Origin of the sequence: Actinoplanes sp. NPDC020271, from assembly GCF_044388125.1 — a bacterium.
Taxonomy (GTDB): Bacteria; Actinomycetota; Actinomycetes; order Mycobacteriales; family Micromonosporaceae; genus Actinoplanes.
Genome location: NZ_JBIRWQ010000016.1, coordinates 57,672 through 173,014, shown reverse-complemented (window position 1 = coordinate 173,014; position 115,343 = coordinate 57,672). Strand labels below are relative to the sequence as shown.

Below are 115,343 nucleotides of genomic sequence, written 5' to 3'. Positions count from 1 at the left end.
CGACGAGACGGCCGACGCCGCCCGCCTCGGCGCCCCGGAGGTGGTCCCGGTCCGCCTTTCCTGAAAACCCCATTCGCGCGTACGGCGACAAGCCGCCCGTCCGCACGCAACCCCCCCCGGGAGCGCCGTTGTGGTCCGGGCCGCGGCGCGGCTCACGGTCGTGGCTGGTTCTTCAGGGGTGTCTCCCGAGTGGTGAGGCACCCCTCGGACCAGCCGGCCGGGGTGGGGCGCGGCCGGGGCCGGCGCACGGCGGGGGTGGCGCGGGCACGGGCGGCTCGGTCGTGTCGCCTGCGGACGGGCGCCGGAACGTCGTACCTAGGAAGGTTTTTGGATCAAGGCCTCGACCACGTCGCGCAGTGGCGTGGTCAGGTCCTCGGCCGAGGCGGAGGCCAGGGGTTCGAGGTTGGTGGCGCGCAGGAGCGTGACGCCGATCGCGGTGGAGAGCAGGATCTGGGCGCGCAGCATGTCGGGGTCGCCGCCCTGCATGGACGCGGCCTCGGCCAGCTTCTCGGCGAACATGTGCAGGAAACGCAGGCGGACCTGGTCGGCGCGTTCGTCGCCGGAGGAGCGCAGGATCAGCAGCAGGCTGTGGCTGGGGCCGGTGCCGGTGCTCTGGCCGACCGCCATCCGGGCGATCGTCTCCGGGACCTCGCCGGGGGTGACGTCGCCGGCGGCGGAGCGCAACTCGGCGAAGCCGGCGGTCAGGGCCGCCTCGAAGAGACCGACCTTGGACTCGAAGTACCGGCTGATCAGCGCCACGTTGACGCCCGCCTCGTCGGCGATGTCCCGGACGGTGGTCTCCGCGTAGCCGGCCGTGGCGAAGCGGCGCCGGGCGGCGTCGAGCAGCAGCTGCCGGGTGCGGGCCGCGTCCCGGCGCCGGGGTGGCGGCGCGGAGCTGGTGGTCACGTAAACAAGTCTGACGCAGTCGTTCGTGCCTGGATCTTGCGGGGGTGGTCACTCCGCAAGGCCGGGTCGTTTTCATTTTGGACACACAGGGTTCGATGTCTTTACGACGATGACATGGCTTGGTAACTTCCTGAAACAAGTTGCAAGGACTTGCAGCCATCTCCGTGACGGCCCTGAGCGTCCAGCCCATCCCCGCTGGAAAGGGTCGCTGCCGTAACCCCTGAAAGAAGTTTCACCACCCGTCCCACAGAAAGCGTCCCCCATGAAGAGAAGAACGCGCACTCTGCTTCTCGGGTCCGTGACCAGTCTCGCGCTGGCCGCCGCGGGCCTGGCCGGTGTCGGCCTGGCGACCACCGCCAGCGCCGCCGCGACCCTCAACAACAGTGACGTGACCGCGAACCTGTGGGAGTGGAACTTCAACTCCATCGCGGCGGCCTGCACCAACCAGCTCGGCCCGGCCGGGTACGGCGCGGTCCAGGTCGCCCCGCCGCAGGAGTCGGTGACGCTCTCCTCCACCAGCGACGGCTCGCACCCGTGGTGGGAGGTCTACCAGCCGGTCTCGTACGGCATCACCGGCCGCCTCGGCACCCAGGCGCAGTTCACCAGCATGGTCACCGCCTGCCACAATGCCGGCGTCCGGGTCTACGTGGACGCGGTGATCAACCACATGGCGGGTTCCAACAACACCGTCACCACCGGGTACGGCGGCTCCACGTTCAGCCCGAGCGGCTACTCCTACCCGGCGGTGCCGTACTCGTACAGCGACTTCCACCACCCGAACGACGGCTACTGCTCCGACGACGACGGTGTGATCGACGACTACAGCAACGCCTCCGAGGTGCAGAACTGCGAGCTCGTCGCGCTCTCCGACCTCAAATCACAGGACACCGGCGTCCGTACGAAGATCGCCGGTTACCTGAACAAGCTGGTCGACTGGGGTGTGGACGGTTTCCGGGTGGACGCCGCCAAGCACATGGCCGCCTCCGACCTCTCCGCGATCAAAGGACTGCTGCACAACACCACCGCCGAGGGGGTGTCGCCGTACTTCGCCCAGGAGGTGATGCCGGGCGGCAGCGGGGAGATCGCCGCCAGTGCGTACACCGGGATCGGTGACGTGCTCGGCTTCAACTACGCGTACGGGCTGAAGACCCAGTTCGCCAACGGCACGCTGTCCAACCTGTCCGGCATCCCGTCGTGGAGCCTGGACGCGTCGAGCGCGCAGACCGCGGCCATGGTCACCAACCACGACCTGGAGCGCAACGGGTCGACGCTGCGCTACCAGGACGGCAGCGCGTACACGCTCGCGAACTACTTCCTGCTCGCTTACCCGTACGGCCAGCCGTTCCTCTACGACGGCTTCGCGTTCTCCACCTCGGCGACCGGCGCGTCCCCGCCGTCCGACTCCAAGGGCTACGTCACCGACACGAGCTGCACCAACGGAGCGTGGCAGTGCTCGACCCAGAGCACCGGCGTCAAGGGCATGGTCGGCTGGCACAACGCCACGCGGTCGGTCACCACGGTCTCCAACTGGACGAACACCGCCGGCAACATCATCGGGTTCAGCCGCGGCTCGCTCGGCTGGTTCGGCGTGAACCGCTCCGGCAGCGCGTCGACCGCGACCTACCCCACCGGGCTGGCCGGCGGCACCTACTGCGACCGGATCACCGGCGGCGCGACCAGCACCGGTTGTGCCGGGACGGCGATCACCGTCTCCGGTGGGACCGCGTCGGTCACCATCCCCGCCAACGGCGCTGTCGCGATCGACGTCAACGCGAAGTCCGGCGGTGGCGCGACCACCAGCGCCACCCCGTCGCCGTCGGTGACCACCTCGGCCTCGCCGACTCCCTCCTCCACCACGCCCGCCGGCACGGTGCAGGCGACCTTCAACGTGTACGCCACCACGACCGCCGGCACCAGCGTCTACGTCGTCGGCTCGAACGCGGCCCTGGGCAACTGGGACACGTCGAAGGCGGTCGCGCTGTCGGCCGGCGGCTATCCGATCTGGACCTCCACGATCGCGGTGCCGTCCGGGTCGAGCTTCGAGTACAAGTACCTCAAGAAGGACGCCGCCGGGAACGTCACCTGGGAGAGCAACGCCAACCGGGCGGTGACCACCGGCAGCTCGGCAGTCACCTACAACAACAGTTTCGGCGTGGCCAACGCCGGCGCGACCGCGGTCACCTTCAACGAGTCGGCGACCGTCAGCAGCGGCCAGACCGTCTACGTGGTCGGCTCGATCGCCTCGCTCGGCAGCTGGGCGCCGGCTGACGCGATCCCGCTGACGGCGACGAACTCGTCGGCGTGGAGCAGGGCGGTGGTCGTCCCGCAGGGCACCAGCTTCACCTACAAGTACCTCAAGAAGGACGCCGCGGGGAACGTCACCTGGGAGTCCGGCAGCAACCGGTCGTTCACGACGGGCACCGCGTCGGCGTACTCGACGAGCGACACCTGGAAGTAACGACTTCGTCTCACCGGAGGGCCCGCGCACCGTGCGCGGGCCCTCCGTCGTTGGAGGGGCGGACGATTTGTCCGATTAAGTACGATTTGCCTAGGAGGCTGATCCGATGTTCTCGTCCCACGGCACCCCCACCGCGCAGGTGATCACCGCGACCGCCGACGTGCAGGCCCACGTGCGCGACATCGGCCGCGTGCTGGCCGCCCTGCCGTTGTCGCCGCAGATCAAAGCGGCCGGGCGGCTCGAGCTCGCCACCGTCGAGGCCGCCCTGGCCGCACCGGAGATCGACCGCGAGCAGATCGCCGACGTCATGCACCGGCTCACCGAGACCCTGACCCGGGCCGGCGCGTTCCTGCTGGCCGGGCGGGCGTTGCAGGAGCCGATCGTGGCGATCGCCGGATGGCTCGGTGCGCCCGGCGACTCGGTTGTCCGCCTGCTCGGCTGAGCCGCCCGTCGTCTCGACGCTGCATCATCCTGCTCAGGGGCGCGCGGCCCGCGACCGGGCCGGCCGCCCCAGCAGGAGCAGCACCACCGCCCCGCCCCGCGAGCCGCGCTGTGGGCCGGGCCCGGCGGCCGTCACGATGCCGGCGGCCGTCACGATGCCGGCGGCCGTCACGATGCCGGCGGTCAGAAGGAGAACGGGTCGTAGCCGTCGTTGTCGCACGTGCGGCGCTGGGCGATGCAGTTGCGCACCCGCTGGTTCATCGCGGCCGCGTCCCACATCAGGAACGCGTCGCCGTGCATCGAGGAGGCGCTCCTGCCGTCCGGATCCGAGGACAGGTAGTAACCGGCTTTCGAACCCGTCACGCCGTACGTGATCTCGAACGTCAACGCCGGGATCCGCACCGGATGGTCGGCCGGGCACCCCTGGTCGGTGCCGAACGCGACGTGCTCCTTGTGGTTCGGGCTGTCCAGGTGCTTGCCGTCCCAGCAGTCCGGGAACTGCAGCGTGAAATGCAGGTGGGCGGGTTTGCCGCAGATCGGCCAGTTCCCGTTGTCGCTGCGGGAATCGCCGTCGAGGTTGCCCGGCCCGTAGAAAGCGCAGTAGAACTGCCCCTGCGCACCGCGTGGCGTCGGCACCTTCTTCTTCGCGTCCCCGGCGATTTCCCGCAGCCCGTCCGGCATCGGCATGATGCCCGTCGAATTGTTCCGGATCGACCGGTAGTAGACCCGGAACCCGGTCGGCTCGACCGGCTTCTTCGTCGCCGCGTCGTACAGCGTCGGCACCCAATAGGCGGAATGGTCCACGGCCGGTTTGCAGGTCGAGGCGGTGAACTTCATCAGGTCGTCCGCGGTGGTGCCCGCGTCGACCGCCTTGTTACCGACGAACGAGTGCATGTGTGATGCTCCCGGCAGCCCGGGGAAGACGATCGGGTCGTCGGCCTTGCGGTGACTGTACGTGCAGTCGGCGCGGAACTCGGCCAGGTTGCCCGCGTTGCCGGGCGGGTCGGCTTTCGTCGCCTTGAACTTCGCGACCTGCGCGTTCCAGGCGGCCGAGTCGATCGGGATCCAGCCGCCCGTGGCCACCGGCTGCGTGGCCGCGATGGTCGATTTCGGCGAGGCCGGCACGGAGCGCGACGGGCCGGCCGACGCCGGTGCGGACGCCGGCGGAACCTCCCCCGACGCGCTCGCATCGACGGCCACCGGCTCGCCCGCTGTCACGCCGGCCGGTTCCTCCCCGCCCCGGCTCGCCCACACCGCCACCCCGGCGACCACCGCGACGGCAACCCCCGCGGCGGCGGCGACGAGGCCCCGCGGACGCCGGGCGTGACGGCCAGAACGCGACGGTTCACGGGACACGGAAGACGACACAGCACACTCCCCGGCGACAACGGCTTGATCGCCGGGAATGCTAGGCAGGCCGCACACGCCCCGGACAGGCACTTAAAAGAGAGGAAAGAAAAGACTGCCCGTCCGTACGGAATCCGCCGCCCCCGCCGAGAAAACCGTTATCCGCCGCCGCCGGAGGCGTCCTCCACCTGCCCGGTACGTCCGCAGCCGCCCCTCCACGGTCGGCTCGCTGATCGCCTGGCGCCGGGTGGAACGGCGCGTCAGGCGGTCCTCAGGTCGTCGACGGTCCCGTGCCGCCGGCCGGGTGTCACTTCGCCGCGTTGCGCCGCCGGACGAACACGAAGATCGCGGCCCCCGCGAGCACGAGAATGCCGATCCCCGCGATCAGGCCCAGCCATGGCCCGTTGTCGCTGCTGCTCCCGGTGCCGGCAGTGGCCGGCTCGGCGTTTTGCACGGCGACGGTGGCGATCGGGCTGAACGGCGCCGCGCTGGGCACCTCGGAGACTGCCACCGACGGCGAGGCGGTCACCGGCGCGGCGACCGTGAACGAGTACGAACTCTTCACCACGTCCCCGTCCTCGGCGGTGAGCTGGTACGCCACTGTGTACTTCCCGTTCGCCAGCGGCGTCGCGAAGGCGAACTGCGCCGTCTTGCCGCCGACGTCCGGCGACGCGCCGCCGACCGCCGCGCCGTCCGGCCCGGTCACGGTCACCTTGAACCCGCTCAGCTTCTCCAGGAACGTCAGCTTGACGCCGGTGGGCGCCGTCTTCACGGTCGAGTTCTTCGCCGGAACCGCCTCCACCAGCGGATTGTGCGCGGCAGCGGGCACCGCGGGGAGCAGCACCGCGGCCATGGCGGCGAGAACAAGCAGGAGACGTTTCGTCATGGCGTCAGTAAATCCTTCTCGTCGGGTCGGCGGTTAGTCGCCCCGGACAGCGCATTGGTTCCCAGCGGCTCCGCCGCCTCGCCACCCGATCTCTCGGTACGGCCGTAACAGCTCTTAGCCGTTTCTTACGTCGGTGAGACGGTTCATCACAGGTACGCGAGCGATTCTCGTACCGGGCGCACCTGCCCCGAACCCGAACACGGAGCCCCCCGATGACCGAAGAGAACCCCGCGCGCAGTTCCACCCCTTCGTCCGAGCCCCCCACCGCCCCGATCCCGGCGCCGCCCGAAACGACCTACACCTCAGCTGTCGCCGGCCACCCCACCGCCGAGCAGCCGGTCGTGGCCGCTCACCCGACCACCCCCACCGCCGAGCAGCCCGCCGTCGCGGTCCAGCAGCCCGCCGTCGCGGTCCAGCAGCCCGCCGTCGCGGTCGAACAGCCCGCCGTCGACCCCACCGGCCAACCGCTCACCCCGCCCACCACCCCGGTCGCCCCCGCCGCCACCCCGGTCGCGGGCGCCCAGCCCACCGCCACCCCGGTCGCGGGCGCTGCCGTGCCCCCGCCCCCTCCGGGCTACGCCTACGTCCCCACCGGCGGACAGCTCCCCCCACCCCCGCCCGGATACGCCTACGTCCCCACCGGTGAGGGCGGCAGCCGGCTCCCACCCCCTCCGCCGGGGTTCGCCTACGTCCCGGCCGGTGCCCGTGGCCCCCGCGGACCGCGCGGCAGTTGGTCCGGCCGTCGCGTCCCGATCCTGGCCACGGTCGCCGCCCTGCTGCTCGGCTGCCTGCTCGGCGCCGGCATCACCGCGGTGGGCGGCGCCGTCTTCGGCCACCACCGAGGCGACCACCGCAGCCATTCCGGCCCCGGCAGTGACCGCTTCGGCCCGAACGGCAACGCCCCCGGCAACAACGGCTCCGGCCGCGGCGGTTACGGCCCCGGCCAGCAAGGCGGCGGCCGCTTCAACGGCAACAACCCCAACGGCACCGCCCCCGGTAACGGCACCGCCCCCGGTAACGGCACCGCCCCCGGTAACGGCCAGGCCCCCGGCAACGGCGGCACCAACGGCGACAGCGGCACCCCGGGCACCGCCCCGAGCGCCGCCGACCCCGTACCTTCCGCCACCAGCTGACCCCACCCGGCGCCCGCACCGCTCCACCCCGGCGGCGGGCGTCCCACTCCCAGCCGGTTCCCACCGTGGTGATCCGACTCCGACGACAACGGTGGCAGCCAGCTGGAACAGCACCCCGCGCCGCAGCTCGGCCCGCGTCGAGCGATGCGGCCCCGGCTGGTTCTCACCGCGGTGATCCGCCCTCGACGACCGTGGCGGCCGGCCGGGACAGCGGGCGCGGCTGGGTCTGGAACGGTGGCGGCCGGCCGGGACAGCGGGCGCGGCTGGGCCTGGAACGGTGGCGGCCGGCCGGGACAGCGGGCGCGGCTGGGCCTGGAGTGGCAGCGACCCGGCGGCGGTTCACGCGCGGGCGCGCCGGCGCAGACAAGACCCACCCACCACTGGGGGGGCCACCGCCTCTGACGTCAGTGTGACGTGAAGGGCCATGATCGTGTGGGTGGGCTGTGGACGGCGCGTCAGTGTGGACAACCGGCGCGGCGCCGGATCTTGTGCTGTGACCGTGCCCACCCGCGGAGGCCGCCCTTGTGGGTTTCGCGGTCTGGGCCGGCCACGGCCCTGCGAAGCCCGCGAGGGTCCCCGCGGGAGCGGCGGAGAAGGACCACAGCGGACGCAGGACATGAAGCCCTTGAATTCGATCTTCGATGGTGAGCCGGGTGGTAAGCCGGAACGGGCCGCCCGGCGTGATGCCGGGCAGCCCGTTCGGAGAATTCAGCGGACGGTGACGTTGAACAGCGGGTTCGCGGCGAGCTTGCGGAACGCGGCGAGCGACGACGGCGCGCTGTCGACGCTGATGTCGCGGTCGCCGAACAGGTCCTTCTTCGTGTCGAAGTAGACGATCGCCTTGATCGCGGGCCGTTTGGCCAGCTCCGGCAGGACGCTGTTGAACTGCGCGGCCTTGTCGACGACCTGGCCGACGCGGTGGTAGGCGCCCCACTCGGCCACCATGATCGGCTTGCCGGGGTGGTTCCGGGTGGCCCAGTCGTACCAGCCCTGGCCGCCCTTGGCCTTGCGGTCGAGCAGGTCGGCGAACTTGCCGGCGTGGTAGTAGTTCTTCTCGGCGCTGACGTAGGAGTCCAGGCCGATCCAGTCGACGACGTCGTTGCCCGGGTAGAGGTCCTTCCACCAGGACCGGGCCATCCACTTCTCGTTGCCCATGTAGGCGACGACGCTGACCGCGTTGGTGACGCCGTCGGCGCGCAGGCGCTGGATGACGTGGCGGAACGACTTGGCGAAGTCCTTGGCGGTCATGCCCGACTTGGCGTCGGTGCGGACGTCGTCCTCCGGCTCGTGGTTGAGCACGAGGAAGAACTTGTCGGTGAACTTGCTCTTGAGGCGGGCGGCGAACGCGTCGATCCGCTTGTCCTGCTTGCCGGCGGCGACCGCGGCCCAGGTCGAGCCGTACTCGACGCGCCAGTTCAGCAGCAGCACCCGCGGGTGCGCCTTGTCGCGGGTCATCGCGATCTCGGCGTCGGTCGGGAACTTCTCGTCACCCTTGTGGTACGCGTGGAAGATCGTCGCCGTGCGGCCGGAGAGCTTCTCCCAGTTCTTGTGCTCCTCGTCGCGCGGCTTGCCGGTGAAGCCGCCGGCCGCCGCGCCCCACAGGACGCCGCAGGTCGGGACGAGCTTGGCGCCGGTGACGCAGGACTTCGAGGAAGCGGCGGCGGCGGTCGGCGAGGCCTGAGCCGGCGTGGTCGTCATCGCGGCGCCGGCACCGGCGACGAGAGCGGCCAGCGTCAGAACGGTCTTGCGGAGCGTCGAGCGCTTCAAGCGGAATCTCCCCCATGTTGTCCGGCGGTGTTGCCCGCCGGGCATGGGAAGAAGATTCCGGGAACGCGGTTGTCACGACGGTGCTCGCACAGGTGCCCGTCGGTTGCGGTCCCCGGGACCGCTCGCGCTTATTAGTCGGTCGCACCGGCCCGCACGTGAGAACTCCGCCGTCGCAGGCGCCAGAGGCGTCCGGCCAGGATCACGATCAAGAGCCAGATGGCGTACGTCCATGGAGTCCACGACCCGCCGCTGAGCGTCACGTCCGGCCCGGTGACGGTGACCGTCAGCGCGTGCTGCAGGAACGCCACCCCCTCGAACGCGAACGTCCCGTTCCCGTGCGCGGCCCGCACCCCGTCCGCGAACCCGTTCGTCACCTCGCTGAGCAGGTAGTTCAGCAGTAGTGGGGTGAGCCCGGCGGCGTAGATCGCCCCGATCCACGACGGGCGCGGCTGGTCGCCGAACTCGGCCACCAGGTACTGCTCGGCGAGCCCGCGGCTGCCACCGATCCGGCGCAGCGCCTCGGTCGTGCCGACGTCGGCCGACGCCTCCCGCAGGTTCGCCCGGACCTCGCGGCGCGTGGCGATCCGCCGGGCCCGCGGCAGGTCGTAGATCTGCTGGTCGAGCATCCAGACCAGGCGCTCGATGCGCAGCCGGTCGATCCATCCGATCGCCATCTCAGTCTCCTTGACTTTCCGCGACGCGGGACAGGACCGCCCGGACCCCGGCGACGTGCCGGTCCCAGGCGGCGGTGGAGTCGGCGAGCGCTTTCCGGCCCTCGCCGGTGAGCCGGTAGTACTTCCGGGCGGGGCCGCCCGGGGACGGCACCAGCCGGGTCTCGACGCGACCCTCCCGGAGCAGGCGGTTCAGCGCCGGGTAGACGCTGCCCTCCAGCACGTCGGCGAACCCGGCGGCCTGGAGTCGCTGGACCACCTCGTAGCCATACGACTCCTGCTCGGCCAGCAGGTGCAGGAGCAGGAGCGACAGGACGCCTTTGAGGAGTTGCGGGTCATGGCTCTCCGTCACGGTTCTATGTTTGGTCCAGTACCAGGCAATGTCAAGTAGTGGTTTGAGAGCATTGGCGGTTACCGCTGAAGTAATCGACGCCGCCGCCCCGGCGATGACATCGTGCGGGCATGACCATCAAGGACATTTTTCTGGACGCGTTCGGTCGATTCGCCGCCGGTGACGTGGAGGTGCTGCGTGAGGTCATCCGCGACGACTTCGTCAACCACGACCCGGCCACCCCGCGCGACAAGGGCGGATTCATCGACGCCACGATCAACGGGCCGATCGCGTCGTCCACTCTCGACCTGCGCCGCGTGATCGCGGACGACGAGTTCGTGGTCGCCCACTATCGGCTGACCCCGCCCGAGGGCGGCCTCGGCGAGGCGGTCGTCGACATCTGGCGCTTCGAGGGCGACCTGATCGTCGAACACTGGGACGTCTCCCAGCCGGCCACCGCCCCCGACCAGGTCTGATCCTTCTCGCCGGCTCCCGGCCCCGGGCGCAGCGCGATCGGCGGCGGCCTGGCCGGGGGCGGCCGGCCCGGACTCGGGCGACTTCCTGACCGGCCGCGCGGGTCGCGCCGCGGCCGTGCGGGGCAGCGGCCTCGCGGACGTACCGGAAAGTTAAACGATTTGTATCGATTGTTGCGGCGATAGTGCACATTGCCTATCGATCCGATAGGTTCACCGCTGTTGTGGTCCCCTTCTCAAGGAAACCCTCATGCGCAGATTCGTGCCTATCGTTCTCACGGCGACCGTGCTACTCGCCGGCTGCCAGGGTGGCGGCGGTGGCAACACCACCACGCCGAACGCGGCCTTCGACCCGGCGACCTGCCAGGGCGGCACGCTGACGGTCCTGAACCGGGGTGGCATCACCCACCTCGACCCGGCCCGGCTCTACACCTCCGGCGGCGGCAACCTCCCGTCGCTGCTGTTCCGGACGCTGACCACGCGTAACCGGCAGGCCGGCGAGGCCGGCACGAAGCCCGCGCCGGACCTGGCGACCGACCTGGGCACGCCGTCCGACGGCGCGAAGACGTGGACCTACCACCTGCGCGACGGCATCCAGTTCGAGGACGGGACGCCGATCACCGCGGCCGACGTGAAGTACGGCATCGAGCGCTCGTTCGCCCCCGAGCTCCCCGGCGGCGCGCCCTACCTGCGTGACTGGCTGGACGGCGCCGCCGACTACCAGGGCCCGTACAAGCAGCCCGACGGCATCAAGTCGATCGAGACGCCGGACGACAAGACGATCGTCTTCAAGCTGAGCAAGCCCGAGGGCGACTTCCCGTTCCTGGCCACCGCCACCCAGTTCGCGCCGGTACCGGCGGCCAAGGACACCGGCGTCGACTACGAGAAGCACCCGATCTCGTCGGGGCCGTATCAGGTGGAGTCCTACGAGCCGAAGAAGTCGCTGGTCCTGGTCCGCAACACGCACTGGTCGACCAAGATCGACGAGCTGCGGTACGCCTGCCCGGACCGGATCGAGGTCACCTCCGGCCTCGACTCCGCGGTGATCAACCAGCGCATCGTCTCCGGCGCCGGTCAGGACGCGAACGCGGTCACCACCGACGCGGTCGTCGGCCCGGAACAGCTCGCGCAGCTCGGCACCGGCTCCGAGCTGGACAAGCGGGTCACGCGCGGCGAGTTCCCGTCGACCACGTACCTCGCCTTCAACACGAAGAAGGCACCGTTCGACAACCCGAAGGTCCGAGAGGCTCTCTCGTACGCGATCAACCGCACCTCGGTCGTCAACGCGCTCGGCGGTTCGGCCGTCGTCGGCCCGTCCACCACGTTCCTGCCCCCGCAGAAGGCGCTGGGCTACCAGGCGTACGACTTCTTCCCGGCCGGTGACACCGGCAACGCCGAGCAGGCCGAGAAGGTGCTCGCCGAGGCCGGCCTGACCAACCTGAGCATCGAGCTCGCCTACGAGAACGACGACTCCGAGGGCATCGGCCCGAAGGTCGCCTCCGCCGTCCAGGAGGCGTTCAAGCAGGCCGGGGTCACGGTCAAGCTGAACGCGATCGACGCCGCGGCCTACCGTGACGTCACCGGCAAGCCGGCCACCCAGCCGGGTCTGTCCCTGGCCACGTGGGGCGCCGACTGGCCGTCGGGTGGCCCGTTCCTGATCCCGATCTTCGACGGTCGCCAGATCATCACCGCGGGCGGCAACTTCAACCTCGCGCAGTACAACGACCCCGAGGTCAACGCCGAGATCGACGCGATCAACGCGCTCACCGACCCGGCCGCCGCGGCCGCCCGCTGGGGTGCGCTCGACGCCAAGCTCGGCAAGCTCGCGCTGGTCCTCCCGCTGACCCACGAGAAGGACGTCTACCTGGTCGGGAAGAACGTCAAGAACGCGTACGCCGACGGGTGGCGCGGACAGCTCGACGTCAGCCGGATCTCCGTCAAGTGACCCGCTCCCTCCTGAGGGACCGCGGCTTCGTCGCGGGGGCGGCGATCGCGACCGTGATGGTGCTGGTCGCGGTCACCGCCCCGCTGCTCGCCGCGCTCGCCGGCCAGGACTACACGACGTACCACGACACCCTGCTCGACTCGGCCCGCGGCGGCGTGCCGATCGGCGCGTTCGGCGGGGTCAGCGGCGAGCACTGGCTCGGCGTCGAACCCGGCACCGGCCGTGACCTGTTCGCCCGCATCGTCTACGGCGCCCAGGTGTCGGTCGGCGTCGCGGTCGGCGCCACGATCCTCGAGGTCCTGCTCGGCGTCGGCGTCGGGATCGCGGCCGGGCTCGGCGGGCGCTGGGCCGACGCCGGGCTGAGCCGGCTCATCGACCTGGTCCTGTCGATCCCGGTGCTGGTCCTGGCGATCTCCCTGCTGGCCATCGTGCCGCAGGACTGGCCGCGCCCGCTGATCCTGGCCGTCGTCATCGCACTGCTCGGCTGGGGCGGCACCGCCCGGATCAGCCGCGGCGAGACGCTGACCCTGCGCACCCGGGACTACGTGGCCGCCGCCCAGGTGGCCGGCGCGCCCTGGTGGCGGGTCGCCCGGCGGGAGATCCTGCCCGGGCTCACCGCACCGGTCCTCACCTACGCGGCGCTGCTGCTGCCGACGAACATGGTGCTGGAGGCCGGGCTGTCGTTCCTGGGCGTCGGCGTGCGCCCGCCCACCCCGTCCTGGGGCCAGATGCTGTCCAGCGCGACGACCTGGTTCCGGGCCGATCCGACGTACGTCGTCCTTCCGGGGTTGCTCTTGTTCCTGACCCTGCTCTCCTTCGTGCTGGTCGCCAACGGCTTGCGCCGCGTGCTCGACCCGCGGCAACGGGAGGTCCTGCGATGACCGGCTGCACCGAGCGGCACCCGGCGAAAGTGAACATCGGCCTCGTCGGCGAGGGCCGGGCGAGCATCGCAAAGGAGCACAGTTGATCGGCCACCTGACGCGGCGGCTGGTCGGCGGCGTGGCCGTCCTGCTGGTCCTCTCCGCCCTGATCTACGCGCTGTTCTACCTCGCGCCCTCCGACCCGGCGATCCTGGCCTGCGGCAAGGGCTGCACCCCGGAACGCCTCGCCGACGTGCGCGCCGCGATGGGCCTGGCCGACCCGGTCTGGACCCAGTACTGGCACTTCCTCCAGGGCATCTTCACCGGCCGGGACTACTCGCTCGGCCCGACCGTGCGGCACTGCCCCGCCCCGTGCCTCGGCTACTCGTTCGAGACCTCGCAGCCGGTCACCACGCTGCTGCTGGACCGGGTCCCGGTCTCGTTCTCGCTGGCGCTGGGCGCCGAGATCCTGTCGCTGGCGCTCGGCATCGGTGCCGGGCTGCTCTCCGGTACGCGCCGCTTCCGCTGGTTCGACCGGCTGGTCAACGGCCTGGTCCTGGCCGGTTACGCCACCCCGGTGTTCCTGGTCGGCCTGCTGCTGCTCCTGCTCTTCTGCGTGCACCTGCAGTGGCTGCCGTTCCCGCAGTACGTCCCGTTCACCACCGATCCGCTGCTCTGGGCGCAGAACCTGATCCTGCCGTGGATCGCGCTCGCGGTGATCCAGACCGCGGCCTACGCGCGGCTGACCCGCGCCGGGCTGCAGGAGAGCCTGGCCGAGGATCACATCCGCACCGCACGGGCGTACGGGATCCCGGAACGCCGCATCCTCTGGCGCAAGGCCCTGCGCGGGGCGCTGCTGCCGCTGGTCACGCTGACCGCGGTCGACCTCGCCGGGATCATCACCAGCGCGGTGCTGACCGAGACCATGTTCGGCCTGCCCGGCGTCGGTCAGCTGCTGGTCGGCGCGGTCAACCAGATCGACCTGCCGGTGGTCGTCGGGGTCACCCTGCTCACCGGCCTGATCATGGTGCTCGCCAACACCGCGGCCGACCTCCTTTATGCCGCTGTCGATCCCCGGGTGCAACTACGATGACTCTCCTCAGTGTTCACGATCTTCGCGTTTCCTTCGGCGACAAGCCGGCCGTGGACGGGCTCTCCTTCGACCTGGAAGCCGGGGGTGCGCTGGGCATCGTCGGTGAATCCGGATCGGGCAAATCCACCGCCGCTCTGGCGCTGCTCGGGCTCAGTAGCGGCACGATCTCGGGAAAGATCCGATGTGACGGTACGGACTTGGGGCCGGACACCGCCTGGGGCACGATCCGTGGCGCGAAGATCGCCATGGTGTTCCAGGAACCGCTCACGGCGCTGAACCCGTTCCAGACCGTCGGCGACCAGATCGCCGAGGTGTACCGCCTGCACACCGGCGCGACCCGCCGGGCCGCCCGGGAGCGGGCGGTCGAGGTGCTCGGCCAGGTGCACATCCCGGACCCGGCGCGGCGGGCCGGCTCGTACCCTCATCAGTTCTCCGGTGGCATGCGCCAGCGCGCCCTGATCGCAATGGCCATCGTCTGCCGTCCGAAGCTGATCGTCGCGGACGAGCCCACCACCGCCCTCGACGTGACCGTCCAGGCGCAGATCCTCGACCTGCTCGACGAGGTACGCGCCACGACCGGCGCGGCCCTGCTCCTGATCAGCCACGACCTGGGCGTGGTCGCCGGCTCGACCGAGTCGGTGATCGTGATGCGCGACGGGCAGGCCGTCGAGTCCGGCAGCACCGAGTCCGTGCTGCTGGCACCCGCCCACGACTACACGAAAGCGCTGCTCGACGCGGTGCCCAAGCCCGTTGACCGGGACTTCGAGCCCGGGCCGCCGCTGTTGCGGGTGCAGGACGTGCGCAAACACTTCCCGCAGCCGCGGCGCGGATCGTTCCGCAAATCACCACCGGTCCGGGCCGTCGACGGGGTCACCCTCGACGTGCACGCGGGCGAGACGCTCGGCATCGTCGGCGAGTCCGGCACCGGCAAGACAACGCTCGCCCGGATGATGGTCGGGCTGGTCCCGCCCAGCTCAGGGACGATCACGTTCGACGGGGTGGACATCGCGCGACGCCGCGGACGATCCGTCCAGATGGTCTTCCAGGACCCGTTGTCGTCGCTCAACCCGCGGCGCACGATCGGGGAGAGCATCTCCGACCCGTTGAGGCTTTCCGGCGTACGCGACCCACGCGCCCGAGTCGAGAACCTGCTGGAGCGCGTCGGGCTGAGTGCGTCCGAATACGATCGCTACCCGCACCAGCTGTCAGGCGGCATGCGGCAACGCGTCGGGATCGCCCGCGCCGTCGCGCCGTCCCCCCGCCTGATCGTCTGCGACGAGCCGGTCTCCTCGCTGGACGTGACCACCCAGGCGCAGGTTCTCGCCCTGCTGGAGGAACTGCGGGCCGAACTCGGTCTGTCCCTGGTCTTCGTCTCCCACGACCTGGCCGTGCTGCGCCGGATCGCGGACCGGGTGGCAGTGCTCAAGGACGGTGTGATCGTCGAGATCGGGCCGACCGCCGAGGTCTACTCCCAGCCCCAGCACCCCTACACGAAAGAGCTGCTCGCCGCGGTTCCGGTCACCGACCCGGCCGAGGCGCGGCGTTTGCGCGCCCTGCGCTCCGCGGTGACCGGGTGACCGGCCGTTGACGGGAACCGCCGCTCGCCGGCGCCGCCGACCGGCGAGGACCCACCGGCGGGCCGGCGGCCGGGGTCGTGATCAGGGGCCCGGCGGCGCCATCGGTCAGGGACGCCGCCGGTTCTGCAGCCGCTGGAACAGCCCGCGCAGCCGGCGCTGGTTCTCCGGCTTGGCCAGCTGGCGGCGCCCCTGATCGACCAGCTGCCGGCCCTGCGGGCTCTGCAGGAACGTACGGACGCGCTGGGCAAGAGTCGCCATCGTGGTGCCTCCTCAGGTCGTGAGCCCCAGACATACCCGCCCGCCACACCCCGCAAGCCCCCGGCTGTGCCGGGACTGTGCAGTAGGTATTGTCCCGCGCCATGACAACGACGCTGGAGCCGCGGCGCTCGCCGGAAGACGTCCCCCCGGCGCCGGCTTCCCCACGGCGCCCGAACAGCCGTATCGCGGTGATGGACGGCCTCCGGCTGGTGGCCGCCCTTTCGGTCTCGCTCTTCCACCTTGCGGGGGATCTGCCGTCGGGACAGGCGTGGGAGACCGATCCCCGGAATCTCTTCCCGCACCTGTTCTCGTACGCCTCGTTCGGCTGGCTGGGCGTCGAGCTGTTCTTCATGATCAGCGGCTTCGTGATCTGCATGAGCTGCTGGGGGCGTACCCCCGGGCAGTTCTTCCGGTCCCGCGTGGTCCGGCTGTTCCCGGCTTACTGGCCGGCGGTGCTGATCACCACCGCGGTAGTGACGCTGTGGCCGGTCGCCTCGCACCGGTTGCCGACCGACGAGATCATCCTCAACCTCTCGATGATGAACAAAGCGTTCGGGGTCAAGAGCGTGGACTCGGCGTACTGGACGCTCTGGTGCGAGCTGCGGTTCTACGTCCTGTTCGGCGTCGTGATGCTGTGGCGCGGGCTGACCCTGCACCGCACGCTGCTGTTCTGTTACGGCTGGCTCATCGCCGGGGCGGTGGCCGCGGCCGGCAAACTGCCCGTGCTCGAGCTGGTCTTCCAGTCGCAGTACGCTCCGCTGTTCGTGGCCGGCATCGCGTTCTTCCTGATCCACAAGTTCGGCTCGAACCTGCAGATCTGGGGTGCGATCGCGCTTTCCTGGATGATGGCCATGCACAACGTGGACAGGCGGGTGATCGCCGCCGCCAAGGTCGGCCGGGTCGACCTCGACCCGAAGGTCGGCATGCTCGTGATGACGCTGTTCTTCGTCGTCCTGGGCATCATCGCGCTCGGCTGGACGGCCCGGATCCAGTGGCGCTGGCTGACCTATGCCGGTGCGCTGACCTACCCGTACTACCTGCTGCACCAGAGCATCGGCTGGTCGCTGATCCACGGCCTGAACGGCCGGCTCGACCCGTGGCTGGTCCTGTCGCTGACGATCGGGATCCTGCTGGTGTCGGCCTGGTTGTTGCATCGCCTGGTCGAGAAACCCGTCGCCAAGCTGCTCAAACGCACGCTCGACCAGGCGTCGGCGGCGATGCGGGACAGCGCCCGCCAGGAGCGCGAACGCACCTCCGCCGCGTCGGACCCGGCCAGTGCCCCCTGACCGGCCGCGGACGTGATCAGTGCGGGTAGGCCTTGGGGACGCGGGTGGTGACCTCGTTGCGGAACGCTTCGATGCGGGTGATCACCTGGCGGCGGCCGATCGTGTTCTCGATCCGGTCCAGGTAGAGGCAGCGGGCCGCCAGCTTGTCCAGGTCGACCGTGAAGTACATGGCCATCAGCGGGTTCACGAACAGCTGGCTGCCGCTGGTGCGCCGGGTGAACTGGACGTCGCCGAACTCGCCGGCCAGGGCCGCGGCGATCTGGCCGTTGACGATGCTCGGCCGGTCCGGCGTGTTCGTCGCGGCGTGCGCGACCGCGTCCCGGTACAGGATCGCCTCCGGGCTCGCGCCGGGGATCGACAGCGCACCCAGATAGCCGCCTTCCCGGTCCAGCGCGGCCAGGTTCTCCAGCACCTGCACATGGTTCACGTCGTGGTAGGCGTCGATGCCGAAGCCGAGGCAGGTCACCAGTTTCACCGGCACGTCCAGGGCGGTGACCGCGCCGAGGCTGGTGATGTCCTCCACGGGGGTGCCGACGCCGTTCTCGTCGCCGCGGCAGAGGATGTCGGTGCCGCCGTCGACCAGCACGATCGCGTCCACGTCGAGCCGCGCGATCAGGAATCGGTAGGCCTCCCGCAACGTCTGCACGCCCAGCGGCGGGAAGGCGTAGACGGTCGACGGCATGTCGTTCGCGGCCAGCCAGCGGGACAGGGTGCCCTCCGGGAAGTACCAGTCCGGGCTGGTCGACGACGGGGTCACCTCGACCACGTGGTCGCTGATCCAGGATTCGCGGTCGAGGAGTTCCAGCTCGGAGAAGGACAGGTTCGCCAGGTGCACCTCCGTTCCGGCGGCACGCAGCGCCAGGGCCAGGGGGAGGCCGGCGTAGATGTCGAAGCCGCCGCCGGCCCCGGCGATCAGGACTCGGCGAGCGGCGGAGAGGGCGGCGAACAGGGGCGGCACGGCGAGCGCGAACGGGTCTGTCACGCCGACCATGATGCCCGTACGGGGAAAGGGCCTTGATCTAGCGTTGGCGGCGCTCGGCGAGCATCGCGCAGAACAGGGCGCCTTGCTCGATCGCGTCGTCGAGGGCGACGTGGCTGTGCGGGAAGTCGCCGAACCAGCGGCGGGGCATGCTGCGTTTCACCGTGCTGCGGAAGTCGGTGCCGAGGACCGCCATCGCGTACGTCTTGATGTCGAGCGCCGAGTGCGAGAACGGGCTGGCCTCGGTGAACCGGATCAGGTACCAGTACACGAACGTGAAATCGAACCCTGCCGGATATCCGACGAACACCGGCCGGCCCGGAAGCGTTTCGAGCCATTTGCGGTATCGATGCATCGCCGGGGTGGGGTGTTCCGGATCTTTCCGGCACGCCTCCCACGCGGCCGGCTGGGTGGCCCACCACTTCATGGTCGCGGGATGCCCGGACGCGTCGGGGAGCGTCTCGAGGTTGACACTGAACGTGTCGATCAGCGTGCCGTCCTCGACGTATGCCGCCGAGCCGAGACTCAGCATCGAGTGCGGCCCGGGGATCGGCCCGTCCGTCTCGACGTCCGTGCTGACGTAGACCTCCGCGCGTGCCATGCCCGCACCCTACGGGCCGGTCCGCCCGTGGGCGACTCGTTTGATGGCACGGTCTATGGTGAGCGGCCGATGCCTAGGGACGGAGTCGCAACGATGAAGATGGGACGTCTGGCCGTCACGGGTGCGGCCCTGGTGGCGCTCGCCGGCCTCAGCGCCTGCACCGACAAGGAGACGCCGGCCGCGAGTTCGACCGGTGCGGCCCCCGTCGCCGAGTCGGCCACCGCGTCGGCGAGTGCCGCGGCGAAGGAACTGGGCGCGGCGGCGCTCAAGGTCACCGAGTCGTCCGGCAAGATCCACATGACGATGGCCGGCGGGATGACCGGCGAGGGCGCGTTCGACACCCCGAACAAGGCGCTCGACATCACGATGACCATGGCGGGTCTCGGCGACGTCAGCATCCGCGAGGTCGGCACCGACATGTACATGAAGTTCGGCGGCGCTGCCGCGAAGAGCTTCGGCAACGGCAAGTGGATGCACATCGACGCCAGCAAGATGCCCGAGACCAGCGCGCTGAGCCTGGAGAAGAACGACCCGCGCAACACCGCGAAGCTGCTCGAGCAGACCACCGACGTGAAGAAGTCCGGCAACACGTTCACCGGCACGCTCGACATCACGAAGTCGCCGAGTCTGACCGCCGAGATGGTCAAGGCCATGCAGGGCAAGAGCACGCAGGTCCCGTTCACCGCGCAGGTCGACTCCGACGGCTACCTGACGAAGATGACCATGGACATGAACGCGGTCGCGCAGGGCGCCGGCAAGGTCGAGGCGTCGTACACCGACATCGGGTCGAAGGTCGCCATCGCCCGGCCCGCCAAGAACCAGACGGTCGAGATGTCCGACTCGGTCCTCAAGTCCATCGGCGGCTGATCCCGGTTTCTCGCGCAAGGTCAAACCCCTTCGCGCGTACGGGCGTCAGCTCCCGCCGTAGCTCACCCTCGCCCGGGACCGGTGGCGGCCCGTCCTCGCTCGGGACCCCGGTCCCGGGCTCCGGCAGAATTGCCGGATGTCCCGGCCGGGCCCCGCCGACCCACGGGAAATCGCCGAGGCGCTCGTCCCCCGGGCCCGGTGGGAGTCCGCACGCCTCGCCGAGCCCGGGAACATGCGCCACGTCATGCCCCCGGGGTCGCCGCGGTGCGCGTCAGCAAGCAGGCCAGGGCTGCCGCACGCCGCGAAGAACACGCCGGACCGGCCGAGCATCGTCAACGGCCAGATCGCCGCGGCCCTGGCCGGCAAGTTCGGCGACGTCCAGTTCACCCGGCGCACCAGCGGCAGCCAGCTGTTCGTGAACCCGCTGATGGCCATGTACTTCACGGTCGACCTGGACAAGCTGGCGGCCCGCTGCCTCTACCTGGACCGGATCGAGAACACGATCGGCCGCCGCCAGGTGATCACCCGCATCGAAGCGTTCCGCAACGAGGCCACCACCCGAATCCCGACGTCCTACCTCACCGACAAGAAATCCCGGCGCACCCACTGATCTGCCGAAAGTAGTGCGTCGACCAGAGGGCGGTCGCCGTTCGGTCACGGCTGTATCCGCGGTGGTTCGACCTTGATAGCGTCCAGCCGTGGATAGCGCTGATGACTTACAACTTGCGTTCGACATGTCGGATCGGGCAGCAAGTTGGCGCTTACATACTTCGAGGCCTGCGTTTCGGCGACGTTGAAGGCGGACGGCACACCCGTCACCAAAGCCGACCGGGCAGTCGAGCAATTGTTCCGCGAAGCGCTGTCTGCTGCGAGGCCGGATGATGCGTTACTGGGCGAGGAATTCGGTCGGCTCGGTGAGTCCGAGCGGGTCTGGATTATCGACCCGGTAGATGGCACGTCTTTCTTCACCCGACGTGACCCGAACTGGCGTGTACACCTCGCGCTGGAGATTGCCGGCAGCATTGAGATTGCTGTCGTCGCTGATCCTGCGCTACGGCGATGCTGGTGGGCGACCCGAGGTGGCGGGGCGTTCGAGTGTTCCTGGCCACGCGAGGATTCCGGGACGAAGCGCCTTGCAGTCAGCGCGACTTCGAACCTGGCTGATGCTCGGCTAAACGCCTTGGGAAACGCATCCAGAGCCCGCCTCTTACCTGGCGTCGACCATGCGCCGGCAAGTCCCCTTCCCCTGGTTGAGCTGGTTCGCGGCGAAATCGACGGGTTGCTGGCCGAGGGCTACCACACCTGGGATCACGCGCCATGGATCCTTCTCGTCGAGCAAGCGGGCGGCCGATTCACCGACCAGACCGGAGGGCGTGCGAGCTACCAAGGTGGTGGCCTGTACTCCAACGCCAACTTGCACAGTCAGCTACTCACCGCGCTTCAATACCCGGTACCCGCCTAACCTGCCGAGACAAAGCAACCTACCGCAGTAACTGTCGTTCAACCACGGTCATCTCATGCGCGAGTCGCGTGCTCGGCCTGCTCAATCGCCGATGAATACCAATTCGCCGTGCTGCTCCGCGCAGTGCTCCGCCATCAATCGAAGCCGCATCAGCCCACGATGCTCAGTGCTCGCCTTCGCGAGGGTGAGCAGTAGCTCGACATCGGTGACGAGCTGCTGCATCTGGCTGGCGCCGAAACGGGTCTCACGATGGGGATCGAGTCGACCCAGGAGCCGGAGTGCCGGATTCCCGTGGAACACCAGCCGGTCGAAGTCGCCAGCGGCGTCGAAGAACCCGCCGGCCGGATCCGGTAGTCGTTGTATCCGCTCGCCGGCCAGGCGCAGCTCGACCTGAATGCCCATCCCCTGATGATCCACGATGCCGCGCTGGCGTCCTCATCTGCCGCGAGTCGCGCGCCACGGCAGTTCAGTTGGGTATCGACTCGACGGCATCCGAGGTGCGCAAACTGGGTCGCCGAGCTTCGTTGCGGTTGGCTACCGTCGCCGGATGAGGCATCCGAGTCGATACCGCTATGTCGGTCCGGCGGAGTTCCAAGACCTCCTTCCGTCTGCGGAGGCGGTCACCGTTGGCTCCAGCGCTGTTCTTGGCCGCTGGCTTGCTGGGCGTGATCGAACCGAGCTGGACGAACCCTTTACCTTCGTCGTGACGCTCGATGGTGGGCTCCGAGTTGCCCCACGTCGTAGCGAGCACGTCGCCCTGGCATCGGGCCGGGACGTACTCGCTGCAGGCGAAATGACGTTCACCCTCGAAGCCGGCGTTCATCGCGTGGTGGAGGTGACTAACCAATCGACCGGCTATTGCCCCGGCCCGGAATGCTGGCCGGCGGTATGCGAAGCACTCGATCGGCTTGGGCTCAGGCATCCAGGCGACTTCACCACCAAGCTGGTCTTCCGGCGCTGCCCGGCCTGCGGTGAACGCAATATCGTTCGCGAAGGCGATTTCACCTGTGCCTTGTGTGAGGGCGTCCTGCCCGCGTACTGGAACTTCGCATCGACCTGACAGGGGAGGCGGCCGACGTCCTCTTCTGCCGCAGACCGTGCGGGCGGGGTGTGGGCTGGCACTGGTACTGCATGAGACGGTGGTCCGGCTCGGCGGCCCTTCATATTCCGGCGCATCGAGCGCCAGGCATAGGAGACAACGGCGCCGTTGAGGAGTGCTGCAACGGCGAAGGCTGCCAGCACTCCAGCCCCTTGGAGCATGTCGGCTGCGCTCGGGCTCATACCCAGGAGATCGCTCAGGACACCGACTGCCAAGGCGCTGAGCATCAAGGCCGGGTAGATCGTCACGCCGATCGGCAATGTCAGGCCGATGGCGATGAGGTAGAGCACTGGCGCCACCGAGTGCGGGGTCACGAACGAACTACCTACCAGCAGGGTGACCATGCCGGCGTAGCCGGGCACGGCCCAGGCTGCGCCACCCCTCGGAATCACGGGTGTCCGGGCGGTTTGCGGTGCTGTTGCGGCGTACGGAGGCATTTTCTGTCCTTGGTCAGCGAGCAAGGAAGTACAGCATCTTCTTCGGTCCCGGCCTACTACTGAAGGGGTGAAGTCACATCGGTCGTGATGCTCGTTGGCGTCCTTCTCCGCCGCTGTCCGGACTGGGACGGGCTGCTGTCACGGGCCGTGGCCTGCTGCCTGGGGCGGGCCTCTTTGTCGTTCCGAGGTCAGTGCGGCCCGGTATCGTCCGCGTTGCCTAGTCACGGGTCCGTTCGTAGAGCGGCGAGGGTCTTCGAGTTGCCCTCTGTAGCAGTCGCAATGAACGCATCCAGGGCTGGAAATCCTCCACGCCTCCTTGAGTCAGCCAGCGCAGCTGAGGTGGCGATGCAAGGTCGAGCAGAACGACACTCAGGCACGATACGGCCGCACCGATGAGCTATGACGCGAGCGTGGACGCAGCTTGTCGACGCCGCCTCGGCCAAATGTCCTTCCTTGGCCGGCGCCCTCTTCTGTCGACGGTCGTGCGCTGCTGCGCCAACGGCTGCCGCTGTGCGCCGACAGCGGGTTACAGCAGCCCGCGCGCCAGCATCTCCGTCTCGACCGCTTCTCTACGGCGTCGCCAATCGCGCCGAGCCTTGGCGTTTCGGCCCGGCGACCTGTTGGGCGACTGCTCGTACTCCCGAGCCAGGTCCAGGCGGTCGGCCAGCTGCTCATCGGTGAGGCGCGCTCAACTGCCGCCGACAGTGAGCGCCGCTCTGTTTGCTGTCGGCGACGACGCCCGTTGCTGGCCGCCCGGCCGCCGCCCGGATGCGTAGACTGGCCGGGTGACGACCGGCCCCGACTCCGGTCCCGGTCGGCGTCGCGGCCCGCGTACCGATCTGGACGTCCGCGCCCGGCTGGTGGCGGTGGCCGAGCGGATGTTCGGGGAGCAGGGCCTGGACCCGGTGTCCGCCCGAGCCGTGGCCCGTGAAGCGGGCGTGGCGCCGGGGGCACTCGCGTACCACTTCCCCGCAGGCAAGCCTGCCCTGGTCGCCGCGGTTGTCGACCGCCGGATGGCTCTCGTCGGCGAGGACATGTCCCGCCGGCTTCGCGCACTGCTGGATCGGGATGGTGAGGTCACGCCCCGGGAACTGGTCGAGGCGGTGCTGATGCCGGCCGTCGCCCTGATCCAGGCCGACCCTGAGGGTGGCCTGCGTTGGATGCGCATCATCGCCCGGCTGCAGTTGGCGGAGGATCCTTCCTGGGTTGCGGCGGTCAGCGGTGGGCCGAAGTTGGACGAACTGCTCGCCGCGGTGTCGGCCCGGGTACTGCCGGACCGTGATCGGCACGAGGTGGTCGGCCGGGTCGGCATCGCGGTCTTCTCCGTTCTCGCCCTGCTGGTGAGTCCTGAGCAGGTCGGCGGGGTGCGCGGAGTTCCTGGCGCCGGTCTCGACCCGGGTTTCGTCGAGCGACTGGCCGATTTCGCCGCCGCCGGCATCGAGGGCGGCCGGGCAAGGACCGAGAGCCAGGTCTAGGCCGCGCTCCGCTTTCGCCGCCGCCGGCATCGAGGGCGGCCGGGCGAGGACCGAGAGCCAGGTCTAGGTCGCGCTCCGCTTTCGCCGCCGCCGGCATCGAGGGCGGCCGGGCAAGGACCGAGAGCCAGGTCTAGGTCGCGCTCCGAGCGGAGCCGTCGACGACCGTCTGATAATTTGAACACGTGACCAAATTCCTCGAGGCTGCCCGCTCGGCCTCCGGGCGGCGCGAGCGCTGGTTCGCGGCCGCCCTGCGGGTGTCCGCCGGGCTGATGCTGCTCCTCGCGGGCATCACCCACCTGACCGTCGCGCGGACCGAGTTCCAGGCGCAGGTGCCGTCGTGGTTTCCCGCCGACCCCGACGTCGTGGTGCTGGTCTCCGGAGTGCTGGAGATCCTCATCGGCGGTGCCGTCGTCGTGCTGCGCCGCTGGCGGGCACTGACCGGGCTGGTCATGACGGCGTTCCTCGTCGCGGTCTTCCCGGGCAACATCGCCCAGTACCTCGACCACGTCGACGGTTTCGGCCTCGACACCGACCGGGCACGCCTGGTGCGCCTGATCGTCGAGCCGCTGCTGTGGGCCTGGGCGTTCGTCCCGTCGAATGCGTGGCGTCTGGTCCTGCAATGGGCCCGGCCCACGTCTGTCGGCGAGAGGCATCAGCCCTGACGCTGTGCCGGTAATTCGGTCGCCCGGTCCCGTGGCGGAGGCTACGGTGCTGTTCATGTTCACGCCCGGTCTGCAGCTGCCCCTCACGGTGGCTCCCGTGTGCGTGTTTCCCGGCGTCGATTCGCGAGTCTGACCCGTCCCCACCGGCAGCAGAACCCGGGGACGGGTCGGCTCGTCGTGCGCGGTTCTGGCGCGTGCCGGTTGGCATCGGCGCGCGTACCACCCGTTGCCTCGCATCCAGTGAGGAATGAAGATCAATGGCCAAGAGCCAGTTCGTGCGTACGAAGCCCCACCTCAACATCGGCACGATGGGTCACGTCGACCACGGCAAGACGACGCTGACCGCCGCGATCACGAAGGTTCTCGCCGAGCGCGACCCGGTCGCCAACCGGTACGTCGCGTTCGAGGGGATCGACCGTGCGCCGGAGGAGGCCGCCCGCGGGATCACCATCACGATCGCGCACGTCGAGTACGAGACCGCCACCCGCCACTACGCCCACGTCGACATGCCCGGTCACGCCGACTACGTCAAGAACATGATCACCGGCGCGGCGCAGGTGGACGGCGCGATCCTGGTCGTCTCCGCGCAGGACGGGTCGATGCCGCAGACCCGCGAGCACGTGCTGCTCGCACAGCGGGTCGGCGTGCCGTACCTGGTGGTGGCTCTGAACAAGAGCGACATGGTCGACGACCCGGAGCTGCTCGACCTGGTCGAGCTCGAGGTCCGTGAGCTGCTGTCCGCCTACGGTTTCCCCGGTGACGAGGTGCCGGTGGTCCGGGTCAGCGCGCTCAAGGCCCTCGAGGGCGACCCGCGCTGGGTGTCGTCGGTCGTCGAGCTGCTCGACGCGGTCGACGCCTACGTGCCGATCCCGCCGCGCGAGCTGGGGGAGCCGTTCCTGATGCCGATCGAGAACGTCCTGTCGATCAGCGGCCGGGGCACGGTCGTCACCGGCAAGGTCGAGCGCGGCGAGCTGCGGGCCGGCGAGCCGGTCGAGATCGTCGGCCTCGGTCCCACGCTGGCCGGCGTCGCGACCGGGCTGGAGACGTTCGGCAAGGTGCTGGAGTCGGCGCAGGCCGGCGACAACGCGGCCGTGCTCCTGCGCGGGATCAAGCGTGACCAGGTCGAGCGTGGCCAGGTGCTCGCGGCGCCGGGATCGGTTCGCCCGCACACGATTTTCCAGGCTCGGATGTACGCGTTGACGGCCGCCGAAGGGGGCCGGCACACGCCTTTCGAGACGCACTACCGTCCGCAGTTCTACTTCCACACGACGGACGTGTCCGGTGGGATGGACCTGGGTGACCGCGACCTGGTCATGCCCGGCGACACTCTCGACGCCGTCACCGTCCACCTGGGCAAGCCGGTGGCGCTGGAGGTGGGTCTGGGCTTCGCGGTCCGCGAGGGCAACCGCACGGTAGCCGCCGGAACGGTGACCGCCGTCCTGGACTGACCCGGTGAGGGGTGTGCAAGCACCCCTCACCCCACGGCGGCTGGGCATCAAGGGTGTGTCGGGCCGGCGGTCAGGATCAGGCGGTCGGCGGTGGAGGTGAAGTTGCGCAGCCGCAGGCTGTTGGCGACCACGAACACCGACGAGAACGCCATCGCGCCCCCCGCGATCATCGGGTTGAGCAGGCCCGCCGCCGCCAGCGGCAACGCCGCCACGTTGTAGGCGAACGCCCAGAACAGGTTGCTCTTGATGATCCGCAGGGTGCGGCGCGACAGCCGGATCGCGTCCACCGCCACGGTCAGGTCGCCCCGGACCAGGGTCAGGTCGGACGCCTCGATCGCCACGTCCGTGCCGGTCCCCATGGCCAGCCCCAGGTCAGCCTGGGCGAGCGCGGCAGCGTCGTTCACCCCGTCGCCGGCCATCGCCACGACCCTGCCGGATTTCTGCAGACGTTCGACGACGGCCACCTTGCCGGCCGGCAGCACCTCGGCGATCACCTCGTCGATGCCGACCTCGGCCGCGACCGCCTGGGCCGCCCGATTGTTGTCCCCGGTCAGCAGGATCGGAGTCAATCCGAGTTTGCGCAGGCCGGCTACCGCGACACGGCTGGTCGGCTTGACCGTGTCGGCGACCGCGAGCACGCCCCGGGCCACCCCGTCCCAGCCGGCGACGACCGCTGTCCGGCCGGCCGACTCCTCCTCCGCGGCGGCGGACGCCACCTCGGGCGGGACGGTCCAGCCCTCCCGTTCCAGCAGCGCGGCCCGGCCGACGATGACGTCCTTCCCGGCGACTTCACCTCGTACGCCGAATCCCGCCATGCTGGTGAAAGAGCGGACCGGAAGCGAATCAGCGGCCGTGGTGGCGATCGCCGTGGCGATCGGGTGTTCCGAGCCGGACTCGACGGCGGCGGCCAGCCGGAGCAGCTCGTCGGGGTCCTGGCCGGGGGCGGGACGGACGGCGGCCAGCGACATCCGGCCGGTGGTGACCGTGCCGGTCTTGTCCAGGATGATCGTGTCGACCCGGCGGGTCTGCTCCAGTGCCTCCGGACCTTTGATCAGGATGCCGAGCTGGGCGCCCCGGCCGGTGCCGACCAGCAGCGCGGTCGGCGTGGCCAGGCCCAGCGCGCACGGGCAGGCGATGATCAGCACCGCGACCGCGGCGGTGAACGCCGGCGTCCAGCCCGCGCCGGTGCCGGACCACCAGCCCAGCGTGGCCACCGCCAGCGCGATCACGACCGGGACGAAGACGCCGGAGATGCGGTCGGCGAGCCGCTGGACGCCGGCCTTGCCGGCCTGGGCCTGCTCGACCAGGCGGGCCATCTGCGCGAGCTGGGTGTCCGCGCCGACGCGGGTGGCCCGGACGATCAGGCGGCCACCGGCGTTGACCGTGCCACCGACGACGGTGACGCCGGGCGCGACCTCGACCGGGACGCTCTCGCCGGTCAGCATCGACGCGTCGACCGCGGACGTGCCCTCCTCGACCACGCCGTCGGTGGCGATCTTCTCGCCGGGGCGGACCACGAACCGGTCGCCGGTGGCGAGGTTCGCGATCGGGATGCGGACCTCGTGGGCCTCGCGCAGCACGGCGACGTCTTTCGCGCCCATCTCCAGCAGCGCGCGCAGGGCCGACCCGGCGCGCCGTTTCGCCCGGGCCTCGAAGTAGCGCCCGGCCAGCAGGAACGTGGTGACCCCGGCGGCCGCCTCGAGGTAGATGTGGCCGGCGCCGTCGGTGCGTCCGATGTCGAACCGGAACGGGTGCGTCATGCCGGGCTCGCCGGCCGTGCCGAGGAACAGCGCCCACAGCGACCAGCCGAACGCGGCGAGCGTGCCGAGCGAGACCAGCGTGTCCATGGTGGCCGCGCCGTGCCGCAGGTTGACCCAGGCCGCGCGGTGGAACGGCCGGCCGCCGTAGACGACGACCGGCGCGGCCAGCGTCAGCGACAGCCACTGCCAGTGGTCGAACTGCCAGGCCGGGACCATGGCCAGCAGGATCACCGGGACGCTGAGCACGGCCGAGATGATCAGCCGATCGCGCAGCGGATCCGACTCTTCCTGCGGTTTTTCGGCCTTCTTCTCCGCCGCCGTGTAGCCGGTCTTCTCCACCGTGGCGATCAGGTCGGCGGTGCTCACCCCATCGACAGCGTTGATGGTGGCTTTCTCCGTGGCGTAGTTGACCGACGCGCTGACCCCGTCCATCCGGTTCAGCTTCTTCTCGATCCGTGAGGCGCAGGACGCGCAGGTCATGCCCCCGATTTCGAGTTCGACAATCATCGCTGATCCTCAGTTGTGGGTGTGGCCGGCGCCGGTCGTGGCGGTGAACTCGGCGAGATGCACCCGGCCGTCGTGCTTGAACTCCAGGAAGAGCCGGTACGCCCCGGTGGCCGGCACGGACGCGTCGACCGTCACGTCCGGCCCGGCGGTCGCGCCCTCCTGCGGGTGCAGGTGCAGGTAGGCGAGGTCGCCCTGGTGCAGCGCGACCAGGTGGCCGAACGACCCGAGATAGGGCTCCAGCGTCACCGGCTGACCGTTTCTGCTCACCGAGACGGTCATCCACGAGTCGGTGCCGGCCTGCGGCTCGCCGGCGCGGGTCACCGTGTACCCGTCGACGGTCGTCGCCCACGCCGGTTGCGGCAGGAGCCGCGGCTGGTAGTCACCGGGGGCGTCGAGGTCGGCGCCGAGCACCAGTTCCTCCGCCCGGGCGCGGGGCGTGAAGTCGGCGAACGCCCGGTAGGCCCCCGGCTCGGCGATCGTCAGCGGGACCGACCACGTGCCGTCGGCGGCGCGGACCGGGTGCAGATGCTGATAACCGGCCATGTCGCGACGGACCACGATCAGGTGCAGCTCGGTCCCGTGCTCCTCGGTGAACTGCGTGACCGCGCGCCCGTCCGGCCCGACGATCCGGAACGCGAACGTCTGCGCCGAACCGGCCGTCAGCCGCGTGGTCAGCGGACTCAGCGTGTAGCCGGCCCGGGTGATCTGCAGCCCCTCGGCGGGCACCGCGCTCGCCTCGTGCCCGGAGTGCTCGTCCATGGCCGGGTGCGCCGGGGCCGGAGCCGGTTTCGCGTCCGGCCCGAAGGCGCGCCCGGCCCCTGCCGCGCCGGCGAAAACCACGATCAATCCCAGCGCGTACGTCATGAGCCGCACCGAAGTCCTCATACCTTCACCATACACATACCCCTAGGGGGTACCAAGGAGCCCGATATGATCCGCCGCGTGGAGTTCCTCTGTTACCACCGTGACCGCGCCGGCTCCGGCGACCTGCGACTCGCGTTGCGCGAGCAGCACTGGGCCTACATGGACCGCTTCGCCGATCGCATGATCGCCCGCGGCCCCACCTTCGACGGCGAGACGCTCACCGGCAGCCTGCACATACTCGACCTGCCGGACCCGGCGGCCGCCCGTGCCTTCGCCTTCGAGGAACCCGGCTACCAAGCCGGCGCCTACCGCGACGTGCTGATCCGCCGCTGGGAGAACCGCCTGGGCCGGACGATGTGGGACTTTCCCGCCGGTCGTGCGGGCGGGCCGTACTTCCTGGTGCTCGGCCTGGGCGAAGGTCCCGCGGCCGACCTGGCACCGGGCGCGGGGGAGTGGCTGATCGCCCAGGGCCCGCTGCTCTCCGACGACGGGTCGCAGTGGCTCGGGACCGCCGCCCTGGTCCACGCCGACTCGCCGGCGCGGGCTCGACGCGTACTCACCGCTGACCGTTACGCCGCGGTCGAGGTCCACGCGTGGGCTTTCGGTGGTCGTCCCGCGTGAGGGGCATTCCTCAAGCTATAGCGCGATGTGGCCGGAAATATTATGGCCGAAGACACCTGATGTTGCCGCCGCTGCCGGCGCATGCTGCTCGTAGAGCACGTTGGTTGCGAAGGAGGCGACGTCATGTTGCTGGAGAAGAGCCCTTCCGCCCGGCCCCGGGGAAACGTCCCGCAGGCCCCGCCGGCGTTCGCGGCGAGCCGGACGTACCCGCCGATGGTCTGGTCGCACCCCGGCCTGGGCCGGTCCCTGGCCGAGGGTCTCGGCGGCATCGGGCGGGCCATGGGCGCGGCCGTCCTGGTCGTCGCGGCGCTGATCAGCGCCGGGATGGTGATCGCGCTCGTGCTGACGACCGTCGTCCGGATCTTCGGCATCGACGCCTCCTCCGGCTACTGAGGAAGGGCGCCGGGTCGCACTCTCCCGGGGGGCCCAGGGCTGCGCGTCACCGGATGGTGCTTTCGTTTGCATGATTGTCAACAATCGGTTCTGCCCATCTGGCGAGCATGTGTCGTCGCACTGCTCGCCGTCATGGTGATTGTTGACAATTCGGGTCAGAGGCTACGGTTGCCGGGGCGCGGTACCGTACCGGTCCGGTACGCATCCAGACGGGGGACTGATGACCAGCGCGCGCGACGCCCTGCGCGAGGCGATCCTGACCGGCGCCTACCTGCCCGGCGAGCGGCTGGTCGAGGCTCAGCTCATCGAGCGGTTCGGCGCCGGCCGGTTCACCGTCCGGCTCGCCCTGCAGGACCTGGCGGCCGAGGGCCTGGTGGAGATCCAGCGCAACCGCGGCGCCGTGGTCCGCAAGATCAGTCTCGCCGAGACCATCGAGATCACCCAGGTCCGCATGGTCCTGGAAGGCCTGGTCGCCGCGCGCGCCGCCGAGCGGGTCACCACCGCCCAGGCCGCCGAGCTGGACGAGATCGGCCTGCTGATGCGGCGCGCGGTGGAGACCGGCGAGCACCGCCGCTACAGCGACCTGAACCGGCGGCTGCACACGCTGATCCGGACGATCGCCGGGCACGGCACCGCCGACCGGCTGATCGACACGCTCAAGGCCCAGCAGGCCCGCCACCAGGTCATGCTCGCCCTGGTGCCGGGCCGACCGCAGCAGTCCCTGCCGCAGCACGAGGCGGTCATCGCGGCGGTCCGGTCGCGCGACCCGAAGGCCGCCGAGCTGGCGATGCGGGACCACATCGCGAGCGTGATCGAGGTCCTGGAGGGTCTCGACGACACCTGTTGAGCGCTCTGCCATCACATCGGGGGATTTCCGGCGATCTGCGTATCACCGATGCTCGTGGGGTGGCGCGTCTTCTGATCTGGCTCTCCGGTGCCGACGTCGACACCCTGGAGCGCAGCCCGCGGGAGCGGCGCAAGTTCTCCGGCCTCGGCGGTGTCGTGCTGACCACCGCGTGCATGGCCGCCATCTCGTCGGCGTTCGCGCTGCACAACGGGGCCCGGGCCCCGCTCTGGGCGGCGATCCCGGTGGCGCTGCTCTGGGGCCTGGCGATCGCGAACCTGGACCGCTGGCTCGTGGCCGCCGCGTCGCGCCGGGAACGCTGGTGGCAGAACCTGTTCACGCTGCTCCCTCGGTTGCTGCTGGCCCTGGTGATCGGCGCGGTGGTCTCCACGCCGCTGGTGCTGTGGATCTTCCAGCGCGAGATCCAGGCCCAGCTCACCGTCGACCAGCAGGCCGACCGCAACCGGTTCGAGGCGGCGCTGAGCGCGGACACCCGGTTCGCGCCGATCCCGGATCTGGCGGCCGAGGTCGTCCGGCTGCAGCGGGTCGCGGCCGGCGCCGAGATCGACGACGTGGTCGGTAAGGACCCCGCGGTCGTCCAGGCGAAGGCCGACTTCGATCAGATCGACAGGAAGTGGGCGCAGGCCGAGGCGGACGCCCTCTGCGAGTTCGACGGCAGTTGCGGGTCGAAACGCAAGGGCGGCGGTCCGGCCTATCAGAAGAAGCTGCAGTACGCCCGGGACCTGCGCATCCAGCGTGACGGCGCAGCAGCGAGACTGGACACGGCCAAGAACACGGCCTTGGACCGGCAGAAGAAAGCGAGCACCGGGCAGCAGGCCGACGCGCGCGGCGACCTGCCCGCCAAGCAGGCCGAGCTGGCCCGGCTCACACAACTCCGGGCCGCCGAGCAGGACCGCTACCTGGTCGACAGCCGCAACGACCGGGGGCTGCTGGCGCAGATCGAGGCGCTCAGCGAGATCACCGGCCGCAACGAGACGCTGAAGACCGCCTACCTGACGCTGCTGCTGTTCATCACCGCCGTGGAGGTCCTGCCGGTGCTGACGAAGTTCCTGCTCAACGTGGGCCCGGCGACCGCTTACGACCAGATCCTGGCCTCCGCCGAGAAGGCCGACGTGGAGCTCGCCAAGAGCACGCTGCAGGTCGAGCGGGAGCACCGGGAGAAGGAGTTCGCCGAACGCTCCGAGCGGGAGGCGACCATCGGCGCCGAGCTGCGCGACAAGGAACTGCGCCGCTGGCGCGCCGGTGAACTGCGGCGGCTCAGCGGTCCACCGGCCGCGGCACCGTCCCGGCGGCGGTCGCGGCCCGGGCCGGTGCCGACGGCCGGCTACAGCGACTGGCCGGACGACGAACTCGGCGGCCGGACCACGGTGGGCGGGCCGGGCCCCGCCCCGGCCGGCGGCGCGGACACCGACGACACCGACAGCATGGGCTGGCGTTTCCGCCAGGACTAGGTGTGATGTCCAGCTAGGCCGCGTTTCGCCATTCGACCGCGCCTCGCACTCGGCCGAACGACGAAACGCGGCCTAGCGGGGCGAGACGGCGGTCGGCGGTGGCGTCGGCTTGGCGTCGTCGGTGCGGCCCGGCGCCAGGATCAGGATGACGATCATCGCGGCCAGGGTCACCACCGCGATCGCCGCGATCATGAGCGTGTTCTTCCGGCTCCAGCCGCCGGCGTCGGCCGTGACGGGCGGTTCCGACGCCCGGTTGACCAGGATCCGCAACTCGGCGGCGGCCTTGCGGTCGGTGCCGGTCAGAGTCCGGATCAGGTCCTCGCTCGTCTCCACCGGCAGCGGCGGCACCTCCTCCATGATCACCCGCATCAGCTCGGCCGGACGCCGTACGTGCAGCAACTCCTCCCGGGCCGCCGCCGTCACCCGGTGATGCCGCCGCAGCTCCCCGACGATCACCTGGGTCCGGATCGGGAACAGTTCCGGCGCGTCCGGCACGAGCAGCCCGGCCGCCAGCAGCCAGTCCCGGGCCGCGACGAGATCCATTGGCGTCTTCCACGGCCGCCGCGTCTGCCACCACCGCAGCGCGTGCCCGGCCCGCTCCTCCGGCCGGTACGCCTGCCGGAACAGTTCCGCCAGCCGCCGCAACCAGTCCGCCTCCCCGGGGTCCCGGCCGGTCGGCAGCCCGAGCGGGTTCTCCTCGGTCCGGTCCTGGGCCTGGATCAGCCCGGCGAGCAGCTCATGTTCCAGCACCGGCTCGATCCGGATGGTCAGCAGGATCCGCCGGGCCTGGGCCGGCTGGTCCCGCCCGATCCGGCGCACCTTGTCGCGGTGATTCCGGGCCAGTTCCTCGCGTCCGTGCCGGGTGTCGAGCATGTCCAGCGCCTCCTCCTGACGCACCGGCGGCGCCGAGCCGGTGCCCTGGCGGACCAGTTCCAGCAGGCTCAGGTCGCCGCGGCGCCGTCCCGGGTGCGGCCGGCCCTGAGCGGCCCGGTCGACGAGCTGTTCGAAGCTCTTCTCCGCGGCCGGGTCGGCGAGGTACTCGGCGACCTGCCGCCCGGTGACCGCCCCACCGGCGAACGTCTGCCGCACGGCCCGCCCGAGGTCCGGCTCCCACTCGTGGAAGTCGGCCGGCCAGCGTCCGGCGACCACCCGCGGGCTGCCCGCGCCCGGTGGCTGGAGCAGGCACGTGGACCAGGACCACCGCCGCGCCTCGGCCTCGGGGACGATGCTCAGCGCGCGGCGGATCACCCAGGCGGCGTCGGCGGGCGGCCGGCCGATCGGGATGATCCGCTGCCCGAGCAGCACCCCGCCGAGCACCACGTTCAGGATCCCGGTCGGCGGTTCCTCCGCGGGCGGTGCGGCCGGCTCGGCGACCTGCTCGACGCCGCACTTCCAGCTCTCGTAGGCGTCCATCCCGGGCGGGGCGAACCCGAACCGGCAGGCGCCGGCCACCCCGAACGGCCCGCGCCGCCCCTGGACCACGAAACACCAGGTCCGGGCGTTGCCGACGACCACCCTCCGCAGCGTCCAGACCGGATGTTCCCCGGTGCGCCGCAGCCCTTCCGGCGGCTGGCTCAGGTCGTCGTGCAGCAGCGCCTCGGCGGCGGCCCAGTACTCGGGCGGGATCTCCTCGCCGTCGCGGTGCTGCGGGCTGAAGCCGGTCCCGCTGACGTCGGCCCACTCGACACGAATCAGCCGGGGGTTCACCGGCGTGTCCCCTCAGAAAAACGCTCCCCGGCGTGACCCTCGGAAAAAACGGTCATCGGCGCGCCCTCTCCAGAATGGCCAGCAGCAACTGGGTCAGCCCGGCGGCCCGTTCGTTGATCGGCGGAAAACAGTCGTCCGGGTCGCGCGGCCGCAGCTGTTCGTCGTTCTTGGCGACCGGCACCGTGGTCAGCGGCGAGCAGAGGAAGTACCGCATGGTCAGCCACGCCTCCTGGTGCATGCTGTTGAGCGCGTCCCGCTGCCCGAGCGCGAACGCGAGGCCGCACCCGACCGTCGACATCGCCAGGTCCCGCAGCAGCAGGTGCCCGTCGCTGCCGGGCCGGCGGGCCGAGTCGAGGTGCTCGTCGAGCGACGGGATCCGCAGCGACTGCGGGTGCTCGGCGATGCTGCCGGCCGGGATGTTCACCTTGGTCTCGGCGCCGTCGTGGACCAGGTTCCAGAACTCGGTGTCGTCCGAGTAGTGCCGGATCAGCCCGGCCGCGATCTGCTCGACCCGGCGACGGCGCCCTTCCTCCGGCGCGTGCCGCGCGCCGAGCAGGTAACCGAGCAGCTGCCCGGCCCCGGCGTCCGGGGTGGCGCGCCCGGCCGCCCAGCGGTTGAGGGTGAAACCCAGGTAGGTCGCCGCACCGGCCAGCACGTCGCCGGACGGGCCCAGCCCGGTCAGCCCGCAACCGCGGCGCAGCGCCTCCCGGATCAGGTCGCACTTGCTGATCGTGACCAGCATCTGCAGCGGGCGGCCCTCGGCGTCGGCGAGCGGGCCGTCGATCACGGTGATCTTCTCGCCGATCCGGTTCTGGATCGCCTCCCGGTTGACCCGGACCGTGTCGGCGCTGGCCTTGTCCACGGTGCCCGGCCGCAGGTTGCCGCCGAGCTGCAGCGACTCGTCCAGGTCGGGGTCGGCCACCAGCCGCATCCAGCGGCGCGAGCTGTACGCCACCGCCGGGTCCAGCACCCACACCAGCGCGTCGAAGGACCGCAGCATCCGCAGCTCACGCCGGTTGACGCCGTCCTCGGTGAACAGCTCGCCGGGCAGGTCGGCGATCCCGGTCCAGGTGCGGTGGCCGCCGCTGTCGGTGCGCAGGACCAGGGGCTGCCGGAAGCCCTTGCCCCAGTTGTCGGCGCGCCGCCCGCCGTCGAGCACCACCTTGCGGACCATCGCCTGGATCGCGGTGAGCGCCCGCGGGAACCGCCGCTGCATGATTCCGAACGGGTAGGCGGCGCTCTCCGTGCCGCTCGGGTGGATCGCGGTGCCGTCCTTGCGCGTCATGTCGTACCGGTCGGTCCAGGTCCGGGTCGGCAGCTTCTCCAGCGGGCTCAGTTCGCGCGCGCGGATCCGGGCCGGGTCGCGCTCGGCATGCCACGAGCCGCGCATGTCCAGGTTCTGATGCAGGGTCCGGATCAGCAGGTACGTCTTTCCGCCGGCCGGCGACCCCACGGTTGCCACCACGTTGAAGTCGTCGACCCGCTGGCGTACGTCCCGATGCCGTTGCGTCCCGCCGAGGAACGCGGGTGTCGCGTCGGGGAAGATGTGCCCGTCCCCGCAGAGCAGGTAGACGTAGTCGACCGAGTGCGGGTTGAACGGCGGGTCGGTCGACTCGGCCGGCGGATAGTTCCCGGCCAGCATGGTGACCCGCCAGCCGGCCGGCCCCGGCCCACCGGAGTCGTCGACTTCGAGGCGGAACGACGGCGACTGCGTGAACCGGCCGGTGGCGTCGTCGATCCGCGGTTCGGTGTCGCCCAGCGCGGAGCCGCAGACCGGGCAGTGCGTGCCGAACCGGCCGGCCACGTCGTCGCCGGCGCTCACGACAGCGCCCGGATGGTCAGGAACGTGAGCACCGCGCCGAGGCCACCCAGCACCACCCCGGTGGCCGTGCCCCACCGGCGGCCCTCCCGGGCGGCGACCGCGAGGTAGCCGGCGACCGCGGCCCGTACCTCGGTCAGCTCGTCGTCCTCCGGAGCCTCCGGGCCGGCGTCCAGCCACCGGCCGAACTTGTGCTGGTACGGCGCGAACGTGTCCTCCGGGTGCCCGCACCGCTGGGCGACGCGGTCGCGCAGCACGGCCCGGAGCCGCGGCATCAGGTCGGCGAGCACGACTACCGCCCGACCACGAACGCGCCGAGCGCGACCACCGCCGCGGCCCCGGTCAGCCCGGCACCCCAGCCCCACGCGGCGAGCCGGAACTGGCGGTTCGCGGCGGCTTGCGCGCCCTGCGCGATCGCCGAATAGGCCAGCCGTACGCGTTGGTTGCGCCCGGCCGGATGAGCTCGCGCGGCGACGCGCACGCGCTCCACGTCCGCGTCGCTGACCAGCCACGACGCGGTTGGCGCGGGCCGGGCGACGGTCCGTGCCGGGTCCTCGCAGCGCGCCTCGGCCGCCCGCAGCCGGTCCAGCCAGGCGGCCGCCCACGGTTCCGGGTGCTCCAGCGCGATCTGCCCGTTCGGCCCGGTCCCGAACGGCTCGGCCAGCACGTCGCGCAGCGGCTGCCAGCGTTCGTGCGGCCAGAGCGCGGCGAGCGCCCGGGCCACCCGATCGCCGTGGTCGGCGATCCGGCCGCCCTCGCGGTCCTCCGGGTCCTCGGCGAGCAGCACCCGGTCGACCCATTCGCGGCCGGCGAGCGCACTGAGCACCACGGTCAGGAACCCGAACCGGTCCTGGGCGTAGAGCAGGCCGGGGGAGAGGCCGTCGTCACGGCCGCGGATCCCGCGGTACGTGTACCGCGGCGACGACCGCACCCGCCGCGGCGGTGGGTCGGCCCGCGTCGCCGCGTCCGTGTCGATCAGCACGTAGTCGGTCCGGCCGTCGTACGTGCAGCGGCACACGTTGTCCGGCTTGATGTCGCAGTGCACCCAGCCGTGCGCGTGCAGTTGGTCCAGCCCGGCCGCGAGCGTGGTGAACGCCTCCAGGTGCTCGGTGGCCGGGTGCGCGTTGGTGTCCTCCCAGCTCAGCTCGTCGATCCGGGGCGAGACGGCGAAGAGCAGTTCCTCGGGGCGAGCGGCGTCGCCGAGCCAGTCCGGCAGGTGCTGGCGCAGCCGGGTCAGGATGTCGTCCTCGGGCACGCCCAGCCGCGTCTCGACCACGCCCTCGACCTTGTCCAGCCCGCCGTCGCCGCGCACCACCTGCACCGGGACGACCGCCCAGGGCGGTTCGATCGCCTGCCGGCGCCGCGGCGCGGGCAGGTAGCTGTTGACCCGGCGCAGCGCGGCCGCCTGCCGGTGCAGGTGCCCGCGCAGGGCGTCGGCGTCGACCCCGTTCGCGCAGCGGTAGATCTTGACGTGCCAGTGCCGCCAGCCGTCGCACTCGTTCTCGGCGGTGGTGAAGACGACCTGTGTGTCGATCATGGCCGACGGTCCGGCCGGCCCGCCCTGGGTGACGACGAAGCCGGCCCGTTTCGGCTGCCAGGCGCCGGGCGGGGCGACCGTCAGCCGGGCGTGCCGCGACAAGCCGTCGATGTCGATCGTGAGTGGACGGGGATCGGTGTCAGGCATGGTTTCCCTCCCAGTCGACGCGGTAACGCAGCACCGTGACCTGGTCCTGGTCGTGGTAGTGGATCTCGCCGGCGGACGCGGCGCCGACCGGTCCGCCCGGGTGCAGGTCGACGCCGTCGACCCGGATCCGGTAGCGCGGGCGCTGACCGGAACGCCCGAAGTCGAGCCGCCCCCGGTGGTTGCGGACCAGCAGCAGGGGACCGCGCGGCAGCCAGGCCGCCCAGGACGGCAGCGGGAGCTGACCCGGGCCGGGCTGACGGCCGACGGCGAGCCAGCCGGCGGCGGCGCCGATCCGGCACGGCCAGACGAAACTCCGGTCGTAGCGCAGCGTCAGCACGGCGACCGCCCCGGCCTCGTGCTCCTCCGTGACGTCGTCGACCCCGGAGGCCGCGCAAGGACCGGGACCCGTGGAACGGAAGCCGAAGCGGTGGCCCGGGGACTCCAGGCTGGGGCGGACCGGGAACTCGATCGACTGCACCTCGGCGCCCGGCAGCAGGTTCCGCACGTGATCCTGCGCGGCCAGGTGGATCCACCGCACGGTCTCCGGCGACAACGTGCGCACGGTCGTGACGGTCACCCGCACCCGCAGCCCCCGGCTGTCCCGCCCGGACGCGGTGAGCAGGTTGCAGTAGGTCTCGACCGCCTCCCGGAACGCGTGCCGCACCGCCCGCTCGCTCATCGCGGCGCCTCCGCTGCGCTCCGGCGCCGCGATGAGGTGACGACTGTGCTCATGGATTCGCTCGCAAGCTCGCTCATCACCGACCGGCCTCCCGGTCCCGCAGCACGTCGAGGACCCGGCCGATGCGCGCGCCGGCCACGGTCCCGTCCGTGGTCCGCACCACCACCGCGAACGCGGCCGTCCCGGCCTCGTCCCAGCCGGCCGCCCAGTGCGTGCCGCCGCTCGCGCCGGTGAACAGCCGCAGCCCGTCCCTCCTCACGAACGACGCCTGCAACGCCTGCGCGACGGCGGGGGAGAGGACGGTCTCGGCCGGCCGCCCCGGTACCGGCTCGGTGGCCCCGGTCGCCGGCCAGGTGACGCTCTCCACCAAGCGCGGGTGCACGCCCTGACCGTTCCTGCACACCGCGCCGGCGAGGACGGCGACCGTCAGTGGCGTGCCCTGGTCCGGGCACGACCCGGCGCTGCCGGCCAGCACCGGGACCGTCCACCGGTCCGGGCCGCCGCAGTCGGCCAGCAGCCCGGGCGCGGCCTGCCGCAGCAGATCCGCGACCGGCCCGAACGGGTGGACCGGTTCGCTGCCCGGCGGGTCCGGCCGGGTGTACGACCAGCGCCAGCACCCGAACTGCATCGCCGGGTCGGGGGAGCGGCGCTCGCACGACCGGTCCGCGGCCGCGTCGTCGACCGAAGGGCCGGGCTCACGACGTACGTAATAACGGTGTTGATCGGCGAATTTCTCCGCCGCACCCGCGTCCACCGGGGATTCCTCGTCCAGCATCGGCCCGGAGGCGCTCGCCCGGATCCGTCCGCCGGCCGGGTCGAGGGCGACGACGGCGGCCGGCTCGGGACCCGTCATGGTCGCGGCCAGCGCGTGCTGCAGTCCCGGGTCGAGGGTCAGCGCGAGCCCGCCGTCGACCCGATCGCGCTCCGCCGGCAGCAGCCGACGGCGCAGGCCCGCGCCCGCGGAGAACGCGACGACCTCGGGATATGTCCGCTCCAGCAGGGTGGTCACCCCGCGCAGGTCGTCGCCGTCCAGGTCGCCGTGGCGATCCGGTCGCCAGCGATGGGCCGGGCGGTCCAGGATCAGGCGGCCGCTGCCGGGGAAGGTGAGCGCGACGCGGGTCCGGGCCGGTGCGATCCGGTCGGTCGAGCAGACGCGCGGGTCCGGTCTCGGGCTCTGCAGGCCGTCCGGGTCGGCGGGCCGGGCCGGGCAGGGCGGCCGCCGCTGGGAGTAGACGCGCAGACCGGCCGGCGAGGAGTACGGCACGAGCGTCAGCACCGCCACGATCCCGCTGAGCATCCCGGCCGTCAGGGTCGTGCTCACCACCCGCCGCGGTGCCGTGGTGACCGGGATCGATCGGCGCGCGCCGGCCAGCACGATCACGATCCCGATCAGCAGTGCGAGCGTCGACTGGCCGCCGCGGGAGAGCAGCGGCGCCGGGATTCCGGTGTGCGGCACCACGTTCGCCGTGGTGGCCAGCACGAACAGGTACTGACCGGCGATCATCGCGCCCAGCCCGGCCGCGAACAGCCGAGCCACCGGCTCGTGCTCGGCCGCCCGCACCAGCCCGGCCGCGAGGATCAGCACGACCGCACCCGCGGCGATCACGACCAGGCCGCCGAGCTTGTTCCAGATCACCGCGAGTACGAAATCGGTCGGCCCGGCGGAAACCGCGGCGGACGCCCGGTCGGCGATGCCGCGCCCCCACAACCCGCCGTCGGCGGTGGCCGCGACAGCGCCCGCGACCTGGGACTCCTCGCTCTCCGCGTCGGCGGCGAGCGAGCGCAGGCACGGCACCCGGCCGTCCGGGGCGTGCACCCGCGGCGCCTCGATCACCAGGCACGGGGCGTCCCAGCGGTAGCGCCACGGGTTGCTCCAGACGCGGCCCCGCTCGCCCACGTAGTCGGTGGCGAGCAGCGTCACCGCCCCGCCGATCAGCACCACCGCAACGCCGATGAACAGCCGATACGCCAGCACCAGATCCGGCCCCGCCACGGCTGTTCCCGATCTCCGGAACCACCTCCGAGTGCCGGCCCGCCGTTTCCGGCCGGCTCCGAGCGCTGTTCTCGGTGTCCGGAACCACCTCTGAGCGCCGGCCGGATCCGCGGCCCGGTCCCGGTCGAGGTTGTGGCGGGTCGCGGACCACGTGACGCCCATCGTGATCAGCGCGGCCGGCACGATCGTCCCGAAGTCCCGCCGCAGCCCGCTGGCCACCGCGACCAGCCCGAACAACCCGATCGGCACCAGCAGGAACCGGCTCGCGCGGTAGCTCGCGACCAGCGCCGGCCGGCGCAGCATCCCGCCGGAGGCCTGCCGGATCCGGCGCAGTGACCGGAGCAGGTGCACGTCGTGGAACCGGTAGCCGTCCCGGGCGACCAGCATCGCGAGCGCCCCGCAGAGCAGCAGCTTGCCGTATTCCGGCGTGGCGATCGGCCCGAACGTCAGCGACGCCCGCCCCGCGCCGGTGACCAGCGGCAGCAGAAAGGGAATCGTGACGACCGCCGTGATCCAGGCCGGCCGCCGGCCCTCGAAAAGGCGAATACGATTCCGGAAATTGACCGCGGCAATGGCGATCAGCAACCCCAGGATCGGTTCGATCAGAACCGGCCACGCGGTACGGAGATCGTCCGTCCCGGTCGCCTCCCGGAACGACTCGAGCGGATCGCGCGCCACCACCAGTCGCACCGCGAGCGACAGCCCGAGGTGCAGCAGCAGCGTCCCGGTGACGAGCACGGCCAGTACCGGCCCGCGGATCGACACCCCGTCGTCGCACCGGGTCAGCCGCCGCCCCAGGTGCCCGAGTCCCAGCGCCGCGGCGGCCACCGCCGGCGCCCACAGTGCGTAGGCCGCCCCGGCCAGGAAGAACGGTGCCGCGACGAGCAGGTGCGGTACCCAGAGGAAAAGGCCGTCGCGCCGGTGCAGGGCCGGCACGCGCAGCCGCGGCCGGAAGAGCAGGCCGCTCGCGGCGACGGCGGCCCACGCGAGACCGGCGAGGACGAGAAGCCCGTCGCGGGCCGGCCCGGCCAGCAGATCCAGGATGAGGAGCCCGTTGTTCTTCAGGCCTTGAGGATATCGGCGGAAAATGCTCGGTTAACGCTCGCGAGTGACCGCCGATCGGCTATTGTTGCGCAATTTCGCAAAGAGCGGTTCCCGCGAATATATATCGCACGGCTGTTCCGCGCTGACGACCGGCTTGTCCACCTGGACCTGCAGGAACAGGTAGTCGACGTCAGCCCGCGAGTGCTCCGGGCGGCTCACGTCGGCGACCCTGCTGGTCAGGAGGTGCCCGCCGCCGATCCCGTCGATCTGCCGCGGATCCGGCGAGCCCATGATCGCCAGCAGCCGGTCCCAGCGGGCGGAACAATTGTTGACAATCCTGTGGGTGATCTGGAAGACCTGATGCCGGCGGCGCCGTCGTGATCATTTCCGTCCCGGAGCCGGGCGAGGCCGGGAACCTGATCGCCGCTCTTCCCTGATCTTCCGGGCAACCTTTCGCGCCCGGCGGCACACCTTCCGGTTACATCCCCAACCCCGGAAGGTGTTGCCCCCGATGAGATCCCGCTTCCGCAAGGCGCTGCTCGCCGGCGTCACCGGCATCGTCGCGATCGCGGCCAGCGTGTACGGCCTGACGATGGCCGACGCCGCCACCTACCCGAATCCGGGCCTGGTCACCGGCTCGACCACCGCGCACGACCCGGCGATCGTCAAGCGGCCAGGCGGCGGATATCTGCTGGCCACGACCGGTGACGGCATCACGCTGAAGACGTCGTCGGACCGGACCGCGTTCGCCGACGCCGGGAAGGCCTTCCCGAACGGGACGCCGTGGGCCGACGCGTACACCGGTGGCAGCGCGAACCTGTGGGCGCCGGACATCTCCTACCACGGCGGGAAATACCTCATGTATTACGCCGCGTCGACGTTCGGCTCCAGCAAGTCGGCGATCTTCATGGCCCAGTCGACCACCGGCGCGGCCGGCACCTGGACCAACTCCGGCAAGGTGATCGAGTCGACGGCGACCAGCGGCTGGAACGCCATCGACCCGAACCTGACCGTCACGCCGTCCGGCGAGTGGTACCTGAGCTTCGGTTCGTTCTGGACCGGCATCAAGATGGTCAGACTCGACCCGTCCACGGGCAAGCGGGCCGACAGCACGATCACGAACATCGCCGAGCGGTTCGTGAACAGCAAGTCGGTGGAAGCGCCGTACATCTTCTACCGCAACGGCTACTACTACCTGTTCATGGCGTTCGACCTGTGCTGCAAGGGTGCGTCCAGCACGTACCGCACGGTGGTGGCGCGGTCGACGTCGATCACCGGGCCGTACCAGGACCGGGCCGGCACGCTGACCACCGCGGGCGGTGGCACCGAGATCCTGGCGTCGCACGACGCGATCCACGGCCCCGGGCACCCGGCCGTCTTCACCGACACCGATGCCGACGTGCTGGTCTACCACTACTACACGGCGGCCGGCGACGCGAAGCTCGGCCTGAACCTGCTCGCCTGGAGCTCGACGGGCTGGCCGGCCGTCCGCTGATACACCCGGCGCGCCCGGTCCCACCCGGCCGGGCGCGCCGGTCTACCCGACGCCGGCCGCCGACGCCGACCTGACACGACGCGGTCACGAGCGGGCGGCGAGGGCCTCCGCGGCCAGTTCCAGCAGCCCGTCCACGTCGTCCCCGGCCGGGATCGGCTCCGGGTCCAGGCAGCGGTCGAGCAGCAGCTCCACCAGCGCGGCCTGGTCGACGATCGGCCCGGCCGTGATGGCGCCCGGCAGGATCCGGATCTCCACCGTGTCCCGCACCGGCGTGTCCGTCAGCAGCTGCGTCAGGTTCACGTCGAAGTACTTGGTCAGCTCACCTTCCGTCGCCGCCGCGCGCAGATCGGCGTACGAGGGAACGCCTCGAACCGCCTCCACCAGCGGCCCGGGCAGAGGAGCGAGCCTGCGGCAGGCCGGGTTGGTGCGCAGCACCGCCCGCAGGGGTTCGCGCCAGTAGGCGAAGAGCCGCACGAGGTTGGCCAGCGCGTGCGGCGCCCGGAACGGCCCGCCGTCCACGTGCAGGTGCACCGCCGCCTCGTGGGGAACCGTGAACCCCAGCTCGCGCGCCGGCACCAGCAGTTCTTCCAGGGCGGCGAAGTGGTCCCCGGTCAGTGGCGGCGTCACGATCTCGCAGGGCCGTTCCCGTTCCCCGCCGAGCGGCGAGGCGAGCGCGATCGTCGCGTCCGCGGCGTCGTCGAGACGGTAGAAGTTCCCGTGCCGCTGCACCGCTCTGCCCCACAGTTCGGCTGCCCCGTCCAGCGCGGACCCGATCGTCCCGCCGGGGTCGCTGTGCCGCGCGAGCAGCCGCAGCAGCCGCGAGTCGTCGGTCAGCACCCGGAACCAACCGGGGATCGGCGGCGCCTTCGGGTCGAGGCCGGCCGTCAGCGTGATGTCGTCGACCAGGGTGCAGAGCTGCGTCCCGTCCGGGCGCAGCACCTCGAACCCCTGGGTCAGGTGCAGGAACCGCCCGAGGCCGGGGACCAGGGACGGCTCGCTGTCGTGGTGCCACACCGGCCGGACACTGCCCCCGCAGCGTCCGGCCAGGTCCATGGCGAGGGTGCGCCGGCTGACCCCGGGCGGGGCCATCAGCTCGATCTCGAAGCCGGTGCGCCGGCGCAACCTCGAGGTCACGGCTTGATCGGCAGGGGCTGGCCCGCGAGGATCCTCTTGCCGCCCGCGACCTTCGCGTCGTACGCCGACGACAGCTTCCACAGCTTGGCCAGCTCGACCGCGTCGTCGACGTTGTAGCCCGCGTCGAAGAACGCCGACACCTGGGCCTCTTCCTTGGCGTTGGCCACGTTCGCGGGCCTCGGCTTGATCGGCAGCTCCTTGCCGGCCAGCAGCTTCTCCCCGCCGGCGACCTTCGCGTCGTACGGCGACTTCAGCTTCCACAGCTTGGCCAGCTTGACCGCGTCGTCCCAGTCGTAGCCGGCGTCGAAGAACTTGTTCACCGACGCGGGGATGGTCTCCACCGGCTGCGGCTTGATCGGCAGCGTCTCCCCGGCGAGCAGCTTCTGCCCCGCCGCGATCTTGACGCTGGCGATGTTGTAGTCCTGCATGTTCCAGAGCTTGGCCAGTGCCTCCGCGTCGTCGATGGTGTAACCGGCGGCGAAGAACGCGTCGTTCGCGGCCTCGGTCGACGCGGCGCTGGGCGTGGGCGAGGCCGGAGCCGCGGCCACGATCGGCGCCGTGCCGGTGGAGTTGCCCGACGGGTCACCGGGCAGGACGGCCGGCAGGTTGACCACCGCGGCGATCAGGCCGGCGCCCAGCGCGGCACCCCCGGCCACGGTCGCGCCACGACGGCGCCACTTGTGCTTGTTGGACAGTTCGACGACCCGCGCGTACACCTCGGCCGGGTCCGGTGTGTGGGACTCCCGGCTCTCGAAGGCTTGGCGCAGCCGGTCACCGTGGTCGGTCACGACTTCTCCTCGGCAAACTGTAACTGTCGCTCCGACTCCAGCCGGAGCGTTCGGAGTGCCTTCGACGCCTGGCTGCGCACCGTCGCCGGTGAGCAGTTGAGCAGGTCCGCGATGCTGTCGTCGTCCAATTGCTCGTAGTAGCGGAGTACGAGCACGGCACGCTGCTTGCGCCCGAGGGTCGCCAGCCGGTTCCACAGCTCGTCGGATTCGGCGATCCGGTCGGCGTGGTCGTGGACCCCGCCCCGGGCATCGTCGATCTCGACCAGTCGCTCACCGGCGAGGTGCAGATTGCGGGCCGCCCAGGAGCGCCGCCAGGACAGGTACTCGTTGAGCACCATGCGCCGGACATACGCCTCCGGAGAGTCCGCGCCGCTGATCCGTCGCCACTTGACGTGGGCGCGGGCCAGCACCTCCTGCACCACGTCCTGCGCGAGATGACGGTCACCGGTGAGGACGACCGCGTAGCGCAGGAGGCTGGGCAGCCGGGCCATCGCGAATTGCTCGAAGGTCACATCTCCATCGACGCCCGCCGCCCCCATTTCTGTGCACCGCCCTTCTTACTTTATTTTTCTGTTACCGAACTAGTCAGTCTCCCTGCTATGCAGCTAGTCTGACTACATGATGCCCAAGCCGTGGCTGCACGGCTTCCTCGACCTGTGCCTGCTGGCCATGCTCCGCGAGCGGGCCGACTACGGTTACGGCCTCGCTCAGCGCCTGGCCACGGCCGGGGTCGCCGACGTCCCCGGCGGCACCCTCTATCCTGCGCTGCTCCGCCTCGAAGAGCAGGGGCTTGCGGTGCCGACCTGGGCGCCGTCCGAGTCCGGCCCCCGCCGGAAGTACTACGAGATCACCCCGGCCGGGCGAAACGTCCTCGACGAGCAGTCGGCACAGTGGGTCACGTTCCGCGACGGCGTCGACACGCTGCTGGCGCCCGTCAAGGAGGTGCCGTGACCTGGCCCGAGCGGTTCCGGGCCGAACTCGAGAGCCTCGGTGTCCCGCAGGCCCGCGCCCGCCGCCTCGCCGAGGACACCGCGGCCCAGGCCGCCGAGCAGGCCACCGACCCGGCCGGCCTGTTCGGCCCGCCGCACCTCTATGCCCGGCACCTGATCACCGAGCTCGCCGCGCCGGTCGCCGCCCCGCCGCGCTTCCGGCCGGCCGGCCCGGTCCTGCTCAGCCTCTCCGGCGTCGGCAAGCGCTACCGCCGCCGCACGGTGCTGACCGGCATCGACCTGACGGTGCGCGGCGGCGAAGTAGCCGCCGTCGTCGGCGCGAACGGCTGCGGCAAGTCCACCCTGCTGCGCATCTGCGCCGGCCTGACCCGCCCCGACGCGGGGGAGGTCCGCCGCACCCGCCGCGTCGGATACGTCCCGCAGGACGGCGGCACCACCGGCTGGCTCACCGCCGACGAACACTTCACCCTCTTCGGGGCGGCCGCCGGCGTCATCCCGCGCCGCGCCCGCTCCACCGGCGCGCACCTGGCCGCCGCGCTCGCCTGGCGCCCCGAGCCGGCCCAGCGGGCCCAGCAGCTCTCCGGCGGCACCCGGCAGAAACTGAACCTGGTCCTCGGCGAGCTCCACGCCCCCGACCTGCTGCTGCTCGACGAGCCCTATCAGGGGTTCGACCAGGGGACGTACATCGATTTCTGGCGTCAGGTCCACAACTGGCGCGACGCCGGCCGGGCCGTGGTCGTCGTCACCCACCTGCTGCACGACCTGTCGAACGTCGACCACGTCCTCGACCTGGGAGAACCCCGATGACCGCCCTAGTCGTGGCGGGACTCTCGGCCCGCGAGGTCAGTCGCCGCCGCACCGCCGTACTCCTGGTGATCGCCCTGCCCCTCTGGTTCTACCTGGTCCGGCGGGACCTCACCGGCCAGTCCATCCGGATGCTGTCGCTCGGCATCGGCTGGTCGATCTCCACGCTCACCCTCTTCGTGATCAACGCGTCCCGCGGCGTCGACCCGCGCCTGCGCCTCAACGGCGCGTCGGTCATCGGCCTGGTCGGCGGCCGCCTCCTCGCCATGAGCGGCGCCGGCACTCTGCTCGCCCTCGGCTACTGGGCCCTGATCAGCGTCGACCAGACCGTCCCGCACCCGTTCGCGGCCGGCCTGATCATGCTCCTCGCCGCCCTCGTCGCCGCCCCCTTCGGCAGCCTCGTCGGCGCTCTGCTGCCCCGCGAGTTGGAGGGCGCCCTCGCCCTGCTCAGCGTCTGCGCCGTCCAGATGCTCGCCGACCCGGCCGGCCTGGCCGCCAAACTCATGCCGTTCTGGTCCGTCCGGGAGATCGGCACCTACGCCGTCGACGCCACCGACCCCGCCTACCTCTGGCGCGGCCTGGCCCACTTCGCCGTCGTCTGGCTCGTCTGCACCGCCGGCACCCTCGCCGTCTTCGCCCACCGCCTCCGCCTGGCCCACTACCCAGAACCCTGAAGATCACATTCTTCATGTCCCACGTCCGCTGTGGTCGCCCTCCGCCGCTCCCGCGGGGACCCTTCCGGTCCGAGCAGGGGCGCGGGGCGCCCCTGAACGCTCAGACCGGAAGGGCGACCTCCGTGGATGGGCACGGTCAGAGCAACAAACCCGCCCACAACTCCCGCCCCGTCCCCGTCCCCGCCGCAGCCGCCCGTCAACGGGCGCGAGCGGACCGCAGGGTCCCGCCCCGTCGGAGCCCGCGCGGCGGGCAGTCGGTCGCTGTTGCGGCCGCGCCCCCGCTCCCGGCTGGTTCTGACCGTGGCTATGCGGGACGCATAGCCACGGTCAGAACCAGCCGGATCCCGGCGCCGCGTCGCAGGCTTGACCCGACGTCGTGCTCGCGGGCGTTCGAGGCGCGGGTCAGGAGCGGCGGCGCAGATGGCGGCGCAGGACGGAGCGGGCGACCAGAAGAGCCACCACGGCGACGACCTGGCCGCCGATGATGATTTTGTTGACGTCGATCGCCGGTTTCCAGGTGACTTCGCCGTCCTTGAGGATGAAGACGCCCGCGGGTTTCGCGCTCAGTCCGTATCCGGCGCCCGAGCCCTCGCCCTGCGGCGTGGATTCGGCCGATTCGGAGGCGGGGGCCGAGCCGCTGCCACCGCCGCCTCCGCCGCCCGCGCTCACCTTGGCGACCGGCAGCAGGACGATGCCGTCGCGCTCGACCGGTTCGCCGAAGACCCGGCTCACCGCCGCGTTGTCGGTTGCCGCTTTCGCCTTGTCAAGCAGAGTGGTGCTGTCCATCGCTGATCCCCTCTCGCCGGCGTAGAGGATCAGACTGTCAGTTCCGCCCCGGCGGAAGGGTCGGTCAGCCGACACTCGGGTCGCGCAGCTCGGAAGTCGGTCAGTCGCCGCTCGGGTCGCTCAGCCCGGAAGCCGCTCAGCCGGGGCCGGGGTAGGAGGCGGTGCTGCCGCGGACGACCAGGTGTGTCGGCACGAGGTCGGTGCCGGGACCGCCCGGCCCGTCGCTGATCTGTTTCAGCAGGGCTTCCACGCAGCGTCGCCCCACCTCGGCGAAGTCCTGGTGCACGGTGGTCAGCGGCGGTAGGTACGACGACGCGTCGGCGATGTCGTCGAAGCCGACCACGCTGACGTCGGCCGGCACCCGCCGCCCCTGGTCGGTCAGCGCCCGCAGCACGCCGAGCGCCATCTGGTCGTTGGCGACGAAGACCGCGGTGCACGTGGCCGGCAGTGCGAGCCCGGCCCGGTAGCCGCTCTCGGCCGACCAGTCGCCGCGCCCGACCGGGGGCACTTCGCGGCCGGCTTCCTCGAGCACGGTCCGCCAGGCCTGGGCGCGGCGCTCGGCGGAGTACGACTCGGCGGGCCCGGCGATGTGCCACACGGTGGGATGTCCCAGCTCGAGCAGGTGCCGGACGGCCTGCCGGGCCCCGTCGGCCTGGTCGGTGTCGACCACCGGATAACGCTCTCCCGCATCCGAGTCGACGACCACCACGTGCACGCCGGGCGGTAGGGCCGGGGTCGCCGCGTCCAGCAGGTGCACCTCGATGATCACGATGACGCCGTCGACCGCGAGCTCGCCCATCCGGGTGAACGCACCGAGCACATTGTCCTGAGTGGGCGCTCCGACGGGGATGAGCGTGATCGCATAGCCTTCGGCCGCCGCGTGGGTGGCGATGGCTTCGACAGTACGACTGTTGCCCGTCGACGACAGCCCGAAGAGGATCACCCCGAGCGTGTTGAACCGCCCGTACCGCAACGACCGTGCCGCGCTGTTCGGCCGGTAGCCGAGTTCGCGCATGGCGGCGAGCACCTGTTCGCGGGTGGATTCGACCACGCCGGCCTGTCCGTTCGCCACCCGGGAGACGGTCTGGGAGGAGACCCCGGCGAGCTTGGCGACGTCGGCCATCGACACCCGTTGTTTGCGGCGCCCGCCGGGCACATCGGATCCGCCGCGAAGACGCTGTGTTTCGATGGTGTTACTCCTTGACCGGCCTGGTGACGCGTGCCACTATACGGCACACATGTTTACGCAAACATTTCCGACCGCGGTCGAACATGTTTACGTAAACATCGACAACGACAACCAACGTAAGGAGGCACGTTGACACGGCGGTCATGGATCGGATGGCAGTTCGTTGCCCCGTTCCTTGCGGTGTTCGCGCTGGTCTTCCTCGCGCCGATCGCCTATTCGCTCTACCTGAGCCTGTATCGCACCAAGCTGATCGGGGGCACCAGCTTCGTCGGCCTGGAGAACTACTCCAAGGCGATCGAGGACCCGCAGTTCTGGTCCGCGGTCGGCCGGGTGAGCCTGTTCCTGGTCGTCCAGGTGCCGATCATGCTGTTCCTGGCGCTGCTGATAGCGCTCGCGATCGACAGCGGACGGCTCTACGGCTCGTCCTTCTTCCGCATCTCGATCTTCCTGCCCTACGCGGTGCCGGCCGTCGTGGCCACGCTGATGTGGGGCTTCATGTACGGCAGCCAGTTCGGCCTGATCCGTTACCTCAACGACTGGTTCGGGACCACACTGCCCGACCCGCTCGCCCCGAACCTGGTCCTGGCCGCCATCGGCAACATCAACACCTGGGAATTCGTCGGGTACAACATGATCCTCCTGTACGCGGCGCTGCGCGTCGTGGACCCCTCGCTCTACGAGGCGGCGGCGATCGACGGGGCCGGCCAGTTCCGGATCGTCCGCGCGATCAAGCTGCCCGCCCTGCGCGGCCCGCTGCTGATCGCCACGTTGTTCTCGATCATCGGCAGCTTCCAGCTCTTCACCGAGCCGGTGGTGCTGCGCACGATCGCCCCGAACGCGATCCTCACCTACTTCACGCCCAACTACTACGCCTGGCAGTTGTCGGTCGGTGGCCAGCAGTTCAACTACTCCGCGACCGTCGCGGTCGTGATGGGCCTGCTCACCATGCTCGTGGCCTATCTGGTGCAGGCCCGCGCCGTACGGAAGGCGGTCTGATGGTCTCCGCACCCACGATCCGCCCGCAGGCGCGCAGCAGAGCGCGAGCCGAAGCGAAGCCGCGGGCCAGGACCAAGAGCTGGTCGCTGACCGCGATCGCCACCCTGATGCTGATCTACACGCTGCTGCCGCTGGCCTGGCTGTTCATCAGCGCGACCAAGACGCAGGACGACCTGCTGGGCTCGTTCGGCCTCTGGTTCCACGGCGATTTCGCGCTCTTCGACAACATCGGGAAGACGTTCACCTACCAGAACGGGATCTACCTGCGCTGGCTCGGCAACACGGTGTTCTACGTGGTGATCGGGGCCGGCGGCGCGACCCTGCTCTCCACGCTCGCCGGGTACGGCCTGGCCAAGTTCGCCTTCCCCGGCCGCAAGGCGGTCTTCGCCCTGATCCTCGGCGCGGTCGCCGTGCCGCCCACGGCGCTCGCGATCCCGACCTTCCTGATGTTCGCGAAGGCCGGGATCACCGACACGGTCTGGGCGGTGATCATCCCGTCCCTGATGGTCCCGTTCAGCCTTTACCTGATGTGGACGTTCTCCCGGGACGCGGTGCCGGACGAGATCCTCGAGTCGGCCCGGGTCGACGGCGCCGGCGAGTTCCGCATCTTCTTCAGGCTCGCCGTCCCGCTGCTCTCGCCCGGCCTGGTCACCGCCCTGCTCTTCAACGTCGTGGTGACCTGGAACAACCTCTTCCTCCCGCTGATCATGCTGAAGGACCGGAACCTCTACCCGATCACCCTGGGCATCTACTCCTGGAACCAGCAGGCCCAGACGGTCGGCGGCGACGTCGTCTTCAACCTCGTGATCACCGGGTCCCTGCTCGCCATCGTCCCGCTCATCGCCGCCTTCCTGCTGCTCCAGCGTTACTGGCAGTCGGGCCTCGCGGTGGGCAGCGTCAAACAGTGAATCCCTTCAGAGAAAAAGGAATGCGCATGGAAATCTCCCGCCGGCGCCTGCTTCTCGGCGCCGCCTCGTCCTTGGCCCTGCTCGCTGCCGGTTGCGGCTCGTCCGACGACGGCGGCGACGACACGAAGGCCGCGTCCACCACCGTCTCCGACGCCGACGTCGAATCGGCGCTGCAGGCCGGTGGCAGCATCACCGTCTGGGCCTGGGAGCCCACGCTGACCAAGGTGGTCGCTGACTTCCAGACCAAGTACCCCAAGGTCAAGGTCAACCTGATCAAGAACGGCAGCGGCAACGACCAGTACACCGCGCTGCAGAACGCGATCAAGGCGGGCACCGGGGTGCCGGACCTCGCCCAGATCGAGTACTTCGCGCTGCCGCAGTTCGCGCTCGGCAAGGCGGTCACCGACCTGAACACGTTCGGCGCGAAGTCGCTGGACGGCACGTTCACCCCCGGCCCGTGGAGCTCGGTGCACTCCGGCGACAAGATCTACGGCCTGCCGATGGACTCCGGCCCGATGGCGCTCTTCTACAACAAGGAGGTCTTCGACAAGTACGGCATCCAGGTCCCCACCACCTGGGAGGAGTACGCCGCCGCGGCCGAGAAGCTGCACACCGCCAACCCGAACTCCTGGATCACCAGTGACAGCGGCGACGCCGGCTTCACCACCAGCATGATCTGGCAGGCCGGCGGCCGGCCGTACAAGGTCGACGGCACCGACGTCACGGTCAACTTCGACGACGCCGGCACCAAGAAGTGGACCGGCCTCTGGCAGGGCCTGATCGACAAGAAGCTGCTCGCCCCGGTCGCGGGCTGGAGCGACGCCTGGTACAAGGGCCTCGGCGACGGCACCATCGCCAGCCTGGTGATCGGCGCCTGGATGCCGCCGAACCTGGAGTCCGGCGTCAAGGCCGCGGCCGGCAAGTGGCGGGTCGCGCCGATGCCGCAGTGGGCCTCCGGCGAGAAGGTCACCTCGGAGAACGGCGGAAGCTCCCTGGCCGTCACCGAGGCAAGCCAGAACAAGACCATCGCGTACGGCTTCATGAAGTACGCCACGGTCGGGGACGGGGCCCAGAGCCGCACCGACGAGGGCGCGTTCCCGGCGACCACCAAGCAGATCACCGCGGACGCCTTCAAGAACAAGGAGTTCCCGTACCTGGGCGGCCAGAAGGCCAACGAGGTGCTGGCCGAGGCCGCGAACGAGGTCGCGACCGGCTGGAACTACCTGCCCTTCCAGGTGTACGCGAACAGCGTCTACAACGACTCCGTCGGTAAGGCCTACACCGGCGGCAGCACCCTGCAGGACGGCCTCAAGGCCTGGCAGGACACCTCCGTCAAGTACGGCCAGGAACAGGGCTTCACGGTTAAATGACAACGGACAACACGACGCCCCGGCGCTGGCTGCGCCGCGCCGGGGCGCCCCGCCTGGAGTTCGGCGCCGACTACAACCCCGAGCAGTGGCCGCGGGAGGTCTGGGCCGAGGACGTGCGGGCCATGCAGGAGGCCGGAGTCACCGTCGTCTCGCTGGCGATCTTCTCCTGGGCCAGGATCCAACCCCGGCCCGAGGTGTACGACTTCGCGTGGCTCGACGAGGTGATCGACCTGCTGCACGCCGGTGGCATCGGGGTCGACCTGGCCACCGCGACCGCGTCGCCCCCGCCGTGGCTGACTGCCCGGCACCCGGAGATCCTGCCGGTCGACAAGTTCGGCAACACCGTGTGGCCGGGCGGGCGTCAGCACTGGCGGCCCACCTCGCCGGTCTTCCGGGCGCACGCGTTGCGCCTGGTCCGTGCGCTGGCCACCCGGTACGGCAAGCACCCGGCCGTGGTCGCCTGGCACGTCAGCAACGAGCTGGGCTGCCACAACGTCTACGACTACTCCGACGACGCGGCGACCGCGTTCCGCACCTGGCTGCGGGACCGTTACGTCACGCTGGACGGGTTGAACGAGGCGTGGGGCACCGACTTCTGGTCACAGCGGTACTCCGACTGGGACCAGATCATCCCGCCGCGGCAGGCCGCCACCCACCCGAACCCGACCCAGAACCTCGACTTCAAGCGGTTCTCCTCGGACGCGCTCAAGGACCACCTGCGCGCCGAGCGGGACCTGCTGCGCGAGCTCAGCCCGGACGTGCCGGTCACCACGAACTTCATGGTGATGGGCCAGATGAACACCATGAACTACCCGGACTGGGCGGCCGAGGTCGACTTCGTCTCCAACGACCACTACGTGCTGCCCGGCCCGCAGGCCCGTGACGAGCTCTCCTTCTCGGCGAACCTGACCGGCAACATCGCCGGTGGCAGGCCGTGGTTCCTGATGGAGCACTCCACCAGCGCGGTCAACTGGCAGCCGATCAACGTCGCGAAGAAGCCCGGTGAGCTGCACCGGGACTCGCTCACGCACGTGGCCCACGGTGCCGACGCGGTCTGCTTCTTCCAGTGGCGGCAGTCGAGGGCCGGTGCCGAGAAGTACCACTCGGCGATGGTTCCGCACGCGGGGGAGGACAGCGCGCTGTTCCGTTCCGTGGTCTCGCTCGGCCGGCGGCTGCGTGACCTCGCGGACCTCGCGGGCAGTGACCGGGTTCCGGCCGAGGTGGCGATCCTCGTCGACTGGGAGTCGTGGTGGGTGTCCGAAAACGACTCCCACCCGACGGATCGGCTGCGGTACCGGCAGGAGGCGCTCGACTGGTACACCGCGCTGCTCGACCACGGCATCCGCGCCGACGTCGTGCCGGCCGGTGCGGCCTGGGAGAGCTATCGGATGGTGATCGCGCCGATCCTGCACGTGGTACCGGCCGGCCTGGCCGGACGACTGCGGGACTACGCGGCGACCGGGCACCTGGTCACGACGTACTTCTCCGGGATCGTCGATCAGAACGACCAGATCTGGCTGGGCGGTTACCCCGGCGCGTTCCGCGACGTGCTGGGCATCCGGATCGAGGAGTTCGCCCCGCTGCTGGACGGCGAGACCGCCGAGCTGGACAACGGGACGACCGGCACGCTCTGGACCGACCGGATCGAGGTGACCGATCCCGAGGTGGAGATCATCGCCCGTTACAAGACCGGTGAACAGGCGGAACGCCCGGCGATCACCCGGCGCGCGGTGGGCGCCGGATCCGCGGCGTACGTCTCGACGCGGCTCGGCGCGGACGGCGTCGCCGCGGTGCTGCCCGGGTTGCTGGACGCCGCGGGGGTGACCAGTGAGTTGCCGCCGGCCCTGCGCGGGCGGGTGGAGCTGGCCCGGCGCGGGGATCACCGGTTCCTGATCAACCGCACGTCCGAGCCGGTGGACCTCGGCGCGGACGGGATTCTCGAGCCCAGAGGCGTGGTGATCCTGCGCTCCTGATCAACGGGCCAGGCGCTGGGTGCTGCTTCGGGGGCCTTGAAGCAGCACCCAGCGGGCTGGGCCGAACCGGCGTCCGTCTGGCGACGGGCGCCGGTTCACGTCGTTGTCAGCTCGTCGTGCCCGGCACGAGGGCCAGGGCCTGCTCCGCGGTGGCCTCCCGGAGGAACAGGCGGCCGTCGGATTCGGTGACGAAGCGTTTCGGATAATTGATGGAACGCAACGCGAGGGCGGCGCCCGAGCGAATCGTGATCGGACAGAAAGTAGCGTCCTGAGCGAACAGATCCGACCGGTCCTGGCGGTTCAATTTTATTTCGAAGTTCTGGTGCCGAATGAAATAGCCAGGATAGTTAACAGATTCGAGCGAGACGCATCCGGAATTGCCCAGGCCGGCACGCACCGTGAAGGTCGAGTCGGCTCGGTCGCTCGCGCTGCTGGACGCTCCGACGGCGTCGACCCGCCCGAGGAAATTACGGTGCCGGATCCGGAACCCGGGCCGGTCGGCGAGCGGCATGATGACCGTCGACCCGACACTCACCGTGACGGCCGGGGGCGTGGTCGTGCTGGTCGTGGTGGTCGTGGTGGTGAAGCTGCGGGGCGGGGAGGGGCTCGGCCTCGAAGTCGGCCGATAGCGCAAGGGGGTCGTCGTGGGAGCGCTCCCGGCGGAACTGGGGCTTGAACTGGGGATCGGGGCGACGGCGACGGTCGGGGCGGGTGGCGGTGCCGGTGGGACACCGCCGGCCAGGAACGTCGGGTCGCCCGGCTTCTCGGCGCTGCCGAGAGAGGACGCGGTCACTCCGGCCACCCCCAGGGTGGCGACCGCGACGGCCACCAGGGCGGCCCGCCGGCGGAACTGCCCGGACCTGCGGCTCCAGCCCGGGAAACCGGGAATCGGCGCAGGCGGGAAAGAGGCGGGCATGGTGGGCCGGAACGCCGCTTTGCGGGGCGTCACATCGGGGGAATACGGCGGCACCCAGCCGCCGACCCGCAACCCCTCGGGGGAGTCGTCTTCCGGCATGAAATTCGCTTCCTGCAGAACCTGACGCAAACAAACTTAATGAAGCGATAAGGATCTTTGTCGGACGGGTGCCGGATATCAAGGGGTTCGCTGGAAAACGCGTACAAATCTTTTCTCGCCGAGTGCCGAACCGAACCGCGGGCCGGTGCGTATACCTCAGCGGACCACCCGGCGTGGACATGGGGTGCCGGGCGGCCGCAGCGAGGAGACGTACGCGTGGAGAGTCCTGTTCCCAAGACCGACGATCCGTCGGCTACCCCACCGGCCTGGCCCCGGATCTCCGATTACTGGCCCGACGCGCCGCACCGGTTCGGGCCGCCCGCCGACCACTACGAGCTGCCGGGAGTGGACGCCACCCGCACCGGGCCGGCCCTGCACACCCGGCCACCGGCCGAGGACTCGCCGGACGAGGATCCCGCCGGTACCCGGTGGATCGGGGACCCCGGCGGGCGTACCGGCATGGACTGGAAGCCCGTGGTGCTGCTGGCCGCGGTCGCCGTGCTGGTCGGCGGCGCCGTCTTCGCCGCGGTCTCCTACGCCCGGTCGGGCGGGGGCACCCCGGCCGCGCTCCCGCCCGCGCCGCTCCCCGCCGCGACCGCCGAGGCCACCCCGCCGGCCACTCCGCCGGCCACCCCGCCGGTCTCCGTCGCGGCCTCCCCGCCGGCCGCCCCGTCCACCGCGCCGAAGACGGTCGTGCCGCCGCCGGCCACCGTCTCCACCCCGCCCCCCATTCCCGCGTCCGCGACGTTCGAGCTGGTCAACGGCGTCAGTGAGCTGCAGGTGGCGATCGGCGACGCCGGCAGCGGCTTCTTCCGGGTCGGCGTCGGCGACGACACGACGATCACCGCGAAGGCCGCGTTCGCCGACGGCACCCTCAAGGTCACCGTCGCGCCGAACGGCCGGAAGAAGGGCTCGGCCAAGGTCACGGTGGTGCTCAGCGACAAGGTGAAGTGGTCGTTGCGGATGCGCGGCGGAGTCAGCGAGGCCGACTTCGACCTCTCCGCCGGCCGGGTCGGCGAGATCGAGCTGATCGGCGGCGCCGCGACCATGGACATGTCCGTTCCTGATCAGATGGAGACCATCCCGATCGTGGAACGTGGCGGCATCGGCACCTGGCGCATCGTCACCGACGGTAAGGAAGCGGTCCGCGCGTTCTTCCGCAAGGGCGCCGGCGAGGTCACCCTCTACGGCGACACCGACGACAGCGTGGACAAGGGCGACACGATCCGCTCCGGCCAGAACGCCGACGTGAAGATCGACTCGGAGGGCGGGGTCGGAACGCTGGCCGTCCAGACCGGCTGAGTTCTTCTGTCGTACCCGGCCGCTATGGTCTCCTCCGCTGTGCAAACATCGCCGATCTTAAGTAGATCAATACGGGGAGAGACATGACTCTGGCACGGAGAATCGCGGTCGCCGCGGCAAGCGCGCTGCTCGTTCTCGGTGGCACCACCGCTCCGGCGTCCGCCGCGGTGAACACCACCTACAACCTCTGGACGTGGAACGTCGGCGGCGCCAAGCTGCACGCGGGCCGCACCACCGACGGGCTGATCGACGCCGCCGCCAACTCGATCGTGAACCGTGACGCCGACTTCGCCGCGTTCAACGAGCTCTGCCAGAGCCAGTTCAACGCGCTGATCACCAAGCTGCGCGCGCTCGGCTGGCCGGCCGACACCACCAACTTCGCCCGCTTCACCGCCAGCTCGGAAGCCGGCAGCTGCGCCGCCGGTTCCGCCGGCGAGCCGTTCGGCAACGCGGTGTTCAGCAAACTTCCGCTGCTCGGGGCGCAGCGCTGGACACTGCCCTCGGACGGGACCGCCGAGCAGCGCAGCCTGACCTGCGTCGCGCCGACCGCCCAGCCGAAGGTGCACTTCTGCACGACGCACATCACCACCAGCAACGTCGTCGCCGCCAACGGCAAGAAGCACAACGAGAACCAGCTCGACTACGTGCTCGACCGCATGGAGGACTTCAACACCGCGGGCGACACCGCGCTGATCGCCGGTGACTTCAACGCCCAGCCCCACTACGGCCGGCTCAACGGGTGGTACTCGTCGACGCTGAACGTGGCGAACAACAGCGGCAACACCGGCGCCTACCGCGAGCTCGACGACAACGACTCGGGCAACTGCCTGGGCTACGGCGAGTGGACGGCCACCGGCACGCCCGGCAGCACACCGCCGTGCGGCGGGCTCGCCAAGATCGACCTGATCTTCGCCCGGCAGAGCCGCATCGTCGGCGGCTACAGCGGCGACTCGTTGAGCATCTCCACCGCCTGCACCGGCGTCGCCGCGACCGACGACTACCCGGCCGGCTCCTGCTCCGACCACCGCATCACGATCGGCACGGTCACCGTCTCCGTCGGCTGACCTGAGGCGGTGAGCCCGCCGCCCGGCCGGCTCACCGCCCCTGACGACTCGCGCGCGTCGCCGGAGGGGCAGAATCGCGGGGTGACACGTACCCAGGGTGACGCCCAGCCGCCGGAGAAGTCCTACTCCCTCGACCACTTCATCGGCCTCTACGAGGCGAAGGACGACCCCTGGGACAACGAGAGCAAGTGGAGCGACCAGCGTAAATACGCGGTCGCAATGGCGAGCCTGCCGCGCGCCCGCTACCGCAGCGGCTACGAACCCGGCTGCGCCGTCGGTGTGCTCAGCGTGATGCTCGCCGCCCGCTGCGACGCGCTGCTGGCCACCGACGCGGTCGAGGAAGCGGTGGTCCAGGCCCGTTCAGCCGCCGCCGGCCTTCCGCACGTACGCGTCGAACGTGCCCTGCTCCCGGCCGAACTGCCCACCGGGACGTACGACCTGATCGTCATCGGTGACCTGCTGTACTACCTCTCCGCCGACGACCTGCAGCTCACCGTCGACGGCCTGCTCACCCGCCTCGAGGAGGGCGGCGACCTGCTCCTCGCCCACTTCCGCGACCGCGAGAACCCCGGCGGTTACGACGGCTTCAACGTGCACGCGGAGGTCGCGGCCCGCCCCGAACTGGACCGCCTCATCCACCACGAGGACGAGTGGTTCCTCATCGACGTCTTCCGCAAGAGGACCTGAACGGTCCAGACATGCAGTGCCGACCCGCCCGCGGCCGTGGTGCACCAGGTGCCCGGGCCGGCCGCACCGGGCGGCTCGGGCACCGGAAACGAATACTCGATCGGCCCGCGGCGCGGCGAAGCGGCGCGCCGGTCGGTCGCCGCCGCGCGCCCGGACCACCACCTCGTCGTCCCTGCGCTGCATCAGCAGCGAGCCGCCGCACACCGGTTCGGACAGGCCGTCCAGGGTCGTGACCAGGCGGGCGTGCGGCATCAGCGGGCCGGCCGGGCGGCGACCGGGCGTACGGCGGTGAAGTCGTAGTGCTCGTAACGCGTGGACGAGAGCAGCAGCAACCATTCGTCGCAGCCCTGCCAGGGGGAGATGTCGGCCGCGCCGCCGCGGACCGTACGGGCGCCGTCGCCGAGTCGCGGTCGGGCGTCCGCCGGGGCGCCGTCGAAGCCGGGGATCCACACGTCGGCGCAGATCTCGTTCGCCGAGCCCATGCCGGCCAGCCCGAACGCGTTCTCCGCGGCGGCCGTGCGCTCCTCGTCGGCGAAGTCGTGGATCAGCCACTCCTCCTCGGGTTTGCCGTCGCCGCGGAAGGTCAGCGTCGTCGTTCCCGCCCGCGCCGCGTACTCCCATTCGGCCTCGCTGGGCAGCCGGAACGGCAACACCTCGAGCAGGTCGCCGAGGTCGTCCCCGAGCCGGGCCGTGCCGGAGTCCGCGTCGGCGTAGTCGTCCTCGTAGCCGGGCAGCCAGTGCTGCACCTGCGTGACCGTCAGCGGGTGCCGCGCGATCAGGAACGGCTCGACCCGCACCTCCCGCACCGGCTGGGCGTCCCCGGCCGCGGCGAAGAACGGCTCGACAGTGTCCTCGACGCCGCCGTCCCGCTCGATCACGCGGACCGCCTCCAGCTCGGCCTCGGACAAGCCCATCCGGAACACGCCGCCGGGCACCTCGCGGAACACCACTCCGGACGGGACGTGCCGCCAGGCCGCCCGCCCCGCCACGACTTCCTCACTCCACACGGCCGGGAACGCTAGCAGCAGCCCCCGACACCATCGGTGGGACTCAGCCCGACGGCAGAATCCCATACTCCGTCCAGGTCACCGGATCCGCCGGATGGTTCCCGCGTCGAGGGGAACATCTACGCGTACGCGTCGCCCGAGCGGGTGCTTCTCATGGATTCCGGCGAAACGGCGTCCCCGGTGTGGTCACCAGCGCCCGATGAGGCGGTACGGTGCGTTTTCTACCAGTTCGACGGACCGTGAAGGGGTTATGAGAGTTCGTTCCGCGGCCCTGGCCGTCGCCGCCTGCTCGGTCCTCGTGGGCTGTTCCGACGACCCGGCACCCCAGCCCGCCCCGACGACGGCGAGCCCGTCCGCGTCCGTCGAACAGTTCTACACCCAGCCGTCCGGGCCGGCCGTCGCCCAGGTCCAGCAGTGGGAGGCCGAAGGCCGGGTCGGGGACGCCACCGCGGTACGCCGGATCGCGGACGCGCCGACCGCGGTCTGGTTCGCCGACGCCGACCCCGGGTTCGCCGACGAAGCCCGTGACCTGGTCACCGCCGCGCGGGCGGCCGGCCGGACCCCGGTCCTGGTCGCCTACTACGTCCCGCAGCGCGACTGCGGCGGTCACTCCGGCGGCGGCGCGCCCGACGCCGCCGCCTACCGGGCGTGGATCACGCAGCTGGCCGCCGCGATCAACGGCTCCCCGGCGCTCGTCGTCCTGGAGCCGGACGCGGTCACGCACGTACTGCAGAATTGTCTTTCCCCGGAGTCCACCCAGGAGCGATATCAGCTGCTCGGGGAGGCGATCCGGGCCTTGAAAGCCGATCCGTGGGTGCGCGTCTACCTCGACGGAGGCAATCCGGGCTGGGTCAAGGACGTCGACCGGGTCGTCGATTCCCTGCGCCGAGCCGGTGTCGCCGACGCGGACGGTTTCAGCCTCAACGTCGCCAACTTCGAGACCACCGAAGCCAACATCGATTACGGTACGGCCATCTCCGACCGCCTCGGTGGAAAGCACTTCGTCATCGACACCAGTCGCAACGGCAACGGCCCGGCCCGCACCGAGGGGCCCGGGGACGGACACTGGTGCAACCCGCCCGGACGGGCCCTGGGCCCGGCGCCCACCACGCAGACCGGCAATCCCCGGGTCGACGCCTACCTGTGGGTGAAACGCCCCGGCGAATCCGACGGCGCGTGCGGCCGCGGCGCCCCGGAAGCGGGCCAGTGGTGGCCGGAGTACGCCCTGTCCCTGGCCACCAGCTGAGGTTCGCCGGCTCACCCGGGCCCGATGACCACGCTCGAGCCCGGTTCGCGAGGTCGGCCGGAGTGCAGTGGTGGTGACCGGCACGTGCCGCTCGAGCGGGCGAACGGCCGGGGGGGGGCGGGGGGGGGGGGGCGGGGGGGGGGCGGGGGGGGGGGGGGGGGGGGGGGGGGGCGCGGGGGGGGGGGGGGGGCGCGGCGGGGGGGGGGGGGGGGGGCGCGGGCGGGGGGGGGGGGGGGGGGGTGGCGCGCGGGCCCCGGCGCCGGGGGCGCGCGCGCCCCGCGCGCCCGCCCCCGCCCCCCCCCCCCCCCCCCCCCCCCGGCCGGGTGGCTCAGGAGACGTGCACCCATTTGGCGGTGGAGGGGACGCCCGCCGTGTCGGTCAGGAAGAGCATGTACCAGCCCGGCGGGATCACCCCTCGCTCCTTCGGCACCTGGACCATCACCCCGCCGGGGGTACGGCGTAGCGGCAGCGCCACCGAGCGCTGGTCCAGGTCGGTGGCGTGGGTGACCGCGGCCGGGCGGATCAGGCGGGCGGTCTCGATGCGGGCGGCGTCGGGGGTGGCGTACTGGACGACGGCGCCGCGGGCGACTTCGGCCGGGCCGGCGACGATCGCCGGGCGTGGGCTCTTGAACAGGTACGGCGGGCTGTAGATCTCGATGCGTTGTTCGAAGACGCCGGGGTTCTTGCCGGTCCGGTCGTAGATCGGGTCGCTGCCCATGGTGATCACCCGCCCGTCCGGCAGGAGCAGGGCCTCCGAGTGGTAGTCGCGGCCGACCGTGGGGGCGGCCGCGGTCCGGAAGACGTTCTTCTCCACGTCGTAGATCTGGGCGGTGAGCAGGTCGCTGCGCATCTGCCCGTGGTAGGGGCCGCCGCGGTATCCGGCCGAGCCGCCGCTGGTGAAGACGGTGTCGTCGGGCAGGATCACGGCGTTGAGGTACCGGGTCGGGTTCGGCAGGTCCGGCCCGGGTTCGTAGACGGGGTGTTTCACCGACAGGTCGGCGATGGCTGTGCGGGCGGTGGAGACGGGGGAGTCGCCGACCGCGCCGCCGCCGAGGATCATCACGCGTTGCTTCTGGGCCGGGGGCAGCAGCACTGACGCGCTGGTCTCGGTCATCGTCGCGTCACGCAGGCCGGGAACCGGCTGGAAGTCGTTGTTCTTCAGGTTCCACAATCCGGGGGTACGGCCTACCGTGGCCGACCCGTAGCCCGCGTTCGACCCGGAGAAGAAGAGTCGTTCGTCCCGGGTGACGAACAGTGCCGGGTAGGTGGGGAAGGGGCGGGTGAGTCCGGGGGTGGCGACCCAGCGTCTGTCCTTGGCGTAGTAGACCTCGTTGCGCCCGGGCAGCATCCGGCCGAACTGGTCGAGCCCGGACACGGCGATGACGTTGCCGCCGGACAGCGGGGCCAGGGTCGGGTACCACCGGTGGTCGGTGAGATCCCCGGTACGGACATAACGTTCGGCGGCCGGGTCGAACTCGTAGGACGTGTTGTCGCCGCCGTACTCCTGCTTGTCCCGGCTGATCTTGTCGGCCACCCCGTACAGGTTGTGGGCGGCGGCCCCGGTCAGCCCGGCGATGCGGTACTGCGCGGGTTGCTCGATCACCTGGCTGTCCCCGGCGATCAGCGCGTCGACCCAGACCTCGACCTCGCCGGCGTGCACCATGGTCGTCCCGGCGTGCACCATCTTCGCCGCGGCCGGAACGGTGACGTCGACGCGGGTCGCGTACTGCCTGCCGTCCGGTGCGACGAAGATGGTGCCCTTCTTCACCGGGAGCGGGCCACCGTCGGGCGACTCGTTCTTGATCTTCATGACGCCGGCCGCGAACGTGATGTTCTCCGGCAGCACCTCGTACGACTTGGTGCCCCCGGCGACCAGGAGTTTCCCGTCGGCGAGGAACGTGTGCCCGCCGCAGAACATGTCGGTCGGGGTCGGGATCAGCGAGTACTTGTCGGCGGCGGGGTCCCACAGGATCGTCTTGAACGTGCCGGCCTCGAAGTTCTGCCGGTTGTTGCCGGAGCCGGCGACGATCAGGACCTTGCCGGTGCTGAGCAGCGCGGCGTGGATCGCGTTGATCGTGAAGGCGCCCGGCACCGCGAGCATCGACCAGTGGCCGTAGGTCTCCTTGTAGGCCGGCCGATCGATCTTGAACTGGTGGTACTCGTCGGCGGCGAAGACCGCGATCGGGCGGTTCGCGGCGAGCACGGCGGCCGCGGCGGGGACGACGGCCAGGCTCCGGAGCAGTCGCCGGGCCGGCGTGGGTTCGGGTCGGGGGATCATGCGTACGTCCTCATCGGCTCTTTTGTTCGTTGGCAGGGGATGACCGCGGGCGTGGGCGACGGACGGCGCCGGAAGGCCCAGAGCGCGGGCGGAGCGAGGCAGAGAGCGAGGTTGAGTGCCGGCCACAGCCACATCAGGCCGTGCGTACGACCCGTGACCACGGCGGTGACCAGCAGGAACGCGAAGAACGCGGCCCAGTTGAGATGCGCCCGGAAGGTGGCGATCCGGTCGGGGCTGGCCGAGTCACCCTTCGGCGTTACCACGAACCCGGCCCGTTGCCGCAGAATCGTCTGCCGGAACGAGGCGACGTAGACCGGCGCGCACAGCGTGGAGAGCAGCATCCCGGTCAGCCCGGACGAGCCGGCCTCCTCGTGCGGGCTGACGTTGTGCCGGCGGTTCCACAGGTAGAGCCCGACCTGGAAGAGCGCGGCGTCGACGTAGAGCATCGACCACACCTGCTGCGGCACCTGCACGCCGCGGAACCCGAGCACGATGTGACCGAAAGCGGTCGCCGTGCCGAGCAGCCACGCGATCGCGGTCAGCGGGTAGTACGCCATCAGCAGGCCGTAGTGCAGCGAACGGCGTACGCCCAAGCCTGGAATCTTCTTCCAGAAACCGGTCAGGCACACCTCGTCGGTGCCGCGCGACCAGCGATGTTGCTGGCTGAAGAGGTCGGTCCAGGAGGACGGGCCCTCGCCGACCGCCAGCACGTCGGGCGTGTAGACCGAACTCCAGCGCCGGCCGGTCGCCGGGTTGCGGGTCGCGTGGATCGCCAGGCTGGTCGCCATGTCCTCGGTGATCGAATCCTGAAGACCACCGATACTGCGAAGTGCGTCGATGCGCACGGCGTTGTTCGTCCCCACCAGCATCGGCGAGCCCAGCTTGTTGCCGGCCCGTTGCAGCAGCGAGTGGAACAGGTACTGCTGCGACTCCGCCCACCGCGTGACCGGGTTGTCGTAGTTGCCGTAGATCTGCGGCCCGACCACGAACGCCACGTCCGGATCGCGGAAGTAGCCGAGGAGGCGCTCGCAGAACGACGGCAACGGCACGTGGTCGGGGTCGACCGAGACGAACACGTCGTACTCGTCGCCGTGCGCGTCGACCCAGGCGTTGTAGTTCCCGTGTTTCGTCCTCGCCTTGAAGGCGCCGCCGCCGGCGTTCCATTCCGGTACGCCCTTACGGCTGAAATGATTCGCGCCGACGCGCTTGCACATCTGTTTGACCTCGGCGTCGTCGCCCTCGTCGAGCAGCCAGACGTCGGGGCACTCGTGGATGCGTCGCGCCGCCCGCAGGGTCCCTTCGACCATCTCGATCGGCTCCTTGCCGGGCACGATCGTGGTGAGGAAGGCGACCCGCAGCCGGAGGTCCGGCGGGACCGGCACCGGATCGCGCGCCCGCAGCGTGGCGAGACAGAGCGTCACCACGTTGACCAGGCGGAACAGTTCGATCAGAGCAATCGCGACGACCATGGTCAGGGTCGGGACGCTGAGCCCGCCGGCCAGGTCGGCCGAGGTGAGCAGCCAGCCGAAGAACGTCGCCTCCAGCGTGAACGCGAAACCCGCGATCAGGAGGCTGCGTACCGGGCGATGGCGGGTCAGCCGCTTGAGACGGACCCGGTAGTCGCCATCGGGGGCCGGGTCCGGGGACCCGGCGAGGCGGCTGAAGCTGTCGTAGTCGTAGGGCATCGTGCTCCCTGAGCAATGTGGACAGACGGCCCGGTTGCGCACAGCACGCATTTACTGATTTTTCGGAAGTGAACCGGATTTTCCGGGCACAGTTGGACACTAGCCAGAGATCACCGGGGCTGGACATCCCCCGTACCCGATCGTGGAAGCTGGGACGGTGATGGTGGACGCATGCCTGCGCGACGGCCGGGGCGGCAGCCCCACGGTGGTTCTCCAGGACACGCCGGCGCGGGGCGCTCACCCCGGTGCCTCCCACACCGCGTACGTGACTCTCGGTGGTGACATAGCCGACATCCGGTTCTTCACCTCGACGGGGGAGTTGCCGGCCTGCGGGCACGGGACGGTGGCGGCGCTGACCTGGCTCGCCGACCGGCTCGGCCGCGGCGGTGAGTTCACGCTGCGGATCTCCGGGCGCATTCTCCGCGGGTGGGTCGACGGTTCGCGGGCCTGGTTCGAGCAGGCGCCGGTGAGGCTGCGGGACCCGGGTGACGTGAGCGCGGTGCTCGCGGCGCTCGGGCTGGGCCCGGCGCATCCCGGGGTGGTGGCGGCCTCGACCGGGCGGTGGCGGCTGCTGATCCCGGTGACGTCGGCTTCCCGGGTCGACCCGGACCTTCCGGCACTGCGCTCGGCGTGCGACGCGGCGGGCCTGCTCGGCTGCTTCGTCTACCACCCGGTCGCACCGGGCCGGTACGCCGCTCGGATGTTCGCGCCGTCGATCGGCGTGCCCGAGGACATCGCCAACGTCAACAGCTCGTCGGGTCTGGCGGCGGCTCTCGGCGTACCGGAAATAAGCGTCGATATGGGTGACCGGCTCGGCCACCCCGCCACCATCCTGGTCCGCACAACCGGCGGCCGGTTGCAAGCCGGCGGCGAAGCCCGGATCCGCACCTGACGGAGATCATCGCGAAACCGTCGAACCAATACGCCCGGTGATCCGTTTGCTTTGACAAGGCGGACGAGTTCGGTCCGCTCCAGATCCGACAAGGCGGTGGCGATGCTGATCCTGTTCCTGCTCATCCTGGTCCTGGTCGCCGCCTGCGTGCTCGCAGTGCGGGGGGTCCGCGCCGAAGCGCGCAAAGCGGAAGAACCGCTGCTGGTGCCCGAGGCGTTCTTCGCGCCTCAGAGCCTGGAAGGCGTGCTCTGCACCCAGCTGATGGACGGCGACATCACGCGCCGGCAATACATGCGATCGATGGAGGGCCTCGCCGCGCGCGACGAGGAGCGCCACCCGCTCGTCGTCCCGTGGCACCTCGGCGCCGGCGAGGAGTGACGCAGCGCAACATTGCTGCCCTTTTCCCCCACCGATTTCCCCGTACGTCGTGAAGCGCCACCGACCCGGCCCCCGGCCCGGTCGCGTGGCGCTTCCGCGTGTCACAGGCAGCGAGACGTGTCACGGATGGCGAGAAGCGTGCCGGAACGGTCGGAGTCGATCGAAGCCGGCCGCCGCGACGAACAAGCCCCAGAAACGGCATCGTCCACTGCTCGGCCACCACGGACGCATCAGCCGCAGCGCCCCGCGCGATCCGGATCGGCCCCGCAGGTGATCCGTGCGCGTCCACCGGCACGTCCACCCGGACCCCGGCCCTTTGCACCCCGCGCCGCGGCATGCCCGGAACCGTGACGTGCCGCCCTTGCCCGCGGGATCGGTCACCGTTCCCGGTCCTGTCCCGATTGCTTCTCGCCGGTTCGCTCGTCCCCTCGTGCTCGTCGATTCCGGCGCCCGATGGGCGGTAGATCAAATTATGTGTACGGCCGATGTCACCCGAATTGGTGGTTGAATGCTGCGGATCAAGTTATAACCTGATTTCTTCCACGGCATTACTTTATTGCTTGGGGGATCGAATGGCGAAGCATCGAATCCGTGGTGTCGTCCTGGCGCTCACCGTCGCTACCGCTGGTGTGCTGGTGACCGCTTCTCCCGGCCAAGCCCATCGGGTGTGCAACACGACAACGTCGACCACGATCAGCAACGGTCGCTCGAGCAGCGTCCATTGCACCGGTCAGGTCTCGTGCGACTGGGTCGTCACAAAATCGCACAAGGTCTGGACCTTGACGGGCCGTAAGACCGTTGTGGACGCGCGCACGTACAAATGCTGGTAGGCGGTCCGGTCAAGAATCCCCGGATTGAAAGTCGATGAGGTCGACGACGAATTCGCCGCCACTGACATCGCCGAACGAATAGGCCTGGAATCCGGTGTTCCCGGGACCGAGCAAGCGGCCTCGTGGGGCGTAGTCGATGACTGCTCGCCCGTTGACGGCGAGGCGGAGATGGACAGGCTCGGATGCGTCCGAGTCGTCGCAATGGGCGGTCAAGGTCACCGGTTTGCTCATGTCCAGCCCGTTGATCTTGACCCAGCCCGTCGGTGCGACTTCCGGCTCGACGATCTCCACCGCGCCGGAGTGACTCAGCCGGAACTCGTACCGGTCGGCGTCGTCCCGGCCTGATCCCCGGCACCACACCCCCCAGCTTCCCGCGCCACCCCTGATCGTCGCGGTGCCGGAGACGATCTCATGTGTTCCCGAGGTGTGTACGGGCGAGCGCACCGTGACGATCGTGCCGGGTTTCCGGATCGTCATGGCATACGTGTTGTTCGCGTACGCCAGGACGTGCGAGCCGGTTCTCCGTCGGGGCCAGCCGTCCGCCGAGGTGGCGAATACGGTGCGATACCGCACGGCGCCGGTCGCGGGATCGTCCGGCGCGAGCTCGTCCCAGTCGATGTTCGTACGGAACGCGGAAGTCGCCTCGGGTCCGTGCCCGTCGTCTCGCTGCCGGAGCCAGGTGACCACCGTTCCGGCCGTCGGCACCGAGCCGATCAGGAAGACGGCGGCTCCGAAAGCGGCCGCGAGGGTTCGCCTTCTGGCGGCGACCGAGCGGGGCACCCGTCTCAGCCGCCGCGGATCGGCGACATGCAGGCGCGTCCACCACTCGGCGGCATCGGGGAAGGCATCCGTCGTCTCATCGGTGGCGAGCAGATCCGCGAGCGCCGACACCGAGATCGACGACGTTCCCTGTGGGAGCCGATGTTCGGTGACGACACCTATGAGGTGGTCGCCGGCGAACACCGGCGCTCCCGACATGCCGGACCACTCCGATCGGCCGGCTGCGAGCTCGCCTTCGGGCAACGGTCGTGGCTGGGCCGACACCTGCAGGGTGAGCAGGCCGTCCACCGAGCTGGAGATCAGCGAGATGTCTCCGCGGACGTGAACGACATCCCGGATCATGCCGGAGTCCGGCGTCGATCGGTACTCCATGAAATCGGGATAGCCGAACGTCTCGCAGCCACGAACCATGTTCGGGTCCGGGCAGGCTCGATCCACCAGGGCAATCCGAAGTGGCCGGAAAAGCAGCGGTGCCGACTCGGCGAGGGCGATGATCGCCATGTCCAGTCGCGAGCCGGGCGGACTCAGAAGTGATGCGGCGAGATCAGCCGCGAAGCTTTCCTTGTGCCGGTTGCGGACCTTCACCGCGACCGCGCCGTGGACGACGTGCCCCGCCGTCAGAACCGTGTGCGGAGCAACGACACAGCCGGAACCGTACCGGTACCGGACGGGCGCGTCAGGACCCAGATCGGCGATGACCTCGACGATCCGGTCACGGAACTCGGAACTGCGGGCGGGGTTATCCCTTTTCCGCATTCGCTGAGGAATTCACTCGGACCGGCAGGCCGGATGCGGCGACCGGCGCGTCCAGGTTGACGGTGACCGTTTGCAGGGACTCCGATCTCCATCCGCCCTTGGCGCTCAGATCGACGGTCAGAGGCACTCGGAAGCCGGCTTTTCCGTCGACATGGCGGGTGACCGCGACCTTCATCTCGACCGTCACGCCGGTGATCGGAAAATTGATCTTCGCCTCGTGGGCATTTTCCTGTGCCGTGGCGATCTCCGCGCGGAGCGCCTCCAGGACTCCGGCGAGTCCCAGGCTGTCGTTCTCGTCGAACACTTCACACTTCTCCCGGTTCGCCGGATGTCGGCCCGCAGCATTGCACGCTTTCGTTCCCGGTGGCCGGGCGGTAATCCATTCGGGTGGCTCCGGTAATGCGACCGGCATCGTGCGAACGGCCGATCGTCCACAACGGACGGCTGTTCGCGGGTGGCCGGTCGGCCGCGCTGCGTGGTGCGGGTGCCCGGAGCCGGGGCTCGGTCCGGACGGTTCGCGACCGAGGTACGCACGAGCACGCGGTCATCTCCCCGTTGCCGGAGTGGCCCGGCGACGACATGCCGAACACGTGAAAGTCCCCGCCCCTTGCCGGACATGAAGCAGGGTGGAGTTCGTGAACGTGGATCATCGCCGGGAGCGCTTCGAGGCGATCGCCCCGGCGGTGATCGACGCCGTGCGCCGTTACCTGGCCCGGCGCACCGACCCGGCGACCGCCGACGACGTCCTGTCCGAAACGCTCCTGATCTGCTGGCGCCGACTGGACGAGATACCCGAGGAGCACCTTCCCTGGGCGTACGGCGTGGCCCGCAACTGCCTCGCGAACGCCGACCGCGGACGCCGCCGCCAAGCCCGCCTGGCCGCGCGCATCGCCACCCTGGACCCGCCGCCGGAAGTCGCGCCCGACCCCACCGCGACCGGAACTGATCTGACCGCCGTCCTCGCCGCGATGCGCCCGGAGGACGCCGAACTGCTGCGCCTGTGGGCCTGGGAAGACCTCACGCCCCCACAGATCGCCCTGGTCCTGGGCGTCTCCGCGAACGCCGCGACGATCCGGCTGCACCGCGCGAAACAACGGCTGCGAAAGCTGATCGAGACTGCCGGACATGAGGAGTCGACAGAAGGGAGCCGGCCGTGACCGACGACGAGCTGCGCACCACCCTGCGCCGCGCCGACCCGGCGGCGTCGTTGCCACCGCTGCCTCCCGCCCGCGTCGACCACCTCCTGGAGCAGACCATGGCCACCCCGTTCGCCGACGCCTCCACCCGGCCCGCGACCCCGTCCCGCCGGTCCCGGCCCGCTCTGCTCGCCGCCGCGGCCGCCGTTGTCCTCGTCGCCGCCGGCGTCATCGGCTGGCTGACCCTGCGGCCGGCGTCCGGCCCCTCGACCACCGCCGCGCCACCGCCGGCCGCGGCCACCCCGGCATCGGCCGCGCCCGTCGTCACCCGGCTCACCGCGGCCGGGATCGCGGCGAAATGCGTGGAACCGAAGGCCGGGGTGCTCACCTCCCGGGCCGACCTCGCGTTCGCCGCGACCGTGCGCGACATCACCGGCGAGACGGTGACGCTGCAGGTCACCAAGCTCTACAAGGGCGGCCCGGTGGACCTGATCGAGGTGCCGCAAGCGCCCGGCGCCTCGGAGGGCCTGATGGGCAGCGGATCCTTCGAGGCGGGCAAGAAGTACCTGGTCGCGGCGTCCCAGGGCAGCGTCATCACGTGTGGCTACAGCGGCGAGGCGGACGCGGAGGGGCTGCAGGCGCTCTACGACGCCGCCTTCTAGCCGCCACTCCGAGGGCCACGCTCCGCGAACGCGCGACCGCAGCACGGGCCGCCACCGCGCCGACCGGCTTCGTCCGCCGTCGATGCCGGCCGGCTCGTCCGCTCTCCACGCCGACCGGCTGCGCGGACGTCCGAACCGTGGTCAGGCGGAGGCGACCCGGGCGTCCTCCTCCGCCATCGCTTCCTGGCGGCCCGGCTCCTCCCGCAGGATCGCCGCGTTCAGCCACTCGTCCGGGATCGCGAACGCGTCCACCAGCACCGGCAGGTGGGGCCGCAACTCCCGGAGCAGGTCGTTGATCACGCCGGTGACGGCTTTCGACCGGGCCGGGGTGAGGCGGCCGTGTTCCAGGAACCAGCCGCGGTCGGCTTCGATCGTGGTCAGCGCGTACAGGTCGCAGAGCCGGTTGAGCAGCGACTTCACGGCCGGGTCGGTGGCGCGTTCGATACCGGCGACGAACGCTTCCAGGGTGATCCGGTCGATGTGGGCGGTCGCCGTCTTCAGCACGTGGTCCTGCACGTCGTTGAAGATCTCGAACGGCCGGTCCTTCTTGGTCGCGGCGCCGTTGCGCAGACGGCGGATCGCACCGTCGAGGACGTGCTTCTCCCGGTCCTCGAACATGGTCAGGTGCCAGCCGCGGTCGGTGACGGCGACCTCTTCGCCCCGCCCGGGAACGGCGCTGACCAGGCGCTGGATGAGGCCGCGGGCGGCGGTGCGTTCGAGGACCATCTCGCGGACCTGCTCGGCGACGAACGTGGCGCGACCCCAGCCGTCCAGCGATCCGAACGCGTCCCGGTAGCCGGTGAGCAGGCCCTTCGCGACCAACTGCAGCAGCACCGTGTTGTCGCCCTCGAACGTGGTGAACACGTCCGTGTCCGCTTTCAGCGCGGGCAGCCGGTTCTCCGACAGGTATCCGGCGCCGCCGCACGCCTCCCGGCACATCTGGATGGTGTGCGTGGCGTGCCAGGTCTGCATCGCTTTCAGACCGGCCGCGCGGGACTCCAACTCGCGCTGCCGGTGTTCGTCGACCGGGCCGGGGCCGGACTGCACGTCGGCCAGCGTGCCGACCAGCTCTTCCTGGGCGAAGGCATAGGCGTACGACGTGGCCAGCGCCGGAAGCAGCTTGCGCTGGTGGGCGAGGTAGTCGTTGAGGACCACCTCCCGCTCGTCGCCCGGCACCCCGAACTGGCGGCGGCTCTCGCCGTACCGGATCGCGATCGTCAGCGCCGCCCGCGTGGCCGCCGACGCCGCGCCGCCGACCGTGACCCGCCCGCGAACCAGCGTGCCCAGCATCGTGAAGAAGCGCCGCGTGTCGTTCTCGATCGGGCTGGTGTACGTGCCGTCCTCGGCGACCTGGCCGTACCGGTCGAGCAGCATGTCCCTCGGCACGGTGACGTGATCGAAACTGATCCGCCCGTTGTCGACCCCGAGCAGCCCGGCCTTGTGTCCCGCGTCGCCCAGTGTCACGCCCGGCATCGGGTTGCCGCCGGCGTCCCGGAGCGGCACCAGCCAGGCGTGCACCCCGCGACTGCGCCCACCGGTGATGAGCTGGGCGAACACCACCGCCATGCGGCCGTCGCGGGCGGCGTTGCCGATGTAGTCCTTACGGGCCGCCGGGTGCGGCGTGTGCAGGTCGAAGGTGCCGGTGGCCGGATCGTACGTGCACGTGGTCCGGAGTTTCTGCACATCGGATCCGTGACCGGTTTCGGTCATCGCGAAACAGCCCATGATCTCGGTCGAGATGATGCCGCGCAGGAACTGTTCGTGGTGCCGCCGGGTGCCGAGCGCGACGACCGCGCCGCCGAACAGGCCCCACTGCACGCCGGCCTTGACCATCAGCGACAGGTCGGCGTAGGCCAGCATCTCGGCCGCGACGACCGAACCGCCCGGGTCGTCGGAACCGCCGAAGTCGCTCGGGAACGCCGACGCCACCCCGACATCGGTGGGAATCTGCCTGATCAGCGAGGAGATCCGCGCCCGCGCCTCCGCGCCGGTCTCGCCGTGCACCGCCGCGAACCCGGCCTTGCCGAGCTCGTCACGGACCGCTTGCCGGATGTGCGCCCACCGCCCGTCGAGCACTTCCTGCAGGCGGGCGGGGTCGATGGTGTCGCCGATCATGCCCCCAGCTAATCACGCCCTCCGTTCCACCGCTCGGCCGCCCGAAACCCCCAGATCAACCCCGATCTGCGCGTACGCCGTGGAGCGCGCCCGGGTACGGGGACGGTCGCATTCTTGTCGGGGGCCGGCGTTAGCATCCCGGGCCATGGAGAAGCTGACCTACGTCGTGGGTGACGCCACCGATCCGGCCGGTCCGGGCCCGGCACCGGGTTCGAGCCCGATGCCGGTCCACCCGTCCGTTACGAGGCGATCCGCGAGTGCCTGGGCACCCTGGCCGCCCTCGCCCGGGAGCGCGGCGCGTCGGTCCACATGCCACGGATCGGGTGCGGGCTCGCCGGGGGCGAGTGGTCCCGGATCGAGCCGCTGATCACGGCGAATGTGGACGTTCCGGTGTTCGTCTACGACTTGCCCGGCACCGATCCCGCCGCGCCCTGACCTCCGATCGGGGACGCCTGCGCGGTGGCGACGATCCGCGCCGCGTCCGGGGCCAGCAGGTAGCCGGCGGCTACGGCGGTGTCGGCCGCGGCCTGCACCGCCGCGACATAGCGGGCATGGGTCGGGTAGAGCGTGGCCAGGTCCGGCTCGGCGACGACCGGCAGGGCCGGGTCCGACGGGTCGCCGGTGTCGTGCCGGTCCCACCCGTCAGCGTCGGCGTTCCACGGGTCGCGCGCCCCGTAGAGACCGCAGAACGGCCCGCCGCCGATCGCTCGCAGACCGCTCAGCGTGTGGGTCGGCACCGTCACGTCGGGCAGTCGCAGGCCACCCAGGGCCAGCCCGGTGGCCGGGTCCCGGATCACCGCGCCGCCGAGGAGGGTCACCGGCGGTGCCGCCGGGGGCGCCGTGCCACCCCGCGCCCACGTGGTCAGGTGCGCCAGCGCGGCGTCGATGCCGTAGTGCCCCGGCCCGTCGTTGGGTGGGGCCGAGCCGGCCGGGCAGTCGGGAGCCGGGGTCTGGCTGCCCAGCGACCGGCGCAGGGTGGGATCGCCCCGGTCGAGCGCCCACTGGTCGCCGTGCGCCGTGCCGGCCAGCTCCCAGGTGTGCACGGTCGCGGTGTCCGGCTGCCGGGCCGGGGCGTGGCCGGCCACGTCGGTCTCGGTGAGCACGACGAAGGTGGGCTGCCGGAGGTCGGTGCGGATCCGGACGGCCAGTGGCATGCCCAGTCCGAGCGCGTCGATCGGGGCGGCCAGGGCGCTGTTGCTGTGGATGAGGAAGCCGTCGTACACCTTGGCCACCGGATGTATGGCATTGACGTACGTCGTCATGCGCAGCGCGGACTGCGACTCCCCGTCGGCGAGCACCGTGCGTACGTCGAGGCCGGCCAGCGGGTCCGGTCCGCCGGGCGTGCGGAGTGCCTGCCCGGCCTGGGAGAAGATGTCGTAGGAGAACTGGTCACCGGGGTGGTTCAGCGTGCCGTACCGGGCCGGGTCCCACTGGCGCAGACCGGGTAGGTCGCCGATCCCGCCGTCCACGCCGACCTTCTGCGCGGACACGCCGACCCAGGCGTAGCCGGCGCGCAGCAACTCGTCGTGGGCGAACCAGTAGTCCGGCGAGAGGTCCACCTGGCCGCTGACGTTGAGCCACTCCACCAGGACGACGCCGTTGAACCGGGCCGGATCGGCGGGTCGGCGCACCAGCATCCTGGTCCGGTACGGGGCCCGGCCGGTCACCGCGACCGGCCAGCGCCCGTTCGAGCCGAGGACGCCGAGCCCGGTGTACGAGGACGCGACGCCGGAGAGGAAGTACTCCGACTCGGTGTACCCGGCCGCCGTCAGGTCTTCCGCCTCGGCCAGGAACGGGAAACCGTGCGTGCCGGGCGGCGGGACGGTGATCGCGGGGCTGGGCACCGTGGCGGCTGCGGCCGCCGGCGCGGCCTCGGCGCCGGGTGCCGGGCCGGCGGTCAGCGCGACGGCCGCCGCGGTCATCGCGGCGATCAGCTGGGGCCAACGGCGGGGCCGGCGCGGGACGGACGATGGCGTGGTCATCGCTATCTCCTCGGTCGGGAACGTCCGCCGGGCCCGGGCCGGGCCGGCCGTCCGCGGAAGGCGGAGGGTGGCGGATGCCGTCAGTCTCGCCACGCCGATCCCCGGCACGCATCGGCAGAATCACCGATGTCGATGAATATCGGCTGACCCCCGATGGTTCGTTACTGTCCGGGTCCCGGCGGGAATGTTCACGTCTGCAACCGGGCGGGGACGTAACGGGCGTCGGCGTCGAGGGTGTCGTCCTGGCCGGTCAGCGTGGTGAACGTGGCCCACGGCATCCGCTCGACGGACTCCGCGTTGCCGGTGTCGGCGATCGCGCGATAGGTGACCGACGCCGCCCGCATCGCGGCGAGCAGCGCGGCGACCGGGTGCAGGACCAGTCGCACGCCGGCCTCGGCCAGTTCCGCGTCGGTCCAGGTGGGTACGTCGGCGGCGGCTTCGCTCCGATTGATCACCAGGGGTACGCCGGGAAGCGCGCGACTGATCGCGGCCAGTTCCCCGGCATCCCGTACCCCGTCGGGGCAGACCGCGTCGGCCCCCGCCCCGGCGTAGGCGACGCAGCGGGCGATCGTGTCGCCGAGACCGTGCACGGCGTACGCGTCGGTCCGGGCGATGATCGCGAGCTCCGGCACCTGATCGGCCAGCGCCTGGATCTTCGCGGCGGCGAGACCGGTCTCGATCACCTCCGTGCCGGCCGGGTGCCCGTAGCGCTTCGGGCTCACCCGGTCCTCCAGATGCAGCCCGGAGATCCCGGCGCGGCTGTACGCGAGCCCGGTCCAGACCGCGTGCTCCGGGTTGCCGTACCCGGTGTCCGCGTCGGCCAGCAGCGGCGTGCCCCGCAGCGCGGGGGCGAGCGTGGCCGCCCGGTCGGCGATCTGCGTGGCGTGCACGAAACCCAGGTCGGGCCGGCCCAGCATGGTCGCCGAGACCGCCACGCTGGACAGGTGCACAGCCCGGTGACCCGCGGCGACGGCGAGCGCCGCGGTCATCGGGTCGTGGACACCGGGCACGTGGGTGACCCGGCCAGAGGTGAGGAGCGCGCGCAATGCGGATGCGGTCATGAGAGATTGTGCAACGCGAATCTGTTTTCGGCACCGGCCACACGCGGGTCGCTGAAGAACGGCAGCGTCACCGTGGTCCCCGGCGGGCGACGGAACCGCGGCAGACCGGCTCTTGATCTTGATCTTGAGGGGTTGCGGGCGACCAGGCGGGAGATAGGCTCACGCGATGTTCGACGAGGCGGTTGTGGTGGGGGTCACGGCGTTCTGCGAGGGCGCGCCGGAGCCGTCCGGTAACGAGGTCAAGGAACGGCTGCTCAGTGGCGGTGTCGAGCCGTGGCTGGCGGAGCGTCTGACCTACTTCCTGCCGCTCGCGTTCGGGCGGCGGGTGCTCGGCGGCGTGCAGGTCGACGAGACGTTCCTCGACGGGGAGACGCGCCGGCGCCTCGATCGTGACCCGGTCTACCGGGCGGCCGTGGCGCGGGCTGCCGTCGCGGACCAGGCGGAGATCGCGCGGATCGCCGGGTACAGCAGCGAGGTCGCCGTGGTCGGCCAGGCCCTGCAGGGTGGCGCCGACGCGGGCCGGCTGCGGCTCGGGCCGGTCTCGCTGGACGACGGGCTGCCGCCGCTCGGCACCGGCAGTGGTGGGGTGCCGTCACCGGCGTCCGTTTTTGCCCACTGGATGGCGGCCTACGGGGTCGCGATCGGCGAGGATCTGAAGCTGGGCGACGCCGAGTTCCGGGCGACCCTGGCGGCGCATCCGCGGCCGACGCCGGAGCTGGTCGTGGCCCAGGTGAACTTCGCGGTGAACCATCCGGCGCTGGCCCGGCCGTGGATGGTGGAGAGCTGCGTCGGTGTCGCCCCGACGTGGAAGGAGGCGATCTTCCAGACCCTCGCGATGTTCGAGCGGGCCGTGGCGTACCCGATGATCGCCGCGCTGATCGACCGGAAGGCGGCCGCCGAGCACGTCGCCGTCGAGCGCTACCGGCACCCGGCCGGTGAGTTCGAGCTGCTGCTGGGCGCGCAGGTGGACCTGTTCGCGACCGACCCGGTGCCGTCCGCGGAACCGCTCTTCGACCAGCTGCTGGTGGCACTGCGGGAGGTGCCGCTGAGTCCGGCGGTGCACGCGCTGCGATTCTTCACCGCCTACCAGGACGGGCGCATGCTGACGAACGAGGTCTTCCTGGACGGTGAGCCGTGGGAGGCCGGGATGAAGGTCGCCGGGGCGGCCCCCGCGCCGCTGCCCACCGGCCCGGTCGGCGTGCGGGTGTTCGCCTTCCTGGTCCCGGCCGCGTGAGGCGGTGACTTCGGGACATGGGTGACGATCTACTTGCCGATTTCGTGCGTGCCGACCGGGAGAAGGGGCTCGGCGGCTACGGCATTCACGTGCACCGGGAGGGCTGTCGGAGTACGGGCCGGGGTTCAGCAACGGCTACGGTCTGAGTGTCTGGCTCAGCGTGTCTGGCTCAGCGGCAACGGCAGTTACCGGATGGACGGCGCCTACGGCCAGCACGCGATCGTCGGCCCGATCCGCCGCGCGACGGTCACCGTCACCGCGCCGTTCAGGAGGCACGATCAGCGACGGTGAGAACCAGCCGGGACCCGGGGCGCGGCTGGTGGCGAGTGGAGACGGGCTCGCGCGGGCGCCGGCCCGGGAAGCCGACGCCGGGCGGGCGGCTCACGGCGTACCTAATCGGGGGTTGTGGTGTGGGATTCCCAGGTGGCGTACATGGTGGCGTAGCGACCGCCGGCCGCGACCAGGTCGTCGTGCGGGCCGGACTCGAGGATGCCACCGTTGTCGACGACGATGACGCGGCCGGCCCGGCGCGCGGTCGACAGGCGGTGCGCGACCAGGATCGCGGTGCGGCCTTCGAGGAGGCGCTGGACGGCGGCTTCGACGCGCAGTTCGGAGCGCAGGTCCAGGCTGGACGTGGCCTCGTCGAGGACGACGACGCGGGGCGCGGCGACGAAGACGCGGGCCAGGGCGATCAGTTGACGTTCGCCGGAGGAGACGGACTGGCCGCGTTCGTGCAGGATCGTGCCGAGGCCTTCGGGGGAGCGTTCGACCAGGTCGCGCAGGCCGACGGCGTCGACGGCGGCGAACACTTCGTCGTCGGTGGCGTCCGGGCGGGCGAACGCGATGTTGTCGCGCAGCGTCCCGGCGAACAGGAACGGTTCCTGCGGCACGACGCCGACCTGCCGGTGCAGCGAGTCGAGCGTGACGTCGCGCAGGTCGTGGCCGTCGATGAGCACCGCGCCGCGGTCCGGGTCGTAGAGCCGGGCGACGAGTTTGGCCAGCGTCGACTTCCCGGCGCCGGTCGGGCCGACGCACGCGATGGTCTCGCCCGGCGCGATCCGCAGGGTGACGTCGCGCAGCACGGGACGCCCGGGGTCGTACCCGAAAGTGAGGTTCCGCAGCTCGATGCCCCCGCGGGCCGGCGGAAGATCAACAGCATCAGTTCGTTCCGGTACGGACGGTGCCGTCCCGAGCAGTCCGCGCAGTTTGCCGAGCGCGGCCCGGGCCTGCTGATAGTTGGTGTAGAGCTGCACGAGTTGCTGGACCGGCTGGAAGAACGCGTTGAGGTAGAGCACGAACGCGGTCAGCTCGCCGAGGGTCAGTTCGCCGCGCAGCACCATGCGCCCGCCGATCAGCAGCAGCGCGGCCAGTCCGACGAGGCCGATCACCGAGCTGCCCGGGCCGTAGACGGCGCTGATCCGCCCGGTGTGGTCGTTGGCGTCGCGGTAGGTGCCGACCACCTCGCGGTGCTCGAGGACACTGCGGCGCTGCTGGTTGTGGGCGGTGATCACGCGTACGCCGTACAGGCTCTCCGACAGGTGCGAGAAGAGCCCCGCGATGGCGTCGCGCTGCCGGTCGTACCCCTGGTCGGCGGCCTTCCGGAACCAGATCGACAGCGCCGCGAGGGGCGGCACGACCAGCAGTAACGTGATCGCGGCGAGCTCCGCGTCGTAGTGCACGAGCACCACCGTCACCACGATCATGGTGAGTCCCTGGATCAGGAACTGCGCGAAACCGTCCTGCAGCAACTGCTGGATCGCCTCGACGTCGGAGGTCATCCGGGTCATCGTGACCCCGGCCTTCTCCTTGGTGTAGAAGTCCAGGCTCAGCCGCTGCAGGTGACTGAAGACGCGGACCCGCAGGTCACGGGTGACGTAGGCGGCCAGGCGCCCGCTCTGCCGGATCCGCACGCCGGACGCGAACGCGGTGAGCCCGACCGCGGCGAGGAAGGCGACCGCGGACAGGACCAGCACCGTGACGTCGCGCGCGACGATGCCGCGATCGATGCCGATCTGCACCAGCAGCGGCCCGGCCTGCAACAACAGCGCCTCGGCGAGGACCGCGACGGCGGCGGTGACCAGCACCGCGGGACGGTTGGCCAGCAGCGAACCGAGCGTGAGCCTCCGGTTGCCGGGTTGCCGGTGGAAGGCTTCCGCCGCCGCCGCGGCGGGTGGCTCGGACGACTCCAGGCGGGCGACGCCGGCGGCCAGTTCGGGCGGGATGCCGGCGAACGGCGTGCCACCGGGCCGGTCGCGGCGAGCGCCGGTCATCCCGCCGGGCATCGCGCCACCGGGCCCGCCGAAGCCGCCTCCGAACATGCTCATGCCGGGACCTCTTCCCCGGTGGACGCGGCGGCCAGGACGCGGGCGTACCGCGGCTCGGTGGCCAGCAGCGACGCGTGTGTGCCATCGGCGGCCACGCGGCCGTTCTCGATCAGGATCACGCGGTCGGCGAGGCCGATCGTGGCGAGCCGGTGCGCCACCATGATCGTGGTGCGGCCGGTCATCAGGGTGCGCAACGACTCGTGGATCTCGTGCTCGACCCGGACGTCCACCGCGCTGGTCGCGTCGTCGAGGATCAGCACCGGCGGGTTGACCAGCAACGCCCGGGCGATCGCGACCCGCTGCCGCTGACCGCCGGAGAGCGTGTAGCCGCGCTCGCCGACCACCGTGTCGTACCCCTTCGGCAGTTCCTGGACGAACTCGTGGGCTCCGGCCGCGACGGCAGCGGCGACGACCTGCTCGCGGGTGGCTCCCGGGCGGCCGAAGGCGATGTTGTCGTGCAGCGAGACGGAGAAGAGGAACGGCTCGTCGGGGACGATGCCGACCCGGTCCCGCAGCGTCTCCAGGGGGTAGTCGCGGACGTCGACGCCGTCGAGCAGGACCTGGCCCTCGGTGACGTCGTAGAAGCGGGCGGCCAGGCGGCCGACCGTCGATTTGCCCGATCCGGTCGAGCCGACCAGCGCTACGGTCTCGCCCGGCCGGATGTGCAGGTCGAGACCGGTCAAGCCGGGAGTGCCATCAGGGTAGGAGAACCCGACATCGCGGAAACGCACGTCGCCGCGAGGCCGCGGCTCGACCGGCGAGACCGGGTCGACGATCTCGGCCGGCGTGTCCAGGATGTCGTAGATGCGCTGGGACGACGCAGCGGCCCGCTGCCCCATCATGATGATCATGCCGAGCATCCGGAACGGCGGCTGCAGCATCAGCACGTACGAGTTGAACGCCACCACCGTCCCCACCGTCGCGTGGCCGTGCAGCACCATCAACCCACCCACGAGCAGCACCAGCGCCAGCCCGAGCCGCGGCAGGTTGTCCATCACCGGAGTCCATCGGCTGCGCAGCCGCGCGTCCGTGGTGTACGCCCATCGGACCCGATCGGCGGCGCTCGCGAGGGTGTCGACCTGGCGCTGTTCCCCGGCGAAGGCCTTGACGATCCGGACCCCTTGGATGTTCTCGTCGACCACGGTGGCGACACCGGCCAGGCGCGACTGGATCAGCCAGGAGACCGGGAAGATCGCCTTGCGCATCCGGACGCCGAGCACCGCGACGGCCGGCATGGTCAGCATCGCGACCACGGCGAGCAGCGGGTTGATCGAGAGCATCAGGACGAACGCGATCACCGCGATCATGCACTGGACCAGGATCGACGGGCCGAACGTGAGGTACATCTGCACGGCGCGGATGTCGGAGGTGGCGCGCGACATCAGCTCGCCCGACTGCACGCGGTCGTAGAAGGCGTAGGACATCCGCATGAGGTGACCGAAAACGATATTGCGTAGGTCGTACTCCAGCTCGTACGCCGTACGCAGAAGGTAGAGCCGGGCCAGGTAGTTGAGGACGCCCTGGGCGACCGCGAGCCCGGCGATCAGCCACACGTATCGCGCCAGGCCGGCGGTGTGCGCGACCAGCGCGCGGTCGATGCCGACGCGGACCAGGTCGGGGATCTGCACCTGCACGATCAGCCCGGCGAAGGACAGCACGAGCGAGGTGACCAGCAGCGTCCGGTGGGTCTTGAGCAGCGGCCAGGCGCGGCGGAGCCAGCTCTTCGACTTGTCGGGGTGGATGCCGGCCCGCGGGGCGCGGCGTGGGACGTCGGACAAGCGGCGCTCCTTACTCAGGTGCTTAGCCTAACTAACGATCCAGCCGGTGGCTAACCACCCGGACGGGCATGAGCGAGTTGTCACGACGTCCTTGCCGACCGTGCCGCGGGCGCGCACGATGATCGCGTGAACTCCGCGGAGCTCGACGATCTGGAGGACTGGGTCGGCCGTGATCCCGCCGGCCGTGCCGCCCGCGCCGCCGAGATCGAGCGGGAGACCGGCGACGACGTCGTCCGGATGCGCGCCCGGCTGATCCGCGCCGACGTCGCCGAACGCAACGGCGAGCTGCGGGCCGCCGCCGAGGCGATGTGGCTGATCAACGAATGGGCCCACGCACACGGCAACCGTTACCTGATCGCTCGCAGTCATCTGCTGCTCGGCCGGACCTACCGCAACCTCGGTGACGTCGCCGCGCTGCTCGAACACGCCGTGGCCGCGGTCGAGGCCCTGGAGGAGACCGTCGCACCGCGTCGGCGGTTGCCCTACGTCGTCAAGTACGCCGACGCGCTCACCGAGACCGGCTCGATCGACGCCGCCCGCGAACGCTACCGTCAGGCCGAGGAACTGGCCCGGCACAGCGAGGACCCGCGCGACCGGATCATGGTGCTGAACAATCACGCGTACGCCGAGCACCTCGCCGGCGAACCCGGGCGCGCCTGGGCCGTGGTCCGCCGGATGCGCGCCACCGCCATCGCCCACGGTTACCGCCTCGACCCGAACGACCTCGACACGGTGGCCAGCGTGCAGATCGCTCTCGGACACTACGAGGACGCCGAGCAGACCGTCCTCGCCGCGATCACCGGCTATCCGGACGCGCCGCTGGAAGCCGACGCACTCCCGGAGTTCCTGCTGACCCTCGCGATCACCCGGCGGCTGCTCGGCGACCCCGGCAACGCCCAGCAGACCCTCGACCTCTGCCGGGAGCAGTGCGAGGCGCACGGGCACGGCGAGATCCTCGTCCGCGTCATGCAGGAACAGGCCGAGCTGTATGCCGCGACCGGCGCGTTCCGGCAGGCGTTCACCGAGCACAAGCGGTTCCACGCGGCCGAGAAGGAGGTGCTCTCCGCCGCCCGCGAGGCCCAGGCGCGCAACCGGCAGGCGCTCTTCGAGGTCAACGAGGCCCGGCAGGAGGCCGAGCGGTTCCGTGAGCAGGCCCGGCGCGACCCGCTGACCGGCCTGCGCAACCGTCGCCACGTCGACGAGACGCTCCCCGCCCTGATCGACAACGCCACCCGGACCGGAGTTCCGCTCTGGGCCGCGTTGCTCGATCTCGACCATTTCAAGCAGATCAACGACTTGTGTACGCACGAAGCCGGCGACCGCGTCCTGGTCGAAGTCGCCCGTCTGCTCGTCGCCTCCGAGCCGGCCGGTGGCTTCGTGGCCCGTCTCGGCGGCGAGGAGTTCCTGCTGGTCGTCACCGGTCTCGACCAGTCGGGGACAGCCGCATTCCTGGAACGGGTCCGCGCGACGATAGCCGGGCACACGTGGCGCGAGATGGCCGGCGACCTGCCCGTCACGGTCAGCATCGGCGCCGGCCCGGCGATGCCGGGTGACGAGCAGGCCGACCTGCTGGCGCGCGCCGACGCCCGGCTCTACGAGGCGAAACGTGCCGGCCGGAATCGGGTCAGCGCCGGCGGAGCGCTCTGTCGGTGAGCGACGGTGGCACGTAACCGGCGTCGGCCGTGTCACGTTGATGCCGGCGTCGAGCGCCCGATGGGTGATGCGGATGCCGTCCTCGTGGTCTAAGCCGGCGAGCGAGATGTGCCGATCGTGAAGGCATGCCGCGCCGCCTCGCCTGGATCGCCGCCCTGGTATTGCTGGTCAGTGTGATTCCCGCGCCCGCGGCAGCGGCGACCGTCGCGTGCCGGCCGGGCGCCGGGAGCCCGCGCTGCACGGTGTGGACCGGCCGGGTCGACTGGGTGCCGGACGGGGACACGCTGGTGATCCGCGTGGGCCGGGCCGCCGCGCGGTCGATCCGGCTGATCGGCGTGCAGGCCATGGAACAGCATCGATACTCGCCCAGCCCGGCGCGGCGCAGCGGCGAATGCCATGCACTGGAGGCCACCGCGCGAGTGGAACAGCTGGTCAAAGCCGGTAAGGGCGTCGTGCGGCTGACGGCGCGACGGGCGGCCAGCGCCAGCCGGGGGCGGCCGCTGCGGTCGATCGCCGTGCGGATCGGCGGGCGGTGGGTGGACCTCGGCACTGACCTGGTGCGTCGCGGATATGCGCTGGCACTGGGATTCCCGGGGGAGGACGCGTGGGACGCGACCTATGTGCGAGCCGCGGCGGACGCGGCGGGGCAGCGGAAAGGGCTGTGGGACGACGACTCCTGCGGGGCCGGTCCGTCGCCGGGTGCGACGCTGACCGTGCGGGCGAACCCCGAGGGGGACGAGTGGGCCCGGGTGGGCAACGCCGGATCCCGGGCGGTGGACCTGAGCGGCTGGTGGGTGCGGGATTCGGGGCTGCGGCGGTACACGTTCGCGCGGGGGACCGTGGTGCCGGCCGGCGGGCGGATCTACGTGCACGCCGGCGCGGGGCGGGACACCGCGACGCACAAGTACTGGGGGCTGCCCGCGCCGATCTTCACCGACCCCGGGTCGGGCAGTGACGGGGCGTACCTCTTCGATCCGCAGGGTGACCTGCGACGATCGTTCGTCTACCCGTGCGTGGCGAGGTGCGGCAGCCCGCTCACCGACAAGATCGAACTCACGATCAAGTACGGCGGGATCGAGCGGATCACCGTGACCGACGTCAGCGGCTCACCGGTGGACCTGCAGGGACACGTCGCGGTCGGTGGGCGATATCGGTACCGCTTCGACGAGCCGACGATCCTGCAACCGGGGGAGTCGATCTCGCTCGGCACCGGGCGGGACGCGCTGGACGACGCGGGTGGGGCGGTGCGGTTGCAGACCGCCGACATGTGGACCGTGGCGTGCCGGTGGTGGGGCACCGGCCGGTGTTGATCCCGCGGCCGGTCAGGCCCTGGTGAAGCGGCCCTCTTCTCTTCAGGCCGGGCCCGGTTCGCCGTTGCGCCAGTGGCGGCGGCACAGCACCCGGTAGGAGACCGCCGACGTCTCCGACGTGTCGCCGACCGCGACCTGCTCGCCGGCCCGGGCCACCTGACCGTCGACGATCCGCGCGTTCTGCCGGCCCGGACGCCCGCACCAGCAGGTCACCTCGACCTGCAGCGGCGTGATCACGTCGGCCAGCTCGACCAGACGCTGCGCGCCCGGGAACAACCGGGACAGGAAATCCGTGGTGATCGCGTAACAGTCGATGTCGACGGCGAGCTCGTCCGCCGCCCACGCCAGCTGCTCCACCTGGGCCGGCGTGAGGAACTGGGCCTCGTCGGCGATCACGAAACCGCCGGCCGGCACCCGGTCGACGACCAGAGCGGCCAGATCCATCTCCGTGCCGACCTCGATCGCGTCGGCGGTCACCCCGAGGCGCGACGACATTATTCCCTCGCCCGCCCGATCCTGGCTGGTCAGTAACACCCCGGGGCGGCCGGCCTGGCGGCGGTTGAACGCGTTCTGCAGGGCCAGGGTGCTCTTGCCCGAGCCCATCCGGCCGGTGAAGAGGGTGAGGGTTCCGAAGACCGGAGCCAGAGCCGGCTGCCGTGGGGTCATCACGGTGGCGGCGGGGACCGGGATCAATCGGGGCCTCTTCTCTGCGGTGGCGTGCCGGCCCGTTCACCCAGCTCCGCGGGGCTCGTCGGCTTTGTGGCCCGGCCGGTTTCCGGGTCGGGCCGGTACACGCTACCTAATGATCGAACGCCAGGTTACCGCCGGTCGACGGTCAGGTTCGAGACACCCGATGCGAGGTCGATGTCGTAACGGTCGGTCGCGGTGCCCCATCCGGACGGCGTGAAGTCCGTTCCACCGGCAATTCCCGACCGGCGTACGCCGTCGACGGTCACCGGCCCGGCGCCGCCGCCCACCCGGATGCGCGCCGGTGCACTCCCGGTGGGATGCACCTCGACCTGGCCGGCTCCGCCACCGAGCGTGACCGGCACGGTGCCCTGCGCCGCCGGCGGGGTGACCTCGGCCAGGCTCGGACCGGCGACGAAGCTCACGCCGCCCCGCCGGCCACCTGCCGCCGGTCACCTGCCGTCGGCCACCTGCCGCCGGCCACCTGCCGACCGCTGACTACTCCCGGACGCTGAGCCGCTCCCGCTCCGGTTCCACCGCGACCTCCGCACTCGCTGCCTCCAGCGTCGGCGCCTGCGCGGCCGGGCCGGCCGTCGGCTGCTTCTGGGCGGGTGTGGCCGCGTTGCTGAGGATCTCCTGCTTGTGGGCCGTGACGGCCTCGGCGCGCTCCCGCTCGAACGGGTCGCCGTAGGCCCGGATCGCCCGGCGCGCGAACGCCTGCTGCTGCGTCGCGACCCGCTCGGCCCGGCCGCGCCCGACGAAGCTGACCGCCCAGTGCAGCACCGCCGTCACCCGGTTCTTGAAGCCGACCAGGTAGAACAGGTGCACCGCGACCCACACGACCCAGGCCAGGAAGCCGGACAGGTGCACCTTGCCGATGCTGGCCACCGCCGAGAACCGGGAGATCGTCGCCAGGCTGCCCTTGTCGAAGTATGTGAAGGCCTGCCCGGTCTCCTTCCCGCTGAGCCGCCGCTTGATCTGGTCGGCGGCGTGCCGGCCGCTCTGGATGGCGACCTGCGCCACCCCGGGCAGCGGCTTACCATCCTCGCCGGCCAGATTCATCATGTCGCCGAGCACGAAGATCTCCGGGTGCCCGGGAAGTGTGGTGTCCTTCTCCACGAGAACCCGGCCGGCCCGGTCGGTCTGCGCCCCGGCCGCCTCGGCCAGCTTGCGGGCCAGCGGCGGTGCGGCCACCCCGGCCGCCCACACCTTGGTCACCGACGGGATGCGGTGCCGGCCGTTCGCGTCCTCCACCTCGATGCCGGTCGAGTCGACGCCGACCACCTTGGTGTTCAGCTTGACCTCGACGCCGAGTTTCTCCAGCTGTCGCTGGGCGCCGGCGGAGAGCTGGTCACCGAACGTGTTGAGCACCGCGCCGATCGCGTCGACCAGGATGATCCGCGCCTTGCGGGGGTCGATGTGCTTGTACTGCCCCGGCAGGTTGCGGTGGGCCAGCTCGGCGATCTGACCGGCCAGCTCGGTGCCGGTCGGGCCGGCCCCGACCACCACGAAGGTCAGCCAGCGCTGGATCGTCTCCGGGTCGGTGTGCAGGTCGGCGACCTCGAACGCGCCGAAGATCCGGGCACGCAGCTCGAGCGCGTCATCGATGCTCTTCATGCCGGGCGCGTGATCGGCGAACTGATCATTTCCGAAGTACGACTGGGAGGCGCCCGCCGCCACGATGAGCGTGTCGTACTCCACGGTGTAGTCGATGCCGGGACCGGACACCGAGACGACCTTCTTCTCGATGTCGACGTCGGACACCCAGCCGAGCCGGACGTCGACGTTGTCCTGGTTCTTCAGCACCTCACGGATCGGCGGGGCGATCTCGCCCTCGGACAGGATCCCGGTCGCCACCTGGTAGAGCAGCGGCTGGAAGAGGTGATACGCCGTACCGTTGATGAGGGTGATGTCCACCGGAGCCCTGCGCAGTGCCTTGATCGCGAAGAGCCCACCGAACCCGGCCCCCACCACGACCACGCGTTGGCGGCGACTTGCTTGAGTCATTGCCTGCTCCCGTCCCAGTCTGTCCGCTTAGTACAGCGCACTTCGGCATACCCGTATGCCGTGAAAATGACCACTCACGTGCGCATTCTCACCAGGGGCCCCGAACGGCACTCTGCGCGGGTCACGCTGAGTGCCCGCTGAGAAACCTCGCCGGGACCGCTCCGGCGCGGGGCATCGAACCTGGTGAGAAAGCCGGCCGGGCCACGGCGGCAGCCGTGTGGACAACGATCGCGGACGCGCCGGGATGCCCTCGGGCCGGACGACGTGGCGGCCCGGTCGGACGTGGCCCTGGGGGCGCCGGCGGCTGTTCGGGCCGACGAGCTGGCTGATACGTTTCACAAGGTGACCCACGTCTGCTTCACGCTTCAGGTCGACCCCGCCAAGCTGGACGCCTACCGGGAGGCGCACGCCGCCGTCTGGCCGGACATGCTGCGGGCGCTGCACGCGACCGGCTGGCGCGACTACCGGCTCTTCCTGCGCCCCGACGGCCTGCTCGTCGGCACCCTGGAGACCGACGACTTCGCTGCCGCGCAGGTGGCGATGGCCCGCACCGAGGTCAACGCCCGCTGGCAGGCCGCCATGGCCGAGTTCTTCCCGGTCCTGGGCGAGCTGCGCCCGGACGAGGGCATGCTCGTCCTCGACCAGATCTTCCACCTCGAGGAGCAGCTCGACCGCCTCGGCTGACCGGCTCCGCCCGCACCGGGACGATCTGCGGCAACCGCGTGATGCAGGCCCTGCCGCCACCCAGGAGCGGGCGGGGCCGGCCGATGTCGCCACCGGCCCGGCCACGTTCGCGGCGGTGAGAGTCCAGGCGGCGTCAATCGGTTGTCCACAGATCTGATGTCTGATCGATCCATGTAACAGGGGCGATGTAGGTTACGTTCGCCCGGATCGAACGGAGGGGGAGACGTGACGACATCCGTGGAACGGCCGCGGCCGGCCGGGGCCGCGCCCGCCGTGACCGCGTTCACCGCGCGGGAGCGGTGGGTGCTGCTGGTGGCGAGCGCCTGGCTGGTGATCGGTCTGCAGCTCGACGCGTACGCGCATGCGACCACGCCTGAGCTGGAGACCTTCTGGACTCCGTGGCACGGCGTGCTCTACTCGGGCATCGCGGCGTCCGGGTTCACGCTGCTGTGGATCATGCGGTCGCGCCTGCCGGTGATTCCGACCTACCGGACGCTGATCGCGCTGCCCAACGCCCTGCGCCTGCCCCTGCTCGGCATGGCGGCGCTGCTGGTCGGCGGGGGCATGGACACGCTCTGGCACAACATCTTCGGCATCGAGAAGAACCTGGAGATCTTCGTCAGCCCGAGCCACGAGCTGATCATCCTGGGCATGGTGCTGGTCGCGATGGGTCCGGCGCTGATGACCGCCACCGTCCCCGGCCGCACCCTGAGCTTCGGCGGTGCGTGGCTGGTCGGCATCTCCGCCCTGTTCGCGGTGCTGCCGCTGCACATCTACTCACTGCACGCCACGGCGCTCGGGTTCCGCCACCTGGGCTCCGGCGTCGCCGTGCCGAACGTGTTCTCCACCGACGGTCAGCTCGTCCACGGTTACCTGTTCAGCACGGTGCTGCTCCTGGTCCCGCTGCTGATGATCGGCCGCCGCTGGCCGTTGCCGATCGGCCTGCCGACCGCCCTCGTCTCCATCCCTGCCCTGCTCATGCACCTGATGTTCGACTCCGAGGCGCCCTGGTGGCCGCAGCTGACCGTGGCGATCGCGGCGCCGGTCGTCGAGCTGGTGCTGCGTCTGGCGAACCGGCTGGTCAGCCTGCCGGTCAACGGCCGCTGGGTCGCGCTCGGCCTGATCGCGCCACCGGCCGTCTGGGGCGCGGTGCTGATCGTCGGCCAGATCCAGACCGGGTCCGTCGGGTGGAACATTCACATGGTCAGCGGCCTGCTGACGCTCACCGCGCTCACCGGCGCGGCGACGGTCCTGGTCACGCGCAGCGTCCAGTTCCTGCAGCCCGAGTGAGCCGGTGGCACGTGGTCCGGCGGCTGGCGACGTTCACGCTGGTCGCCGGGGCGATCGTGCTCGGTTCCGGCGCTCCGGCGTCCGCGCACGCCGGCGGGCTCGTCGCCACCGACGCGCGCAGCCGGGTGGTGGCGATCACACCGGAGATTCCGGGGCTCACCGTGATCGCGATCGAGGGCGGCGCGAAGCTGCGCCTCACGAACGGGACTCCCGCACCGGTCACGATCAGCGGCATCAACCGGACCGTTGCCCCCGGTGCGACGGTGACCTGGGCAGACTCACGGTCAACCCCGGAGAACAAGAAGATCGATTCCGGGCGTACGGCGGACTGGTCGCTCCCCCTCGACGCCGCCGGCACCGCCGTGACGGTCACCGGCGTGTTCACCGGCGAGCGCCCGCCGAACCCGTTGCCCTGGTGGGGGCTGGCTATCGTGGCGGCCGTGGCCATTCCCGTGATCGCCCGGCGCCTGCGCCGCGCCGACCTGCTGCTGCCGGCGGCCGGTGTCGTGGCGATGGCCGCCTCGGTCGCGCACGTGACCGGGTCCACGCTCGCGGTCGAGTCCGCGCCGTTCGCCGGGACGTTCCTCAACGCCGCCGGGATCAACCTGCTGAGCTGGCCCCTGCTGCTCGGCGGCGCCTGGGTCGCGCTGCGCGGGCGCCCGGCCGGGCTGCTCGCGGTCTGCGCCGGTGCGGCGCTCACCGCCGTGTTCGTGTTGCCGGACGTGACGTCGTTCCACCGGGCGGTGCTCCCGTTCGCCGGGCCGCCGGTGGTGGAACGGGTGCTGGTCGTGCTGGCCCTGGGCCTCGGCGCGGGAGTGGCGGTCGCCGGCGCCTCCGTGCTGCGGACCCTGGCCCAGCGCGCGGCGGTCGCCGAGGAGGGGGTGTGAGGTGCTGATCGGCCTGTTGCTGCTGGTGTCGTCGGCGTTCCTGACCCTGCCGGCGTTGCTCGGGGTGAAGGCGCTGCTGGTGGCGCCCAGCCTGTTCTCGCTGTCGTCCCTGTTCGCCTCGTTCGTGCTGCTGGTGTCGTCGGCGTCGATCGCGATCTTCCTGCAACTGGCGGTGTTGTCGCTGACCCGTTGGCGAGCGCAGCGGCCGGTCTCGCCGCGCTCCCGCCGGTCCGTTTCGTCGATCGCCTCCGTGCCCGGGGTGTCGTCGCCGGCACCCGTCGTTCCCGCCTCGGTCCGGTCTACCGCGGCGGCCTTGTCCAGCACGACGGTCTTGTCCGGCGCGCCGCCTTCCGCAGCGCCGTCCGTCTCGCCGGTCTCCGCGCGGCCGGTTGTGTCTGGTTCGCCGGTCCCCGCGCGGCCGGTTGTGTCTGGTTCGCCGGTCTCCGCGCGGCCGGTTGTGTCTGGTTCGCCGGTCTCCGCGCGGCCGGTTGTGTCTGGTTCGCCGGTCCCCGCGCGGCCTGTCGTGTCCGGCTCGGCAGCCGTTCCTGACGGTGGGGCGGGGAGGCGGTCGCTGCGGTTGGTGCCGTTCCTGCTGGCGGCGCTCGCGCTGCTGCCCGGGTGCACGCAGGCGCCGGCCGCGCAGGCCGCGACCCCGGCCGCGTGCGGTTCGGCGACACCCGACCAGGTCGTCGCGAACACCGCGCTGGCGGACGGGAAGGCCGCCCCGGCGCCCCACCGGGTGAGCGTGCCGCTCGGCAGCCAGGTCCGGCTCGGCGTCTCGGCCGACACCGCGGCGCAGATCCACGTCCACGGGTACGACCTGGAGTACCAGGTGCAGCCCGGCCAGCCGATGTGCGTCGTCTTCGTCGCCTCGCGGGCCGGCCTCTTCGACGTCGAGGCCCACCCGGACACGCTGCTGCTGCAGCTCGAAGTGAAGTGAGCCTGCTCGCTCACGGTGTCGGCAGCTCGTCCGATCTGCCACTGCCTCTCGACCTGGTGTTGCAGGCCGGTGCCGCCACCGTGGTGCTGTCCTTCCTGATCGCGGCGGTGCTGTGGACCAGGCCGCGGTTGAGTGGTGGCACGGTTCGTTCCTCGGGGACGGGCGGCTGGATCGCCGTACCGCAGGCAATCGTCTTGGGTCTGTGTCTTTATCTGGCCGGGAATGCGCTGGCCGGGCCGCGGGACGCGACGAATCCGGCGGCGCATGCGCTGTTCGTGTGGCTGTGGGTCGGTCTCGTGCCGCTGAGCGTGATTCTCGGGCCGGTGTGGCGGGCGGTGAATCCGCTGCGGACGCTGTTCCGATGGTTGCGGCTGCCGCGTGCGGGGGTGCGGCCGGCCGACGGGCTCGGGGCCTGGCCTGCGGTGTTGTGGCTGCTGGCGTTCGTGTGGTTCGAGTTGGTGGCGCCGCACCGGACCGATCCCCGGGTGATCGGTTTCGGTCTCGTGGGGTATGCGATCGTGCAACTCGGGATGGCCGTTCTGCGCGGTGAGGAGTGGTTCGCCCGGGGTGACTGTTTCGAGGTGTACTCGTCGCTCGCCGGCCGGCTCAGTCCGGTCCGCTGGCGCCGCCCGCTGACCGGTCTGGCCGCGCCGTTCCCCGTCTCGTCCGCGTCGCTGGCGGCCTTCGTGGCGGTGTGGTGGGGTTCGACGGTCTTCGACAGCGCGTCCGGGTCGCCCGCGTGGGCCGGGTTCGTGCAGCGTGCCGGGCACGCCGAGCTCTACGCCACGGGCGCGTTGGTGCTGGTCTGCGCCGGGGTGCTGCTCGCGGTGCGCGGAACCGCGGGCCGGCTCGACGTGACCGCCTCGCTGATCCCGATCGCGGTGGGGTACACGCTGGCCCACTACCTGTCGCTGCTGATCGTCGAGGCGCCGCGCGGCTTCCTCCTGGCGATCCAGCAGTGGGGCCTCGCGCCAGGGGCCGCCTGGACCGTGGTCCCGGTCCCGGCGGCGATCGCGACCGCGCAGGTCACGCTGATCCTTGTCGGGCACGTCCTCGGTGTGATCGTCGCGCACGACGCGGCGCTGTCGGCGGTGCCGTCGGACCGCCGCCCGGTGCTGGCCACGCTGGCTGATGAGTTCCCGCTCGTGCTGTTCATGATCGGGTGCACGTGGGCGGGTCTGTTCCTGCTCTTCGTCCGCTGATGGGATTACCCGAACGTGCGGTTCCGGTCACGATTCGTACATCTGATCTAATCATGGGGTAGGGTGCGGTCATGAGCGTCGATGCCGATTCTGGCGAGGATGGTTCACCACCCCGGATAACCGCCAAGCAGCAGCGCATCCTTTCGGTCATCCGTGACTCGGTGCGGGACCGGGGCTTCCCGCCGACCGTGCGGGAGATCGGGGCGGCGGTCGGTCTGGTCTCGCCGTCGTCGGTGGCGCACCACCTCAAAGTGCTGGAGCGGCACGGGCTGCTCCGCCGGCAGCCGCACGGGTCCCGGGCCGTCGAGCTCCGCCCGCCGCATGCTGATGGCGGCGCGTCGAAATTCGGCAACCGTTCACACTTCTTCGGCGGTGCGGAGCCGGTCGCGTCCGAGACGGTGGTCGCGATCCCGGTGCTCGGTGACATCGCGGCCGGCGCGCCCATCCTCGCCGAGGAACATGTGCGGGACCAGCTGATCGTCTCCACCGGCATGGTCGGGCACGGCACGCTGTTCGCGCTCGACGTCAAGGGTGACTCGATGATCGACGCCGCCATCTGCGACGGGGACGTGGTGGTCGTCCGCCAGCAACCCGTCGCGGAGAACGGGGAGATCGTCGCCGCCATGATCGACGGCGAGGCGACGGTGAAGACGCTCCGGCTGCGCGGCGAGCACGTCGAGCTGGTCCCGCAGAACCCGTTCTATCCGGTGATCCCCGGCGACAACGCCACGATCCTCGGCAAGGTCGTTTCCGTAATCCGCCGCCTCTGACACCGGTCCCGCGCGGCGCCCGCTGGGAGTCGCGGTGGCTGCTGGGAGTCGCGGTGGCTGCTGTGGGTCGCTGCGCCCGCTGTGGATCGCGGTGCCCGCTGTGAGTCGCGGCGCCCGCTGTGAGTCGCGCCCCCCGTGAGCCGCGGTGGTTGCCGCGCGTCCTGCGGTCCCGGGTGGTTCTCACCGTTGTCGTGAGGCACGAACGACAACGGTGAGAACCAGCCGGACTGCGTGGGTCGCGGTGGCTGCCGGAGTGGGCCGGGCCCGGCGCGAGGCCCGCTGTGGTGGGGGAGGGTCAGGCGCCCCAACCGGCCTGGACTCCGCCGACGCGGTCGGCGTTGATGCGCTCCTGGTAACCGGACCGGCGGTACGCCGCGATCGGGTCCGGGTCGAGACCGTTCTCGGTGCGCAGGTCGGCGAGCAACGGCCGTACGTCCGTGTTGAAAGCGTCCATCAGGGCGGCGTTCGCTCCCAGGACGTCTCCCGACTGCTGGGCCTCGCCGAGCACCTCCCGGTCGACGAGCAGCGCTTTCGCCGTCGCTTCCTGGATGTTGAGGACCGAGCGGATGATCGCCGGGATCTTCGCCTCGATGTTGTGGCACTGGTCGAGCATGAAGTTGATCCCGGCGGCCGGGTTCAGTGCGTCGCCACGGACGATCTCGTACATGATCCGGAACAGCTGGAACGGGTCGGCGGCGCCGGCCATCAGGTCGTCGTCGGCGTAGAAGCGCGAGTTGAAGTCGAACGCGCCGAGCTTGCCCTGCCGGAGCAGGAACGCCACGATGAACTCGATGTTGGTGCCCGGCGCATGGTGCCCGGTGTCGATGACGACCTGGGCTTTGGGGCCGAGTTCGAGGCAGTGGGCGTAAGCGGTGCCCCAGTCCGGCAGGTCGGTGGTGTAGAAGGCCGGCTCGAACAGCTTGTACTCCACGAGCATGCGCTGGTCGTCGCCGAGCCGGTGGTAGACCTCGCGCAGCGCCTCGGCCAGCCGGTCCTGCCGGGCGCGGATGTCGTCCTGGCCCGGGTAGTTCGTGCCGTCGGAGAACCACAGTTTGATGTCGCGGGAGCCGGTCGCGTCCATCACGTCGACGCATTGCAGCAGGTGGTCGGTGGCCTTGCGGCGCACACGCGGGTCGGGGTGGGTGACCGAGCCGAGCTTGTAGTCCTCGTCCTGGAACACGTTCGAGTTGACCGCGCCGAGTGTGACGCCTTGCTCCTGGGCATGTGCGGCCAGCTTGGTGAAGTCGTCGACCCGGTCCCACGGGATGTGCAGGGAGACGGTCGGGGCGATCCCGGTCAGGCGGTGCACCACGGCGGCGTCGGCGATCTTCTCGTACGGGTCGCGGGGGACACCGGGCTGCGGGAAGACCTTGAACCGGGTGCCGGAGTTCGCGTACGCCCAGGAAGGGGTTTCGATGCGCTGGGCGCGCAGCGTCTCCTTGATCTGGTCCGGGGGGATGCTCATCGGGCGGTCCCGCTTTCTTCGATGATGAAACGTTTCAGTCGCGCTTCAGGCTACGGATGCCGCTGCTTTCTCGTCAACAGTTGAAACGATCTGGCACGCTCCGGACCGTCCAGTCGCGGGGTGGGCGGTGCGCCGGCGTAGCCGACCGATTGATGGGCTTTTGCGCGGACTCGGCGGGAAAGAGGTACCCCACCCTCGTGGCGGGTGTGACCGGTGCGGCTAACGTTCCGGTGTGGCTAAGGGATCTCTGGCGGTGCTTGTCGGCATTCTCGTGCTCGCGGTGCACGTCGGTCTCGGCCTGTTCGCGGCGAACTGGTTGTGGACCGACACCGACGACCCGCACCAGTGGATGTACTTCTACGGCACCGGCGGCTGCTGCATCGCCCCGGTCACCGGGATGATCGGCGCGGTCCTCTTCAACAACCCGCGGTTCAAGGCGATCGGCGCCGGGGCGCTGGCCGGGCTGGTCCTGGCGCTGGCCGGCGCGGTGGTGCTCTGGGCGATCGGCTACATGCCGTCCTGGATCAACGGATAGGTCCCGGCGCCCGGCGCGGGCTAGCATTGCCAGGGCCGAGCCGAAATCCCCCCGACGCGCGGCCCGATGGGTGGTGGGGGATGCTTGCCGAGAAACGTACCGTGCTGCTGTCCGGCCCCGACGTCGGAGAGCTGGAGCAGGAGTTCGTGCTCGCCGCTCTCCGGTCGGGCTGGGTCGCCCCGGCCGGCCCGGATCTGGAGCTTTTCGAGCGCGAGGTCGCCGACCGGGCCGCGGTGCCGCACGCGGTCGCCGTCAACTCGGGCACGGCCGCGCTGCACCTGGCCCTTCTCGGTCTCGGCGTGGGCCCGGGCGACGTCGTCGTCGTGCCGACCCTGACGTTCGTGGCCACCGCGAACGCTGTCGTCTACACCGGTGCGACGCCGGTCTTCGTCGACTGCGACCCGGTCACCGGCAATCTCGACCCGGACCTGCTGGCCGGGGTGCTCGCCACGGACGCGTCGGTGCGTGCGGTGCTGACCGTCGACGTCTACGGAACCTGCGCCGACTACACACGGATCCTGCCGTTGTGCGAGATGCACGGCGTTCCGCTGGTCGAGGACGCGGCCGAGGCGCTCGGCGCCGCGCACGGTGAACGGCCGGCCGGCTCGTTCGGGCGGGCGGCGGCGCTGTCGTTCAACGGCAACAAGATCATGACCACCTCGGGCGGTGGCATGCTGCTCACCGGCGACGCCGGGCTGGCCGCCCGGGCGCGGCACCTGGCCGGGCAGGCGCGGCTGCCGGCCGAGCACTACGAGCACGCCGAGATCGGCTACAACTACCGGCTGAGCAACATCCTGGCCGCGCTCGGCCGAGCCCAGCTGCGCCGCCTCGACGAGATGATCAAAAGACGCCAGGGGGTACGCGACCAGTACGCCGACCTGTTCGCCCCCGTCGATGCCGTGACCCTCATCGGTGGCGGCGATCCGGGTGCGAACTGCTGGCTGACCGGCATCGTCGCCGACCCCGCCCTCGCCGGCTGGCACGCCCGTGACCTGGCCGCGCACCTCACCGCCCGGGGCATCGAGACGCGCCCGGTCTTCAAGCCGATGCACCGGCAACCGGTGTTCGCCGACGCCCGTACGGCCCTGACCGGCGCCGCTGATCGCCTGTTCGGCAACGGTCTCGTCCTGCCCAGCGGCTCGGCCCTGCGCGACGACGAGATCCAGCGGGTGCACGACGCCGTCGCCGAGTTCCTGGACGGCCACCGGTGAGCCGCCCGTCCCGGACCACCGACGTCGTGCAGCGCGCGATCGACGTCGCGGTCGCCGCCACCGGGCTGGTCGTCCTCTCCCCGGTGATGGCCGGGGTCGCCGTCGCGGTCGGTGCCCGGCTCGGCCGCCCGGTGCTGTTCCGCCAGCCCCGGCCGGGGTTGCACGGCCGGCCGTTCACGCTGGTCAAGTTCCGCACGATGCGTGACGTCGACGAGCGGCGCGGGCTGGTCAGCGACGGCGACCGGCTCACCGGGCTGGGCCGGGTGCTGCGCACGTTCAGCCTGGACGAGCTGCCGACGCTGTGGAACGTGCTGCGCGGCGAGATGAGCCTGGTCGGGCCGCGTCCGCTGCTGATGCGGTACCTCGACCTCTACACGCCCGAACAGGCCCGCCGCCACGAGGTGCGGCCCGGCGTCACCGGGCTCGCCCAGGTCAGCGGTCGCAACGCGCTGAGCTGGGAGGACCGGCTGGCGATCGACGTCTGGTACGTCGACCACCGGTCCCTCGCGCTGAACGTCAGGATCATCGTGCGGACCGCGCTGACCCTGCTGCGCCGCGAGGGCATCAGTGCCCCCGGTGAGTCGACCATGCCGGAGTTCACCGGCACCGTCCAGCCCGGGAAGGGGCCAGAGGTTGCCTGAGACCATCGTCGTCGTCGGCTGCGGCGGGTACGGCCGGGAGATCTACGGCGTCGTCGCGGCCGTCAACGCCGCCGAGGGCAGCCCGTGGAAGGTCGCCGGATTCCTCGACGATGCGCCGACCGGCGACAACCTGCGCTGCCTGGACCGGCTCGGCGTGCCCTGCCTGGGGCCGAGCGCGTTGCTCGCCGGCCTCGACGCGCACTACGTGATCGGGATCGGCGATCCGCAGGTCCGGGCCCGGGTCGCCGGGCAACTGGAACCGTACGGCCGGCCGGCGGCCCGGCTCGTGCACCCGGCCGCCACCGTCGGCGTGGCCAACGAACTGGCCGACGGCGTGGTGCTGTGCGCCGGGGCCCGGGTGACCACGAACGTGACCCTGGGCCGGCACACCCACCTGAATCTGAACGCGACCGTCGGTCACGACGCCATCCTGGAAGAGTACGTCCAGGTCAACCCGCTCGCCGCGATCTCCGGGAGCTGCCGGATCGGGCGGGCGGCGCTGATCGGGACGAACGCGTCGGTCCTGCAGGGCCGGTCCGTCGGCGACCGGGCCAGAGTCGGGGCCAACGCCTGCGTCGTCCGGGACGTGGAATCGGGGCGGACCGTCAAGGGCGTCCCGGCGGCGTGAGGGGAACTCGTGCGCATCACCTACATCCACCAGCACTTCAGGACGCCCGGGATGGCCGGCGGCACCCGTTCCTACGAGTTCGCGCGGCGCCTGGTCGACCGTGGGCACGAAGTCCACCTGATCACCGGTGATCCGGACGGCACCCGGGCCAGGACCAGCACCGAGGCCGGCATCGTGGTGCACTGGTTGCCGGTGCCGTACGACAACACGATGTCGTACCGGCGAAGGATCCTGGCCTTTCTGGGGTTCGTCGGCCATGCCGCGGTGGTGGCCGGCCGTCTGCGGCACGACCTGGTCTTCGCGACCAGCACCCCGCTGACCGTGGCCATCCCCGGCGTGTACGCGGCGCTGCTCCGGCGCGTGCCCATGGTGTTCGAGGTCCGCGACCTGTGGCCGGAAGTGCCGATCGCGATGGGCGTGCTGCGCTCGCCCGCCACCCGCTGGGCCGCGCACCGGCTCGAAGCGTGGGCCTACCGGCGGTCGGCGCACGTCGTCACCGTCTCGCAGGGCATCGCCGACAGCATCGAGCGCCGCTTCCCCGGCGTGCCCGTCACCGTCGTGCCGAACGGCGCCGACCGTGACCTCTTCGCCGGCGCCGACCGGGGCGGCGCGGCGCTGCGCCAGGCGACGCCGTGGCTCGGGGACCGTCCGATGATCCTCTACGCCGGGGCGCTCGGCATCGCCAACGGCGTGGAATACCTGATCCGGATGGCCGCCCGTCTCGCCCACACCGATCCTGAGGTACGCGTCGTGATCGTCGGCGACGGCCGGATGCGTGACCTGGTCCGCGCCCTCGCCGCCGAGCTCGACGTGCTGAACCGGAACGTGTTCATGCTCGACCCGGTCGCGAAATCCGAGGTGGTGGCGTACTACGCCGCCTGCGACCTGGCGACCTGCCTGACCGTCAACGTGCCCGAACTCAGCAGCGACTCGTCCAACAAGTTCTTCGACGCGTTCGCGGCGGGGCGGCCGGTCGCGGTCAACCACGCCGGCTGGGGCGCCGACCTGCTCACCGCCACCGGGGCCGGCCTGGTGTTCCCGGAGGACGATCCGGAAGGCGCGGCCGTCCTGGCCGCCCGCTTCCTGCGCGATCCCGCGGCGTGCGCGGCGGCCCGGGCCGCGTCGGCGGAGCTCGGCCGGGATCGCTTCGACCGTGACCGGCTCTTCGCCGACTTCGAGCGGGTCCTGCTCGACGCCGCCGGACGCAAGCCCGCCCCGGTCACTCACGCGAAGCTGCACCCCGGCCCGGCCCCCGGATGAGCCGCCGCCTCCTACTCGGCCGAGCCTGCGGCGCGTGCCGGCCGGCGTTCATGGTTCTCCGTAAGCCCGGCAGGACCGCGGGATGTGCCGAGCGGAGGCCGGCATGGGGTACCGGATTCGGCTCTTCAGCGGTGGGTGAGGGTGGCCGGGGCGCGGGCGGGATGGACGGCAGCCAGTAACAGCATGATCCACATGGTCCGGGCGTCGTAGTAGTCACCGGAGAAGAGGTTGGTGCAGCCGATGAAGATGCCGCAGTACGCCGCGAACCGCGCCTCCAGGCTGCGTTCGCGCAACGGCGTCCCGGCGTACGCGTGCCACAGCCCCAGCCACGCGACCAGGAGCAGCGCCAGCCCGACCGCCCCGCCCTCGGCCGCGATCGAGAGGGGCAGGTTGTGCGTGTACAGCTCGAGGCCGAAGCCGCTGGCCACGGTGAAGCCGTTCAGGCCGGTGCCGAGCAACGGGTGCTGGAGGAAGATCCGCAGCGCCATCCCGAAGAGCACGTCGCGGGACGACGCGTTCTGCTGTTCGAGGGTGCCCTGGATGAAGCGGGCCTGGACGTAGTCGGCGATGGTCGGGCCGGCGGTGACGACGAGGATCACCGCGACGACGAGGATCAGGCCGAACGGTTTGGCGAGCCGGCCGAAGTCGACGCGCGGGCGGATGGCCAGCAGCGCGATGGTGACGGTGACGGCGAGGGAGACGAGACCGCCGCGGGAGCCGGAGGCGATGGCCCCGAACAGGAACACCGGGATCGGCACGAGCCAGATCAGGCGTTCCTCCTCGCGCAGGTACAGGTAGAACGAGGTGATCATGCCGAGGATCATGAGCCGGACGAAGACGTTGGGGCCGCCGCCGAGGGCCGCCCACCGGCCGTTCACCTCGCGTCCGAAGCCGGCCGCGGCGGCGGCGAAGTAGATCCAGGCCGCCGCGTGGAACATTTTCAGCGTGGTCGCGGTCACCCGGTCGCGGTCCCAGGCGGCCAGGTTGTAGTAGACGACCAGCAGCCCGAAGACCGCGCACAGGTCGCCGAGGACCGGGCCGGTGATCGTGCCGGGCGGCACCCAGAGCACGGAGATTCCCTGGTAGGCGAGGAGGGCGAGGATGCCGAGCACGGCGTGCCCGGCCGCGGCCGGGCGAGGTCCGACATGGTGCGACTCCAGAGCCAGGCTCAAGATCAAGATCAGGAACAGCGGCACGCGTACGTCGTCGGCAATCGGAATGTCCAGGCCGGCGCGCGACAACGTGAACCGTCCGGCCAGCGTGACCAGGAACGCGAACAGCACGATCAGCCCGGGGCGGGTGGCGGGCTCGCCGGTCATGACCGGGGCAGCCGGACGGCGTAGGCGGCCAGTCCCACCCCGTCGAACCCGAGTGCGGTGGCGGCGGCGGCGAGTCCCAGCACCGCCGCGTGCGGTGGTGTCAGGAACACCGTCCCGATCGCGGTCACCACGATCTCCAGGGCGAGACAGGCGATCAGCAGACGGCTCATGAACTTCGGTTCGAGCAGCGTGTCCATCGTGGGCCGGGCGGCGTAGAACATGGCGAGCGGGATCGCGGCGAGCACGCCGAGGCGCAGGATCGGGACGGCCGAGGAGAACTCCCGGCCGAGGAACCCGTGCACCAGGACCGGCGCGAACACCAGGATCACCGCGGTCGGCAGGGCGGCCAGCATCCCGGCGATCACCGGCAGCGCGGTGAGCAGCTGGCGCACGCCCGCGTTCTCCCCGGCACGGTGGAACAACCGGCTCAGGCGGGGCATCAGCACCGGGGTCAGCATCGCGAAGAAGGAGCAGATCAGGGTCACCGCCGAGGTGGTGAAGCCGACGTAGCCCGCGTCCGGCTGACCGGGCATGGCGACTGCCACGGCGAAGGTCGGGAACGTGTAGAGCGTGGGCAGCGCTACTTCACCGGGCATGCGTCTGATGCCGTACGCGAGCAGGGTTCTGAGGGTTGGCTCCTGACCCTCGACGGTGGTGGCGGGACGGCGGCGCACGACCAGGGTGCCCCAGAGGCCGACCGCGGTGGCGCCGGCGCCCTGGATGATCAGGAACTCCTCGATCGTCTCGGCGGAGAGGAACGCGACCAGCGGGATCAGCCCGAGACCGAGTCCGTAGATGAGGTTCGAGTCGAGGATCTGATGGTTGCCGCGCAGTGCGGCGAGCCCGGCCGAGCACAGGCAGTTGCCGCCGAGCATCACGACGATCGCGATGACCGCCTCGCGTCCACCGGTCAGGCCGAGGCCGCCGGCGATCTGCGTGCCGGCGCTGACGCCGACCAGGCCGACGACGGTGACCAGCACGGTCTCGACGTAGAGGGCGTGCCGGGCGAGCCGCCGGGTGGTGTGCTCGGTGCGCGGCAGGTAGCGCTGCAGCCCGAGCCCGAGCCCGAGCAGCAGGGCCGGCTGGAAGGTGCTGACCGTGCCTCGCGCGATCTGGTAGTAGGCGAACCCCTCGACGCTGCCGCGCTGGGCGACCAGGTGGAACAGGTAGAGCCCGGTGCCGAGCACGAACCACTGGACGGCCAGGGTGGAGACATAGTCGCGCCGCACGGCGGCAGGCACGGCCCGCAGCAGTGTTCTGAGGCCCGGGAGGTCACCGGCGAGCATGCGGCAGGGCCGTGCTCATCCGCGCCGGGCCGCCGGGTCCAGGGCGCCGCAGATCGAGCCGATCCCGTAGACGACGTGCGTGGTCGCGAACACGATCGGCAGCGTCACCAGCAGCGCCGGATCGCGGTGGCGCCAGGCCAGCCGGCCGGCCGAGGCGAGCGCGGCGGCGCCGTAGAGCCCGGCGATCCCGGCGGCGGCCCACCTCGCCCGGGAGGAGCGGGCCGAACCGGCGGCGGCCGCGGTCAGCGTGACGACGAAGCCGACGGGCACGACGTTGCGGAACGAGCCGATCCAGCGCCCGACCGAGCGCGACGCGCGGAACGGCCAGTAGCCGGCCTCGAACGTCCATGCGCAGAACTCGCGGAAGTCGCTGCGCGCGTAGTACGTGCTGCAGATGTCCGGGAGCAGCAGGACCTTCCCGCCGGAGGCTCGCAGCCGCTGGTTGAACTCCCGGTCCTGCGCCTTGTCCAGCTGCTCGTGGAACACGCCGACCCGCTCGAAGACGGTGCGCCGGTAGCAGCCGCCGAACACGGTGTCGACCCACTGCGGCCCGCCCGCGCCGGTCCGGTACCGCGCGCCACCGGCCCCGAACATGTCGGTGCTGGCGACCGCGATCGCCCGGCCCATCGCGGTGTCGTCGCGCGGCAGCGGCCGCCGGATGCCGCCGACGTTGTCCGCGTCCGGGTTGTGCAGCAGCCCGTGCACGCATTTGAGCAGGTAGTCCGGCTCGTACTCGGCGTGCACGTCGAGCCGCACGATGACGTCGCCGCGGGCCTCGGCGATGCCCCGGTTCAACGCGGCCGGGCGGCTGCGCCCCGGGTTGTCGAGCAGCCGGATGTTCGGCTCGCGCAGCGCGTGGTCCCGCACGATCGCGCGGGTGCCGTCGTCGCTCATCGCGTCGACCAGCAGGATCTCCATCCGCTCGGCCGGGTAGGTCTGCGCCTTCACCGAGTCGAGGAAGGCGTCGACGAACCGGACCTCGTTCCAGCACGGGATGACGACCGTGACATAGGGGAGTTCCATCATCGGGCTCCGATCATCAAGCGGCCGCCTGCATCTTCCAGCCGCCCCAGGCACGTGGCGGCTTCCGGCCGGACAGATAGGTGTCGTAGCTCGGCACCGCGTCCGGGCCCTTGCGGGTCACCATGTTCAGCACGCAGCCGAGCAGCGTGGCGTTGACCGCGTGCAACGATCGGACCGCCTGCGTGACCTGGGCGGACGTGGTGCGGCGAGCCCGCACGACGAGCAGGGTGCCGTCGGCGCGGGCGGCGACCACGGCAGCGTCGGTGACCGGGAGCAGCGGGGGACAATCAAAGATCACGACGTCGAACCTTTTGCGTACGTCGTCGACCAGCTCGGTCATCCGCGGGGAGCTGAGCAGCTCGCTGGGGTTCGGCGGGGTGCGCCCGCTGGCGAGCAGCCACAGCCCCGCGCCCCACGGCTGCAGCACCTGTTCGAGCATCGCGGTCCCGTCCAGCACGGTGCTGAGCCCGGCCGCGTCCTCCCGGCCCAGGAACGAGGCCAGCCGCGGGTGGCGCAACTCGGCGTCGACGACCAGGACCCGTTGCCCGGCCTCGGCGAAGAGCAGCGCCAGCCCGCACGCGGTGGCCGACCGTCCCTCGCCGGGGACGGCGCTGGTCACGGCCAGGGTCTTGACCGAGTTCGTGGCGGCGGCGCACTGCACCTGCGTCCGGACCTCGCGCAGCGCCTCGGTCCGCGCCGACGTGCTCGACGAGACGAACGGGCCACCCGGATCCATCGGCACCCGCGCGAGCACCGGCGCCGACGCGAGCACCTGCAGGGCTTCGCCGGTGCGTACGGTGTGGTCGGCCACCTCCCGCCCGACCGAGCCCATCGCGCCCAGTACCAGCCCGGCGACCGTGGCCAGCGCGAAGTTGTTCAGCGAGTTCGGCGCGACCGGGTCGTCCTCCAGCGCCGGCCCGGAGACGACGGTGACCTTGACGGTGGACGGCTCGGTCGGCGCCGGCCGCTCCAGTTCCTCGACGGCGGTCTCGAAGCGGGTGGTGACGCGGGTGAGCAGCAACAACGCCCGGTTGCGGTCCCGATCCTGCACGCTCACCTCCATCATCACCGTGTCGGCGACCGTCTCCGAGGAGATCGCGTCCCGTACCTGCTGCGGGTTCAGGTCGATGCCGGGCTCACCGGCCAGCGGGGTGGCGACCTCGTCGCTGGTCAGCAACCTGGCGTAGGTGGACAGCCGGCTGGTGTTGAACATGCTGGCCGGGTAGAGGTCGGAGGCGCCGACGCCCGGGGTGGAGAAGAAGAACGTGACCCGTGCCGCGTACACCGGGGTGGTGTTCAGGTTCACGACCAGGGCCACGCCGAGCGCGCTCAGCACCGAGGCCAGCATCAACAACCAGTGCCGTCTGGCGACACGGAGGTAATCGCGCGGACCCACGCGGCAACGATATGGCGGTGTATGGGGTACTTCTCCGGTATCGAAATAGTCCGCTTTAATCCATATTTGTCCTGCTAGAGTGCCGGTCATGAGGGCTGCTCGCCTGCTGCCGCTGCTCGTGGACGGCGCCGCGTGGGCAGCCGGCCTGCTGGCCGCCGTCCTCGCCCGGTACGACCTCGCCCCCGGCCGTCACGAACTGGCCGGCGCCCTCGCCCTCGCTCTCCTGGCCGTCGCGATGCAGGCCGCCGTCGGCCACACCCGGGGGCTGTACCGCGGGCGTTACCGGTTCGCCGGCTTCGACGACATCCGCGCGGTCGCCTCCACCGCGGTGGTCGTCACCCTCGGCCTGACCGCGGCCGACCTGCTGCTCTCCCGCCACCCGATCCCGCCCGGCCTGCCCCCGGTCGGCGGGGCGGTCGCGCTCGTCCTCATGCTCGGGTTCCGCTACGTGCGGCGGGCCCGGCTCTCCCGGCTCCGGCGGCCGCGCGGCGCCGCCCCGGTGCTGCTCTTCGGGGCCGGCTCGGCGGCGGAACTGCTGGTCGACTCGATGCTGCACGACTCGTCGGGCCGCTACGTCCCGGTCGGGCTGATCGACGACGAACCGCGCAAACGGCACCTGCGCCTGCGCGGGGTGCCGGTCCTCGGCACGCGCGACGACATCGTCGGCGCGCTCGCCGAGACCGGCGCCGAGCTGCTGGTCTTCGCCGTCGCCAACGCGGACGCGGCACTGGTCCGTGACGTGCGGGACCGGGTCACCGCGGCCGGGGCCGAGTTCCGGGTGGTGCCGTCGGTCAGCGAACTGATGAACCACGCGGTCGAGGTCGGCGACATCCGCGAGGTGCAGGTCACCGACCTGCTCGGGCGTCACCAGATCGACACCGACCTGTCCATGATCGGCGGATACCTGACCGGCAAGCGGATCTTGGTCACCGGGGCCGGCGGGTCGATCGGCTCGGAGCTGTGCCGCCAGATCCACCACTTCGGGCCGGCCGAACTGATGATGCTGGACCGGGACGAGACGTCGCTGCTCGCCGTCCAGCTCTCCATCGACCCCCGCGCCGGCCTGGACGACCCCCGGGTGATCCTGGCCGACCTGCGCGACGGCCCGCGCATCCGGGAGATCCTGCGGACCCGGCGACCGCAGGTGGTCTTCCACGCGGCCGCCCTCAAACACCTCGCCCTGCTGCAACGGCACCCGGCCGAAGCGGTCAAGACCAACGTCCTGGGGACGCTGAACGTGCTGGAAGCGGCCGAGTCGGTCGAACGGTTCGTGAACATCTCCACGGACAAGGCGGCCGATCCGTCCAGCGTCCTGGGCTACTCCAAGCGGATCACCGAACGGCTGACGGCGTGGACCGCGCGACGGCGGCCCGGCACGTTCCTGAGCGTCCGCTTCGGCAACGTGCTCGGCAGCCGCGGCTCGGTCTTCACCACGTTCAGCACCCAGATCGCCGAAGGGGGGCCGGTCACCGTCACCCACCCCGACGTGACCCGCTACTTCATGACCACCCAGGAGGCCGTGCACCTGGTCATCCAGGCCGCGGCGATCGGGCACGACGGGGAGGCGCTGGTCCTGGAGATGGGCGGGCCGGTGCGGATCGCCGAGGTGGCGCGGCAGATGGTGGCGCTCTCCGGCAAGCAGATCCCGATCGAGTTCACCGGGCTGCGGCCCGGCGAGAAGCTGGCCGAGACGCTGTTCGGGGCGGGGGAGACCGACCGGCGGCCGTACCACCCGCTGATCTCGCACGTCGAGGTGCCGCCGCTGGACCCGGCCCGGCTGCGGTCGCTGATCCCCGACGCCGACACCGCCGTCCAGATCGCCCGCATGTCCGAGGTCTGCGACGCCCCGGCCCCGGCCCCGGTCCTGCACTGACCCGGCCCGCGAGCCCGCTGCCGGTCACCGCCCCGGCCGCGCTCCCGCCGGCACGCGAGGTCGCGGCGGGGCCGGGCCGCGGCCGGGGTGGCGTGGCGGGCCGCGGGGACGGGCGGCTCACGGGCGTACGGGGAAATCGGGGGTTGCCGAAGGCCGGGCGAACGGAAAGCGACAAAGACGAAGAACGCCGTTTTGCCTCGCGAAAGGTTCTCGCAATGCTGCAATCGGGGCATGGGACCCCGCCTTGAGGAAGACCGGCCGGAGCCGAGGCCGGCCCGGGCCGGTGTGCACGCGGCGCTGCGGGCCTGGCGGGAGAGCCTGGTCGATCTCGGCGACAACAACCGGCTGATCAACTTCACCGGCGGCAACGCCGACCTCGTGGAGATCACCTCGCCGGATCCGGGGCAGATCGTCACCGCGCTGACCCGCGGGGCGCGCGCCGCCCTGACCGGGCCCGGTGGCGTGCCGGCGGACGGCGTATTCCGGACCGAGGTCGCCGAACGTTCGCTCGGCCCCCTGCTGCGCCGGATGCAACGCCGTGGCCAGCAGGAATACCTGGACCGGGGCGTCTCCGTGCTGCATCTGGCGCTCGGTCTGCTGCACTGGCGGCCGGAGTCCGACGACGAGGACGCGCCGGAGTCGGCCGGGTACGCCAGCCCGCTGCTGCTGCTCCCGGCCGAGCTGGTCACCGGTGAGCTGGGCGAACTGCCGGAGCTGCGGCTGCGCGACGAGGAACCGGTGCTGAACCCGGCGCTCGCGCTGCGGCTGCGCCAGGCCGGGATCGCGGTGAAGCACCTCGAGCCCGGCGCCGAGCTGAACGTCGACCGATTCTGGTCAGATTTCACCGACACCGTGGCGCGGCGGCACGGCTGGCACATCGAACGGTCGGTGATCCTGACCTGCCTGACCTTCCACAAGGAGGCGATCTACCGGGACCTGCAGGAGAACGAGGAGCGTATCCTGGCGCACCCGGTGATCCGCGCGCTGGCCACTACTGATCACCGGCGGCAGACCGACGAGTTCAAGTTCACCCCGATCCGGCCGGAGGAGGTGGACCGGCTCGCGCCGCCCGAGGACGTACCGCTGGTCCTGGACGCCGACTCGTCGCAGCGGGCCTGCGTGGCCGCGGCCCTGGCCGGGCACAGCTTCGTGATGGACGGTCCACCCGGGACCGGCAAGTCGCAGACCGTGGCGAACATGATCGGGGCGCTGCTGCACGCCGGCAAGCGGGTGCTGTTCGTCTCGGAGAAGGTCGCCGCGCTCGACGTGGTCCGCAACCGCCTCGCCGAGGCCGGGCTGGACCGCTACATCCTGGAGCTGCACGGGCAGCAGGCCGGGCGGCGCGAGGTGGCGACGCTGCTGGCCGCCGCGGTCGACGAGGCGCCCGAGGTGCCCGCCGAGGGCCCGGTCGTCGACCGTGGCTCGCTGCGCGAGCGAAGAGAAAAACTGACTTCTTTCGCGTACGCGATGAACGAGCCCCGCCAGCCCCTGAACGCCACCCTCCACGAGATCATCGGCCGCTGCGCCGGGCTCGCCGACGCGCCCGCCGCACCGGTCCCGACGATCGTCCCGAATTCGCTCACCCCGGATGTGATGCGCCGCGTCCACGAGGCCACCGACCAGCTCGCCCGCTCGTGGCGCGCGCTGGCCGACGGTGACGGCCTGCTCTGGCGCGACGTGATCACCCGGGAGCCGCTCGACCCGGCGCTGAGCCGGGCCGAGAAGGCACTGGCCGCGCTGGCCCGGTCGGCCCGGATCGCGGACGCCGCGGCGAAGGCGTTCGGGCTGACCGGGCCGGGCGACGCCCCGGCGCTGGCCCGGCTCGCCGACCACGCCGGGCGGCGCCCGGAGCAGGTCGCCGACTCGTGGCTGACCGCGACCGACCTGGCGCCGGTGCGCAAGGCCGCCGACCGCCGGACCGGTGAACTGGCCACCGCCGCGGAGGCCGCCGACGCGGTCAAGCAGCGCGCCGGGGTGCCGTGGACCGCGCTGCCGTCCGCCGCCGACCTGCCGATGCCGCCCGCGCTGGACACGCTCGTCGCGCCGGTCGAGCTGGGCGGGCTCACCGCCGCCGACGCCGACGAGCTGGCCCGCACGTTCACCAAGGCGGCCGAGCAGCTCGAGAAGCACCGCCGCGCGGTCAACCGGGTCACCACCAAGCTCGGCCTGCCGCAGGCGACCACGATCCGCGACATCGCCCGGGTCGCGGCCGTCGCCGAGCTGGGTGCGCGGACGCACAAACCGGAACGGTTCTGGTTCTCCCCGGGCGCGCTGGCCGGGGTGCAGACCGGGGCGAGCGCGCTGCGCCGGGCCCTGGAGCTGCTGGTCGGGGCGGAGATCCAGGCGCGGCCGTACTTCTCCGAGGCGATCCTCGCGCAGCCGGTGGAGGAGATCGCCGAGCGGTTCGCGACCATCCACCGGGGATTCGGGAAGCTGCGGTCGGCGTACCGGCGGGACAAGCGGGCGCTGGCCGGGTTCGTGCTGCCGACCGCCCATCTCGGGGACGCGATCGACCGGCTCAGCACCGCGGTCGCGTGGAAACGGGCGCGGCACGAGCTGGCGGCGGCGGAACACGCGTACGCCACCGCGCTCGGCCGGTACTGGCAGGGCCGCGGCACCGACTTCACCGCCCTCGACGAGGCGATCGCGGTGGCCACCGCCGCGCTGGCGTCCGCGCCGCAGACCGGGATCGAGGCGGTGCTCGCGTACGTCTGCGCGCCGGCCCCCGACCCCGAGCCGGTCCACGTCGTCACCGAGGCCCGCGACGCGTTGCTGCGCTGGCAGGCCACGCTGCGCCCGGCGCCCTACCCGGCGGCCCGGCCGGAACTGGTCTCGGGGCCGATCGAGGACGCCATCACCTGGCTGAACGAGCACGTCACGGCGTTGCACGCGACCGCCGACACGGTCCGGGCGTTCGACGCCGCGACCGGGCGGACCCTCGACTACGCGGAGGCGCTGCGGCTCGGCGAGCTGCGCGCCGTGGCGGCGAAGGCCGAGGCGGCCCTCGGCGGCCGGACCGAGGAGGCGGACGTGCCGTCGGGCGGTGAGGTGGTCGACTGGGCCGCGGAGGCGCGCCGGTTCACCGGCGGTGGGCCGCTCACCGGCGCGCAGGTCGACGCGCTGCGGGACCTGCGGCCGATCACCGGGCTGGCCGAGCGCGCCCAGGAGTGGGCCGAGGCCAGCCGCGCGGTCCTCGCCGGTTTCGCCCCGTCCCGGCAGCCCGACCTGCGCGAACGTTTCGCCGACTACGGGCGGGCGGCCGCGTTCCTGCGCGAGATCCGCGACGACAGCAGCGGCCAGGAGGAGTGGTTCGCCTGCCTCGACGCCCGCGACGTGCTCACCTTCCACGGCCTCGACGCGGCCGTCGAGTTCTGCGCCGATCAGCGCCTCGACAGCCGGGACGTGCCCGCGGTGATCGAACGCGCGCTGCTGCACGGCTGGGTCGACGCGGTGGTGCGGGCCGACAGCCGGCTGCGGCCCTGGCGCGCCGAGGACCGGGACCGGCTGGTCGCCGAGTTCCGGACGGCCGACGAGAAACTCGCGGCGGTCGCGGCCCGGGAGATCATCGCGGCGGTGGAGGATCGCCGTCCGTCCGGCGACAGCACCGCGGCCGGGCTGCTGCGGCGTGAGGCGATGAAAGCGGACCGCCAATTGCCCGTACGGGAACTGATCGCCCGAGCCCGTGACGTCGTGCTCGCTCTGCGCCCGTGCGTCCTGGCCTCCCCGCTGACGGTGAGCCAGTCGTTGCCCCCGGACATCGCCTTCGACGCGGTCATCTTCGACGAGGCCTCGCAGATCACCCCGGCCGACGCGGTGAACTGCATCTACCGCGGCCGCTCACTGATCACCGCCGGGGACGACCGCCAGCTGCCACCCACGTCCTTCTTCGACCGGGCGTTCACCTCGGACGCGACCGCGGACACCGAGGTGCTCGACTACCAGTCGGTGCTGGAGCTGGCCAAGGCGTGCGGCGCGTTCCCCGGCATGGGGCTGACCTGGCACTACCGCAGCCGCCACCAGGCGCTGGTCGCGTTCGCCAACGACGCCTTCTACCAGGGGCGGCTCAGCACGTTCCCGGCCCCGGGCAGCGGCGGGCCGGACACCGGCGTCGAGCTGTTCCCGGTCGCCGGGGTCTACCGCCGCGCGACCAGCCGGGACAACCCGGTCGAGGCCGAGCGGGTCGCCGAACGCATCGTCCACCACTTCACCACCCGGCCCGGGCGCACGCTCGGCGTGGTCACGTTCTCGGTCACCCAGGCCGAGGCGATCGACCGCGCGCTGGAGAAGATCGCGGCCGGGCACCCGGCGCTGGAACGGGCGGTCGCCGACGACCGGCTGCACGGCTTCTTCGTCAAGAGCCTCGAGTCGGTGCAGGGCGACGAACGCGACGTGATGATCTTCTCGATCGGCTACGGCTACGACGAGAACGGGAAGATCAGCGCGAACTTCGGGGCACTGAACCGGCCCAACGGCTGGCGGCGGCTGAACGTGGCGATCACCCGGGCCCGGCACCGCGTCGAGCTGGTCACCTCGATCCTGTCCCGCGACGTCCCCGAATCCGAGAACGAGGGGGTACGGCAGCTCGCGGCCTACCTGGACTACGTCGAGCGCGGCGCCGGGGACACCGGCACCGACCAGTCCGACGGGAGCAGCGAATTCGTCGAGTCGGTACTGGAGACCGTCCGCTCCTGGGGATACCCGGCGCGGACCGGGCTGGGGACCGCGGGCGGACGGGTCGACATCGCGATCCGGCACCCCGACGACCCGGCCGGGGACTACCTGCTCGGCATCCGGTGCGACGGGCCCGGCTACCGGGACTGCCCGGCCGCGCGGGACCGGGACCGGCTCACCGACCAGGTGCTGATCGACCTGGGGTGGCGGCTGCACCGGGCGTGGGCCCTCGCGTGGTACCGCGACCGGGCGGGGGAGGAGGGCCGGCTGCGGGCCGCGCTCGACCGGGCCGCGGCCGGGCGCACCGGCCGTACCGGAGCGATCGAGGGATCCACGGCGGAGCGCGCGCCCGGAGCGCGGCTTCGCGTGATCCCCGCCGCCCCGGCCCGGAAATGAGTCCGGTACGGATTCGACGGCGCAACGGTTTACCGCGAACGTGAAAAGTGAGCCTTTCCACCCTCGTCACCCATATCGGGCCTCGGCCGTCGTCTTGGACATAGACGCGACGCGAGGGGGAGGACCGGTATGGCGGGGAACTCGGCCCGGCACCGTGCGAGGTCGGCCGTCGGCCGCTGGTTCCGGCGGTGGCCGCGATGGCTGCGCCGGGTGGTCGCGGTGCTGGTCGCGGTGCAGGTGGTCACGGTCCTGGCGGCCGTCGTCTACGTCGCGAGCGTCGACCTGCCCGCCGACCCGGCGCCCCCGCAGGCATCGGTGCTGTACTACCGCGACGGGCGGACGGTTCTTGCGCGGATCGGCACGACCGACCGCACCGACGTGCGTCTGGACAAGGTGCCGCTGGGCGTGCGGCAGGCATTCCTGGCCGCCGAGGACCGCGGGTTCTACGACCATCACGGCGTCTCGGTGCGCGGGCTGCTGCGGGCGGTGTGGTCGAACGTGGTGGACGACAGCGGACAGGGCGCGTCCACGATCACCCAGCAGTACGTGCGCAACGCCTACCTGACCCAGGAGCGCACGGTCGGCCGCAAGGCCAAGGAGGCCGCGCTCGCGCTCAAGGCCGAGCATCGATTCAGCAAGGACGAGATCCTCGAGCGCTACCTGAACACGATCTACTTCGGCCGCGGGGCCTACGGGATCGAGGCCGCCGCGCAGGCCTTCTTCGGCACCTCGGTGGAGCACCTGAGCGCGGATCAGGGCGCGGTTCTCGCCGCGATGGTCAAGGACCCGACCCGTGGCGACCCGGCCGTCGATCCGCGCTGGACGCTCAACCGGTGGAAGTGGATCCTGCGCGCGATGAGCGACGCCGGGTGGCTGCCGGCCGGGACGGCTGACACGACGCCGTATCCGGCGGTCGCTCGGGAGTCGGTGACCGCGAGCACCGTCGGCGGACCGATCGGGTTGATCACCGACCGGGTCGAGGAGGAGCTGGCCGCCGCGGGCGTCAGCCGGCAGCAGGTCCGCACCGGCGGCCTGCACGTCACCACCACGCTCGACCCGATCGTGCAGCAGGCGGCGACCGATACCGTCGCCACGGCCCTCCAGGGACAGCCGGCCGAGTTGCGCTCCGCGCTGGTGGCGATCGACCCGGCGGACGGCGGGGTGCGCGCCTACTACGGTGGTGACCGGGGCCGGGGCTTCTACGACGACGCGCTGGCCGCCCGGCCGCCGGCCTCGACGTTCAAGCCGATTGTGCTGGCGGCCGCCGAGGAGCACGACATCAACTACCGGTCGTACTACAACGGCTCGTCACCGCGCGTCTTCGCGGACCGGGGCGGCGCGCCGCTCTACAACCTGAACAACCTCCAGTGCCCGATCTGCCCGCTCGACACCGCGATGGTGCATTCGCTGAACACGCCGTTCTACGCGCTGACCGAGCAGATCGGCGCGAAGGCCGTCCGGGATCTGGCCGTGCGGCTCGGCGTCCCGGAGAAGTACGACGAGCAGACCACCATGGTCGATCTCAAGGGCGAGCTCGCGCCCGGCAAGACCCGGGCCGACATCGCCATCGGGCGCTATCCGGTCACCCCGGCCGACCTGACCAGCGTCTACGCGACTCTGGCCAACGGCGGCGAGCGGGTGAACCGGCACTTCGTCGACTCGGTCGCCGGGCTGTACCGCACGAAGGTGCGACCGGTCCGCGCCGTCGACCGTGGCATCGCGGCCGACGTGGGCGCGGTGCTGACCGGGGTGGTCGACCACGACGGCCGTGTCCCCGGAGTGCCGGCGGCCGCCAAGACCGGCTCCCAGCAGTACGGGAACACCGCCGACTCGTCCGACGCGTGGACCGCCGGCTGGGCGTCCGGCCTGGCCGCGGTGACCTGGGTCGGGCGGGAGACCCCGGGCCCGATCCGCACGAAGGACGGCAAGGCGATCAACGGCGAGGGCATGCCTTATACGATCTTCCGCGACTTTCTCGCCGCCGCGTTCGCCGGGCGTCAGCCGACGGCGATCCTGCCCCCGGCGAACGTGGGCGGGCTGAGCAAGGGCGACCTCGAGACGCTGGGCGCCGACATCAAGATGGCGGTGCCCGGTCGTGTCTTCCCCGGCCCGCAGAAGGGCGACCAGGTCGACCGGTCGCTGGCCAAGGGCAGCTGGGCGGAGCGCACGGATCGGCTCACCGGCGTCCTGACCAAACTCGCCGACGGCGGCCCGGATTTCGCCGTCTCGCTCGTCGACCGCAAGAGCGGCCGGAGGTACGCCTTCCGTGGCGATCGCCCGTTCGAGAGCGCCAGCGTCGTCAAGGTCGAGCTTCTCGCGGCCCTGCTGCTCCGGGCACAGGACACCGGGCACGGGCTGACCGCGGCGGAGAAGGAGCGCGCCCGCAAGATGATCGTCGCCAGCGACAACGACGCGGCGTCACAGATCTACAGCGCGATCGGCGGGCCGGACGCACTGCGCCAGGCTCTGGACCGGCTCGGCCTGAAGGACACCGAGCCGGCGGCGAACTTCGGACTGACCACGACCACCGCCGAGGATCAGACCCGGATGGTCGGCCGGCTGACGGCAACCGACAGCCCGCTGACCCAGGCGTCCCGGGACCAGATCCTGAGCCTGATGTCCTCGGTCAACGCCGACCAGGCCTGGGGCATCAGTGCCGCGACCTTCAGCGGCGAGCAGACCGCCCAGAAGAACGGCTGGCTCGCCCGCTCCACCGAGAACAACCGCTGGATCATCAACAGCACCGGCCGGGTCAGCAGCGACAAGGTCGACGTGGCGCTGTCGGTGCTCTCCCACGGGCACGGCGGCCAGCAGGAGGGCATCCGCGCCGTCGAGAATGTCGCCGCCCTCACCCGCAGTTACCTCGGCTGGTGAGGAATCCGGCTCAGGCGGCGACGCCGCGCAGGAGAGCGTCGACCAGCCGGGTGGGGAAGTCCTCCTCCACCACCCCGGTCGCCTCGCCGAACATGCCCAGCATCATCGACGGGCCGGAGAGCATCAGCACCGTGAGGTTGACGTCCAGGTCGGCGCGGAACTCGCCGGTGGTGATCCCGCGGCGGATGATCTCGCGCATGCGCTCGCGGCGGGGCTCCATCACGGCGTGGTGCATCCGGTTGAGCTCGGGGTCGCGCTGCATCTCGGGCAGGATGCAGGCGGTGACGATGCCGAACTCCCGGGCCCGGGACGACCGGTTCGCGGTGACCAGGGCGATCAGGTCCTCGCGGGCGGAGACGCCACCGACCTCCGGCAGCGGGCCCTTCATGCTGCGGACCGCGTCGATGAGCAGCGCTTCCTTGTTCGCCCACCGGCGGTAGATGGTCGCCTTGCCGACGCCCGCCTTGCCGGCGACCGACTCGATGGAGAGGGCCGCCGCGCTCTGCCCTTCCGCCAGCAGTGTGAGCACCGCGTCGAGGATGGCCTGGTCGGCCTGGGCGTTGCGGGGCCGGCCAGGAGCCTTGCGCTCCTGGCCGGTCGTCGTCGTGCTGGTCATGGGGTTCATTGTTACCGCTGGGTTACGCCTCGACCAGGGCTACGCCCTGCTCCTCGGCGAGAACCGGGCTGTGCGGGCCCGCCGGCCGCTTGCCCGGCAGGAAGAGCGCCGCGACCAGGGCGCCGAGCAGCGCGAACACCAGCGAGCCGGCCGAGGCCCAGTGCATCGCGGTGACGAACGACTCGTTGGCGCTGTGGATCAGGTTCCCGCCGGCCGGACCGGCCTGGGCCGCCACCGCGTACGCCCCGGAGATCGACTCGCGGGCCGCGTCGGCCGCGGCACCGGGCAGGCCGTCGGTGGCCAGATTGTCCCGGTAGACCGAGGAGAGGATCGCGCCGAGCACCGCGACGCCCAGCGCGCCGCCGAGCTGCCGGATGGTGTTGCTGACCGCGGAGCCGACGCCGGCCTTCTCCCGGGGCAGCGCCGACATGATCGACTCGGTGGCCGGCGGCATCACGTTGGCCATGCCGACGCCCTGGACGAAGAAGGCGAGGGCGACGACGACGATCGGGGTCTGGGCGCCGATGAACAGCCAGGTGGACAGACCGAGCGCGACCAGCAGCAGGCCGGTCGTGCTGACCAGCTTCGGGCCGAACTTCTTGACCATGTTCGAGCTGATCGGGGCGAAGACCATCTGGCCGACCGCGAACGGGACGAACAGCGCGCCGGAGGCGAGCGGACCGTAGCCACGGACCAGCTGCAGGTAGAACGCACCGAAGAACATCGCGCCCATGGCGGCGAAGAAGACCAGGCCGATCATGCCGGTCGAGGCGGAGAACTGGCGGTTGGTGAAGAGCCGCACGTCCAGCGACGGGAACTCGAGGCCACGCTCGTAGAACACGAACCCGGTCAGTACCAGCACCGCGCCCACGATCGGACCCCAGGCCAGGACATCGCCGAAGCCGTCCTCGCCGCCCTTGATCACGCCGTAGGTCAGCAGGGTCAGGCCGACGATGGAGAGCAGCACGCCGACCACGTCGATGCGGCCGGGCTTCGGGTCACGCGACTCGGGGACCAGGGTGAAGACCAGGGCCACGCCGACGATGACGATCGGGACGTTGATCAGGAAGACCGAGCCCCACCAGAAGTGCTCCAGCAGGAATCCGCCGAGGATCGGACCGAGGGCGACGGCGAGGCCGACCGCGCCGGCCCAGACGCCGATGGCGCGTCCGCGCTCCTTCGGCTCGAAGACGTTGGCGATGATCGACAGCGTGGACGGCATGACCGCCGCGGCGCCCAGGCCCATCAGCGCGCGGGCGCCGATCAGCTGGTCGGGGCTGCTCGCGTAGGCCGAGACCAGCGACGCGATGCCGAACAGGCCCAGGCCGACGGCCAGGGTGATCCGGCGGCCGATCCGGTCGGCGAGGATGCCGGCGGTGAAGAGCAGGCCGGCGAAGACCAGCGTGTACGAGTTGATGGCCCACTCGAGCTCACTCTGGGTGGCGCCGAGACCGTGCTGCGGGTCCGCGATGATCCGCAGGGCCACGTTCAGCACGGTGTTGTCGAGAACCACCACGAGCAGGCTGATGACCAGCACCGCGAGGATGGCCCAGCGTCGGGGATGCCCGGCGGTCTGGGGTTGTTGCGCGTT

General features: G+C 71.2%; 99 protein-coding genes (2 of these 99 cut by a window edge). 54 read left to right on the top strand and 45 right to left on the bottom strand.

Annotated features, from left to right (window positions below; genetic code table 11):
- Window positions 1-64, top strand: the final stretch of a protein-coding gene (locus ACH442_RS30540) for a glycerol-3-phosphate dehydrogenase/oxidase (protein ID WP_396341576.1). 1,634 nt of this gene lie to the left of the window's left edge; only the last 64 of its 1,698 coding nucleotides appear in the window; its start codon lies beyond the left edge, outside the window; the stop codon is at window positions 62-64.
- A gap of 251 nt (window positions 65-315) precedes the next feature.
- Here the strand turns inward: ACH442_RS30540 and ACH442_RS30535 are convergent, their stop codons facing one another.
- Window positions 316-906, bottom strand: a complete 591-nt coding sequence (locus ACH442_RS30535) for a TetR family transcriptional regulator (RefSeq protein ID WP_396341575.1) — start codon at window positions 904-906, stop codon at window positions 316-318.
- A gap of 262 nt (window positions 907-1,168) precedes the next feature.
- Between ACH442_RS30535 and ACH442_RS30530 the strand changes: the two genes are divergently transcribed.
- On the top strand, window positions 1,169-3,364 hold the full coding sequence (locus ACH442_RS30530) for a carbohydrate-binding module family 20 domain-containing protein (RefSeq protein ID WP_396341574.1): 2,196 nt from the start codon (window positions 1,169-1,171) through the stop codon (window positions 3,362-3,364).
- Window positions 3,365-3,470: 106 nt separating this feature from the next.
- Window positions 3,471-3,806, top strand: a complete 336-nt coding sequence (locus ACH442_RS30525; protein ID WP_396341573.1) for a hypothetical protein — start codon at window positions 3,471-3,473, stop codon at window positions 3,804-3,806.
- Window positions 3,807-3,988: 182 nt separating this feature from the next.
- Here the strand turns inward: ACH442_RS30525 and ACH442_RS30520 are convergent, their stop codons facing one another.
- Both ACH442_RS30520 and ACH442_RS30515 read right to left on the bottom strand, forming a co-directional pair.
- Entirely contained in the window at window positions 3,989-5,173 is a 1,185-nt protein-coding gene (locus tag ACH442_RS30520) for a DUF1996 domain-containing protein (protein ID WP_396341572.1), read from the bottom strand.
- 286 nt (window positions 5,174-5,459) lie between these two features.
- Window positions 5,460-6,038, bottom strand: a complete 579-nt coding sequence (locus tag ACH442_RS30515; RefSeq protein WP_396341571.1) for a copper resistance protein CopC — start codon at window positions 6,036-6,038, stop codon at window positions 5,460-5,462.
- A gap of 212 nt (window positions 6,039-6,250) precedes the next feature.
- Between ACH442_RS30515 and ACH442_RS30510 the strand changes: the two genes are divergently transcribed.
- Window positions 6,251-7,171, top strand: coding sequence for a hypothetical protein (locus ACH442_RS30510; protein WP_396341570.1), 921 nt, complete (start codon window positions 6,251-6,253; stop codon window positions 7,169-7,171).
- A 708-nt stretch (window positions 7,172-7,879) separates the two neighbouring features.
- Here the strand turns inward: ACH442_RS30510 and ACH442_RS30505 are convergent.
- From ACH442_RS30505 to ACH442_RS30495, 3 genes are all read right to left on the bottom strand, one after another.
- Complete coding sequence (locus tag ACH442_RS30505) at window positions 7,880-8,938, bottom strand: glycosyl hydrolase (protein ID WP_396341569.1); 1,059 nt, start codon at window positions 8,936-8,938, stop codon at window positions 7,880-7,882.
- Between the two features lie 131 nt (window positions 8,939-9,069).
- A complete protein-coding gene (locus ACH442_RS30500) occupies window positions 9,070-9,612 on the bottom strand; it encodes a hypothetical protein (RefSeq protein ID WP_396341568.1) in 543 nt (180 codons plus the stop codon).
- 1 nt (window position 9,613) lies between these two features.
- Window positions 9,614-9,961, bottom strand: coding sequence for a PadR family transcriptional regulator (locus ACH442_RS30495; RefSeq protein WP_396341567.1), 348 nt, complete (start codon window positions 9,959-9,961; stop codon window positions 9,614-9,616).
- 110 nt (window positions 9,962-10,071) lie between these two features.
- On the opposite strand from ACH442_RS30495, the gene ACH442_RS30490 reads away from it, so the two are divergent.
- From ACH442_RS30490 to ACH442_RS30470, 5 genes are all read left to right on the top strand, one after another.
- On the top strand, window positions 10,072-10,416 hold the full coding sequence (locus tag ACH442_RS30490; RefSeq protein ID WP_396341566.1) for a nuclear transport factor 2 family protein: 345 nt from the start codon (window positions 10,072-10,074) through the stop codon (window positions 10,414-10,416).
- 247 nt (window positions 10,417-10,663) lie between these two features.
- Complete coding sequence (locus ACH442_RS30485) at window positions 10,664-12,358, top strand: ABC transporter substrate-binding protein (protein ID WP_396341565.1); 1,695 nt, start codon at window positions 10,664-10,666, stop codon at window positions 12,356-12,358.
- Window positions 12,355-13,239: an ABC transporter permease gene (locus ACH442_RS30480; protein ID WP_396341564.1), complete on the top strand. Its 885-nt coding sequence runs from the start codon at window positions 12,355-12,357 to the stop codon at window positions 13,237-13,239. Before ACH442_RS30485 ends, ACH442_RS30480 begins: the two co-directional genes overlap by 4 nt.
- A gap of 82 nt (window positions 13,240-13,321) precedes the next feature.
- A complete protein-coding gene (locus tag ACH442_RS30475) occupies window positions 13,322-14,311 on the top strand; it encodes an ABC transporter permease (RefSeq protein ID WP_396341563.1) in 990 nt (329 codons plus the stop codon).
- Entirely contained in the window at window positions 14,308-15,888 is a 1,581-nt protein-coding gene (locus ACH442_RS30470) for a dipeptide ABC transporter ATP-binding protein (protein WP_396341562.1), read from the top strand. The genes ACH442_RS30475 and ACH442_RS30470 overlap by 4 nt, the downstream gene beginning before the upstream one ends.
- Window positions 15,889-15,993: 105 nt before the next feature.
- On the opposite strand, the gene ACH442_RS30465 is transcribed toward ACH442_RS30470, so the two are convergent.
- Window positions 15,994-16,146 carry a hypothetical protein gene (locus ACH442_RS30465; protein ID WP_396341561.1) on the bottom strand — a complete coding sequence of 51 codons (153 nt, stop codon included), beginning with the start codon at window positions 16,144-16,146 and terminating at the stop codon, window positions 15,994-15,996.
- A gap of 101 nt (window positions 16,147-16,247) precedes the next feature.
- Here ACH442_RS30465 and ACH442_RS30460 point away from each other — a divergent pair, with 101 nt between their 5' ends.
- The gene (locus ACH442_RS30460; RefSeq protein ID WP_396341560.1) at window positions 16,248-17,432 is read left to right on the top strand and encodes an acyltransferase family protein; all 1,185 of its coding nucleotides are present in this window, start codon (window positions 16,248-16,250) and stop codon (window positions 17,430-17,432) included.
- A 16-nt stretch (window positions 17,433-17,448) separates the two neighbouring features.
- Here the strand turns inward: ACH442_RS30460 and ACH442_RS30455 are convergent, their stop codons facing one another.
- Both ACH442_RS30455 and ACH442_RS30450 read right to left on the bottom strand, forming a co-directional pair.
- The gene (locus ACH442_RS30455; RefSeq protein WP_396341559.1) at window positions 17,449-18,414 is read right to left on the bottom strand and encodes a DUF1152 domain-containing protein; all 966 of its coding nucleotides are present in this window, start codon (window positions 18,412-18,414) and stop codon (window positions 17,449-17,451) included.
- A gap of 37 nt (window positions 18,415-18,451) precedes the next feature.
- Window positions 18,452-19,012: a 3'-5' exoribonuclease domain-containing protein gene (locus ACH442_RS30450; protein ID WP_396341558.1), complete on the bottom strand. Its 561-nt coding sequence runs from the start codon at window positions 19,010-19,012 to the stop codon at window positions 18,452-18,454.
- A 93-nt stretch (window positions 19,013-19,105) separates the two neighbouring features.
- Here ACH442_RS30450 and ACH442_RS30445 point away from each other — a divergent pair, with 93 nt between their 5' ends.
- The 3 genes from ACH442_RS30445 (at window position 19,106) to ACH442_RS30435 (ending at window position 21,341) form a co-directional block, all read left to right on the top strand.
- On the top strand, window positions 19,106-19,879 hold the full coding sequence (locus ACH442_RS30445; protein WP_396341556.1) for a hypothetical protein: 774 nt from the start codon (window positions 19,106-19,108) through the stop codon (window positions 19,877-19,879).
- A 136-nt stretch (window positions 19,880-20,015) separates the two neighbouring features.
- The gene (locus tag ACH442_RS30440; RefSeq protein WP_396341554.1) at window positions 20,016-20,489 is read left to right on the top strand and encodes a hypothetical protein; all 474 of its coding nucleotides are present in this window, start codon (window positions 20,016-20,018) and stop codon (window positions 20,487-20,489) included.
- A gap of 144 nt (window positions 20,490-20,633) precedes the next feature.
- Window positions 20,634-21,341, top strand: coding sequence for an inositol monophosphatase family protein (locus ACH442_RS30435; protein ID WP_396341553.1), 708 nt, complete (start codon window positions 20,634-20,636; stop codon window positions 21,339-21,341).
- 81 nt (window positions 21,342-21,422) lie between these two features.
- On the opposite strand, the gene ACH442_RS30430 is transcribed toward ACH442_RS30435, so the two are convergent.
- Window positions 21,423-21,743, bottom strand: coding sequence for a hypothetical protein (locus ACH442_RS30430; protein WP_396341552.1), 321 nt, complete (start codon window positions 21,741-21,743; stop codon window positions 21,423-21,425).
- A 145-nt stretch (window positions 21,744-21,888) separates the two neighbouring features.
- On the opposite strand from ACH442_RS30430, the gene ACH442_RS30425 reads away from it, so the two are divergent.
- The 4 genes from ACH442_RS30425 (at window position 21,889) to tuf (ending at window position 26,462) form a co-directional block, all read left to right on the top strand.
- Complete coding sequence (locus ACH442_RS30425) at window positions 21,889-22,401, top strand: hypothetical protein (protein ID WP_396341551.1); 513 nt, start codon at window positions 21,889-21,891, stop codon at window positions 22,399-22,401.
- Window positions 22,402-23,662: 1,261 nt separating this feature from the next.
- Window positions 23,663-24,352 (top strand): TetR/AcrR family transcriptional regulator, encoded by a 690-nt coding sequence (locus ACH442_RS30420; protein ID WP_396341550.1) that lies wholly within the window; start codon window positions 23,663-23,665, stop codon window positions 24,350-24,352.
- 182 nt (window positions 24,353-24,534) lie between these two features.
- Window positions 24,535-25,014, top strand: a complete 480-nt coding sequence (locus ACH442_RS30415) for a MauE/DoxX family redox-associated membrane protein (RefSeq protein WP_396341549.1) — start codon at window positions 24,535-24,537, stop codon at window positions 25,012-25,014.
- Window positions 25,015-25,271: 257 nt separating this feature from the next.
- Window positions 25,272-26,462 (top strand): elongation factor Tu, encoded by a 1,191-nt coding sequence (gene tuf / locus ACH442_RS30410; RefSeq protein ID WP_396341548.1) that lies wholly within the window; start codon window positions 25,272-25,274, stop codon window positions 26,460-26,462.
- Window positions 26,463-26,509: 47 nt separating this feature from the next.
- Here the strand turns inward: tuf and ACH442_RS30405 are convergent, their stop codons facing one another.
- Window positions 26,510-28,729 (bottom strand): heavy metal translocating P-type ATPase, encoded by a 2,220-nt coding sequence (locus ACH442_RS30405; protein WP_396341547.1) that lies wholly within the window; start codon window positions 28,727-28,729, stop codon window positions 26,510-26,512.
- Between the two features lie 9 nt (window positions 28,730-28,738).
- Window positions 28,739-29,614, bottom strand: a complete 876-nt coding sequence (locus ACH442_RS30400) for a hypothetical protein (RefSeq protein WP_396341546.1) — start codon at window positions 29,612-29,614, stop codon at window positions 28,739-28,741.
- 45 nt (window positions 29,615-29,659) lie between these two features.
- Between ACH442_RS30400 and ACH442_RS30395 the strand changes: the two genes are divergently transcribed.
- The 4 genes from ACH442_RS30395 (at window position 29,660) to ACH442_RS30380 (ending at window position 32,923) form a co-directional block, all read left to right on the top strand.
- Window positions 29,660-30,214 (top strand): YciI family protein, encoded by a 555-nt coding sequence (locus ACH442_RS30395; RefSeq protein ID WP_396341545.1) that lies wholly within the window; start codon window positions 29,660-29,662, stop codon window positions 30,212-30,214.
- A 123-nt stretch (window positions 30,215-30,337) separates the two neighbouring features.
- Complete coding sequence (locus tag ACH442_RS30390; protein ID WP_396341544.1) at window positions 30,338-30,607, top strand: hypothetical protein; 270 nt, start codon at window positions 30,338-30,340, stop codon at window positions 30,605-30,607.
- A 220-nt stretch (window positions 30,608-30,827) separates the two neighbouring features.
- Complete coding sequence (locus tag ACH442_RS30385; RefSeq protein WP_396341543.1) at window positions 30,828-31,454, top strand: GntR family transcriptional regulator; 627 nt, start codon at window positions 30,828-30,830, stop codon at window positions 31,452-31,454.
- Between the two features lie 59 nt (window positions 31,455-31,513).
- A complete protein-coding gene (locus tag ACH442_RS30380; protein ID WP_396341542.1) occupies window positions 31,514-32,923 on the top strand; it encodes a DUF4407 domain-containing protein in 1,410 nt (469 codons plus the stop codon).
- 72 nt (window positions 32,924-32,995) lie between these two features.
- Here ACH442_RS30380 and ACH442_RS30375 read toward each other — a convergent pair whose 3' ends face one another.
- The 7 genes from ACH442_RS30375 to ACH442_RS30345 all read right to left on the bottom strand — a co-directional run bounded on the left by ACH442_RS30375 (window position 32,996) and on the right by ACH442_RS30345 (window position 42,149).
- Window positions 32,996-34,630 carry a hypothetical protein gene (locus ACH442_RS30375; protein ID WP_396341541.1) on the bottom strand — a complete coding sequence of 545 codons (1,635 nt, stop codon included), beginning with the start codon at window positions 34,628-34,630 and terminating at the stop codon, window positions 32,996-32,998.
- Between the two features lie 52 nt (window positions 34,631-34,682).
- Complete coding sequence (locus ACH442_RS30370; protein ID WP_396341540.1) at window positions 34,683-36,452, bottom strand: hypothetical protein; 1,770 nt, start codon at window positions 36,450-36,452, stop codon at window positions 34,683-34,685.
- Complete coding sequence (locus tag ACH442_RS30365; RefSeq protein ID WP_396341539.1) at window positions 36,449-36,739, bottom strand: hypothetical protein; 291 nt, start codon at window positions 36,737-36,739, stop codon at window positions 36,449-36,451. Before ACH442_RS30365 ends, ACH442_RS30370 begins: the two co-directional genes overlap by 4 nt.
- Before the next feature lie 2 nt (window positions 36,740-36,741).
- Complete coding sequence (locus ACH442_RS30360) at window positions 36,742-38,133, bottom strand: hypothetical protein (protein WP_396341538.1); 1,392 nt, start codon at window positions 38,131-38,133, stop codon at window positions 36,742-36,744.
- Entirely contained in the window at window positions 38,126-38,812 is a 687-nt protein-coding gene (locus tag ACH442_RS30355; RefSeq protein ID WP_396341537.1) for a hypothetical protein, read from the bottom strand. The genes ACH442_RS30360 and ACH442_RS30355 overlap by 8 nt, the downstream gene beginning before the upstream one ends.
- A gap of 76 nt (window positions 38,813-38,888) precedes the next feature.
- Window positions 38,889-41,741, bottom strand: a complete 2,853-nt coding sequence (locus tag ACH442_RS30350; protein WP_396341536.1) for an FtsW/RodA/SpoVE family cell cycle protein — start codon at window positions 41,739-41,741, stop codon at window positions 38,889-38,891.
- A 159-nt stretch (window positions 41,742-41,900) separates the two neighbouring features.
- Window positions 41,901-42,149: a PrpF domain-containing protein gene (locus ACH442_RS30345; protein ID WP_396341617.1), complete on the bottom strand. Its 249-nt coding sequence runs from the start codon at window positions 42,147-42,149 to the stop codon at window positions 41,901-41,903.
- A 211-nt stretch (window positions 42,150-42,360) separates the two neighbouring features.
- On the opposite strand from ACH442_RS30345, the gene ACH442_RS30340 reads away from it, so the two are divergent.
- Complete coding sequence (locus ACH442_RS30340) at window positions 42,361-43,344, top strand: arabinan endo-1,5-alpha-L-arabinosidase (RefSeq protein WP_396341535.1); 984 nt, start codon at window positions 42,361-42,363, stop codon at window positions 43,342-43,344.
- 84 nt (window positions 43,345-43,428) lie between these two features.
- Here the strand turns inward: ACH442_RS30340 and ACH442_RS30335 are convergent, their stop codons facing one another.
- Genes ACH442_RS30335 through ACH442_RS30325 form a run of 3 tightly spaced genes read right to left on the bottom strand, consistent with a single transcriptional unit; the run spans window position 43,429 to window position 45,778 of the window.
- Window positions 43,429-44,478 carry an amidoligase family protein gene (locus ACH442_RS30335; RefSeq protein ID WP_396341534.1) on the bottom strand — a complete coding sequence of 350 codons (1,050 nt, stop codon included), beginning with the start codon at window positions 44,476-44,478 and terminating at the stop codon, window positions 43,429-43,431.
- On the bottom strand, window positions 44,475-45,266 hold the full coding sequence (locus ACH442_RS30330; protein WP_396341533.1) for a hypothetical protein: 792 nt from the start codon (window positions 45,264-45,266) through the stop codon (window positions 44,475-44,477). The genes ACH442_RS30335 and ACH442_RS30330 overlap by 4 nt, the downstream gene beginning before the upstream one ends.
- A complete protein-coding gene (locus ACH442_RS30325; RefSeq protein WP_396341532.1) occupies window positions 45,263-45,778 on the bottom strand; it encodes a SigE family RNA polymerase sigma factor in 516 nt (171 codons plus the stop codon). Before ACH442_RS30325 ends, ACH442_RS30330 begins: the two co-directional genes overlap by 4 nt.
- A 106-nt stretch (window positions 45,779-45,884) precedes the next feature.
- Between ACH442_RS30325 and ACH442_RS30320 the strand changes: the two genes are divergently transcribed.
- From ACH442_RS30320 to ACH442_RS30310, 3 genes are read left to right on the top strand one after another with little or no spacing between them, the layout of a single operon-like run.
- Entirely contained in the window at window positions 45,885-46,217 is a 333-nt protein-coding gene (locus tag ACH442_RS30320) for a PadR family transcriptional regulator (RefSeq protein WP_396341531.1), read from the top strand.
- A complete protein-coding gene (locus tag ACH442_RS30315) occupies window positions 46,214-47,023 on the top strand; it encodes an ATP-binding cassette domain-containing protein (RefSeq protein ID WP_396341530.1) in 810 nt (269 codons plus the stop codon). The genes ACH442_RS30320 and ACH442_RS30315 overlap by 4 nt, the downstream gene beginning before the upstream one ends.
- Window positions 47,020-47,694 carry a hypothetical protein gene (locus ACH442_RS30310; RefSeq protein ID WP_396341529.1) on the top strand — a complete coding sequence of 225 codons (675 nt, stop codon included), beginning with the start codon at window positions 47,020-47,022 and terminating at the stop codon, window positions 47,692-47,694. Before ACH442_RS30315 ends, ACH442_RS30310 begins: the two co-directional genes overlap by 4 nt.
- Window positions 47,695-48,096: 402 nt before the next feature.
- Here the strand turns inward: ACH442_RS30310 and ACH442_RS30305 are convergent, their stop codons facing one another.
- On the bottom strand, window positions 48,097-48,480 hold the full coding sequence (locus ACH442_RS30305; protein WP_396341528.1) for a spore germination protein GerW family protein: 384 nt from the start codon (window positions 48,478-48,480) through the stop codon (window positions 48,097-48,099).
- Between the two features lie 136 nt (window positions 48,481-48,616).
- The gene (locus ACH442_RS30300; RefSeq protein WP_396341527.1) at window positions 48,617-49,603 is read right to left on the bottom strand and encodes a LacI family DNA-binding transcriptional regulator; all 987 of its coding nucleotides are present in this window, start codon (window positions 49,601-49,603) and stop codon (window positions 48,617-48,619) included.
- Between the two features lie 195 nt (window positions 49,604-49,798).
- Here ACH442_RS30300 and ACH442_RS30295 point away from each other — a divergent pair, with 195 nt between their 5' ends.
- Genes ACH442_RS30295 through ACH442_RS30280 form a run of 4 tightly spaced genes read left to right on the top strand, consistent with a single transcriptional unit; the run spans window position 49,799 to window position 54,916 of the window.
- A complete protein-coding gene (locus tag ACH442_RS30295; protein ID WP_396341526.1) occupies window positions 49,799-50,665 on the top strand; it encodes a carbohydrate ABC transporter permease in 867 nt (288 codons plus the stop codon).
- On the top strand, window positions 50,665-51,573 hold the full coding sequence (locus ACH442_RS30290; protein ID WP_396341525.1) for a carbohydrate ABC transporter permease: 909 nt from the start codon (window positions 50,665-50,667) through the stop codon (window positions 51,571-51,573). Before ACH442_RS30295 ends, ACH442_RS30290 begins: the two co-directional genes overlap by 1 nt.
- A 26-nt stretch (window positions 51,574-51,599) precedes the next feature.
- Entirely contained in the window at window positions 51,600-52,943 is a 1,344-nt protein-coding gene (locus tag ACH442_RS30285) for an ABC transporter substrate-binding protein (RefSeq protein ID WP_396341524.1), read from the top strand.
- Window positions 52,940-54,916 (top strand): beta-galactosidase, encoded by a 1,977-nt coding sequence (locus ACH442_RS30280; protein ID WP_396341523.1) that lies wholly within the window; start codon window positions 52,940-52,942, stop codon window positions 54,914-54,916. The genes ACH442_RS30285 and ACH442_RS30280 overlap by 4 nt, the downstream gene beginning before the upstream one ends.
- Window positions 54,917-55,022: 106 nt before the next feature.
- Here the strand turns inward: ACH442_RS30280 and ACH442_RS30275 are convergent, their stop codons facing one another.
- A complete protein-coding gene (locus ACH442_RS30275) occupies window positions 55,023-55,427 on the bottom strand; it encodes an AbfB domain-containing protein (protein WP_396341522.1) in 405 nt (134 codons plus the stop codon).
- A 720-nt stretch (window positions 55,428-56,147) separates the two neighbouring features.
- Here ACH442_RS30275 and ACH442_RS30270 point away from each other — a divergent pair.
- From ACH442_RS30270 to ACH442_RS30260, 3 genes are all read left to right on the top strand, one after another.
- Window positions 56,148-57,233, top strand: coding sequence for a hypothetical protein (locus ACH442_RS30270; protein WP_396341521.1), 1,086 nt, complete (start codon window positions 56,148-56,150; stop codon window positions 57,231-57,233).
- An 83-nt stretch (window positions 57,234-57,316) separates the two neighbouring features.
- On the top strand, window positions 57,317-58,297 hold the full coding sequence (locus tag ACH442_RS30265) for an endonuclease/exonuclease/phosphatase family protein (protein WP_396341520.1): 981 nt from the start codon (window positions 57,317-57,319) through the stop codon (window positions 58,295-58,297).
- Between the two features lie 81 nt (window positions 58,298-58,378).
- Window positions 58,379-58,984, top strand: a complete 606-nt coding sequence (locus ACH442_RS30260) for an SAM-dependent methyltransferase (protein ID WP_396341519.1) — start codon at window positions 58,379-58,381, stop codon at window positions 58,982-58,984.
- 251 nt (window positions 58,985-59,235) lie between these two features.
- On the opposite strand, the gene ACH442_RS30255 is transcribed toward ACH442_RS30260, so the two are convergent.
- Entirely contained in the window at window positions 59,236-59,991 is a 756-nt protein-coding gene (locus ACH442_RS30255) for a formylglycine-generating enzyme family protein (RefSeq protein WP_396341518.1), read from the bottom strand.
- A gap of 250 nt (window positions 59,992-60,241) precedes the next feature.
- Between ACH442_RS30255 and ACH442_RS30250 the strand changes: the two genes are divergently transcribed.
- A complete protein-coding gene (locus ACH442_RS30250; RefSeq protein ID WP_396341517.1) occupies window positions 60,242-61,237 on the top strand; it encodes a glycoside hydrolase family 6 protein in 996 nt (331 codons plus the stop codon).
- Between the two features lie 328 nt (window positions 61,238-61,565).
- Here the strand turns inward: ACH442_RS30250 and ACH442_RS30245 are convergent, their stop codons facing one another.
- Together ACH442_RS30245 and ACH442_RS30240 are read right to left on the bottom strand one after the other, a co-directional pair.
- A complete protein-coding gene (locus ACH442_RS30245) occupies window positions 61,566-63,515 on the bottom strand; it encodes a galactose oxidase-like domain-containing protein (RefSeq protein WP_396341516.1) in 1,950 nt (649 codons plus the stop codon).
- Window positions 63,512-65,200: a glycosyltransferase family 2 protein gene (locus ACH442_RS30240; RefSeq protein ID WP_396341515.1), complete on the bottom strand. Its 1,689-nt coding sequence runs from the start codon at window positions 65,198-65,200 to the stop codon at window positions 63,512-63,514. Before ACH442_RS30240 ends, ACH442_RS30245 begins: the two co-directional genes overlap by 4 nt.
- A 160-nt stretch (window positions 65,201-65,360) precedes the next feature.
- Between ACH442_RS30240 and ACH442_RS30235 the strand changes: the two genes are divergently transcribed.
- Both ACH442_RS30235 and ACH442_RS30230 read left to right on the top strand, forming a co-directional pair.
- Window positions 65,361-66,092, top strand: a complete 732-nt coding sequence (locus tag ACH442_RS30235; protein WP_396341616.1) for a PhzF family phenazine biosynthesis protein — start codon at window positions 65,361-65,363, stop codon at window positions 66,090-66,092.
- 102 nt (window positions 66,093-66,194) lie between these two features.
- On the top strand, window positions 66,195-66,470 hold the full coding sequence (locus ACH442_RS30230) for a hypothetical protein (protein WP_396341514.1): 276 nt from the start codon (window positions 66,195-66,197) through the stop codon (window positions 66,468-66,470).
- Between the two features lie 839 nt (window positions 66,471-67,309).
- Here ACH442_RS30230 and ACH442_RS30225 read toward each other — a convergent pair.
- The gene (locus tag ACH442_RS30225) at window positions 67,310-68,836 is read right to left on the bottom strand and encodes a trypsin-like serine peptidase (RefSeq protein ID WP_396341513.1); all 1,527 of its coding nucleotides are present in this window, start codon (window positions 68,834-68,836) and stop codon (window positions 67,310-67,312) included.
- On the bottom strand, window positions 68,820-69,140 hold the full coding sequence (locus ACH442_RS30220; protein ID WP_396341512.1) for a trypco2 family protein: 321 nt from the start codon (window positions 69,138-69,140) through the stop codon (window positions 68,820-68,822). Before ACH442_RS30220 ends, ACH442_RS30225 begins: the two co-directional genes overlap by 17 nt.
- 331 nt (window positions 69,141-69,471) lie before the next feature.
- Here ACH442_RS30220 and ACH442_RS30215 point away from each other — a divergent pair, with 331 nt between their 5' ends.
- Together ACH442_RS30215 and ACH442_RS30210 are read left to right on the top strand one after the other, a co-directional pair.
- Window positions 69,472-69,993, top strand: a complete 522-nt coding sequence (locus ACH442_RS30215; protein ID WP_396341511.1) for an RNA polymerase sigma factor — start codon at window positions 69,472-69,474, stop codon at window positions 69,991-69,993.
- Window positions 69,990-70,634 (top strand): hypothetical protein, encoded by a 645-nt coding sequence (locus ACH442_RS30210; RefSeq protein WP_396341510.1) that lies wholly within the window; start codon window positions 69,990-69,992, stop codon window positions 70,632-70,634. The genes ACH442_RS30215 and ACH442_RS30210 overlap by 4 nt, the downstream gene beginning before the upstream one ends.
- Window positions 70,635-70,775: 141 nt before the next feature.
- Here the strand turns inward: ACH442_RS30210 and ACH442_RS30205 are convergent, their stop codons facing one another.
- From ACH442_RS30205 to ACH442_RS30195, 3 genes are all read right to left on the bottom strand, one after another.
- Window positions 70,776-72,749, bottom strand: a complete 1,974-nt coding sequence (locus ACH442_RS30205) for an acyl-CoA dehydrogenase (protein WP_396341509.1) — start codon at window positions 72,747-72,749, stop codon at window positions 70,776-70,778.
- A gap of 398 nt (window positions 72,750-73,147) precedes the next feature.
- On the bottom strand, window positions 73,148-74,731 hold the full coding sequence (locus tag ACH442_RS30200) for an alpha/beta hydrolase domain-containing protein (protein ID WP_396341508.1): 1,584 nt from the start codon (window positions 74,729-74,731) through the stop codon (window positions 73,148-73,150).
- Window positions 74,732-74,919: 188 nt separating this feature from the next.
- Window positions 74,920-75,792, bottom strand: a complete 873-nt coding sequence (locus ACH442_RS30195; protein ID WP_396341507.1) for an oxaloacetate decarboxylase — start codon at window positions 75,790-75,792, stop codon at window positions 74,920-74,922.
- A 166-nt stretch (window positions 75,793-75,958) separates the two neighbouring features.
- Here ACH442_RS30195 and ACH442_RS30190 point away from each other — a divergent pair, with 166 nt between their 5' ends.
- On the top strand, window positions 75,959-77,026 hold the full coding sequence (locus tag ACH442_RS30190) for a DUF6348 family protein (protein ID WP_396341506.1): 1,068 nt from the start codon (window positions 75,959-75,961) through the stop codon (window positions 77,024-77,026).
- Window positions 77,027-77,418: 392 nt separating this feature from the next.
- Here ACH442_RS30190 and ACH442_RS30185 read toward each other — a convergent pair whose 3' ends face one another.
- Together ACH442_RS30185 and ACH442_RS30180 are read right to left on the bottom strand one after the other, a co-directional pair.
- On the bottom strand, window positions 77,419-79,350 hold the full coding sequence (locus ACH442_RS30185; RefSeq protein ID WP_396341505.1) for an ABC transporter ATP-binding protein: 1,932 nt from the start codon (window positions 79,348-79,350) through the stop codon (window positions 77,419-77,421).
- A complete protein-coding gene (locus ACH442_RS30180) occupies window positions 79,347-81,128 on the bottom strand; it encodes an ABC transporter ATP-binding protein (protein WP_396341504.1) in 1,782 nt (593 codons plus the stop codon). The genes ACH442_RS30185 and ACH442_RS30180 overlap by 4 nt, the downstream gene beginning before the upstream one ends.
- A 126-nt stretch (window positions 81,129-81,254) precedes the next feature.
- On the opposite strand from ACH442_RS30180, the gene ACH442_RS30175 reads away from it, so the two are divergent.
- Entirely contained in the window at window positions 81,255-82,781 is a 1,527-nt protein-coding gene (locus ACH442_RS30175; RefSeq protein WP_396341503.1) for a diguanylate cyclase, read from the top strand.
- A 125-nt stretch (window positions 82,782-82,906) separates the two neighbouring features.
- Window positions 82,907-84,091 (top strand): lamin tail domain-containing protein, encoded by a 1,185-nt coding sequence (locus ACH442_RS30170; RefSeq protein WP_396341502.1) that lies wholly within the window; start codon window positions 82,907-82,909, stop codon window positions 84,089-84,091.
- A gap of 42 nt (window positions 84,092-84,133) precedes the next feature.
- Here the strand turns inward: ACH442_RS30170 and ACH442_RS30165 are convergent, their stop codons facing one another.
- From ACH442_RS30165 to ACH442_RS30155, 3 genes are all read right to left on the bottom strand, one after another.
- A complete protein-coding gene (locus ACH442_RS30165) occupies window positions 84,134-84,781 on the bottom strand; it encodes a thymidine kinase (protein ID WP_396341615.1) in 648 nt (215 codons plus the stop codon).
- Between the two features lie 128 nt (window positions 84,782-84,909).
- Window positions 84,910-85,203: a hypothetical protein gene (locus ACH442_RS30160; protein WP_396341501.1), complete on the bottom strand. Its 294-nt coding sequence runs from the start codon at window positions 85,201-85,203 to the stop codon at window positions 84,910-84,912.
- A gap of 73 nt (window positions 85,204-85,276) precedes the next feature.
- Window positions 85,277-86,785, bottom strand: coding sequence for an NAD(P)/FAD-dependent oxidoreductase (locus tag ACH442_RS30155; RefSeq protein ID WP_396341500.1), 1,509 nt, complete (start codon window positions 86,783-86,785; stop codon window positions 85,277-85,279).
- A 342-nt stretch (window positions 86,786-87,127) separates the two neighbouring features.
- Here ACH442_RS30155 and ACH442_RS30150 point away from each other — a divergent pair, with 342 nt between their 5' ends.
- The 6 genes from ACH442_RS30150 (at window position 87,128) to lexA (ending at window position 92,558) form a co-directional block, all read left to right on the top strand.
- Window positions 87,128-87,469 carry an L-rhamnose mutarotase gene (locus ACH442_RS30150; RefSeq protein ID WP_396341499.1) on the top strand — a complete coding sequence of 114 codons (342 nt, stop codon included), beginning with the start codon at window positions 87,128-87,130 and terminating at the stop codon, window positions 87,467-87,469.
- A gap of 225 nt (window positions 87,470-87,694) precedes the next feature.
- Window positions 87,695-88,759 (top strand): hypothetical protein, encoded by a 1,065-nt coding sequence (locus tag ACH442_RS30145; protein ID WP_396341498.1) that lies wholly within the window; start codon window positions 87,695-87,697, stop codon window positions 88,757-88,759.
- Window positions 88,756-89,646, top strand: a complete 891-nt coding sequence (locus tag ACH442_RS30140) for a hypothetical protein (RefSeq protein WP_396341497.1) — start codon at window positions 88,756-88,758, stop codon at window positions 89,644-89,646. Before ACH442_RS30145 ends, ACH442_RS30140 begins: the two co-directional genes overlap by 4 nt.
- A 1-nt stretch (window position 89,647) precedes the next feature.
- A complete protein-coding gene (locus ACH442_RS30135) occupies window positions 89,648-90,586 on the top strand; it encodes a hypothetical protein (protein ID WP_396341496.1) in 939 nt (312 codons plus the stop codon).
- Window positions 90,583-91,788, top strand: a complete 1,206-nt coding sequence (locus tag ACH442_RS30130) for a hypothetical protein (RefSeq protein ID WP_396341495.1) — start codon at window positions 90,583-90,585, stop codon at window positions 91,786-91,788. Before ACH442_RS30135 ends, ACH442_RS30130 begins: the two co-directional genes overlap by 4 nt.
- Before the next feature lie 71 nt (window positions 91,789-91,859).
- Window positions 91,860-92,558 (top strand): transcriptional repressor LexA, encoded by a 699-nt coding sequence (gene lexA / locus ACH442_RS30125; RefSeq protein ID WP_396341494.1) that lies wholly within the window; start codon window positions 91,860-91,862, stop codon window positions 92,556-92,558.
- Window positions 92,559-92,853: 295 nt separating this feature from the next.
- On the opposite strand, the gene rhaI is transcribed toward lexA, so the two are convergent.
- Window positions 92,854-94,023, bottom strand: coding sequence for an L-rhamnose isomerase (gene rhaI, locus ACH442_RS30120; protein WP_396341493.1), 1,170 nt, complete (start codon window positions 94,021-94,023; stop codon window positions 92,854-92,856).
- Between the two features lie 232 nt (window positions 94,024-94,255).
- Between rhaI and ACH442_RS30115 the strand changes: the two genes are divergently transcribed.
- From ACH442_RS30115 to ACH442_RS30095, 5 genes are all read left to right on the top strand, one after another.
- A complete protein-coding gene (locus tag ACH442_RS30115) occupies window positions 94,256-94,558 on the top strand; it encodes a hypothetical protein (RefSeq protein ID WP_396341492.1) in 303 nt (100 codons plus the stop codon).
- 80 nt (window positions 94,559-94,638) lie between these two features.
- Window positions 94,639-95,769, top strand: coding sequence for a DegT/DnrJ/EryC1/StrS family aminotransferase (locus tag ACH442_RS30110; RefSeq protein ID WP_396341491.1), 1,131 nt, complete (start codon window positions 94,639-94,641; stop codon window positions 95,767-95,769).
- A complete protein-coding gene (locus ACH442_RS30105; RefSeq protein WP_396341490.1) occupies window positions 95,766-96,410 on the top strand; it encodes a sugar transferase in 645 nt (214 codons plus the stop codon). The genes ACH442_RS30110 and ACH442_RS30105 overlap by 4 nt, the downstream gene beginning before the upstream one ends.
- Window positions 96,403-97,038: a NeuD/PglB/VioB family sugar acetyltransferase gene (locus tag ACH442_RS30100; protein ID WP_396341489.1), complete on the top strand. Its 636-nt coding sequence runs from the start codon at window positions 96,403-96,405 to the stop codon at window positions 97,036-97,038. Before ACH442_RS30105 ends, ACH442_RS30100 begins: the two co-directional genes overlap by 8 nt.
- A 9-nt stretch (window positions 97,039-97,047) precedes the next feature.
- On the top strand, window positions 97,048-98,298 hold the full coding sequence (locus tag ACH442_RS30095) for a glycosyltransferase family 4 protein (protein ID WP_396341488.1): 1,251 nt from the start codon (window positions 97,048-97,050) through the stop codon (window positions 98,296-98,298).
- A 125-nt stretch (window positions 98,299-98,423) separates the two neighbouring features.
- On the opposite strand, the gene ACH442_RS30090 is transcribed toward ACH442_RS30095, so the two are convergent.
- From ACH442_RS30090 to ACH442_RS30075, 4 genes are read right to left on the bottom strand one after another with little or no spacing between them, the layout of a single operon-like run.
- Window positions 98,424-99,617, bottom strand: coding sequence for an O-antigen ligase family protein (locus ACH442_RS30090; protein ID WP_396341487.1), 1,194 nt, complete (start codon window positions 99,615-99,617; stop codon window positions 98,424-98,426).
- Entirely contained in the window at window positions 99,614-100,903 is a 1,290-nt protein-coding gene (locus ACH442_RS30085; protein WP_396341486.1) for a lipopolysaccharide biosynthesis protein, read from the bottom strand. The genes ACH442_RS30090 and ACH442_RS30085 overlap by 4 nt, the downstream gene beginning before the upstream one ends.
- Window positions 100,904-100,918: 15 nt before the next feature.
- The gene (locus tag ACH442_RS30080) at window positions 100,919-101,929 is read right to left on the bottom strand and encodes a glycosyltransferase family 2 protein (protein ID WP_396341485.1); all 1,011 of its coding nucleotides are present in this window, start codon (window positions 101,927-101,929) and stop codon (window positions 100,919-100,921) included.
- Between the two features lie 13 nt (window positions 101,930-101,942).
- Window positions 101,943-103,322, bottom strand: coding sequence for a polysaccharide biosynthesis tyrosine autokinase (locus tag ACH442_RS30075; protein ID WP_396341484.1), 1,380 nt, complete (start codon window positions 103,320-103,322; stop codon window positions 101,943-101,945).
- Between the two features lie 88 nt (window positions 103,323-103,410).
- Here ACH442_RS30075 and ACH442_RS30070 point away from each other — a divergent pair, with 88 nt between their 5' ends.
- From ACH442_RS30070 to ACH442_RS30060, 3 genes are all read left to right on the top strand, one after another.
- Entirely contained in the window at window positions 103,411-105,195 is a 1,785-nt protein-coding gene (locus ACH442_RS30070; RefSeq protein WP_396341483.1) for a polysaccharide biosynthesis protein, read from the top strand.
- A gap of 231 nt (window positions 105,196-105,426) precedes the next feature.
- Window positions 105,427-110,262, top strand: a complete 4,836-nt coding sequence (locus ACH442_RS30065; protein ID WP_396341482.1) for a DUF4011 domain-containing protein — start codon at window positions 105,427-105,429, stop codon at window positions 110,260-110,262.
- 129 nt (window positions 110,263-110,391) lie between these two features.
- Window positions 110,392-113,136: a transglycosylase domain-containing protein gene (locus ACH442_RS30060; protein ID WP_396341481.1), complete on the top strand. Its 2,745-nt coding sequence runs from the start codon at window positions 110,392-110,394 to the stop codon at window positions 113,134-113,136.
- A gap of 10 nt (window positions 113,137-113,146) precedes the next feature.
- On the opposite strand, the gene ACH442_RS30055 is transcribed toward ACH442_RS30060, so the two are convergent.
- Together ACH442_RS30055 and ACH442_RS30050 are read right to left on the bottom strand one after the other, a co-directional pair.
- A complete protein-coding gene (locus tag ACH442_RS30055) occupies window positions 113,147-113,752 on the bottom strand; it encodes a TetR/AcrR family transcriptional regulator (RefSeq protein WP_396341480.1) in 606 nt (201 codons plus the stop codon).
- Between the two features lie 22 nt (window positions 113,753-113,774).
- On the bottom strand, window positions 113,775-115,343 hold the 3' portion of the coding sequence (locus ACH442_RS30050; RefSeq protein ID WP_396341479.1) for an MFS transporter. It continues 3 nt past the right edge of the window; 1,569 of the gene's 1,572 nt are visible here — the last part of the coding sequence; its start codon lies beyond the right edge, outside the window; the stop codon is at window positions 113,775-113,777.

What these genes read in the sequence shown, in the direction of transcription:
- ACH442_RS30240 (WP_396341515.1), bottom strand. Translation starts at nt 65,200, where the DNA reads ATGCCCTACGACTACGACAGCTTCAGCCGCCTCGCCGGGTCCCCGGAC.
- ACH442_RS30290 (WP_396341525.1), top strand. Translation starts at nt 50,665, where the DNA reads ATGGTCTCCGCACCCACGATCCGCCCGCAGGCGCGCAGCAGAGCGCGA.
- ACH442_RS30310 (WP_396341529.1), top strand. Translation starts at nt 47,020, where the DNA reads ATGACCGCCCTAGTCGTGGCGGGACTCTCGGCCCGCGAGGTCAGTCGC.
- ACH442_RS30285 (WP_396341524.1), top strand. Translation starts at nt 51,600, where the DNA reads ATGGAAATCTCCCGCCGGCGCCTGCTTCTCGGCGCCGCCTCGTCCTTG.
- ACH442_RS30190 (WP_396341506.1), top strand. Translation starts at nt 75,959, where the DNA reads ATGTTCGACGAGGCGGTTGTGGTGGGGGTCACGGCGTTCTGCGAGGGC.
- ACH442_RS30090 (WP_396341487.1), bottom strand. Translation starts at nt 99,617, where the DNA reads ATGACCGGCGAGCCCGCCACCCGCCCCGGGCTGATCGTGCTGTTCGCG.
- ACH442_RS30465 (WP_396341561.1), bottom strand. Translation starts at nt 16,146, where the DNA reads ATGGCGACTCTTGCCCAGCGCGTCCGTACGTTCCTGCAGAGCCCGCAG.
- ACH442_RS30470 (WP_396341562.1), top strand. Translation starts at nt 14,308, where the DNA reads ATGACTCTCCTCAGTGTTCACGATCTTCGCGTTTCCTTCGGCGACAAG.
- ACH442_RS30425 (WP_396341551.1), top strand. Translation starts at nt 21,889, where the DNA reads ATGAGGCATCCGAGTCGATACCGCTATGTCGGTCCGGCGGAGTTCCAA.
- ACH442_RS30275 (WP_396341522.1), bottom strand. Translation starts at nt 55,427, where the DNA reads ATGCCGCTCGCCGACCGGCCCGGGTTCCGGATCCGGCACCGTAATTTC.
- ACH442_RS30490 (WP_396341566.1), top strand. Translation starts at nt 10,072, where the DNA reads ATGACCATCAAGGACATTTTTCTGGACGCGTTCGGTCGATTCGCCGCC.
- ACH442_RS30445 (WP_396341556.1), top strand. Translation starts at nt 19,106, where the DNA reads ATGAAGATGGGACGTCTGGCCGTCACGGGTGCGGCCCTGGTGGCGCTC.
- ACH442_RS30065 (WP_396341482.1), top strand. Translation starts at nt 105,427, where the DNA reads ATGGGACCCCGCCTTGAGGAAGACCGGCCGGAGCCGAGGCCGGCCCGG.
- ACH442_RS30245 (WP_396341516.1), bottom strand. Translation starts at nt 63,515, where the DNA reads ATGATCCCCCGACCCGAACCCACGCCGGCCCGGCGACTGCTCCGGAGC.
- ACH442_RS30225 (WP_396341513.1), bottom strand. Translation starts at nt 68,836, where the DNA reads ATGCGGAAAAGGGATAACCCCGCCCGCAGTTCCGAGTTCCGTGACCGG.
- ACH442_RS30390 (WP_396341544.1), top strand. Translation starts at nt 30,338, where the DNA reads ATGTTGCTGGAGAAGAGCCCTTCCGCCCGGCCCCGGGGAAACGTCCCG.
- ACH442_RS30515 (WP_396341571.1), bottom strand. Translation starts at nt 6,038, where the DNA reads ATGACGAAACGTCTCCTGCTTGTTCTCGCCGCCATGGCCGCGGTGCTG.
- ACH442_RS30355 (WP_396341537.1), bottom strand. Translation starts at nt 38,812, where the DNA reads ATGAGCGAGCGGGCGGTGCGGCACGCGTTCCGGGAGGCGGTCGAGACC.
- ACH442_RS30235 (WP_396341616.1), top strand. Translation starts at nt 65,361, where the DNA reads ATGGTGGACGCATGCCTGCGCGACGGCCGGGGCGGCAGCCCCACGGTG.
- ACH442_RS30305 (WP_396341528.1), bottom strand. Translation starts at nt 48,480, where the DNA reads ATGGACAGCACCACTCTGCTTGACAAGGCGAAAGCGGCAACCGACAAC.
- ACH442_RS30070 (WP_396341483.1), top strand. Translation starts at nt 103,411, where the DNA reads ATGAGGGCTGCTCGCCTGCTGCCGCTGCTCGTGGACGGCGCCGCGTGG.
- ACH442_RS30060 (WP_396341481.1), top strand. Translation starts at nt 110,392, where the DNA reads ATGGCGGGGAACTCGGCCCGGCACCGTGCGAGGTCGGCCGTCGGCCGC.
- ACH442_RS30460 (WP_396341560.1), top strand. Translation starts at nt 16,248, where the DNA reads ATGACAACGACGCTGGAGCCGCGGCGCTCGCCGGAAGACGTCCCCCCG.
- ACH442_RS30530 (WP_396341574.1), top strand. Translation starts at nt 1,169, where the DNA reads ATGAAGAGAAGAACGCGCACTCTGCTTCTCGGGTCCGTGACCAGTCTC.
- ACH442_RS30440 (WP_396341554.1), top strand. Translation starts at nt 20,016, where the DNA reads ATGTCCCGGCCGGGCCCCGCCGACCCACGGGAAATCGCCGAGGCGCTC.
- ACH442_RS30185 (WP_396341505.1), bottom strand. Translation starts at nt 79,350, where the DNA reads ATGAGCATGTTCGGAGGCGGCTTCGGCGGGCCCGGTGGCGCGATGCCC.
- ACH442_RS30055 (WP_396341480.1), bottom strand. Translation starts at nt 113,752, where the DNA reads ATGACCAGCACGACGACGACCGGCCAGGAGCGCAAGGCTCCTGGCCGG.
- ACH442_RS30085 (WP_396341486.1), bottom strand. Translation starts at nt 100,903, where the DNA reads ATGCTCGCCGGTGACCTCCCGGGCCTCAGAACACTGCTGCGGGCCGTG.
- ACH442_RS30400 (WP_396341546.1), bottom strand. Translation starts at nt 29,614, where the DNA reads ATGAGGACTTCGGTGCGGCTCATGACGTACGCGCTGGGATTGATCGTG.
- ACH442_RS30300 (WP_396341527.1), bottom strand. Translation starts at nt 49,603, where the DNA reads ATGGCCGACGTCGCCAAGCTCGCCGGGGTCTCCTCCCAGACCGTCTCC.
- ACH442_RS30230 (WP_396341514.1), top strand. Translation starts at nt 66,195, where the DNA reads ATGCTGATCCTGTTCCTGCTCATCCTGGTCCTGGTCGCCGCCTGCGTG.
- ACH442_RS30205 (WP_396341509.1), bottom strand. Translation starts at nt 72,749, where the DNA reads ATGATCGGCGACACCATCGACCCCGCCCGCCTGCAGGAAGTGCTCGAC.
- ACH442_RS30385 (WP_396341543.1), top strand. Translation starts at nt 30,828, where the DNA reads ATGACCAGCGCGCGCGACGCCCTGCGCGAGGCGATCCTGACCGGCGCC.
- ACH442_RS30250 (WP_396341517.1), top strand. Translation starts at nt 60,242, where the DNA reads ATGAGAGTTCGTTCCGCGGCCCTGGCCGTCGCCGCCTGCTCGGTCCTC.
- ACH442_RS30510 (WP_396341570.1), top strand. Translation starts at nt 6,251, where the DNA reads ATGACCGAAGAGAACCCCGCGCGCAGTTCCACCCCTTCGTCCGAGCCC.
- rhaI (WP_396341493.1), bottom strand. Translation starts at nt 94,023, where the DNA reads ATGAGCATCCCCCCGGACCAGATCAAGGAGACGCTGCGCGCCCAGCGC.
- ACH442_RS30360 (WP_396341538.1), bottom strand. Translation starts at nt 38,133, where the DNA reads ATGCCTGACACCGATCCCCGTCCACTCACGATCGACATCGACGGCTTG.
- ACH442_RS30485 (WP_396341565.1), top strand. Translation starts at nt 10,664, where the DNA reads ATGCGCAGATTCGTGCCTATCGTTCTCACGGCGACCGTGCTACTCGCC.
- ACH442_RS30395 (WP_396341545.1), top strand. Translation starts at nt 29,660, where the DNA reads ATGATCCGCCGCGTGGAGTTCCTCTGTTACCACCGTGACCGCGCCGGC.
- lexA (WP_396341494.1), top strand. Translation starts at nt 91,860, where the DNA reads ATGAGCGTCGATGCCGATTCTGGCGAGGATGGTTCACCACCCCGGATA.
- ACH442_RS30430 (WP_396341552.1), bottom strand. Translation starts at nt 21,743, where the DNA reads ATGGGCATTCAGGTCGAGCTGCGCCTGGCCGGCGAGCGGATACAACGA.
- ACH442_RS30155 (WP_396341500.1), bottom strand. Translation starts at nt 86,785, where the DNA reads ATGACTCAAGCAAGTCGCCGCCAACGCGTGGTCGTGGTGGGGGCCGGG.
- ACH442_RS30450 (WP_396341558.1), bottom strand. Translation starts at nt 19,012, where the DNA reads ATGGCACGCGCGGAGGTCTACGTCAGCACGGACGTCGAGACGGACGGG.
- ACH442_RS30280 (WP_396341523.1), top strand. Translation starts at nt 52,940, where the DNA reads ATGACAACGGACAACACGACGCCCCGGCGCTGGCTGCGCCGCGCCGGG.
- ACH442_RS30200 (WP_396341508.1), bottom strand. Translation starts at nt 74,731, where the DNA reads ATGACCACGCCATCGTCCGTCCCGCGCCGGCCCCGCCGTTGGCCCCAG.
- tuf (WP_396341548.1), top strand. Translation starts at nt 25,272, where the DNA reads ATGGCCAAGAGCCAGTTCGTGCGTACGAAGCCCCACCTCAACATCGGC.
- ACH442_RS30170 (WP_396341502.1), top strand. Translation starts at nt 82,907, where the DNA reads ATGCCGCGCCGCCTCGCCTGGATCGCCGCCCTGGTATTGCTGGTCAGT.
- ACH442_RS30320 (WP_396341531.1), top strand. Translation starts at nt 45,885, where the DNA reads ATGATGCCCAAGCCGTGGCTGCACGGCTTCCTCGACCTGTGCCTGCTG.
- ACH442_RS30080 (WP_396341485.1), bottom strand. Translation starts at nt 101,929, where the DNA reads ATGATGGAACTCCCCTATGTCACGGTCGTCATCCCGTGCTGGAACGAG.
- ACH442_RS30110 (WP_396341491.1), top strand. Translation starts at nt 94,639, where the DNA reads ATGCTTGCCGAGAAACGTACCGTGCTGCTGTCCGGCCCCGACGTCGGA.
- ACH442_RS30340 (WP_396341535.1), top strand. Translation starts at nt 42,361, where the DNA reads ATGAGATCCCGCTTCCGCAAGGCGCTGCTCGCCGGCGTCACCGGCATC.
- ACH442_RS30525 (WP_396341573.1), top strand. Translation starts at nt 3,471, where the DNA reads ATGTTCTCGTCCCACGGCACCCCCACCGCGCAGGTGATCACCGCGACC.
- ACH442_RS30405 (WP_396341547.1), bottom strand. Translation starts at nt 28,729, where the DNA reads ATGATTGTCGAACTCGAAATCGGGGGCATGACCTGCGCGTCCTGCGCC.
- ACH442_RS30195 (WP_396341507.1), bottom strand. Translation starts at nt 75,792, where the DNA reads ATGACCGCATCCGCATTGCGCGCGCTCCTCACCTCTGGCCGGGTCACC.
- ACH442_RS30500 (WP_396341568.1), bottom strand. Translation starts at nt 9,612, where the DNA reads ATGGCGATCGGATGGATCGACCGGCTGCGCATCGAGCGCCTGGTCTGG.
- ACH442_RS30265 (WP_396341520.1), top strand. Translation starts at nt 57,317, where the DNA reads ATGACTCTGGCACGGAGAATCGCGGTCGCCGCGGCAAGCGCGCTGCTC.